This is a genomic window from Clostridium aestuarii (assembly GCF_026735135.1).
GTDB classification, from domain to species: domain Bacteria; phylum Bacillota; class Clostridia; order Clostridiales; family Clostridiaceae; genus Clostridium_H; species Clostridium_H aestuarii.
In genome coordinates, this window is record NZ_JAPQER010000004.1 from 115344 (window position 1) to 230686 (window position 115343).

Consider the following 115343-nt stretch of genomic DNA (forward strand, 5'->3'; position numbering starts at 1 on the left):
TTATTAGGGGCTAGGTGGCAGAAATATATTTAAATTATGGAACATTAGTTACTAGCGTATTTTAATATAAGGATGAATTTGATTTAAAATAAGAATAAAAATTATATATGATGATAATAGCAAATTTATTGAAAAATAAAGACGCAAAGACATGGGTCTAAGGTACATAAAGTACTATGATTGCCAGTTTGCCAAAACATATATTAATAAATATTAAATTAGGTTGTTTAATATATAATAATATAAATGATGTTAGGTAAAAATGGCTGTGATTCATAAGTCATTTTTATTTTTTGAAAAAATTGATTGTTCCATATAAAGAGGAGGGGGTATGTAAAAAAATATTATAAAAATAAACATAAGAACAAATTAAAAAATCACTAAAGAAAAGGAGAAATAGGAATGCTTAGAATATTTAAAAATTTAAATATTGGCAGTAAATTGTATACAGGATTTGGTGTAATAGTAGCAATTTTATTAATTTTATCTACAACATTTTATATTAATCTTTCTAGTTTTTATCAAGCAAATGATTGGAATAAACATACTTATGAAGTAATAATGAGTTTACAGAATATGCAGACTAGCATGATAGATATGGAAACAGGACAACGTGGTTTTGCAATTACAGGAGATGAAAGCTTCTTAGAACCTTTTAATAAAGGAAAATCTGATTTCAGTGATAGCTGGACAAGTGTAAAAGAATTAACATCAGATAATCCTAAACAACAAGAAATATTAGATACAATAAAAACAAGTCAGGGAAAATGGCTTGCTATAGCAGAGTCACATATTAACAATCGAGGAAAAGTTGAAAATGGGATGTTGTCTATAGAAGATATTGTAAAAGAAGAGAAGCTTGCTGAAGGTAAAAAGTACATGGACAAAATACGTGAATATATTTCAGAAAGTAAAGAAATAGAAACAAATCTTTTGATACAAAGAGGAAGCAAATCAGAAACACTAAAAGATAATACAAACATAATTATAGTAGTTGGAACACTCGTTGCAGCTATATTAGCTGTAATAATTTCTATACTAATTACTAAAAGTATTGTATACCCAATTAATCAAACTTCAACAATGTTAAAAGATATTGCTGAAGGAGAAGGTGATTTAACAAAAAGGCTTGAAATTCTGTCTAATGATGAAGTGGGGGGACTAGCGTGTCAATTTAACAATTTTATAGAAAAATTGTATGATATAATTGCAAATGTAAAAGAAAGTGCAAATATTACAACAGAAAATGCTAAGTCTATAGCGAAAGCAACAGAGGAAACAAACGCTTCTATTAATGATGTAGCTAAAACAATTGAAGAGTTGGCTAGCAGTGCTACAGATCAAGCACAGGAAGCTAATAATAGTTCTGAAAAAATAGTGAAATTTGGAAATGAAATTACTACAGTTACTCAAGCTGCAAATTTAATAAAGGCATTTACAGGTGATGTACAAAAAGTAGGTAAAGAAGGATTAGATGATATTAATGATTTAAGTATCAAGTTTAATCAAAATAATGAAATTACACAGTTATTAAACGACAGTGTAGAAAGCTTAGATACTAAGTCAACTTCAGTTAATATAATAACGAACGCTATCAAAACAGTAGCAGATCAAACTAATCTTTTAGCACTTAATGCAGCGATAGAAGCAGCTAGAGCAGGAGATGCAGGAAAGGGGTTTGCTGTTGTAGCAGAAGAAATACGAAAACTTGCCGAACAAACTACAGATTCAACCCAAGAAATAGAAACTATTATCAATGATATTCAAAAAGAAATTTCAAACACAAAGAATAATGTAGAGCAGAATAATTCAATTTTTGAGGAAAGCACAAGATCGTTTAAGAAAACTGCCAGTGCTTTTGATAAAATTGTTATGAAATTAGAAAAAGTAGTTAAGGAAATTGATAAATTATCTAATAGTATTAATAATGTTGATACTGAAAAGCAACTGATTATTAGTAATATGGAAAGCATAGCAACTATTGCTCAATCTTCGGCAGCTGCAACAGAGGAAGTTTCTGCTGCAGTAGAGGAACAAGCAGTAACCATTGCAAACATGGCTGAAACAGCTGCAGATTTAAGGAATATAGCGGATAAATTAGAATTAGAAATGAACAAATTCAAACTTTAGGTTAGTTTGTTTAATATAAAGTTTAAAATATATAAAATCGTTACATAAAACAAGGAAATATATTATTGATTAACTAAGTATGTAAAAATATTATAATAAAACTTAAATATAAAATATCGTACTGAACTTTTCAGTACGATATTTTTAATTAACTAGCGTTTCCTTGTAGGGTTTGTTCTGACGTTTCTTTTTCATATTCATGTAAAATATTTTGATCTTTAGCCATGTATCTTGCAACTTTTGGTGCTAAAAAGACGGTTGGCAAAAGAATAATAGAAACTGGAACAGCTGTTACAACAATGAAAGATTGTAATGAAGAAATACTCTCTTCGCCAATGGAAAGAAGTACTGCAGCAACAAATCCCATTACAATAGCCCAAAATACACGAAGACCAGCTGGAGGATTTCCATCTCCAGTAATAGCTATGGAAATAGTATAAGCCATAGAGTCTCCAGTTGTAGCTACAAAAGAAATTGTTACAAAAAGAAATGCTGCTGCCATTAGTGTTCCCATAGGTAATTGTTTAGTAATTGCAATCATTGCTGCTGGCATTCCTGAGGTGTTTAAAGCTTCAGAAATACAACCGGGTTTTTGGAGTTCATAAAAAATGCCTGAACCACCTATAACGGTGAACCAAAAGAATGTAGTGGTTTATATTTGGGTACAGTATGCTTATTGCACCAGTTTTATATGAAGGTGGACGATTTTATAGTATAAAAGTTTCACTAGAACAAATAGCAGTGTTTGTTAAAGAGGGTTCTATAATACCTGTTTATGAAGATAACTATAATTATATAGGAGAAAAAGAGCAGCCAGTTACTTTAGAAATATTCAAAGGTAAAGGGAAAATACATTGCTATGAAGATGATGGAATAAGCTTTGATTATAAAAGAGATATGTATAATTTATATGAGATAAGTGCTGTTAATGATGATAAAGATAGTAAAAATGAAATTGCAATTGAATTAATTCATAAGGGATTGAATAAGAAAGAAGACTTTAAAATAAAGTATATAAAATAATATGCCTGCGTATACTGCAGATAATTGCAATTACGGATTTAAGATAAGTAGCGATTAATATAGCTGCTTATCTTTTGTTTAGGAAGAAATAAACTAAGTTTAACTTTCAAAGTAATATTTTTCACAATTTCACATATTCTTATGATAATTCTATGATATTTATTTTATAAAATATAAACAACAGTTAGGAAAGATAATTTAATCAGAATATCGGAGGAAATAAAAATGAAAAAAAGTTTAAAAGTTATAGTTCTTTCAGCAGTTATAATATCGACTTTAACAACAATAAGTTTTGCAAATCCAGCTTCAAAAACAGATGCAGGAAATAAGTTAAAGAAAGAAAAAGTTGAATTTAAACAATTTACTAAGGAAGAGAAAATAAAAGAGTTAGAAGAAAGTATAAAGAAATTGGAAAAAGAATATAAAAAAGGTTTAATATCAAAAGAGAAATATAATGAAATGCTTGAAAATGTGAAAAATAGAAAAGATAGATTATCTAAACTAGATAATTTAAGAAAACAAAAATATGAAATTAAACAACTTATTAAGGAAAAAAGAATAAAAAAAATAGAAGAAAGTATAAAAAAGTTAGAGAAAGAATATAAAGAAGGTTTAATATCAAAAGAAAAATACGATGAAAAGAAATCAAATTTTAATAAAAGGCTTGAAAAAGTAAAAAATAGAAAAAATAAATTATCTAAAGTAGACAATTCAAAAAATCAAAACAATGAAACTGAACAAGTTACTAAAGAAGAGATAATAAATCAGTTAAAACAAAATATAAGAAAATTAGAAGAAAAATATAAAGCAGGATTAATATCAAAGGAAATATATGAGGAAAAAAGAGCAAATTTTGATGACCAACTTTCAAATATATGTGAACTGAATGAAATTACAGCGGATAATCTCAACAGCTATAAAGTTGGTATGAATGTAGCTTCAATTAATGTGAATGGTGAAAACAGAAGATTTAAGTTTTATGTCCCTGAAAATTTACCAAATGAGGGTGTTTCCTTACTATTCAGATTTCATGGTTCAGTGTCTACTTCACAAGATCCTATTGGTTCAATAACTAAAAATTATATACTAAATCAGATTGCAAATAATGAAAATATTATAGCAGTATATCCAGTAGGAAATATACAAGAAACAACGTTTAATTGGACTGATACTGAAAAAAACTTAGCTTTTTTTGATGAAATGGTAAAAATTTTTGAAAAAACATTTGATAATATAGATTCTAATAGGATATATACATGTGGTCATTCTAGTGGAGCAATATTTTCATTTACTTTAGCGGGATTTAGAGAAGACAAAATTGCAGCAGCAGTTCCAGTTTCAGGACAATACAACCTAACTAAGACTCTAGAAAAGAGTACCTTTATAGGTAATGATGTGTCTGTTCCTATTAGAGCTTATAATGGAACAAAGGATGAAATTGTGAATCACCAAGGAGCCTATAATAATATGTGTGTTTGGTCAGAAAAAGAAAATAAAGGTAGTTCTTTTAATATTGAAAAGAGTTATATGAATATAGGTGACTACAATGTTGATGTTAAAAAATGGGATAAAGGATTGTCAGATTTAGAAATGTATTCAATACAAGATGAGGGACATGGAATCTCTTGGAATACTATTGCGCAGTCAATGTGGGAATTTATGAAAAATCATCCAAAGAATAAATAGCTATAATAGAAATACATAAAGAGTATAAATAAATATTATGTTAAAATATAAGTATGGTATTATTAATAGAATATCCATACTTATATTTTATTTAATTGGATATAATTTAAACCTGAAAGGAAAGAGATGAAAATGTATAATATTTTTCTTGTGGAAGATGAAAAAAATTTAAATGATATATTAGTTTTTTATTTGCAGAATGAAGGGTTTAATGTTAAAAGTTTTATATGTGGATTAGATGCAGAAAAATATGTACAAGAAGAACCTCATTTATGGATATTAGATATTATGCTTCCAGATATGGATGGATATGAACTTATTAAAAGGATAAAAAAACAAAATGATGATACTCCTGTGATTTTTATATCTGCCCGAGATGAAGAGCTAGATAGGGTAATAGGACTGCAAATGGGAAGTGACGACTACATAGCAAAACCCTTTCTGCCTATGGAGTTAGTTATAAGAACAAGAAAGCTTTTAACAAGAATTTATGAAAATAAGAAGATTTCTAAGACTATAAATCTACTAATAAATAATACATATACTATTGATTTTAATAAGAGGATGGTTTTTCAAGAGAATGAAAGGATTGATATTACTTCAAAGGAATTTGATTTTTTAGCTATCATGATTAATAATAAAAATAATGCTTTGTCGAGAGAAGATATCATAACTAAAATTTACGATAAAGATTATTTTGGAAGTGATAGAACTATTGATGATTTAGTGAGAAGAATAAGAAAAAAACTGCCTGAATTGAGGATAGAAACTATATATGGATACGGTTATAGGTGGTGTGAAAGTGAATATTAAATCACTAAATTTTCGTTTGATAATATCCTTTGGGGTGATTATTTGTATTTTTTCAGCAATAATATTTTTGTTTTCTATAAAAGCTTTTAATAGCTATTATTATGAAGATATTTATAGAACTTTGGAAGAAAATGAAACTGTTATTAAGACTACTAATATTAATGATTTTGTTAAAAATAAAGACCAAGATATAAGGAAAATAGAAGAAAAAGTATGGCTTAAAAATGAAGAAAATATTATTGTGAGAAAGTTCAACGATAATCTTAGTTATTTAACGGAAGAAATATTATTAAAGGTTGAAGAGGATATAAAAAAACAAAAGGAAGATAGTAAAAGATATGTTATGGATGTAGATAACAGAGAATTGTTCTATGTTATAACAAAATACAAAGATACATTTGGATATAGTAAAAAAAAGTCTTATGAAAAATCATCTTCAAATATTAAAGCTTTAGATAGTCCTTGTTATTATAAAGTATCTTTTAAATGGAAGGTAGAAGATGATACTCTTGAAAAAAGATTGTTTATACAAATAGGCATTTCATTCATTTGGGGTATAGGAATGATGTTTTTAGTTGCATTTTATTTATCTAGATATTTAACAAGACCTTTGGTAGAACTTGAGAATCATGTTGCAAATATATCTAATAGAGAATTAAATATACCTATAAAAATGAGAAGAGAGGATGAAATAGGATTTTTGGCAAATTCAATTGAAAAAATGAGAAAAGAGTTATTAAAGTATGATGAAGATCAAAAATTCAAATTGCATGCTGTATCCCATGAATTAAAAACACCTATTATGGTAATAAAAAGTTATTTAGATGCTGCAAAGAGAGGATTGTATCCAAAGGGAACTTTAGATGCTTCTTTGGAGGTAATAGATGAAGAATGTAATAGACTGGAAAAATTGGTTTATAATCTATTGTATATGCAAAGGTTAGACTATTTAGATAGTGAAATAAAGAATAGAGAAAAAGTAAATTTAAAAGAAATAGTACAAGGAGTTATAAAAAATTATTCACTTCAATTAAAACAATTAGACATAAAATTAAATCTTGATGATGTAGTTATATATTCAAATTATAATCAATTAAAGGTTATAGTAGAAAATATTTTAGACAATCAAATAAGATATGCAAAAACCTTAATAAAAATATCTTTAACAGAAGATATTGAAAAAATTTATTTAAACTTTTTTAATGATGGTGAATCTATTGAAAAAATAGAAGATATATTTAAGTTGTTTAAAAAAGGGAAAAAAGGACAAAGTGGTATAGGGCTGTATATAGTAAATAGGATTTTGAAAATATATGATGGAAAAATATATGCTAGAAATGTAGAAAACGGTGTATGGTTTCAAATAGAAATTGAAAAATATAAAGAAGTATAGCTAATAGGAATTATGAATAATATGATTCTCTAAATTGTTTATACTATGTGGATAGAAAATCCATTTGCAACTGGATTAGCTACTAGAGTTTTAGTTGATGTAATATAAATAAGGGGTAGAAATATGAAAGACGAATTAATGTTAAAAAAATTAATGGAAACCTACCAACTATTTGCAGAATTTAACGAGAAAACTTTTTTAGAGAATTATAGTAATTTGAACATAAATGAGGTACAGGCTATTTTTATTTATGTAAGGTAAGGCAATAGATTAATATCTAAATTACAAGAAATGTTAATGAGTTGGGCTTAAAAGTGTTGAGAAAAATATAGAGAAACAAGTCATACAGTGAAAATATCGTACTGAATTTTTCAGTACGATATTATTTTTAATTAACTAGCGTTTCCTTGTAAGGTTTGTTCTGAAGTTTCTTTTTCATATTCATGTAAAATATTTTGATCTTTAGCCATGTATCTTGCAACTTTTGGTGCTAAAAAGACGGTTGGCAAAAGAATAATAGAAACTGGAACAGCTGTTACAACAATGAAAGATTGTAATGAAGAAATACTCTCTTCGCCAATGGAAAGAAGTACTGCAGCAACAAATCCCATTACAATAGCCCAAAATACACGAAGACCAGCTGGAGGATTTCCATCTCCAGTAATAGCTATGGAAATAGTGTAAGCCATAGAGTCTCCAGTTGTAGCTACAAAAGAAATTGTTACAAAAAGAAATGCGGCTGCCATTAGTGTTCCCATAGGTAATTGTTTAGTAATTGCAATCATTGCTGCTGGCATTCCTGATGTGTTTAAAGCTTCAGAAATACAACCGGGTTTTTGGAGTTCATAAAAAATACCTGAACCACCTATAACGGTGAACCAAAAGTTTGTTATTAAAGGAGAAATAACTGAGACTGCAATAACTAATTCTCTTATTGTTCGTCCTCGTGAAATACGACTAATGAAAATTGCCATCATTGGTCCATATCCAATAAACCATCCCCAGAAGAATACTGTCCAAGATGATAGCCAAGTAGTATTTCCACGATAAAGACTAAGTTTTAAAAAGTCCTGAAAATATACTGCGATTGAACCTAGAAATGAATCGAAAATAAATCCAGCAGGTCCTAAAAGTAGCATTAATATAACTAAAATTAACGTAAGTATAATATTAAATCTACTTAAAATTTGAATTCCTTTATCAATTCCAGAGGCAGCAGAAATAGCTGCAACTGTTACAAGACCGAAAACAATAAATAATTGCGTTGTATAAACATCTGGAATACCAAAAATACTTTCTAATCCGTAAGATGCTTGTAATCCAAGAAAACCGATTGGTCCAATTGTACCAGCAGCAACTGCGATTACTGAGAATACGTCAACAAGTGTTCCAAGTATACTTTTGGTCATGATTTTTTCGCCGAAAATTGGATAAAATAACGTACGAGGTTTTAATGGCATTCCTTTAGTATAATGTCCATACATTAAAACAATAGAACTTAATGTTCCTAAGATAGACCAAGCTAGAAATCCCCAATGCATAAAAGATTGTGATAATGCTGGAATAACTGCTTGTGGTGTTTTTGAATTAATAGCATTAAATACTGGTGGAGTAGATATAAAATGATATATTGGTTCAGCTGCTGCCCAAAATACGCCGCCGCCAGCAAGTAATGTACACATTATAATAGCTATCCATCTAAAAGTTGACATTTCAGGATGTTTTAGATTTCCTAGACGTACTTGACCAAGTTTTGATACAGACAGCCCTATTGCAACAACAAAGGTTACAAGCATCAATATTTGCCAAAGTGCCCCGAAATATTTTACTGAAGAGTTAAAAGAAGAGTTTACAAGTTTATTGACGAGTTGAGGATTAATAAATGAAGCCAATATAAACAATATAAGAAGTCCCCCACTTATTAGTAATACTGACCAGTCAAGCTGTTTTTTTAATTTCACAATTAGCCTCCTAAAATTTTGTTATTCCTCTATTTGTTAAATTTAATTTACAAGGAATTAGTGTGCAAAAAAGCAACATGTTTAATAATATATGATATCAGCTTAGAATTCAACAAGGTTTAATGCGCTTAACTGTGTTTAGGTGGTAATTAGTGACAAAGATGCGGGGATTACGCTGATAAATGGCTATATGACTTAATTTGTAAATATTAAATTAGTTTTTTGTTATTTATCATAATTATCTGAGTTAATTTCTATGTAAAAATTTACATTTATATAAATTAAATGTATAATATTGGTAAAGAGTGAATTAAGGGGTGGTTATTGATGGCAGGGTTAAATCTTAAGAATATCGAGAAAGTTTATCCAAATGGATTTTATGCAGTAAAAAATCTATGTATAGATATTGAAGATAAGGAATTTGTAGTTTTGGTTGGCCCATCAGGATGTGGAAAATCCACAAGTCTTAGAATGATTGCTGGACTTGAAGAAATTTCTTCAGGAGAACTTTATATAGGCGATAAGCTTGTAAATGATATACCCCCAAAGGATAGAGACATTGCCATGGTATTTCAGAACTATGCGTTATATCCACACATGACGGTTTTTGATAATATGGCTTTTGGATTAAAGCTTAGAAAAAAACCTAAAGAAGAAATTAAAGAAAAAGTTTCACAAGCTGCAAAAATATTAGGTATAGAGAATTTACTAGATAGAAAACCAAAACAACTTTCAGGTGGACAAAGACAGAGAGTTGCATTGGGACGTGCTATTGTAAGAGAACCTAAGGTGTTCTTAATGGATGAGCCACTTTCAAACTTAGATGCTAAATTAAGAGTGCAAATGAGAACTGAAATAAGTAAGCTTCATAAAAGATTGCAAACTACTTTCATTTATGTAACCCATGATCAGACAGAAGCTATGACTATGGGAACAAGAATAGTTATTATGAAAGATGGAGTAGTACAGCAAATATCTGATCCTCAAACTATATATCAGCATCCAACTAATCTGTTTGTTGCTTCTTTCATAGGTTCACCTCAAATGAATTTTATTAATTGTGATATAAAAGAAGAAAATGATAGTATTTATGCTGAGTTTATGGATAATAAGATAGAAATTCCTGAGGACAAAGCTAAGCTTTTGAAAGAAAACGATTGCATTAATAAAGAAGTTATTCTTGGTATAAGACCGGAAGAAATATATGTTAAGGATAGTAAAGCTCAAAACGGCATTAAAGCTAGAGTCGAAGTTACAGAAATGCTGGGTTCTGAATCATATTTATATTTAGATATGAATGGAAACAATATAATAGCAAGAGTTGATTCAAGTACAAAAGTAGAAATAGGAAACAATATAAAGTTTGCTTTTGATGCAAATAAAATACACATGTTTAATAAGGAAACAGAGAAAGCAGTATTCTAAGGAAAGTATGGAACACTTTCCTTAGCGTTTAGCTGCGTGTATTTAAAGTATTCTTCCTGTTTCAGTTAAATCACAAGCTGGAACTACCATGCAATTATTATCACGTAAATTTCTAATTTGCACTAAACTTCTTTTATCGTTTATATCTTCAAGCCATACAGGAACGTTGTTGTATATTACTTCTAGGTTTGAATTAGATTCCATTATAGATTTTGCTCTATCTATGCTTAACATAAAAGATACCTCCTCTTATGCTTAGAATTTGTATTTATAAACTAAATATACGCAATATTCTCATATTGTGTGTTGACAATATTATTAAAAGGTGTTATCCTTTACACGTAAACAACTTAATAAAAAGTGATTTTAATTAATCCTTCGGGGTAGGGTGAAATTCCCAATCGGCGGTTATAGTCCGCGAGCGGTAGTACAAGCTATTGCAGATCTGGTGTAATTCCAGGACCGACAGTAAAGTCTGGATGAAAGAAGAGATTATACTATTGATTATTTATATGCGTTATTGCATATTATATTTTGCGTATAATAAACCCTGAAAATTATATTTTCAGGGTTTTTTGTTTTAGGATTATAAACGTTATTTTTAGAGATAAAAATAATAAGTGATTTAGAAGAGTTTGTGTGCACACATCTTTCTATTTTCAAATGGGTACCCTATCTAATAATCAAGTAAATCTTTCATCAAAGAAAAATCCCTGTATAAAATGTTATTTATAATATTTTTAGTTTAAAACTGAATTTTAGAAGGTGATAGTTAAGTGGATGTAAAGTATATGAAAAAAGCCATTGAACTAGCTAAAAAAGGTGCGGGATATACTAGTCCTAATCCTTTAGTTGGTGCTGTTATCGTTAAAGATGACAAAATAATTGCAGAAGGTTATCATCAATTTTATGGTGGACCTCATGCAGAAGTAAATGCGCTTAATAATGCAGTAGAAGATATTGATGGAGCAGTAATGTATGTTACTTTAGAACCGTGTTCTCACTATGGGAAAACACCACCTTGTGCAAATACTATTGCTAAAACTGGAATAAAAAAAGTAGTAGTTGGCATGAAAGATCCTAATCCAATAGTAGCAGGAAGAGGTATCAAAATACTAGAGGAAAGCGGTATTGAGGTAATAAGTGGTGTTCTTGAAAATGAAGTTAAGGAAATTAATGAAATTTTTATAAAATATATAACTACTAAAACTCCATTTTGTCTTTTAAAAACGGCTATGACGTTAGATGGCAAAATAGCCACGCATAATGGAGATTCAAAGTGGATTACAAATGAAAAATCCAGAAAATATGTACACCAAATAAGAAATAGAGTATCGGCAATAATGGTAGGCATAGGAACAGTTTTGCAGGATAATCCAAAACTAACTACAAGATTAGAAGAAAAAGAGTCATCAGATCCAACAAGAGTAATTGTAGATAGTAGAGGAAGAATTCCTTTAGATTGTAATGTACTAAATGTTGATTCAGAAGCACAAACTATTGTTGTAGTAACAGAACTTGCTGATAAAGATAAGATAAATTCTATTAAAGAAAAAGGAGCAGATGTAATAATAACACCTTCAAAGGATAATAGAGTAAATTTAGCATATTTGATGAAAGAATTGGGTAAAAGAGATATAGATAGTGTTTTATTAGAAGGTGGAAGTACTCTTAATTACTCAGCCTTGAAGGAAAATATTGTGGATAAAGTAATTTCTTTTATAGCACCTAAGATAATTGGAGGGGAACAAGCAAAGACACCGGTTGGTGGAAATGGAATAGATTATATGAAAGATGCTATAACACTTGAAAATATAAAAATATTAAGATTTGAAGAAGACATTATGATAGAAGGAAAGATGACTAATAATTAACAATGAAGAAAAAAATTAAGTAAAGCTTAATTCTAAATCCGCAATTATAACAAGTTGTAATGTGCGTAGGAAGCTTTGCTACTACAATTGTTAACTGTTAATTGATCAAAGGATGGTGAGTAGGTGTTTACAGGGATAGTAGAGGAAATAGGAAGTATTGAATCAGTTAGTAGAGGGACAGAATCTGCTAAGATAAAAATCAAAGCAAATAAGGTTTTGGAAGATGTAAAACTAGGAGATAGTATAAGTACTAATGGTGTGTGTCTTACTGTAACGGAATTTAATAAAAACAGTTTTGTAGTGGATGTTATGGCAGAAACTATGAGGAAAAGTAGTCTCGATAGTTTAAAAAAGGGAAATAAGGTTAATTTAGAAAGAGCATTAAGAGTTGGTGATAGATTAGGCGGACATTTGGTAAGTGGTCATATTGATGGAGTTGGTTCTGTAAAAGATTTTAAAAAAGAAGATAATGCCATATGGATAACTATAGAAGCACCTTCTAATATTTTAAAATATATAGTTTTAAAAGGATCCATATCTATAGATGGAGTTAGTTTAACTGTAGCTTATGTAGATGATGGAAGTTTTAAAGTTTCTATAATTCCTCATACTCAAGATGAAACTATACTAGTTAAGAAAAACATAGGAGACAAAGTTAATCTTGAATGCGATATGATTGGTAAATATGTAGAAAGATTTTTAAGTTTTAAAGAACAGAAAGTATCTGAAAAAAGTAAAATTGATATGAATTTTTTAGAAAAAAACGGATTTTTATAAAAACTGATTATCGAAGGGGAGGATATTAATGAGCGAATATAAATTTAATACTATTGAAGAAGCTATAGAAGATATAAAAAATGGAAAAATAGTTGTAGTTGTTGATGATGAAGATAGAGAAAATGAAGGAGATTTATTAATGGCAGCAGAAAAAGCTACTCCTGAAGCTATAAATTTTATGGCTAAATATGGCCGAGGACTTATATGCATGCCTATGACAGCTAAAAGATTAGATGAGTTAGAACTAAATCAGATGGTATCTAATAATACAGATATAAAAGAAACTGCTTTTACTGTATCAATAGATGCTGTAGGAACAACTACAGGAATTTCTGCTCATGAAAGAGCAATGACAGTTTTAAAAGCTGTGGAGCCTAATGCAAAGCCAGAAGATTTCCAAAGACCTGGACATATATTTCCTCTTAGAGCTAAAGATGGTGGAGTATTAAAAAGAGCAGGGCATACTGAGGCTGCTGTAGATCTTGCAAAATTAGCAGGACTTAAACCAGCGGGAGTTATATGTGAAATCATGAATGAAGATGGAACAATGTCAAGAGTTCCACACCTTATGGAATATGTAAAAGAACATAATTTAAAAATGATAACTATTGCTGATTTAATTGCTTATAGAAGAGAGAAAGAAAGCTTAGTAGAAAGAGCTGCAGAAGCAAAAATGCCTACCAAATATGGGGAGTTTAAAATGGTTGGGTATCAAAATAGATTAAATGGAGAACATCATGTAGCATTAGTTAAAGGTGATGTGGCAAATGGAGAACCAGTATTAATCAGAGTACATTCAGAATGTTTAACAGGTGATGTTTTTGGTTCATTAAGATGTGATTGTGGAGACCAATTAGCAGCAGCTTTAAAAGCAATTAATAAAGAAGGAAGAGGAATTCTGCTATATATGAGACAGGAAGGAAGAGGAATAGGTCTCATAAATAAAATAAAAGCTTATAAGCTTCAAGAAGAAGGTATGGATACAGTAGAGGCAAATATAGCTTTAGGGTTTGACCCAGATTTAAGAGATTATGGAATAGGAGCTCAAATACTTAGGGATTTAGGTGTAAAACAAGCAAGACTTATGACTAATAATCCTAAAAAAATATCAGGAATATCTGGTTATGGAATAGAAATTATTGAGAGGGTTCCTATACAAATAGAATGTAATGAAATAAATGAATTTTATTTAAAAACTAAAAAAGAAAAAATGGAACATATGTTATGTTTTGATAAAGACGAGGAGGAGAAATAAGATGAAAGTTTATGAAGGAAAATTAATTGCACAAGGTTTAAAAGTTGGAATAATAGTTGGAAGATTTAATGAGTTTATAGGTAGCAAATTATTAGATGGAGCTTTAGATGCATTAAAAAGACATGGAGTTAATGAGGAAGATTTAGAAATTACATGGGTTCCAGGAGCTTTTGAAATACCTTTAGTTGCTAAAAAAATGGCTAAGACAAACAGATATGATGCAGTTATATGTTTAGGAGCTGTTATAAAAGGAGCTACTCCACATTTTGATTATGTATCTAGTGAAGTTTCAAAAGGAGTTGCAAATGTAGGATTAGAAACAGAACTTCCTATTATATTTGGAGTGCTTACAACAGATTCTATAGAACAAGCAATTGAAAGAGCAGGAACTAAAGCTGGAAACAAAGGATATGATGCAGCTATGACTGCGATTGAGATGGCAAACCTACTTAAACAAATATAAAAAAGAAGTTAATGTTGGGAGAAGATAAAAATGATACCTTTTCGAAAGATAAAAACCATTTTTTTCGATTATGATGGAACAATTCATAACAGTATGGAAATCTATGGACCAGCATTTAGAAAGGCTTATAATTACTTAGTTGAGGGTGGTTTTGCAGAACAAAGAGAGTGGAAAGATGAAGAGATTCAGTACTGGTTAGGATTTACTAGTGTGGAGATGTGGAAAGAGTTCCTGCCTGAGTTATCTGATGAAATAAAAGAAAAAGCTAGAAAAACAGTTGGGTATGAGATGAAGTCCCTGATTGAATCTAAAAAAGCAATTTTATATGATGGAGCTGAAGAAACTTTACAGTACTTAAAAGACAAGGGATATCATTTAGTGTTTATAAGTAATTGCAGCAATTACTATAAGGATACTCATAATGAAGTATTTTCTTTGGATAAGTATTTTGAAAAATTGGTTTGCGCTGAAGAACATGATTTTATTCCAAAATATGAAGTGCTAGGAAAGGTTATGAAAGAGTATCCCGATGAAATGGTAATGGTAGGCGATAGAAAACACGATATGAAAGCAGGAAAAATGAATAATATATATACAATAGGTTGTAGTTATGGATTTGCTTTAGATGGAGAACTGGATGAAGCAGATTTAATTATAAAAGATATAAGAGAATTAAAAGAATACTTTTGATTAAAATAATAATAAAAACCTGTGCAAAAATAAAATGCATAGGTTTTTTTATAAAAACACATAGTTTGAGATAAATATAAGAGTATACATTACTAGCACTACTAGCTATAAATTTCTTTACTATGATTTGATTTTAGTATGATTTTGAAAAAAATTATCAATATATATTTTTAGTACAGCCATTGTTGGAACACCTAAAAGCATCCCAATAATTCCAAATAGGCTGCCACCTATAGTTACTGCAAAAATAACTAAAAATGGACTAAGACCGACTTTACTTCCTATTAATTTAGGATCTAAATACCATGCATCAAATTGTTGAAGAAAAAATAAAAATATTAAAATTTTTACAGCTATCATTGGATTAAAGAAAATATTTATTATAAAACCTACTATCATACCTATAAATGGACCAAAATAAGGTATCATATTTGTAAAACCAACTATTACTGCTATTAATAATGTATAAGGAGATTTAAGTATGGAAATTCCAATAAAACAAATTACAGCTATAATAAATGAATCAATAGCCTTTATCCCTATGTATGTAGATAGCATATAATGAATATTTTTTAATAAGTTTAAAAAGTTATCTCCATTTTTTTTCTTTAAAATAATATAAATAATTTTTTTAGCATTTTTAATAAATTTTTCTTTATCATAAAGAACATATATAGATATTATAAAACCAAATATTATTTTAGCAAAAAAACTTGTGAATGATAGAGTTTTTATAAAAACTATATTCATTGATTGAAGGAACATATCTTTAAAATTTAAAATTCCTGATTTTAAATTATTTATAAAAAATCGCTTGGAATCTACTCTGTTTAAGAATTCTATATTATTATTTATCCAAATCTTTGCTTGATTAGCAAACTTAGGAGAATTATTAAATAACTCAACAACATTATCTGCTATTTTAGGCAATAGAGAAGTTATAAATATTGTAATTAAACCAATTATCAAAACATAAGTTAGTGATATACTTAAAGCGCGTTTGAATTTTAATTTTTCTTCGAAAAATGACAATAGTGGATTTAGAATATAAGCTATTATAAAAGCAAAAATAAATGGATGAAAAATAGCAATAAAACTATTTATAGATGATAGAACAGAAGTATAATTATCTATAAGCCTTATAACTATAAATAATATAGTACCTGCAATAATCAAATCAATATATGGATTTTTTTTAATATTTAGCAATCAAAAATCTCCCCCTAAATGTATATAAACTTATTACTTTATTATTATACATTTCATACTAAGATACTTCAATGACTCAATTTTCTTATATATTTACTGTGCAATTTTAGCTAATGGAGAGTATTGTCTTAGTTGTATTTATAAGGCTTGTAATGCTTAATAGAATCCTTTGTTTTAATTCATGAATTTAGGTTAATTCCATGAAAGAATAGAATGGAATTAAGTAAATTTTGCATGAAAAGGGGATACTATTAATTAAGTATAAGTATATTACTTATAAGTTTTAAATGTTGCTTAAATTAAAAACAAAAGTATTTAATTTAGTATATTGTTAAGTATAATTGTAATAACCGTAGTATTATTTTTGGAGGATAACTAAGTGAAAGGAAAAATAATAACTGTAATAATCATAACAATAATAATGTCAGCTATAATTTTGTTGTATGCAGGAGCGATTATATTAGGAATTCTAGAATCAGGTATAAGCCATATGACTTTGCTATTAATTATAGGTATAGTTTTAGCAGTACTAGGATCTGTAATCTATACTTTAATTGAAAGAATAAAGGAAATAAAGGAGGAAGATGAAGATGATATTAGTAAATACTAATTTTATTTCAGGAAAAGAAATTGACACATTAGGTGTTGTCAAAGGTTCTACTATTCAATCTAAACATCTTGGAAAAGACTTTATGAGTGGGCTTAAAACTATAGTAGGTGGAGAAATTAAAGCATATACAGATATGATGAATGAAGCAAGAGCTATTGCTACTAAACGTATGGTAGAAGAAGCAGAAGCTTTAGGAGCAGATGGAGTTATAAATATAAGATACACTACAAGTGCTATCATGCAGGGGGCAGCAGAAGTTATGGTATATGGTACAGCAGTTAAAATAAAATAGTAATCAAATAATACTGTTAAGCAATATTTTTATAGTTAAGAATTGAGAGTGGATAGTTGAAAGTGAAGGAAAGAATTAAGCAAAGCTTAATTCTAAATTCTCAATTCTCAATTCTCAACTAAAATATGGGATAAATCTATTGTGAATTCTTCACCAACTTTTTTGAAATCATTGCTCAATCTGCCGCTTTTCTCAGGAAACTTAACAGCATAAGGGGTAAGAAATAATGTTTTTGCATTTTCATTAAGATTTCCATCAATATTAGTTAATTGAAATAGTCCAGTATTAGCAGTTTCTCTAGAAGAGTAAAATTCAATTTTATTTTCTAAGTCATCATGTCCTCTTAATACCATATCATAATCAGTACCTTTAGGAGCCTTAGTATAATAAATTTTTTGTCCTAAGTTATTACTAGTGTATTTTCCTAAAATAATATTTTGACCATTTTCAAGTGTAAAAGTTTTTTTAACTAAAATCTCATCAGTATCTAAAGCTAATTCATTTCCATTAGTCTTAAATTCAAATACCCAAGGACCTTTTTATGTTACAGTATCTATCAATAAATTTATAAAATTTTAATTTTGTATTTGAAATCTTTAATTATGAGAGTTCTTCAATTTAAAGATTTTATAAATATATATTTTGATTTTAATTTTTGCCATACAAAAGCTATGTTTATCATATATATAAAATATCAAATTAATAGCTGAAAAAAGTATATGTAATATAGAAAATGTAAAATTAAATTGATTAGCAAAGTATTATTAAAGTGTTTGAAGTTTTTAAAAGTGAAATTTTAGGTTAATAGGAGTGAATATATATGATAAATATTATATGGTTTTTTTTATTGAGTTTTGGAATAATATTTGGACTTGCTACTGGTAAGGGAGAACTAATATCACAGGCAATAATGAGTTCTACAGAAAAATCTGTAGAGCTTATCATAGGGCTTATTGGAATGATGTGTTTGTGGAGTGGAATAATGAAGATTGCTCAAAAAAGTGGTATAACAGAAAAACTAGCTAAAGTATTGACACCTGTATTGAAGTTTTTATTTAAAGATGTGTCTAAGAATAAAAATGCTATGGGGAGTATATTATTAAATTTAACATCTAATATGTTAGGACTCTCTAATGCAGCTACACCTTTTGGTATTAAGGCTATGGAAGAATTACAAAAGGTTAATCCCAAAAAAGATACTGCAACAGATGATATGGCTCTTTTTTTAGTGATTAATGCTGCGTGTATTCAACTTATACCAACTTCAGTTATTTCTATGAGAGCGGCTTGTGGTTCTAAAAATCCAGGTATGATAATAATCCCCGCCATTTTAACAACAGGAATTGCTGCTATTATGGGAGTCGTTTATTGTAAGATACTTCAAAAATTTTTTTAAAATGTGGAGGGATTAATATTGAAATATATAATAATTTCAATCATTCCTATACTTATTGGAATAATAGTTATTTATGGAATGATTAAGAAAGTAAAAGTTTATGAATGTTTTATAGAGGGAGCTAAAGAGGGGTTAACACTTTGCTTTAACATTTATCCCTATCTTTTGGCTATGCTTCTTGCAGTAGGTGTATTTAGAGAATCTGGTGCATTAGCGTATTTTATAAATATTATTAGACCGATAGTTAAGTTTATAGGGCTTCCGCCAGAGGTTGTACCTCTTGTTATGGTAAAGCCTTTATCAGGTAGTGGAGCTCAAGGCATATACATGGATATATTAAATCAATATGGAGCAGATACATATATAGGATTAGTGGCTTCAATAATAATAGGTTCTACAGAAACTATTTTTTACACACTTACGGTTTATTTTGGTGCTGTAAACATAAAAAAAATAAGACATACACTATGGGCTGCTGTTATGGCGGATTTAACAGCTGTGATTGTAGCTGTTATTGTAGCAAGAATTATGTTTAAAGCTTAGTAATTTAGAGTGAATTGAAAACAATTATTATATTGAAAATTTATATAGGGTAGGGTATAATGTTTTTTAATATATTCTATACGAATACATTTGTGTGTACGTGAAAAACATGGGGGGTTCATATGATAAAAATAAGAATACCAGCTACTACAGCAAACATGGGACCTGGATTTGACAGCTTTGGAATGGCATTGAAATTTTATAACGAAATATACGTAGAGGAAATTGAAAATGGGGTTGAGGTAATCCAAGAGGGAAAAGTATCGCCAATACCTTTGGAAGAAAACTTAATATATACAAGTTTTATAAAGATTTTAAATAAGTATGGATATAAATATAAAGGATTTAGAATTAATATACCAAAGTGTAGTATACCTGTTTCAAGAGGGCTTGGAAGTAGTGCGGCATGTATAGTTGGAGGGATTTGTGCAGCTAATATTTTAATTGGGAATGTCCTATCTGTTGACGATATTATAAAGGAAGCAGTAGAAATAGAAGGGCATCCTGATAATATAGTCCCAGCCGTAATTGGAGGAATGGTTATTTCATTAATAAACGGTGAAAATATTGTATATTCAAAAGTTAATATTCCTCAAAATTTAAGAATGTTTGTTATGATTCCTAATTTTAAATTGAGTACAGAAGAGGCTAGAACAGTACTACCAGAAAAATATACAAAACAAGATTGCATATTTAATGTTTCAAGAGCAGCAATGTTGGTTAATGCTATGAATAAAGGTGAATTGGATAAGCTTCGAGTAAGTACACAAGATAAAATACATCAAGAATATAGAAAAGAACTTATACCAGATGCAGATAAAATATTTAAAGAAGCAGAAAAAAATGGATCGTTAGCAGAGTTTATAAGTGGCTCAGGTTCAACCCTTATGGCTTTAGTAGATGAGAACAACAAAGAGTTTAAAGAAAATATGACTAAGTTTTTAAATACTCTACAGTATAATTGGGAAACACACTTACTAGAAGCGGATTTAGAAGGAGTAGTCGTTTTATAAGTAACAAATAACAAACCTTACATAGATATATGTAAGGTTTATTATTTATAAAAATTTAAAGGTAGAGCTGTTTACAATAAGTCTATTTTCAGTTGTTAGTGGCTGTTATTATTATATGTTTAAACTTTTTTCTGAATAATATTAAAATCACTATACCTTCAAATAACCATTGTATAGCTGTAATCCACCATACATATATCACTGATAAGTTTAATATATAAATTAAATAGTATATAAGTGGAAGACGTATCACCCAACTTGAAATAAGTGAAACTATAAATGGTGTTTTAGTATCCCCACAACCTTTTAGTGCGCCCCCTAGTATCATTGAAATGCCCATAGGAATTTGTTCTACTGAGGCTACCATAAGACAACGACTACCTAAAGAGATTACTTCTTTTTCTGTTGATTTTATAAATAATTTTATTAGGAAATTTGGGCAAATTAAAAATAATATTGCACATAAAGCCATAAAGATTGAACCTATAACCATACAGGTATAAGCGTATTCTCTAGCTTTTTCATAATTTTTTTCACCTATTTTATGTCCTACCAAAGTAGTTGCTGCCACACAAAATCCCCATCCAGGCATAAAAGATAATGCTTCAATTGTAGTAGTTATCTGATTAGATGCAAAAGCAGTTTTACCTATATGCATTATCATAAATACACATAAAAGCCTACTCATTTCCATTGCGCCTTCATGCATTGATGAAGGAATTGAAAGATTTAAAAGTTCTTTTAATTTTTTTATACTGATATGTTTTATGTATTTTATCCTTAATTTAATCTTAGAGTTTTTGATACTGTAAGTTGTAATAAAAATAAAGCCACATGTTTGAGCAATTGCAGTAGCAAAGGCTGCTCCTTTAACTCCAAGTTCAGGAAAGCCTAAATATCCAAAGATTAAAACATAATCTAAACTGAGGTTTATAACGTTAATGATAATAGATGCTATTAATGGAGTTTTGGTATTGCCGTAGCCTCTTAAGAGTCCATTAAACATATTCATTATCATATTAAAAAATAAACCAATGGATACAATTTTCATATAAACTACACCTAAAGATACAATGTCATTTTCAGCACCACCAAAAGTAAGTATTTGGCGAGAAAAAACAAACATATTTAGTGTTATAGTTAAAGCTATAATTAAACCTATAAAAAAACCAAGTGCAGCATATTCTTCTGCAGAGTCATATTTCTTTGCACCGTAATGACGTGCTACTAAAGAAGTGATAGCAATGGAAATTCCCATGGAAATAAATACATTAACAAAAGTATAAAGAACTTGAGAACTAAGTCCAACTGTACTTACTGCAATTTTACCTCCATATTGTCCTACCATAACTGTATCTAAAACCCATATTGTCATATATAAGAACATTTCACCAACAGCGGGTAATGCAAGTGAAATAACATCTTTGATAGTGTTTTTATTTATATTTAACATGTATAGTAATCTCCTCTGATAATAAAGTAATCAATATCTATATTATGTGATTAAGTAAAATAAGACAATATAAATTTTAAACGATTGTTAAAAATAAAATTTATATTTGGTACTTAAAGTTTTTAGACATAAAAATTTAAATATATTTAATAAAGGTTACAAAAAAATATATATATCTATCTATTTATTTATAATATGTATTATTTCCATATAATTCTTTACAAAATAATGCAAAATGGTTAATATGTACATATATTGTGACGATAATAACATTAGTGTAAATATTATAGAAAAAACCATATAAAAAGTAATTAAGGGGGACAGTGGAAATGATTCTTAAGAAGAAATTACCTATTACATTTGCGGTTTTAGTAGCTGTGGCTGTTATAGTCACGAGTACTGTAGGAATTATATTTAGTTCTAAAACTATTATGCAGCAAAATTATGATAGTTTGATTGATACTGCAAGGCAGGAAAAACAAACTATTGAAGCTCTAATAGGAGGAGAAAAAAAAGAAGTAGAGCTTATGGCTAGTAAAAAGGAAATTGTAGACATTTGTAAAATGAGGCAATTAAAGTTACAAAAGGATTTTTATGTAATATATAAAGAACAAATAAATAAAGTTAATACTATGCTAAAAGAAAGAATGAACGAACTAGATGAACACGAACATTTATTTATTGTAGATACAATTGGAGAAGATATAGGTGATAGTACAGAAAAACATTTACAAAATCTTCATGTTAAGGATAGAAAATATGTAATCAATGGTTTAAAAGGTACATATATAAGCAATACTCTAGTATCAAGGGTTACTAATAGAGGAGTTACTGTGTTTTCTACACCTATAAAAGATGAAAATGGAAAAGTTATCGGGGTTATGGTTGATTCTGTATATTCTGATTATTTTACTGAAAATCTCCAAGAAGTAAAAATAGGAGAAACAGGATATGCTTATTTAATTGATTCTCAAGGTATGATATTATCTCATCCAAATACAGAAAAAATAACAACAATTGTTGAGGACGAACAAATTAAAAAACAAATAGAAGAGACTAATAAAGGTGAAAATATTCAAGCTGAATTTTTAAAATATAAATATGAAGGAAAAGACAAAGTACAATCATATATCAGTATTCCAGAAGCAAAATGGACACTGTTTATTAATCGAGAAATTACAGAAATGAAAAAAATAACAAATAATGTAATTAAAATTTGTATTGCTGTAGCTGTTTTAGTTATTATAATTTCAATATTTATTGGAGCTTTTATTTCTAGAGGAATTACAAACCCAATTAATAATCTAGTTTTATGTATGGGAAAAGCCGCAGATGGAGATTTAACAGTAAAATCAGAAATAGATTCTAAAGATGAACTTGGTCACTTATCAAATAGCTTTAATACGATGGTAGAGAATATAAGAAAACTTGTTGAAAAGATAGATAGTTCTGTAGGAACAGTATCATCTACTGCAGATATGTTGGTTGAAACAGCGGAAAATACCACTGCATCTATTGATGAGGTATCAAAAACTGTACAGCAAATCGCAGAAGGATCTTCACACCAATCAGAGAGTGTTGAAGGTGTAGTATATAAGCTATCTAAGGTAGGACAAGAGATAGAAAAGGTAAATGGCTATTCACAAGATATGAGAAAAAATTCAGAAGTGATAGTTAATATTAATAAAAATTCTGAGAAAATAGTTGAAACTCTTTTTGAGAAGACACATGAAAATGATGTGGAAGTTGAGAAAGTATCACAAATTATGGATAAGCTTAAGCAAAGTTCATTTAATGTTGGAGCAATTATAGAAGCAATAAGCAGCATAGCAGAACAAACAAATTTACTTGCATTAAATGCAGCAATAGAAGCAGCAAGAGCTGGTGAAGCAGGAAAAGGATTTGCAGTAGTAGCAGAAGAAGTAAGGAAGTTAGCGGAACAGTCTGCAGATTCAACAAAAGAAATAGAAGGAATAATAAAGGATATACAGGAAAAAACTAATGATGCAGTAGGAATTGTTTCTAATGTAAAAAAAGCTGTTAATGAGCAAAATGGAGCTGTGGATAAAACAGGACAAATATTTAAAGACATATCAGGTAATATAGAAGATATAGCAGTGAAAATAGAAAATGCAAGTAACTCTTTAACACAAATGAACAAAGATAAAGATGAAGTTATTAATGATATACAGAATGTTTCAGCAGTTTCAGAGGAAACTGCGGCATCATCAGAAGAAGTTTCTGCATCAACAGAAGAGCAGTCGGCTTCAATGCAGGAACTAGCTAATTCTGTTAGAAATCTTAATTCAATGGTAGAAGATTTATCTGAAGCTATTAATGTATTTAAGTTGTAAAAATTAAATACTATTTAATTTTAGAATTTAATAAAAATCAAGCATATAAATTTCATAATAAGGCTTTGTGCAATGAAATCTATATGCTTTTTTATTTTATGAAAGGAGATATATAATACAATTAAGATTATTGTTAAATAAAATATGATTTTTATTATGGAATTATTACAAAATATATTAATGTTTGGTAGTATATAATATATTTTATATGATTAGGAGGAATATTATGAACATTAAGAAAAAATTACCCATTATGATTGTTTTATTAGTGATGGTATCATTAATTGTTACAAGTATAATAGCAAATTCGGTAAGTTCAAAAACAATTATTAATCAAAGTAGAGAAACTTTAATGCATATTAGTAATCAAGGTACGGAAACTATTTATTCTTTGATAATAGGTGAGAAAAGAGAAGCTCAGCTTATGGCAACAAGAAAAGAAATTATAGATACAGCTAAATTAAGACAGCAAAAATCTGGAGGAAAATTTTTTTTAGAAGATAATCTGATTATGAAGGAATCTAATAAGGTTTTGAAAGAAAGATATGATAATATAGAACTACATGAACACTTATTTGTTGCAGATGAAAATGGAATTATTTTTACTGATAGTAATGAAAAGACTTTAAAAATTAATATAAAAGATAGAAAGTATTTTAAAAAAGCGATTAAAGGAGAATTTAATATAAGTAATACTATAATATCTAAAGTAGATGGACGAGCTATAGTTCTATTTGCAGCACCTGTTAAAGATGAAAATGGAAAAGTTATTGGTGTTATGGTCAATTCTGTATACGTTGATTATTTTAGTAAGTATTTAAAAAATCATAAAATAGGGAAATCAGGATATATGTACTTGGTGGATTCAGAAGGAACAATATTATCACATACAAATAAAGATAAAATTACAAAGCCTACAAAAAATATAGTTATTCAGAATATTGTTACTTTGATACAAAAAGGAGAAAAAGTGGATTCCTTTATAGAAGAATATCAATATGAAGGAAATAGAAAAATAGGTGCATATGCTATTGTTCCTGCAGTTAATTGGATTTTATCAACAACTTCTAGTGTAGACGAAATAAAAGCTCCAATAGTAAAGATGTCGAGAAGTATATTATTAGTCACTATTTTAGCCATTATAATTTCAACATTTATTGGAATTATAATTTCTAGAAGTATAACAAATCCAATTAATAATCTAGTTTTATGTATGGGAAAAGCAGCAGACGGAGATTTAACAGTAAAATCAGAAATAAATTCTAAAGATGAACTTGGTCACTTATCAAATAGCTTTAATACGATGGTAGAGAATATAAGAAAGCTTGTTGAAAAGATAGATAGTTCTGTGGAAACAGTATCATCTACTGCAGATATATTGGTTGAAACAGCGGAAAATACTACTGCATCTATTGATGAGGTATCAAAAACTGTACAGCAAATTGCAGAAGGATCTTCACACCAATCAGAGAGTGTTGAAGGGGTAGTATATAAGCTATCCAACGTAGGACAAGAGATAGAAAAGGTAAATGGCTATTCACAAGATATGAGAAAAAATTCAGAAGTCATAGTTAATATTAATAAAAATTCAGAGAAAATAGTTGAAACTCTTTTTGAAAAGACACATGAAAATGATGTGGAAGTTGAAAAGGTATCACAAATTATGGATAAGCTTAAGCAAAGTTCATTTAATGTTGGAGCAATTATAGAAGCAATAAGCAGTATAGCAGAACAAACAAATCTACTTGCATTAAATGCAGCAATAGAAGCAGCAAGAGCTGGTGAGGCAGGAAAAGGATTTGCAGTAGTAGCAGAGGAAGTAAGAAAATTAGCAGAACAATCTGCAGATTCAGCAAAAGAAATAGAAGCAATAATAAAGGATATACAGGAAAAAACTAACGATGCAGTAGGAATTGTTTCTAATGTAAAAAAAGCTGTTAATGAGCAAAATGGAGCTGTGGATAAAACAGGACAAATATTTAAAGACATATCAGGTAATATAGAAAATATAGCAGCGAAAATAGAAAATGCAAGTAACTCTTTAACACAAATGAACAAAGACAAAGATGAAGTTATTAATGATATACAGAGTGTTTCAGCAGTTTCAGAGGAAACTGCAGCATCATCAGAAGAAGTTTCAGCATCAACAGAAGAGCAGTCCGCTTCAATGCAGGAACTAGCTAATTCTGTTAGAAGTCTTAATTCGATGGTAGAAGGATTGTCTGAAGCTATTAATGTATTTAAATTATAACAATACTACTAAAGAAAAGCGCATTGCGCTTTTCTTTTAGTTTAGTCACTTTGTTGAGGGTTATTAGTATTGGTGTAATAAACTTATCTACTTCGTTAAGACTAGTTGCTTATATTGAATTTAAAACAAGCTAATAGTTGACAAATAATAGAAGTAGAATTATAATACAAGTGTACTATTTGATATAGTACACTTAATACAGTTAGGAGGTGCAGATTTGATTAATATAGATAGTAGAAGTAGCAAACCGATTTATGAGCAGATTATCGACGGAATAAAAGAAAATATTATGAAGGGAATTTTACAATCAGGAGATAAATTACCTTCTGTTAGAGAATTATCTGGTATTCTTACAACTAATCCTAATACTGTTAGTAAAGCTTATAAGGAGTTGGAACGGCAAAAAGCTATTGAAACTATAAGAGGAAAAGGAACATATGTTGCTAGCAATTATAAACCGAAAATTGATGAGGACAAATTGGATGAATTAGAAAAACAAATAAAAAATGTAGCAATAGAAGCACATTATATGGGGATGGGTAAAGAAGAAGTCATAAGGTTATTAGAAAAAATTTATAAAGATTTAAAGGAGTGAGAAAATGATTGAGATAAATGGAGCATGCAAAAATTTAGGAGACAAACATGTTTTAAAGGATATAAATTTAAAAGTGAATAAGGGAAGTATCTTTGGAATAATTGGAGAAAATGGAGCAGGAAAAACAACTTTAATCAAATGCTTGACTGGCATTTTCAAAGTTGATGAAGGAGAAATCAAGATGGATGGTCAGGAGGTTTTTGAAAATCCAGCTGTAAAAGAAAAAATAGGGTATGTAGCAGATCAAAATCAATATTTCCCTTACTTTAAAATTAAAGAATTAATTGAGTTTTACAAAATGACTTATCCTAGTTTTTCTACAGAGAGATTTAAAGAATTAAATAAAATCTTTGATATTCCAGAGGAAAAAAGGATAAAAGAATTGTCTAAAGGAATGAAAATGAGAGCAGCGTTGATGTTAAATTTAAGTATTCATCCAAAGGTTTTGATTTTAGATGAGCCAACTTCAGGGCTTGATCCTATTATTAAGAAAAAGGTAATGAGTATTTTAATGGAAGAAGTAGCAGAAAGAAAAACAACTATTTTTATTTCATCGCATCATTTAAATGATTTAGAGCGAATTTGTGATAGTATTGCTATCATAAGTGATGGAGAAATTAAATATGTAAATAATATTGAAAATATGAAAGAAAACATTAAAAAACTTCAAGTAGTATTTAAAGAAGGAATATCAGCAGATATTGGTTCTTGGAAAGAAATTATGACAGTAGAAAAAATAGGCAGGGTTTATTATATTATTACAAAAGACTATTCAAAAGATTTGAAGCAGAAGTTATATAATCATGGTGTTATGTTTGCAGAAGAAATAAATTTAAGTTTAGAAGATATGTTTATTTATTCTATGGAAGGGAGAAAGGACAATGAGAAAATTTTGGCGTAATCCTTTAGTTTATAAAGAATGGAAAAGTGTAAGATGGATAACACTTCTTATGACACTAAATTTACTTTTATTTAAAGTATTACAAATTACATCTAGATTGAGTTATATAAAAGAGCGTAGGTTGGATAATATGTATGACCAACAAGTATTTAATGAGCAAACAAAGTATTGGTTTAATAGTATATTATTGCGTCAATGGGATGATGGTATTTTATATTTTATAGGTATGTGTATTTGTATTATTTTGCTTGTGATTTTTCTTTTTAAAAGTGAAAGAGAAAATGCAACTTATGGATTTTTAGCATCTATGCCTTTTAAAAGAGAAGAAATGATAGATGTAAAGTGGAGCATAGGAGTGTTAAGTATAGCTATAAGTTTTTTTATTACATTTATATTTCTTTCTATATTTTATATAACTAATATTGAATGGATTCAAACTCCTTATAATCCATATATTATAATACCTGAATGGACTATAATTAATATGATGCTGTGCATCGCTATATTTAGTTTTCTTTTATTTATACAAACGCTAATAGGGAAAAATATTGTAGGTGGAGTAGTAGGAAGTCTTGTATTAGTAGCACCTATGGGAGCAGTTATGATTGTGGGTCAAATCATTAGTAATCAGTTTAATTTAGAGTATGGTAATCCTTTAATTGAAGGTTTTGAAAAATTATCATCAAAGTTAGATATATTTAGAATTATTAAAACTAATGATGCACTTATTGATATAACAAACAGTACAGGATTTCATTTTAGTTATGATTATTATGGGAGTTATCAGCCATATATGTATAACTCATATTTTTTGAAGATTGTAATAACTGTAGTATTTACAGTAATATTTTATCTATTAGCGATGTATGCATATAAAAGAAATGCTTTAGAGAATAATGGAAATTTAATTCTGTTTTCTAAATTAGAACCAGTATTTAAATGGGGAGTATCTATTTGTTTAGGACTTCTACTAAGTGCTGTGTTTGGAATGGGATATACAGATAGTATTATGGTAATGGATATTTTTCTAGTATTAGGAATTATAGTTGGGTATTTTGTATCTAATAAAGCTATTAAAATCTGTAATAATAGCAAGTAGGAGGAATAAAAATGAAGAAAATATTTGCGTTAGCAGCAGTTTTAATTTTAATATTTTCATTTTATGTTAATGCTAAATCTAATAAAATAAATAAAAGTGATAGTGAAAGTATACAAGGACAAGAAATAAATATTAGCCGATTGCTAGATAGTAAAAACACTTATGTAGGAAATATTAATGAAGTATCTAATATTTTATGGAATTTGCCAGGGGATAGATTTAAAAAAGGAATTTTATTACAAACTAAAAATGAACCTTATGGCATAGAAGTAAATTATGGATTAAATGATAAAGAAAAAAATGAACTAAATGATGAAGAAAAAGCTTACCTAGAAAAAAGAAAAAAAGAATTAAATGAGTATTGGACGGATGAAAACACTAAAAAGGTATTTTTAAATAATGCTACTACATTATTTATATTGGTTAAAAATGTGGATAGAGTTAAGTTTAATTTGGATGCAAAAAACAAATGTTCATTTAGTATTTCAAGAAAAGAACTTGAAGAGTTTTATGGAAAAGATTTAAGAAAATATGTTGAGAATATTAAATTATGGGAGAAGGAAGTCTTAGAAAATACCATAAATTCAGATAAAAAAATAGAAGGATTTTTTAAATCTCATGAAATAATTTGCAAATGAGGAAAGTATATAATTCCAAAATTATATAAAGGTATGAAAGTTTTATTATTAACTACTTCTAAAATTATTCTTTCAAAAGTTAAAATAAGCTTAAAACATATTAAAAGAAAAATTTTAAGATTCTATTCACAACAAAATATGAATTTGGTATTTAAGATTTTTGATTATTAGAGTTTCTTACTTATGAAAAAATATAATTGTTATATTTATAAAAATCAAATAAAATGGGAGGGAAAGGAAAGTGAATTACACTTTCCTTTTTTAGCGTACTAAATTTATAATGTAAGTTAGAGGTTAAAGGTTGATTTATGATTAATATAAGGAATTATTAAGAACTATCGATTGATTTTGATTATTCATACCTTGCAAATAGTATAAGGTTAAAATATAATTATCTTAAATTTAATCAATGACTTTGATTATACAAAAAAGGTTGAAAATGTATGAAAAGTAACAAAAACAATAGAAATTATTTATGGAACACATATTTATACAACTACCTAGGAGGAATGACATGAAATTAAAAAGTAAGTTTATTGCTATGTTTATTGCATTTGCATTAATTCCCATTACTATAGCAGGAGTGCTAATATATTTTACATCTAAAAATACTAGTGTTAAAGTAGCCTATAAAAATTTAGAGAATCAAACAATATCATGTAAAGAATCAGTGAAAAATACAATAGGATTTATTAAAAAATCAGGAATACAAGTATCACAGGAAAAGTTAATAAAAGATTATTTACTCATTAATGAAACGAATCAACAAGATAAAGGTAAACTTAAAACAGTAAAAAATCAGTTTAATGATATTATGGAAAATTATATTATTCTAGATAATATAGAGTTAGTAGATGAAAAAGGAACAATATTAGTAGATGCATCTGGTAAACTTACAGGATTAGATTTAAGTGAAATGGATTACTTTAAAAAGGTGAAAAAAATAAATAAACCGTATATAACATCTCCAATGAAAAGTTTCACCTCAGATGTGCCTATTATTTTAACGTTGGAGCCTGTATTAAATAATGATGAGGTTAAAGGCTATATAATTCAAGTTGTTAATTTGAAATTATTAGCAGATGAATATTTGAGTAATATAAAAATAGGGGATACTGGATACATATATGTAACTGATAAAGATGGAACTATGATAATCCATCCTAAACAAGAAGAGTTAATGAAAAAAAATCTGCTTAAAATTGATATCGGACAAAAAATAATAGACACTAAAAATGGTACTGAAATATATAGATATAGTGGAACTGAAAAATTAATATCATATGATACAGATGAAGAATTTGGATGGAAATATATAGCTAATGTACCTGTAAATGAATTTATGAAAGTAAATAAGGCTATAATTCATATTTTATTAATAATTATGGTGCTTAGCTTAATTGCGGCGGTAGTAATTTCTGTATTAATATCTAGAAATATATCTAAACCTATAGTAAAAGCTTCTGAAAATATGGATAAAATTGCTGAAGGAGATTTTACAAATAAAATTGAAATCAAAGGAAAAGATGAAGCAGCAGTAATGGCACAAAAGCTTAATAGTACTTTGGCACAACTTAGAAATGCTATATCAGGTATAAAAAATTCTTCATCTTCAGTAAATGAAATAGCTAAATCACTAGCTTCAACTTCAGAAGAAATGACATCAGCATCAAGTGAAGTGGCAACAGCAGTACAAGAGGTGGCAAGAGGAGCATCATCTCAAGCAAATAATCTTATGGAAGTTGTGAATTTATTTGATAAATTTAACGAAGAACTAGAAAATATAAGAAATAAGATTAAGAATGTAAATAGTGGAGCTGAAAATACTAAGGAAAAAGCGATTTATGGTAAAAAACAAATAGATTCCCTTATGGTATATATTAAAAATGTACAAACATCTGTTACAAAAACGATAGAAAAGATAAATAATCTTTCACAGTCTATTTCTAAAATAGGGAATATAACAGATGTAATAAATAAAATATCAGAACAAACAAATCTATTAGCATTAAATGCAAATATTGAAGCAGCAAGAGCAGGGGAACATGGTAAAGGGTTTGCGGTAGTTGGTGAAGAAGTTAGAAAGTTAGCAGAACAAACTCAAAATTCATCTCAAGAAATTTTAGAATTGGTAAAAGAAGTAGTAAAAGAAATGAAGGAAGTTCAGGTGGATTCTAATGATGTAGATGTTCTTGTACGTGAGCAGGTATCTATGGCTAATAATACAAATGTTTCTTTTGATAATATTCTTGAAGCTGTAAAAGATATGGAACCACTTGTAAAAGAAACAAATGAAACAGTAGATGAAGTAATAGAATCAAAGAATGTTATTACCAATAAAATACAAAGTGTATCTGCTGTATCAGAAGAAGTATCTGCATCATCTGAAGAAATAGCAGCTTCATCTGAACAAATGAATGCTTCTAGTGAAGATGTTGCAAACTTTGCAGTAAGAATAGAAGAAGAAATTAATGAACTTGTAGAAAAAGTTAATAAGTTTAAAGTAGAATAATAATGTTAGAGTCAGGAATTGTTTCTGACTCTTTTAATTTTTACAAAGTAAATTGAACTTTTCTTTTGTCTTAAAAAGTATATTTATTTGATAAAAAATACATAAAATTATTTTATTGATAATAATTATTATTATCAATAAAAGGTGATGATGCATATAAAGAATTGAGGGGGGAGATAATGAGCGTATTTAAAGATATTTTAGAAATTATATTAAATTGTGCTGAAGGAGCTTTTCTACAAGTAGGAGTATTTGTAGGAGCTGTGCTTTTGATTTTTGGATATATAAATTATAAGAAGAACGGAAAACTTATAGAAGGTATTGAAAAATCAAAGAATATACAGCCTATAATTGGAGCGTTATTAGGATTAAGTCCTGGATGTGGAGGAGCAATACTTGTAATGCCATTATTTATTAAAGGTTCAATAAGTTTTGGTACAGTTATAGCTACATTAATAGCCACTATGGGTGATTCAGCTTTTGTTATGATAGTTTCAATGCCTTTGAAATATTTACAGGTGAGTATTTTAAGCTTTATTATAGCAATAGTTACTGGGTATATAGTAGATTACTTTAAGATAGGAAAAAATTTTATAAAACCTCATAAATTGAAATCCATAGAACAATTAAAGAATGTACACGAAAAGTTTAAAGAGATTCCAACGGAGTATGAGCGATTATATTCTAACAAAGGTTCAAATCAAAATAAAAAAATTCATATAGGACATGAAGAAGGAGATGAAATAGATATTGCACTTCACCACAATTGTAATAATACAATTGGTGATATATCGTATAAATTCACACATGAAATTGGGTATAAAATATTTTGGATATTAACTACAATTGGTTTGATATTGGGAATAGTACTTTTATTTCAAGTTAACATAAATATTCAATCAGGTATTCCAAATTTAGGAAGTGTGATTGGAATTTTAGGTACAGTATTTTCAATTATATATATGATTATATCTAAAAAAATTATAAGAGATGATAAGCATGATGAAGTAGAAAGTAAGATGCTATCATTAAAGGAGACATTTATTCATAATGCAGAAGAAACTGCATTTGTAAATACATGGGTTTTTGCAGCGTATATTATTTATGAAATATCAGTTTATTTAGTAGGTGGGGAGGTAATAGTTACAAAATGGCTTATGTCAACAGGCATGATTTCTGTAATTATTGGAGCGTGTATAGGATTAATTCCAGGATGTGGACCACAAATAATATTTGTAACATTATTTACAAAAGGGTTTATTCCCTTTGCAGCGTTACTTACTAATGCTATATCACAGGATGGGGATGCACTATTTCCATTAATTGCAATGGACAAAAGATCATCTTTATGGGCAACTATAATTACGACAATACCTGCTCTTATATTTGGCATTGCATATTATTTTATTGAAATAAGGATGTTTGATTAAGTAAATAACTGTGATATAAAAATACGATGAAATAGTCTACTATTGTGGTATTATATACAATATAAGAAAAATATTTTTAGTTGATAATTGAAAGATAACAGTGGACAGTTAATAATGCTTTACTAATGCAAAACTATAATTTATATAGCAACAAAGCTGCAATTGCGGATTCAAGAATTAAGCTTTGATTAATTTTTTCTGTTACTGTCAATTGGTCTCTATCAACTGTCATCTATAATAAGAGGTGGTTTGATTGCTTCAATGGAAAGAATTATATCAGGAATGTAATGAGTGTACTAAATGTAACTTAGGATCTGGCAGAACAAATATGGTTTTTGGAGAAGGAAACCCAAAAGCAAAACTATTGTTTATAGGAGAAGCTCCAGGAGCTGATGAAGATAGAACGGGAAGACCTTTTGTTGGTAGAGCAGGAAAGCTATTCGAAAAGGGAGTTCAAGCTTTAGGATTAACAAGAGAAAAAGATTTCTATATAGCTAATATATGTAAATGTAGACCAGAAAGAAATAGAACGCCTGATGAGGACGAGGCAATGGCATGTATTACTTATCTTAGAAATCAAGTAGCACTTATAAAACCCAAAATAATAGTTTGTCTTGGTGCAACAGCTATGAAATATATAATAAGTCCTGATTGGAGAATTACGAGAAACAGAGGGAAATGGGTGGAAAGAAATGGGTTTTATCTAACATGTACTTTTCATCCTTCTGCAGTTTTACGTGATGAAAATAAAAAGGTAAGTTTTTGGGAAGATTTAAAAAATATTAAAAGAAAATATGATGAAGTTTAAAATTTGTTTGAATATATATTTAGCAATATTATTGATGTGTATATATTAGTACTTTATATTATTTTATAATTTACACTAAAGTAACTTTAAAATATTTTCCAGTAATATAAAAACAGCTGTTGGAGAGAAATTTCAATAGCTGTTTTTTATATATATTTTTTTAAGATTTTATATTATTTCAATAAATGTATTAGTAGTTTATAAATATTTAATGAAAAATTTAGGTTTCTATGCTCATAGTTTAAATGTTTTTTTGTAAAATACTGAATGAATTGTACAAGTTGACATGAAATTTATTTGATGATAAAATAGTTTGAAATTAAAATAATTTTAGTGTTAAATTGTTTTAATGGTGGTTTTACATTAGTAAAGCAATCTTAGTTGTTAGGTGCTAATTATTCATGGCTATAGGCATGAAATTTTAAAGTATAAAGTTTTGCCTATAACTATAATGCTGAAGGGAGACAAATAAACTGTGAAGGATTTAACTAAAGGAAATGAAGCAAAGATTATATTTTATTTTGCATTACCTATGCTTATAGGCAATGTATTTCAGCAGTTTTATAATACTGTAGATAGTATTATAGTTGGAAGGGTAGTAGGAAAAAGCGCTCTTGCGGCAGTAGGAACAAGTTTTCCTATTATATTTTTACTTGTATCATTAATTATTGGAGTAACTATGGGATCTACTGTGCTTATTGCTCAATATTATGGGGCAAAAAATATAAAAAAGGTTAAAAGTACAATAGATACTGCATATATATTTATGTTTGTGGCATCTTTAGTAATGAGTATAATAGGAATCGTTTTTAGCGAGAGTATTTTAAAATTAATGAATACGCCAGCAGATATTTTACCTCAGGCTAAAAGTTATTTAAATATAATGTTTATTGGTTTAATAGCTATGTTTGGTTATAATTCTATTAGCGCAGTACTTAGAGGATTAGGAGATTCAAAGACTCCGTTATATTTTTTAATATTATCTACTGGAATAAATATTGTGTTAGATTTATTATTTATTTATATTTTTAGATTAGGAGTTAATGGGGCAGCGTGGGCAACCGTTATTGCTCAAGGATGTTCTTTTGTGTTTGGAGTTTATTATCTAAACAAAAATCATAGAATATTTAAATTAAATGTAAGAAAAATGACCTTTGATAAACAAATATTTAAGTTAAGCTTGAAAATAGGATTACCAACAGGAATTCAGCAGATGCTTTTTGCAATTGGTATTGGAGCACTTCAAGCGCTTGTTAATGGGTTTGGGGAGAATACAATGGCAGCTTTTACTGCAGCAAGTAGAATAGATTCATTTGCTACTATGCCTATTATGACCTTTGGTACTGCAATTTCAACCTTTGTAGGACAGAATATAGGAGCAAATAAGATAGGAAGAGTTAAAAATGGATTTAAAGTAACAGTAATTATGTCAGCAGTATTTTCTTTATTTATTACTCTTGTTATGTTTCTATTTGGAGATATGTTGGTGAAATTATTTAATACAAATCCTCAGGTTATTGCGATAGGATTAGATTATTTAAGAATAATATCAACTTTCTATGTTGTTCTTGCCGTTATGTTTGTAATTAATGGAGTATTAAGAGGTGTGGGAGATACTATGATTCCTATGATTGTTTCCATACTATCATTATGGATTATTAGAGTGCCTGTAGCAAAAGTCCTTTCTACTAGATGGAATTCTCCAAATGGAATTTGGTGGGCTGCTCCAGTTGCATGGACAGTTGGGCTTTTACTAACAATTATTTATTATATGAGTGGTAAATGGAAAAATAAGATTGCAATTAATAGAGAAAAGTCTCAAAATAATAATGAATATATAGATGATTCAAAAAAGGGACTTTAGGAAATAAAATAATAGATATATGGTGTACTACACTAGATATTAAAAGGAGAAAACTAAAATGGAAAGTAGAGAAGTATCTAAACAATTTATAAAATTTTTAATTAGTATAAGAAATTTTTTTAAAGATCATACAAATCATGATAAAAAATCTGATGTTACTCATCAGCAATTTGCTACTTTAATGACGATAAAACAGTTAAGTAAAACAAGTTTAAAAGAACTTAGTAAAGAAATAAAGGTTTCAAAGTCAAGTCTTTGTATAATGATGAACAAAATGGTAGATGAAGGATATGTTGAAAGACAAATTGATACTGAAGATAGAAGAAATACGTTCTATGAATTGTCTTCTAAAGGATATGAGCTTGTGGAAGTAGAAATAGATAAAAGAATAAATAAATTATCAGAAAGAATAGATAAACTATCAGAGGAGAGAAAAGAAAAATTTTATGAATGTTTGGTGGAAATTGAACAGATTTTAGAGGAAATTTGAGATAAAAAAAGAGGGGTAAAATGTTAAAGAAAATAATTAACATATTAAAAAAAAGAAAGAAAACTATACCAGAACAAAGTTTAGCGTATACAAAAGAAAAGTTACAGCAGCTGATTTATAATGACGGAAAAATTTTAGATGTAGAATTGAATAAAAGATTAATTATATTAGTGAAAAAGATAGAAGGGCTAATAGAAAAGAACTATCATTTAGAAATTTTAGATGAATTAAATGGTGTATTATTGGCATTAATAGAAAGCAGCATCAATAAGAATGGAGAATTAATAGGTTCTGCTGATAAAATAAAAGAAACTTTAAAACAATATGAAAAATTTATAGATGAAATGATTAAAAAATATGAAGAAGAACAAAATAAACAATTTAAAACGGAACAAAAATTTTTAAATGATGAATTTAATAAATTTAGTGATGTTGTAGAAAGCATGAGTGATGATATAAAGAAAGGTAAAGGAAGTATATAAGATTCCTTTACCTTTTTTTGTGATTATTTAATAAGGTTAGTAACCTGTTTATCCCATTTATCTACATAACGACCTAACGACCATTGAGCCATGATAGCAGATTCATTTGGATTTAAGGATAGTGTTTTTAAAGGTTTATCGCTTAATTTATCATTACTTATACTATATATCATTAATTTAGTTTTAGTTAATATTAGAATAAAATTTTTATTTGGAGCAGTATAAGCATCTACTATATCAGGAACTTTTTGCTTTATTACATCCCAAGAAGGATAAAGAGAATCATATCTAATAAGTTTCTTTGGTGGTATTATAGGAATATCAAAATTTTTAAAGTTTCCTGATAAAGTTTTATTAGAAGAATTTAGCCGACCTATTAAAATCCATTTACCGTTTTCTCTTACAAGTCCATAGTTATAATATTTTGGAACTTGTTCAAGACTATTTTTAATATTATCATCTAATGAATTTAAATAAGCTGCGGCACCTTCTTTTAAGGCTTTTTCACCTTCTTCGTCTAACAAATTAGATATATAAATAGGAGAATCTATTTTACCGTTTAAGGTATCTACTGCTCTAACTTGGAGTAAATTATATTGATATGAACTATTAATGTCTTTATAATATCCACCACCATTTAGTTCCATAGAAATATAATCATTTCCAATAAAAAGGATACTAGCTAAATCTTCAAAATTGCCATCATACACTATATTTTCTTCAAATTTATCAAATTGAATATTTTTCTCAAGAGGAGAGGCCAGTATCTGATCTCTTACCCAACCATCATAAATCAATCTTTTACTTTCTACTTTCCAAAAGCCATTTTGACGGGGAAGTAGGATATAAGGCAATTCTTTTATTGATACAATTGAATCACCGAAAAAGTTAATCCAAAGAGTTCTATATACTGGCTCTTCAGCAGGTTTGTTTTTATAAGTATAGGGTAGTTTGTATGAAACAGGTTTATATGATTTTAATCCAAGTAAAACTCCAGAATTAAATTGTTTTAAAATTTCTTCAGAAGAAAATGTTTTATCATTACGCAATACTTTTACATGAGCTTCAGATACATCTTCACCCAATTTTATATTATTATCAGAAACATCCTTAGGGACTTTTTCGTTAGAAGCTGTATCAGAATCAATTTTAGTATTGTGTGATAAAGAGAAAAACACACCATCGATTGTAGTAAATATCTTATCATCAGTTGCCTTAATAAAAGATGCAAAGTAATTTTGATCATGAGAAATAGTTATAACTTGTAAATTTTCTTCATTTATATTTAATATTTTTGGGTTTATTGAATACTTATCTGTTAAATAATCTTTAGTATTTACAGTTTTTATTTTATATTGAGGATAGTCACAAATCTGTTCAGAAAAAACAACCTTATTTTTACTAAAAGATACTGTCTTGCCTATCCAAGCTTTTATTTTTGTATTAGATGATGAATAAATGTCACCATTGAAATACTTATCAACTACCCATGTCCCAGATAAAGGAATATTATCATTTATTGGACGTGATATTTTTGCTGAGTTTGATATGTGTTTTTCACTACAGCCAGTTAAGCTTATAGCAAAAATACATACCAAAAGAAAAAATAATAATCTTTTTAAATTTGACATATACTGCTGCCTCCTATAGTAGTAGAGTACAATGTTTATTAATAATTAGTTTTCTGAATGAGTATTTAAAGGAAGTATAATTTGTACTTCTGTACCTTCGTTTTCTTTACTGAGTATTTTTAGTTTACCATTGTGAAGTTTAACTATTTCATTGCATATAGAAAGCCCAATGCCATTTTTAGATTTACTGTTCTTTCCTTTGTAAAATTTTTCTTTTACTTTAGGAAGATCTTCTTTTGATATACCGTAGCCAGTATCTTTAATTTTTATTAGTATGACATTATTATCTAAACACGTAGTAATAGCTACTTTGCCGCCGCTAGGAGTAAATTTAAAAGCATTGTCTAAGATATTCATAAGCAGTTGCTTAAACCTATTCTTATCAGCATATACATTAGGTAACTGATTTGCATGTGTTACAGATAGCTCTATATTTTCTCTATGAGCTCGCTGAGAGGACTGTTTTACCATATAGTCAATTATGTTTGTTAAATCAATCCAATATTTTTGTAGTGTGATTTTATCAGAAACAAGCTTTGAAAAATCGAGTAATTCCTCTACTAATAAAGTTAATCTATCGGACTCTTCTTCTATTATTTTTAATCCATCTGTAAACTCATTTTTGTTTTCAGGATCACAAAGGCTTAAAGCCACTGCCCAACCTTTAATAGAAGTTAAAGGAGTTCTAAGTTCATGAGAAACAGAAGCAATAAATTCATTTTTTAATTTTTCATTTTTTAATATTTCTTCTGACATGTAATTTAATGTATCCACGAGCCTACCTAATTCATCATCAGAAGTTTTTTGAATTTTTTGATTAAAATTACCAGCTGCCATTTTTTCAGCACCTACTGTAATTTCTTTTAAAGGAGTAGTTATTTTTTTAGATACAAAAATACTTATTATACTTGAGAGTATTATTACAGAAAATCCTATTAAGAGAAAGTATAAGGATATTTGATATATACCTTTATTTACAGTGGTTAAAGAAGTAATGAATCTGATTATCCCTTCAATACTATCGCCTTTTTTTAATGGATAAGCTACTGACATTAGAGTTTCTTTTCCATTAGAAGATTTATATATTATACTTCCCAAAGTATCTGATAATGCAGTTTTAAAATCTGTTGAATTTATAGGATCAGATTGAAAATAGCCTATAGAGTCCATTAAAATATTTCCGGATAAGTCTAGAATTTGTACTTCTGCATTAGTATTTTTCCAAAATATATCTACATCGTTTGAAATAGCATATTTTAAACCCGAAGAAGAAAGGTGCGTACTATAAAAATCAGCAGATAATTTTATTTGATTAGATAGAAGTTCTCTAGTAGCGTCATAATAATATTTTTTAACTGAAGTTATTAAGAAAATTTCAGAAATAGCTACAGTTAAGAATATTACAAAGAAGTAGCTAGAGGTTAATTTTTGCTTTATTGATTTCAACTTAACTCTCCTTCCACCTATAACCTACTCCCCATACTGTTTCAATGTAATTAGGAGAGGATGGATTATCCTCAAGTTTATTTCTAAGTCTACGAACATTTACATCAACTATTTTAGGATCACCTACAAAATTGTAGCCCCATACTAAGTCTAAAAGTTTATTTCTGCTTAGAGCTTTATTTATATTTTGTATAAATATCTTCATGAGCAAAAATTCTTTAGGAGTTAGAGTCAATTCTGCATTGTTTTTATAAGCTATTTTACAATTAAGATCTATTTTAAAAGGTCCAGATATTAGTAAGTTTGAAGGATCTTTATCAGAAGCTTTTATACGTCTTAATAAAGAATTTATTCTAGCGGAAAGCTCTAAAGGATTAAAAGGTTTTACCATATAATCATCAGCACCAGATTCTAAGCCACCAATTTTATCTAGATCCTGACCTCTTGCTGTCAGCATTATTATACCTATGTTAGAATATTCTTCACGTATTATCTCACATACTTTAAAACCATCTATTCCAGGAAGCATTATATCTAGAATTATAACATCGGGATTTTCTAAATTTACTTTTTCCAAGCCTTCTTCACCAGAAGCTGCTTGAATTACTTCAAAGCCTTGTTTTTGAAGGACAAGATTTACAAACTTTCTTATAGAATCTTCATCTTCTATTATCAATACTTTATTATGCATATTATCACCTCTAAACTATTGTCCCAAAATTATATCACATAATGGTTAAAAAAATATGACAATATAATATTATTATATCTCATTACTGGTTTAATTAAAAAAATAAATGTTGTATATTTTATTAAAAACATGGCAAGATAAGTAGATAAATAGTTATATAATGTTGACATATTAATTTATATATCATAAGATTAATATAAAAATAATGAATAAAAAATATCAAATAAATGCATTGAAAAGAAGAGTAGTGAGTAGAAGTATCTAAAAGAGAGCTAGGTTAGGTGAAAACTGGCGATATGTAAGTTTATGAAGATGGTCTTGGAGCATGTTGTCTGAAATATAGTAGGACAGTACGGAAGCAGCCGTTATACTGCAAGGTGATAAAATTAACGTAGGGTTAAGGAGTCACTTATTAAGATTTTTGCTGTGAAGCTAAAATAAATTAGAGTGGTAACGCGTAATATACGTCTCTAAACAGGGCAAACCTGTTTAGAGACTTTTGTTTTTTGTATCAGAATATTTATATAGATTATAGATATATACTAAAATAAAAGGGAGGAATTTTAATGAGTAAAGGAACATATTACATAACAACACCTATTTATTATCCATCTGCTAATTTGCATATTGGTAATACTTATACTACAGTTGCAGCAGATGCTATTGCTAGATTTAAAAAGCTTACTGGATATGATACATTTTTCTTAACAGGAACTGATGAGCATGGTCAAAAGATTCAAAGACTTGCTGAAGCAAAGGGAGTTGCTCCAAAAGAATATGTTGATGAAATTGTAGATGGAATAAAAAATCTATGGAAGATAATGAATATCAGATATGATAAGTTTATAAGAACTACAGATGAATACCACGTTGAAACTGTTCAAAGAATATTTAAAAAATTATATGATAAAGGTGACATATATAAAGGTGAATATGAAGGCTTATATTGTACACCATGTGAATCCTTCTGGACAGAAACTCAGCTTGTAGATGGAAAATGTCCAGATTGCGGAAGACCTGTGGAAAAGACTAAAGAAGAAGCATATTTTTTCAAAATGTCTAAATATGCAGATAAACTTATAGAATATATTGAAGCTCATCCAGAGTTTATTCAGCCAACAACAAGAAAAAATGAAATGATTAATAATTTTTTAAAACCAGGACTTCAAGATTTATGTATATCAAGAACATCTTTTGATTGGGGAGTACCTGTAAGCTTTGATGAAAAGCATGTTATATATGTGTGGATAGATGCACTTACAAACTATATAACAGCTCTTGGATATGATCAAGAAAATGATCAATTGTATAATAAATATTGGCCTGCAAATGTACATTTAGTAGGAAAAGATATATTAAGATTCCATACAATTTATTGGCCAATTATGCTTATGGCATTAGATATACCTCTTCCAAAGCAAGTATTTGGTCATGGTTGGCTTTTAGTTGATGGAGGTAAGATGTCTAAATCAAAAGGTAATGTGGTAGATCCTGTAACCTTAGTTGAGCATTTTGGAACAGATTCAGTAAGATACTATCTTTTACATGAAATACCTTTTGGTCAAGATGGAATGTATACAAGTGAAACATTTATAAAGAAGACAAATTCTGATCTTGCAAATGATCTTGGTAATTTAGTAAACAGAACAATTGCTATGATTAATAAGTATTTTGAAGGAGTAATTCAAGCTCCAACTGTAAAAGAAACTATAGATGATGACTTGATTAAGGTTGCTGTTGAAGCTCCAATAAAAGTAGAAGCTAAAATGAATGATTTGAAAATTCCAGAAGCATTAGATGAAATATTCACTTTAGTTAGAAGAAGCAATAAATATATAGATGAAACTATGCCTTGGGTACTTGCTAAGGATGAAAGCAAAAAGGAAAGACTTGGAACAGTGCTATATAATTTAGTTGAAAGTTTAAGAATAGTTTCTGTAATGATTTCTGCATTCTTACCAGAAACAAGTGAAAATATAAACAAACAAATAAAAGTAGAGCTTACATCATGGGATAGCATAGCGTCTTTTGATGGAACAAAAGCTGGAACAAAGGTAATAGAAAAGGGAGAAGCCATATTCCCAAGAATAGATGTTGAAAAGAAATTAGAAGAGCTTGCAAATTTGCAAGAACAACAAATGAAATCAACAGAAGACCAAAAAGTTCCTGAAATGGAACCTATAAAACAAGAAATTACTATAGAAGATTTTGATAAAATAGATTTAAGAGTAGCAAAAGTATTAGAATGTGAACCAGTTAAAAAAGCAAAGAAACTTCTTAAATTAAAAGTAGATTTAGGTGGAGAAGTAAGACAGGTAGTATCAGGAATAGCTAAATATTATAAACCTGAAGAAATGGTAGGGAAATATATTGTTCTTGTAGCTAATTTAAAACCTGTAAAATTAATGGGAGAATTATCACAAGGAATGATACTTGCAGCATCAGATGACAAGGATAAATTAGTAGCAGTGAATCCAGGTGAATTGGTAACTGGAAGTAGAGTCAAATAACAAAAAAATGCACGGATTATCCGTGTATTTTTTTTGTGCTGTATAAGAGTATACTTTCACAATATTCTTATTATATGAAAATTTTGTTTTGAAGAAAATGATAGTAATATGTTAAAATATATGATTGTAAGGATAATTACAAAAAATTAGAAAAGGTGTGGATGGTTTGGATAAAGTATGTATTAAAAGAGGGGTTATTAGTTTATTGTTAGTGTTAGGATTATCATGTAGCTATTTTGTTACAGCAAAAGCGGAAAGTACATTAGACATAGTTGAATATAAGCAAATATCTACATTAAATGATGTAAGTGTTAAAAAAGAATTCACATTAACTTTTGACGAAAAAATTGATGAAAAGGTTTTAGAAAATCGTTATATAGAACTTATAGAAACTTCAAGTGGAAAAAAAGTAAGCTTAAGTTTTGAGGCTTTAGACGATAAAAATGTAAAGGTTATTCCTAAGAAGCTTAATAAGGACAAAACTTATTATTTAATAGTTAATAAACCTGTACAAACTGAAGATAAAAAGCTATATAAAAAGGGTGTTTTGATAGTAGTAAATATGGAATCTGAAAAAAAATTACAACATGACTTTCAGGTGGATTTAGATGGAGATTTAAAAATAAGTGATAAAAGTAAGAAAAAAATTGATAAAAAAACAGTTGATAATAAAAAAGATTCCACAGAAAAAAAGACAACTGAAAATAAAAAACAACCTAACAAAAATGACAAGCTATCAGAGAAAATATCTATACTTAGTAAAAGTAGTAGATTTCAGGATAAATTTATAGGAAAGGTTCTAAAAGGAGCTTCGGAAAATTACGAAAAACATAAAATATTACCATCTGTAACAATTGCACAAGCTATTTGGGAATCAGGATGGGGTAGAAGTGAAAAAGCTACAAAATATAATAACTTATTTGGAATTAAAGCTGGTAAAACATGGACAGGGAAAAGTGTTAAAATTAAATCTTCTAAATGGAGAGTGTATTCAAGTTGGAAACAGTCTATTAATGATCATGCAACGGTTTTGCTAAAGGATAGATACGTGAATGCAGGAGTATTTAAGGCTTCTAACTATGTACAACAAATAAAGGCAATTCAAAAAGGTGGATACTGTTCTGGATCAAGTTATGTGGGTGATATATGTAAAATAATCAACAAATATAATTTATGGCAATATGATGTTAATGGAAAAGAACTTTCATATTAATAAAAAAACGTTGGGTGACCAACGTTTTTTTATTTGAAGTGTTGTATTTTGTATAGTAAAATTATTAGTATTGAAATTAAACTAACAGTTTAAATAAATTAAAAAAAGGAAAGGGTGGAAATATGAAGTTTTTATTTGCATCAATCATAGGTGCATGTATAGGTTATGTAACAAATTGGCTAGCTATTAAAATGTTATTTCGTCCTTATACAGAAAAAAGGATTTTAGGTATAAAAGTACCTTTTACACCAGGACTTATTCCAAAAGAAAAAGATAGAATGGCTAAAAGTGTAGGAGCGGCTATAGGAAATCATCTTTTAACAAAAGAAACTATGGTTAAATACTTGAGTGACAATGGTATGAATGAAAAATTTAAAAGTTGGTCGCAGAACAAAGTTATAGAAATAATTCAAAGTGGAATTTCAATAGGAGAAGGTATAAAAAATATATTAGGACAAAAATATGAAGATTTTATAAGTTTCATAAAAATAAAATTAACAAAATTAATTATATTGCATATAAGAAAAGAAAAATTTAAAGAAGAAGTAGAAAATATAGTAATAGATACATTGAAAAAGGAGCTTTCAAAAAATCCAAATAGTATTTTACAAAGTGATTTTTATAAAGAAATAAAGCAAAATTTAATAGAACAAGCTAATGCATATAAAAATTCAGAAGAATTTAATATTGCAATACAAAAAATTATTAAAAATAAGCTTTCAGAAATAGAAAATATAGATAAAAATTTAGAAGATGTAATACCAATCAGCTTCATAAGTACGGTTAAAGTTTATGTATATAATAAGAATTATTATATTGCTATGGCTATAAAAGATATGCTTCAAGATGAAAATGGTAAACAAAAGATTAAAGAAATAATTACAAATGCAATAAGTACTAATATTAGTCCTATGATAGCAATGTTTTTAAACGCAGATACTATTTACGATAAGATTTCAGAAATATTAGGAGAATATTTAGATAAAGAAGACAATCAAAGAGAGATTGCACTTTTTATAAATGGAATTATAGATAAACTTCTTAAAAATAAAGTTTCAGATGTTTTATCAAATGTTTCAGAAGAAGGAAAGAAAAGAAATATAAAAGTATTAAGTGATGCAATAGTTAACAAAATAATAGGTGATAAACTTATAAATGATTTAGTTTGTACATTAGAGGACAAAATTGCAAATAATGAATCTATAGAAAATATTCTTTTAGCAATGAATATAAATTCTGAAAAGTTAATAGGCAATTTTGTAAGAAATAAAATAGAATATTTTATTGGAAGTAAAGAAATAGAAGCGAAGACAGAAGAATACGTTGATTTCTATGTAGATAAGATTGCTAATATAAAAATAGAAAGAATTTCAAAGGAAAATGAAAATAAAATATCAAAATTTGTATCAGATATATCAGAAAATATGTTTGAAAGATTTATAGATAATAATGCGGGAGAAGTTATAGAAGCTTTAGAAATTAATAAAATAGTAGAGGAGAAGATAAATTCCTTTGAGGTTGCATTTGCAGAAGAATTAATAATTGAAATTGCAAGTAAGGAATTAAGTGCAATAACATGGCTTGGAGCACTGCTAGGTTCTATAATAGGACTTTTGTCTCCAATTTTGGGAAGTCTTTAATTTGTTAAAGTAAAGTTATGGAGGTAATAAAATGATTTTTGATTCACATGCACATTATGATGATGAAAGTTTCAATGAAGATAGAGAACAGGTTATAAAAGAACTTAAGAAAAATGGGATAGTGGGAGTTTTAAATTGTGGATCTTCACTTCAAGGAGCGAGAGATTCGGTAAAATTTGCAGAGAAAAATGATTTCTTCTATGCAGCAGTAGGAATACATCCTGAAAATGCATATGAATTTACTGATGAGGCTTTAAAGGAAATAGAAGAACTAGTTAAAAATGATAAGGTTAGAGCAGTAGGGGAAATTGGACTTGATTATTATTGGAAAGAAAATCCACCAAAGGAAGTTCAAAAAGCTGTATTTAGAAGGCAAATGAAACTTGCTAAAGAACTTGATTTACCAGTTGTTATACATGATAGAGAAGCACATGGAGAAACATTGGAAATAATGAAAGAATTTCCAGAGGTTAGTGGAGTAGTTCATTGCTTTTCAGGAAGTGTTGAGTTTGCGACAGAATGTTTGAAGCTAGGATATTATATAGGTATTACAGGAGTTATAACTTTCAAAAATTCTAAAAAAATAGTAGAAGTAGCAAAGGAAGTTCCCATAGATAGAATATTAGTAGAAACAGATTGTCCATATATGGCACCAACACCACATAGAGGAAAAAGAAATAGATCAGAATATATAAAATATATAATACAAAGAATATCTGAAATAAAAGAAATTTCAGAGGAAGAAGTGGAGTGTAAAACTGTTCAAAATATTAAAAACTTGCTAAAAATATAGTTAAGGTGTAAAATAACTATAAATCTATTTACAAAATAAGGAAAACGAATAACTTATTTTGTTATAGATGAATAAAATTTATATCTCCTGGTAAAAATACTACATAAGTTAAAATTTATAATCATAAAATATTTATTGTAAGTTTTATCTGATGTCTACTGTGTCGAATACTTTAGATATTGCCAGCAGTGGGTTAAGTAGTGGGATGACCTTAGATAAAGGCTTCTTAGCTTCAGTTGGAGTAAAAACTTTACCTGAAGATTAGAATGCTATTTATTCGAAGGATAATTATGCAAAATGTGCATTTAATTTACACACTTAAAAAGGACAAAAGCGAGTAATTTGACGAAAAAACTCATACAGTGTATAATGATTGAGTCACTTTTGTCGAGGAGGTTTTTTTATGTTTTTTAAAAGTAAAGACGACATAAATGACTACTTTTCGAACGGACCGAAAGTATTTTTCATAGCCATGCTGTTAGTTATGTGTATTATAACAGGTATATATGGTATGGAAAAAAATATTAATATTGTTATTGATGGAAAGGAAATGTGTGTAATAACATACAGGAGTACAGTAAATGACATATTAAAAAATAGTAATATAGCGTTAGGTCCCAAGGATGTAGTAGAGCCAAGCTTAAAGAGTAGGATAAAATCAGGAGATACGATAAAAATAGAGAAAGCTATTGATATTGAACTGCAAATGGATGGAAAAACACAGACAGTTGCAACTACTGCAGATAACGTTGGAGAAATGTTAAAAGCAGAAGGAATTACGTTAGGACAAGAAGACAGGGTACAACCATTAAGAGAAGAAGAAATAAAAGATGGACTTAAAATAATGGTTACTAGAGTAAATACAACAATGGAAAAGAAAGTACAGTCTATTGAATTCTCTACAGAGATAAAAAAAGATGGTAATTTAAACCAAGGTGTTAAAAAAATTATAAAAGAAGGAACAGAAGGACAAAAAGAGATTATAGAAAAAATAGTATATGAAAATGGAAAAGAAGTGACAAGAGAAGTAGTGGAAGAAAAAATAACAAAGCAGCCTACTAATAAAGTAGTTGCTATGGGAACCTTAAATACTTTAAATCTCTCTCGTGGTAGTATAAATTATACAAAGAAAATAAGAATGAGAGCTACTGCGTATACAGCTAGTTTTAAGGATACAGGTAAAAGACCTGGAGATAAATATTTTGCAATCACTGCTTCTGGTACTAAGGTTAAAAGAAATCCTAATGGTTACAGCACTGTTGCTGTTGATCCTAGAGTTATTCCACTTGGAACAAAAGTATATGTTGAAGGTTATGGCTATGCGATTGCGGAGGATACAGGTGGAGCTATTAAAGGAAACCGAATAGATTTATATTTTAATACGGATAGAGACGTTGATAAATTCGGAGTAAGATATTTAAATGTATATGTAACTAAGTAAAAGAGCGGTTAACGCTCTTATTTTTTTTGTTTGAAGTACAAAAGTAATCTTGACAGGATAACTTACTTAGTTAAAAATAGAAAGAGAATATAAGAAAAGTGCGTAGCACTTTTCAGTTGAGAGTTGAAATAAAGATATTATTGGAGGCTTTTATTGATATGATGATAAAAGAAGTTATTGTAGTAGAAGGAAGAGACGATATAACAGCTGTTAAGAGAGCAGTGGATGCTGAAATTATTGCTGTTGGAGGATTTGGAATTAATAAAAAGGTAATAGATAGGATAAAAGAAGCTCAAAAAAGACAAGGAGTAATTGTTTTTACTGATCCTGATTTTGCAGGCGAAAAGATAAGAAGAATTATTTCTAAAAGAGTCAAGGGGATAAAACATGCGTATATAAGTAAGCAAGAAGGACTTAAGGATGATGATATAGGTGTTGAAAATGCTTCTCCAGAAACTATAAAAAAAGCATTAAAGAATGCCAAATGTGAAGTTAAAGAAAAAAGAAACGTATTCAATGTTCAGGATTTATATTTTTTTAAGCTTACAGTGAACGAAGAAGCTAAAATAAGAAGAGAAGCATTAGGAAAAGAATTAAGAATAGGTTATTGTAATTCTGCACAATTTATAACTAGACTAAATAATTATGGAATTAGTAAAGAAGAGTTTATGAAAGCGATCAATAAGGTCAATAAGGAGATAGAAGATGGAAAAACTGATAACTAAAGAACTTGTAAAAAAATATAATTTTAAATTCAATAAAAACTTAGGTCAAAATTTTTTAATAGATAATAATGTGTTAGATAATATAATTGAAGGTTCAGAAGTTTCAAAGGATGACTTTGTAATAGAAATTGGACCAGGGGTAGGTACGCTTACAAGGGAATTATTAAATAAAGCGAAAAAAGTATGTGCTGTTGAATTAGATTCAGAACTTATACCTATTCTGCAAAATGAATTAAAGGAATTTGATAATTTTCAGCTTATACATAAAGATGCTTTAAAAATTGATTTTAATGAAATAATTGGAGATGAAAAACATATTAAAGTAATAGCAAATTTACCTTATTATGTTACTACTCCAATAATTGCAAAAATACTTAATGAAGGTTATAATTTTGATTCTTTAACAATAATGATTCAAAAGGAAGTTGCAGAAAGAATAGATTCAGAACCTGACTGTAAAGAATATGGTGCGCTTTCTGTACTTGTACAATACTATTGTGACACCAAAATAATAATGAATGTTCCACCTTCTGCATTTATACCTCAACCTAAGGTTAATTCTATAGTTATAAGACTAGATAAACTAGATAAACCTAGAGTTGAAGTAAAGGATAAACAATTATTTTTTAAGATAGTAAGACAGTCTTTTAATATGAGAAGGAAAACTTTAAGAAATGCAATAAAAAGTTTGAAAGTTATGGATTTGGAAACAATGGAAAAAGCTTTTAATGATGCTGGCATAGATCCTAGAAGAAGAGGGGAAACTTTATCACTTCAGGAATTTGCAAATTTAACAGATAGTATTTATAAGTTTATATAGGAATTAGCCTATGTCTTTGAATTTTTAAAGACATAGGCTTTAATTATTTAGTGTATTTATATATATATAAATTTTATAATTATTGACTTTAAATTTATATCTGTAAAAAAATAGGTCATTTTTCGAAAATATAGCATATATTAGAATGAGGAATAAGTTTACTTGGAGGGAGAAATAGTGGCATCTAAAAGAGACTATAGTAGGTACTTTATTATATTACAAGAAGATGAAAAAGGATATTCAATAGATAGTAATAGGTTTCCAACAGGATATGCGAAAATTGAAAAGAAAAGTAACAAATGTAAGGTGTCTTATTATGTTCAAAACTTGAAAAAAGATAAGGAACCTTACTATATGGTATTAATATGCAGTAAGAAGAGCGAAAAGAAATTAATAAAATTAGGAGAAATGAATATAGACGAATATGGAAGGACAGAAATATCATATGAATATCAAATAAACAATATAGCTAATATTGGTATATCTGTTGATAAAATAAAAGGGGCTTGTGTTGTTAAAGTTAAAGAATCAACTGTGCATTCTGTATTAGTTGGGTTTGTAAGTGGAGTTAAAATTGATAATTGGGCAAAATATCCATTAATTGAAGGTAAGCAGCAGAGAAATACAGATGAAAATGAAGAAGTAGATGAAAAGAAAGAATCTATTGTAAATACAAGTAAACTTAAAGTTGAAAAAGATGAAGAAGTTAAAAACAGAGAAAACATAAAATCTAAAGTTAGAGATGATATAAAAATTCAGAAGGATTACAACATAGAAAATAATAATATAGTAAAAGATAAAGAAACAAAAATAGAAGAAATTAAAAATAAAGATGATATAAAAAATAAAACGAGAGAAAGTGAAACAAATAATAGTAAAAACGTAAAAAATAGTAATAATAATGATGTAAAAAATAGTAATGATAATGATGTAAAAAATAGTAATGATAATGATGTAAATGGTAAAAAAGAAGAAAATAGAATATTTGAAGAATATGAAAAGAACATAGAAGAGATTAAGAACATAAATAATGAAGCTGAATCCTTGGATAATACAAATCATATTTTAGAGGATGATACTTTTGTATCTGACACGGATAATGAATCTTATAATAGAAGTGTGGATTATACTCCAATAAATAGAAATTATCCAACAGGAACAGAAGGAAAGTTCTTCAAAAAAATAGCAGAAGGACTTGAAGAAGTTGAAGATATATGTCCTGAAGTAGGAAGTTGCAAATGGTATAAAGTACATCTAAGAGATTTACAAAATATGAACTGTGTTTCAGATAAGAATAAGTATACAATAATTTATTATCCTATGGCATGCTATTATCCATATATTATGAGACATGGACATTATATTGTAGGTTATAAATATGATACTGATGGAAAAATGAAGTATTTAGTATACGGAGTACCTGGAACAAAATCTATTGAGGATCAACCATTTAGGGGTATGACAGGATTTGTAACATGGGCTTGTGCAGAAGAAGAGGATGATGAAAAAAATAGTTTAGGATATTGGTTAATGTTTTATGACTTCAAAAACTCAAGGATTATGATTCCGATAAAGAAAAACTAACTGCTATTCTAGCAGTTAGTTTTAATATTTTTGATTTATGTTCATATAGTATCATAAAAGAATATGGAGGGGATTTATGAATATTGTAATAATAAATAAAAGAAAACTCCAAGTTATTTTTATAGTTTTTGTATTAATGATAGTGCTATTTGGAATAGGACAAACATTAAAAGATCATTTAAAATCTGTGAGTTTTGTTCAAAACAATGTAAAAGCTTTAACTGAATACGAAGCTTTAGATGGAGTACTAAAATATAAGATGCCATCTGAATGGGTTACAAAACAGCAAAAATTTCCTGGAAAGGAAATAATATATCATAATGATTTTCAATCTGAAGATTTAGTCATAAATGGTTTTGTTCAAATTTGGAATTTTAATAGAGATTTAAAAGAGTTTTTAGTAAATAGTAAAGAAGTATCACAAAAACAAAATAAAATCAAAGATTATAAGATGAATAATATTAAAATTAATAACAAAGATGGGTATTTAGTTAAATATGTTATTACTTCAAACAAAGTAGATTATACAAGCTATGAATATTTTATAAAAAATAATGGTCAATTTATTAGATTTTCCTTTTTTGTTAAAAGTAAAAATTTTAAAGAGAATATGACAGCTATGTTTGAAAGTATAGTTAAAACAATAACTTTAAATTAAAGATTTAAAGTATGTTGTTTGTATATATTGATTTAGGTCTTTTAAAGTATTATAATTTTATACAGAGTATATAAAAAAGAAGCCTAGTGCTTCTTTTTTTATGGAGGTAAAATATATGAAACCTGTTCTGTTTGAATTATTTGGAATGAAAATTTATGGGTATGGGACAATGATAGCTATTGGTATTATATGTGCTTTTCTACTTTTGAATGCTAGAAGTAAAAAAAGAGGATATGATGATGAAAGCATATTAAATATGACAGTGATTACAATAATATCCGGAATTTTAGGAGCAAAACTTTTATACATAATAACGGATATAAAAATCATAATAAAGAATCCTTTAATATTGAAGGATTTTGGAAGTGGATTTGTAATATACGGCGGTATAATAGGTGGAATCTTAGCAGTCATTACGTATTGTAGGATAAAAAGATGGAATGTGTTAAGGGTATTTGACTTAGCAATACCAAGTGTACCTCTTGCACAAGGCTTTGGAAGAATAGGATGCTTTTTAGCAGGATGTTGTTATGGAAAAGAAACTACACTGCCTATTGGAGTTGAATTTACCAATTCATTATTTGCTCCTTGTGGAGTAAAGTTGCACCCAACTCAACTGTATTCATCTGTGTTTGATTTTGGTTTAGCATTATTTTTATTATGGTATGGTAAAAAGGAAAAAGAAGATGGAAAGCTCTTTTCTATGTATATTATAATTTATAGTATAGGAAGATTTTTAGTAGAAGTTTTTAGAAATGATCCTAGAGGAAATGTAGGAATATTTTCGACATCTCAATTTATTGCTATATTTACATTAGTTATTGGAATCATGCTTTATAATATAAGAAAGTTTAAGAGTGTAAAATAAAAAAGGTGTTCAATAAGAGTTATAAGCCTAGGGGGTAAGGGCGTGAGTAAAAAATTTAAAATATTATTTATAGTATTTATGTTTATATTTAGTAATTTATTAACTGGATGTAGTAAATTAGATAATATTAAAGTGAAACTAGGTATGAAAAACAAAGATTTTGAGTACATAAAAGAAGGAAAGATAAATAAGGTAATTATACAAAATGTAAGAGATAAAGGATTTACATTTATAGTTACAGATAAAAGTTCAATTAAGGAGTTATATGATATTTTATCAGAAGCTAAAGAGGTTGAAAATAAAATTACATTAGAATCAGATTACGTTTTAGAATTTCAAGAGAGTCATCATGAAGTCCATAAATTTAATTATATTGCAGGGCTTGATAAAACTGATGCTGGAAATCTTTATGGTGATGATAAAATATATATTGTTTCTAAAAGACTTGATGATGATATTATGAAGAATTTTTGGAATATAAGAAGACCTAAGGAATTTAAAGATGTTTATTATAAATCTATTATTATGGCACTAAAAGAATATAGAAAAAGCTTAAACGGAAATGAAAAAATAGGTATAGATATGGACGACCAATATGCGTCAAAATTTATTTTAACTATGGATTTAGAAGAATTTAAAGAAGGTTTAAGTAGTAATGAAGAAATAATAAGGGATGATAATACAAATAAATATGATGTTATTATGAATATAACTACTGAAGGATATAAGTCAGAGATTTATAAATGTATAATTACTTTTTACTATAAGCAAGACAAAAAAGAGACAAAGTATTATTTTACTAATAAATATGATGAAGATATAGGGGCATGGCAGTTTACATTAAGTGTAGATAAAAAACCGGAAAATTTTTAAAATTGTTTTTGGCATTTGATAAAAATAATTATAGTGATATAATGTTAAGGGTGTAATATGAATTTTGGATTTAGGAGGAATTAAAATGAGTAATTGTGATACTTGCCCAAGTAATGGAACATGTAACGAACAAAACTGTTCAAAAGCGTTCCCTAAATATGGGAATATAAATAAAATTATAGGTGTTATAAGCGGAAAAGGTGGAGTTGGTAAATCAACAGTTACAGGTATACTTGCTGCTCAACTTGCTAAAGCTGGATATAAAGTTGGAGTTTTAGATGGAGATATAACAGGTCCTTCAATGCCTAGAGTTCTAGGAATAAATGAAAAAAGAGCTCAGATTCTTAAAATGGAAGATAATGAAGAACAAGTAAAATTTATTCCTGTTGAAACTGAAGGCGGAATAAAGGTAATTTCATTGAATTTATTAACTGAACAGGAAGAACAACCAGTTATATGGAGAGGTCCTTTGATTACAGGAGTCTTAAATCAGATGTATGCTGATACTGAATGGGGAGAATTAGATTATCTTTTAATAGATATGCCTCCAGGAACAGGAGACGTTGCATTAACAATAATGCAGACTGTACCATTAACAGGAATGGTCGTAGTTTCTACTCCTCAAGATATGGTTTCAATGATAGTTAAAAAAGTAGTTATTATGATAGAAAAAATGAATGTTAATTTATTAGGTGTAGTAGAAAACATGTCTTATGTAAAATGTGAAAAATGTGGTGATAAACTAAGAATATTTAGTAAGAAATCCGGTAAGGAACATGCAGAATACTTAGGAATACCACTACTTGCAGAAATGCCTATAAATTTAGATATGGTTGAAAGTTTAGAAAACGGTAAAATGGAAAGCTTTATAAAAGAATCAAAGGAATATGAAGAATTATTAAATAATTTTATTAATACATTACAATAACATATAAAAAATCGCTTTTTAAATTCAAGAAGCGATTTTTTAATGCATATATTTTAAACTAATATTATTAGAAGGCAAGGTGGGATTTATGAAAAAAAATAGTGAATTGGATTGGCTAGAAGAATATGTCTTATTAGGCAGTGCAATTAAATGGATTATATTATCTATATTTGTAGGAGTTACTGTAGGAACTGCTACAGCACTATTTATTAAAGTTGTTAATATAGGAGTAAGTTATACTTCAAAATGGACGAATTATTACTTGTTAATACCGTTAGCTTTTATGTTAAGTAGTTTCTTAGTTTTTAAATTAGCACCAGATGCAGAAGGACATGGTACAGAAAAGGCAATAGAAGCTATACACAAAAAAGCTGGAAGAATGGACATAAAAGTAATTCCAGTAAAATTAATAACAACATTTATAACTATTATTTTTGGTGGTTCAGTTGGAGAAGAAGGACCAGCTACACAAATAGGTGCAGGGATAGCATCTTTTTTTGCGGGTATTTTAAAAATGGATGATATGGACAGAAAAAGATTTGCAGTCTGCGGTATAAGTGCTGGGTTCGTAGGAGTTTTTGGTGCTCCAATAGGAGCAGCTGCCTTTGCTTCAGAAGTTTTATATATAGGAAGATTTTCATATATATCATTATTACCTTCTTTTTTAGCTTCATTTGTAAGTTATTATATAGGACAATATTTAGGAACAAAACCCCTTATGTATTCTGTGTATTTTACAAAAAAAGCTCCAACAACTATGTTCTTGAAAATGATTATATTTGGAATTTTTATAGGAATAATTGCTAATATATTCATTGCAGTAGTAAATTGGATTGAAGAGTTCTTTAAAAATTTAAAAGCACCTAGGTTATTAAAACCAATAATTGGAGGATGCATGGTATTATTAATTACGTTTATAACTAAGTCTACAGATTATTTAGGAATAGGAGAGTCATTTATAGAAAAGTCAATTGCAGGAGATAATGTAAGTGGAATTGCTTTTTTAGCTAAAATGTTTACTACTTCTTTTACGCTAGGAAGTGGCGGAAGTGGAGGTATACTTACCCCAATGTTATATATAGGAGCGACAGCGGGAAGTGCATGGAGTTCACTTATTCATGCTAGTGCATCTTTTTATGCAGCCGTTGGAATGGTAACATTTTTAGCTGCTTGTGCGAATACTCCACTTGCAGGAATAATAATAGCTACTGAACTTTTTGGCGCTCAAGTTGGAACTTATGCAGCAATTGTGACTGTCATTAGTTATTTAATTGTGGGACATAGAAGTATATATCCAACACAGGTTATATCTACAGTTAAAAGTCCTTCGATTGATTTAGCTACAGATTGTGAGATAAATAAGATAAGGAAAATTAAGTTTAATGCTAAATATAAACCTATGAAAAAGTTTATTAATAATCATTTAAAGTAAAATTAGTGAAAACATAAAAATATGCAGTTTATTTATAAATATTTGTAAATGAACTGCATATTTTTATGTTTTTTTATTTTAAATAGGATATTAAGTCAATTTCAGGCAAATAATATGCTGATTCAAGACTAAAGTTGAATATATCTGATTAAGGGGTTATAATTAACGTATGCTTACAATTAATATAGTATAAAGGGGGATGATCGTGAATAAAAAAAATAAAAATGGAATCCATAATACTTTATTTCATTGGCAAAATTTCCGAATGCATCTAATTGCAGAAGGTATTATAGTTGGTTTAATGTCAGGATTACTAGTAGTACTGTATAGATTTTCAGTAGAAAAAATAAGTGATGCAATGAAATATGGTTATTCTGTGATTCATAATAAAGTATGGAGTATTTATGTTTTGTTTACATTATTGATAGTAGCTGGATATATAGTGGGCAAAATGATAAAAAAAGAGTCCATGATTAAAGGAAGTGGAATACCTCAAGTAGAAGGTATGCTTCTTAGAAAACTAGATATGAATTGGTTTAAGGTAATAGTTAACAAATTTATTGGCGGGGTCCTATGTTTAACAGCAGGCTTATCTTTAGGAAGAGAAGGTCCGTCTATACAAATGGGAGCGGCTATAGGACAAGGGTTTAGTAGAATTTTTAAAAGAGTAAAGATAGAAGAAAAGTTTCTTATAACAAGTGGAGCAAGTGCAGGGTTAGCAGCAGCTTTCAATGCACCTTTAGCGGGAGTTATTTTTGCATTAGAAGAGATTCATAAGAATTTTTCCCCTCTGATTTTACTTTCTGCTATGTCTGCATCTCTTACAGCAGATTTTGTATCAAAGCAATTTTTTGGATTAAAACCAGTCTTCGATTTTTACAATCCACCTGTTTTACCACTTAAATATTATATATATTTAATACTGTTAGGAATTATTATAGGAATTTTTGGAGTCGCTTTTAATAGAACGTTGATAAAAACTCAAGATATTTTTCAATGCCAAGCATGGCTACCGGTGGAGTTTAGACCTGTTATACCATTTATAATAGCAGGGGTTTTATGGGTAACTGCTCCTATGTTATTAGGTGGCGGACATGAATTAATTATGGAATTGGTACATGCGAAATTTTCCATAAAGGTATTATTGATTTTTTTGATAATTAAATTTTTCTTTACTATGATAAGTTATGGATCAGGAGTTCCAGGAGGAATATTTTTACCTTTGTTAGTTATAGGGGCACTTACTGGAGATATATATGGAATGGCATTAGTAAAAGTATTTAATATTGATTCACAGTATATTATGAATTTCATGATTTTAGCTATGGCTGGTTACCTTACTGCTATTGTTAAAGCGCCTATTACAGGAAGTATCTTAATTACTGAAATGACAGGATCTTTTCATCATTTGCTACCATTAACAATTGTTTCTATAACAGCTTATGTGATAACAGATATATTAAAATCGGAACCTATTTATGAAAGTTTATTGGAACGATTTATAAAAAACAAGGGAAAAGATGAGTTTATAGGAGACAGTAAGCAAAAAATTATTATGGAATATGTTGTAACATTAGGATCCATAATAGAAGGAAAGCAAATAAAAGATTTAAGATGGCCAGATAGATGTTTATTAGTAGGGATTAGAAGAGGACAAAAAGAGCTTATACCTAAAGGAAATACTAGGATTTATGCAGGAGATTATATTATTGTATTAGCTGATGAAGATAAAGCATCATACACAGGAGATATAATTAACAAAATGACTACAAAATGTATAATATAAAACTGAAATGAAATTATAACAAAATGGATAGTTTATTTATAAATTAATTATTAAAAATAAACTATCTGTTTTTTATGATTGATAGGATGAATTTACTCAAATAATTTAATGAATTATGATATAATTTAGATGAAAAAGTTATTTAATTTATCATTGGTAACAATATTGGAAAATGATAGATCAATGTTTATTGTGTCTCCAACTTTGCAATTAGGTGGAAGGTGAGATGTGCACAAATCCATAGTTGTTCCATTTTCAAAAATTATAAAAGCATCTGTTTTATTCATATCTAATATTTTTCCTAACATAAGAGGTCTCCTTTAAATTATTATACATATATATTTTGAGTAATTTAATTTTAAATATTCTTATATAAAATGAGTTTTACAATTTAGAGGTATTTATTTTAAGAGGTGTTAATTTTGAATAGCAATATTATTTTATGTCTAATAATGATAGTTTTAATAATTATTATCGTTAATCAATATTATAGTATAAAAAAATTAAATAAAAAATTATTATTACTAAAAAAAGGGAATGAAACACTTTATTCAATAGAAAATGAATCCAGTATGAGTGGATTGTGTGATGTTATGTTGAGTATTGCAATAGATTTGATTCCATATGCTGAAAAAGGAAGCATGCTTATATTAGAGGATGATGATAAATTTCATTTCAAAGCTATAAGAGGATTTTCTAAGGAGCTAAAGAACATTTCTTTAGATAGAGAAGAAGTGTTTTTGCATGAAACTAGTAACTTCCGTGATACAGTAATAATAAATAATCCTTCTAATTTTGATGAAAGATATATGAATACAGAAAAAAAATATATATTCGAAAATTTTAATGCTCTAAATATTAAATGTACTTTGAGTTCGCCTATTTATGTTGATAAAAATCTAATAGGAGTAATAAATTTAGATAGCATAAATCCAAATAAAATGTTTACAAAAGTTGATATGGAAACTATGAATTATATCAGAAATGAGTTTGAATTAATATTAAAGAACTTTATAATTCAAGAAGAATTGAGACATATGGCAAATTATGATGACTTAACAGGTATATATAATAGAAGACGTTTTAGATATATTTTTAATAATCAATTAAGTTATACAAGAAAAAATAATACTAGATTATGTTTGGCTTTAATTGATATTGATGATTTTAAAAGCATAAATGATAAGTATGGGCATAACATTGGTGATGAAGCTCTTAAGCATTTTACGCATGTATTAAAAAGACAAGTTAAGGATATGGGTACCTATGCTAGAATATCTGGAGATGAATTTGTTGTTTTGTTTAAAGGTTGTTCAGAGAGTGAAGCTAAAGAAATATTAAGCAATATGAAAAAATTACTTGCACAAGAAAAACTTAAGGATATAAAAGTAAATTTTAGTTATGGAGTATGTGAAATAACTAATGAAAAGATGCTATCTATAGATGAAATACTTGAGATTGCAGATAAGAATATGTATAAGAATAAAAAAACAAAATGTAAGAATATTAACATATAAAGTTAAGCATGGTGGGGAAGAATACGTTGGTTAACAAGTATACAAGTTAATCAAAAGTAATCTTCCCCACTGCAATTGAATAGGGTTATTTTAAAAATTTACTTTGAAATTCATTTTGGATAGTTTGTAGTCGTTTTGTTCCATCTATGCGCTTTTGTTTTGCTTCAGTTTGAATTTGTTTTGTTTCTTCTATACCCTGCATAATAGTTTGCCATGTTTTTTCTAAAGTTTCTATCTGAATTGAACTTCCAGATGCAAGCTGTGCTGTAAGTTTAGATTGCATTGCTGTGTTTTGAGCATTTCTAAGTAATAATTCATTAGTTTTTTCATCTAAAGCAGCCATTGCTTTAGCTTGAACTGCCTGTCTTTTTAAAGTTATAGCTTGAGTTAAGCTTTGTTTGAATATAGGAATTGTAACTATAAAAGCAGAGTTTATTTTTCTAACTAAGTTATAGTTACCTTGTTGTATTAATTTTATTTGAGGCATTGTTTGAAGTGATACGTTTTTAGCTAATTCTAAATCATATATTCGTTGTTCAAGCATTTGTAGTATTTGCATACCATTAGATAAGTTGATTTGATCTATTTGTTCTGTTGATGATTGAGATTTTCTTTCAAGTTCAGGTAATAGATTGGTTTTGAAATTTTCAATAGATGAATTACCTGCATAAATATATTTTTCAAGCGTTTCATAGTAATCCATATTTTTATTAAACATTTCTTCTAGATTATTATTTGATGTGTTTATTTCAGCTTCATATTTTTTTAGTTCAACATAAACTTTATCAACTTCTCCACCCATTGTGTGATATTTTTGTAGTAGAGCATCTATAGAATTTTTTGCTTTATTAAAAAGCTTTCCAAAGAATCCAGGTTTTTTATCTTCAAAATCCTTTATATCAAACTTGTCCATTATTTTATTAAGTTGCCTTAATAACTCGCCAGAATCCTCTACAGATGTAATTTCAATTGAATGAAGTATTTGATCAGCAAATCTTGAGATTTCAACAGCTGCATCTTTTCCAAAAGTCATTATACTGTCAGCATTATTTACATCAAGCTGCTTTTCAAGGGCTAGTACTTCAGGTGAATTTTTTACTTTTAAAGCAATTTCGTTAGTTTGTTTTTCTAAATTAACAACTTCCATAGTTATCCTCCTTTATTTGAATGGCTATTATTTTTGGAATAATATTTTCTAAATTTTAGACGAAGTGAAAACTTTATGATATCTTAAAGTTAGAAACCTATTTATCCAAAAAGATTAGACCAAAATGATTTTGATTTATTTTTGTGATTACCATTTAAATTTGGAATTTGCAAATCAAATTTAATGTTCTCTAATTTATGAATGTCATAATACTTCTCTAATATTTTTGCCTCAATGTTGTTATACCCTGTAGGCGTAAATATTATTATGTCAAAACCTATTAAATTTAAAAATGCTAAAATAATAGAATCTTCATCACTAAATATATTTTCATCATTGTCATATATAATTATCTTAGGTATTTTAAATGGAAAATCAAATTTTTGAATTAATTCAAGTATTTCTTTATCTATAGTCAATATTGTCATTAATGTTTTAAGAGTAAATTGATTATCAGTAGAGTTTTTAAATATTGATAATTTTAATAATTGATTGGTTTTATCTATTATAGCATTTTGAAGAGAAGTTTTTAAATAAGAAAATTTATAAAGATTATTTTTAAATAAATTTTCTTTTATAATTAAACCATCTTTATCAATGCAATATTGTAGTCTATATAAATCTTGTTTAGAATAATTAGTTTTAGTATAAGGTATTTTAGGTACAAAAATTACATTTTCAGAAGTTTTTAATTCTGAAAATTCATTCCAATATATATTTAAATCTGAGTGAACTCCACTAACTTTTGCAAATAAATTTGGTATATAAACAGTTTGATTTTCTATTTTAAAGCCAGGGCGCATTCTTGCTTCTTCTTTCCATAGTAATCTTAATTCATCATAGGTTGTCTTTAAAGTTAAAGGAGAGGTTTTATAATTCTCGAATTGCCAAGGTTTGTATAAACCATCTTCCTCATTAAAAATTACATTGGAAATTTCTTGAGAAGCCTTAAAGGCTGTTGTTTCCTGACGTATAATTATTTCTTCTGAAGGAAACTCTTTTAACTGAGAGATTGTATTTAATTTTAAAAGCTTTGTGTGTTCTTGGTTTTTATCTATTGCGGTAAAGATATTATCTTCATAGGAATTAATATATAATACGTCGCAGCCTATTTTTGATAGAAAAATTAAAAAATAGGCTTCATGTTTTTTTATATTTCCATAGTAAATAATTTTAGGATTATATATATTGCTATTAGAGTTTTTTAGATAATCAAATTTCTTAAATAAATTAGGTATAAATTTATGTGTCCACATAAGTAATTTTAAGACGAAGTTTTTAATTTTAGCAATATTTGTGTTCGATTCTGTATGTAAATATAATTCTAATACAGAATTAAAGCTTTTTATTACTGAGCAAGTTAAGATTTTCTCTCTAAAATTAGGGAAAACTTCAGATTCAATAAGTAATTCCATCATCATAGATTTCTGAGTTTTATCAAACCCAGTTATGTTACGCCAAATTTTTGAAGTTTTATTGATTAATTCTGAATTGTTTTCAACAGAAAGTTGATTTGTAAATTTTGTGTATAAATCACCGTAAGTAGAAAGTTTCTTATCTAATGTATACAAATCATTGTAATATTCATCTTTATTTTCTTTAATGCCAATATATCTATAGAAATATACTGGTATTATAGGTAGAGGTTTACCAACAAAGTTACCTCTTTTATCTAATGGAATATAAAAATCCTTTAATATATTATTTGAGGTTTTAAGTGAAGAAGTTATAAAGCTGTTGTAGTTAGATATATTAAAAGCTGAGTTGACATTTAAACTTACATTAGACTTTACTACGATATTTTTTAATTTATTAATTTTAAATTCTGATTTATTAGGTAAATCTAATATTTTTGAATAAGTTGCTTCTTTATCAATCAATGAGAAATCACAATCAGAAGGTGAATTTATATATATAACATCACATCCTAAACATGATAGAAAAATTAAAAAATATACTTCATGCTTTTTTATGTTACCGAAATACGTAATTTTAGGATTAAGTATTTCTTTATTGGAAGAAGAGCTTATATTAAAATCTTTCATTAGGTTTGGAATAAAATCATTTATCCATGTAATTAGTTTTAAATTAAAGTTTTTAACTTTAGTTAGATTTATATTTGGCTCTTTTTTTAGATATAAATCTAATATACAGCTAAAACTTTCTTCAATTGAAGCATTCAGTAGAGAATTATCAATAGAAGGCAATAAGTTACTATTCTTTAAAAGTGTAATAAGTATATTTATTTTGTTAGCATTAAAGTTATTTAGAGTACTTGTATTCCATATAAGCTGAATTTTATCTATTATTTTAGAATCATTTTTAAAAGGAATATTAGATATAAATTTTATATATAAATTATTTAGTTTTGATAGTTCATTATCCAATCTATATAATTGGGAATAATAGTCCTGTTCATTTTTTTTAAGTCCGATACATCTATAAAAATAAATGGGAATAGTAGGAGTGGTTCCGTTTATAAATCCAATTCTTTTATTCAAAGGACTTAATATATCTTTAAAAATAGTATTTGAAGTTTTAAGTGAAGAATTTATAAATTTACGGGTATTAATCATTATATCATGCCTACTTTCGATTAAATGTTATTAATTATATTATACAAAAATATAGTAAATAGTATCAACAGTTAAGAATAATTTAATAAGAGAAAGACGGGTTTAAATAATGCTTATGTTAGATTTAAATAGAATATATGGTATACTTATGTTACTTGATATAAGAATAAGATGAAGAGGTAGGGATTTAAATGTTTAACTTTAAAGTACATCAGGAGCTAACTTGTGTGGCAGAAGGTGATGGACATTTTTTTGCTAGAGTAGGAGCTATGGTTGCCAACAAAGGAAGCTTTACAGCAGAAAAAGTATTGTTGGACACAAATCAAAATAGAAGTCTATTAGGGTCTGTAATGAGTTTAGCAGCTAGAAAACTTACAGGAGAAAATATACCGATAATGAAGGTTAGTGGTAAGGGTACATATTATATGGCTAATAAAGCACATCATATTAGTATAATAAAATTACAGCCAGGTCAGAGTGTAGGAGTTGAAGGAGAAAATTTACTTGCTTTTACTGACGGATGTAAATATGGTGTTAGATTTATAGGAAGTGGAGTTATATCACAGAAGGGAATGTTTACATCTAAGCTTACAGCAACTGGAAATGATCCACAAGTAGCTATAACTACAAATGGTAATCCTATTATATTAGAAACACCATGTGTAGTAGATCCAGATGCAGTAATTTGTTGGACAGGAGCTGATCCTAGTTTTAGAGCAGATGTAAATTGGAAAACATTTATTGGACAATCTTCTGGAGAATCATACTTTCTTGAATTTAATAATCCAGGTGAAGTTGTAATAGTACAGCCATCAGAAAGAATTTCAGGACTTGAAATAGCAATAGACTAGAAACTAAATAAGTTTGGAGGCCAGTATATGCAGTTAAATATAGATAATCCAAATAGAAATATATGTAGGTCTTATAATAAAAGACATGGAAATTTAACAATTGAAACAAGTATAAGAGAAGAAAAAGGGAGTATTGATTTAAATCAGCCTATAAATTTAATTCAACAAAATAGGAATATTGAAAATAATAATCATAAAAATTTAGAAACTACAACAAGTACAAGTTCTGCAGAAGTATTGTCTAATGCAAATAGTACAACACATAAACAAGTAAAAAACAAATTACTATTGAACAGTATTAATATAGATAAAACAACCAATCTTCTTAGAGGACAGAAATTAAGCATAAATTCCAAAACTCAAAATTTGTCTAAATTAATGATTGGTATGGAATGGGATATAAAATTTAATGGAAGTTCTGAATTTGATTTAGATACATCAATATTTATGGTAGACGGTAATAATAATACATCAGAAGAGAATTTTATATTTTATGGTAATCCTATAAGCAAAAATGAAGGAGTAGTTATAAATAAGGATTATAATACTTCACTAAAAAAAGCATTTGATAAAGTATTACAACTAAATTTAAATGTGATTCCAAACAATATTGAAAAGCTAGCAATTACTGCAACTATATATGAAGCTGATATACGTAATCAAAATTTTGCACAAGTTTCTAATGCTTATTTAAAGCTTATAGATACGGAAACAAAAAATGAAATTTTAAGATACAATTTTAATAATGGATTGAAATCTGAAACGGCTGTTGTGGTTGCTGAAATATATAGATACAAAAATGAATGGAAAATAAATCCTATAGGCAGTGGGTTTAACGGCGGACTTGAGGCGTTATGTAACAATTACGGAATAGATATTGAATAAAAAAGAAAAGTGTGTAACACTTTTCTTTTTTAGTTGTATATATCTGAAAATTCAATTTCAGTTTTTTGTACATTTGTTTGAGAAGTGAATTTATTTGTTAAGTCTGCATTGTCATCGCTGATGATTTTAACAGGTAATTCTATAATAAATTCAGTCCCTTTACCATATTCACTTTTTACAGAAATTTTACCATCATGCATTTCAACTAAGGATTTAACTATAGACAAACCTATTCCGCTTCCTTCATGGTTTCTATTTAATAAGGGATCTACTTGTTTAAATCTCTCAAATATTTTTTCCTGTTTATCCTCTGGAATTCCAATTCCGGTATCTTTTACGGAAACTAAAACATAATCATTTTTGTCGAAAATATTTATATTTATTTCATCTCCAGGTTTTGTGAATTTGATTGCATTAGAAATAAGATTTAACATTATCCTTTCCAGCTTTTCTGCATCTATAGCCATGATTTTTTCTTCTGTATCAGTATCAAATATGATAGTTCTACATTTACCTTGAACATATTCAGCAGTTGATAAAGTTATGGTTTCAATAACTTCCACAATATTTTCATTTTGTGCATTTAACTGCATATATCCTGAATCAATTTTTGTAACATCAATTAAGTTGTTAACTAATCTTAGAAGTCGGTAACAATTTTGTTTCAAAATGTCTGTGTATTTATTTAGTTTTACAGTATTAACTTCTTTAGTATCATCATTTACATATAAAGAGAATAATTGAGCAGTCGAAAATATTATGTTTAAAGGGGTTTTTAATTCGTGAGATAAATTAGCAAAAAATTCAGTTTTCAATTTATCATACTTTACGGTTTTTTCGAATAATCTTTTATTTTCTTTTACCATGTTATTAAAACTATTTGAAAGAATACCAATTTCATCTTTACTATTGATATCAGATTGAACTGATAAATCTCCTGCTGCCGCTATTTCCATATAATTTTTAAGCTTATTAATAGGCTTAACTAGAGTGTTTGCTAAAACTAAAGCTATAATGGAACCTATTAAGAAAATAATAAATCCTGTTAATAATATTGTATTTAAAATTGCGTTGGAAGATGATTTTAAATCATCATAGTTGGCAGTAGCAACAATATACCAATCCCATGGCTCAAAGTAACTATAAGTTGCTAGTTTATAGACTCCATTAAACTCATATTCAAGTGTCCCATTTTTATTTTTTACTATTTCTTTACAAAAATTAAAGCTACTTAAATTCTGTCCTTTTATGTTTGGGTGTACAATAACATTTCCTTTTGAATTCATTATATAAACATATCCAGTTTCACCAATTTGTATATCACTAAATGTTTTTTCTAAATGAGAATTGAGTTGATTATAGCCTAATGCTAGTGCACCTACAACTTTTTGATTTTTATCTAATAGGGGTTTGTATCCTGTTATAAGCCAAGTCCCTTTTAGAAGATTTCTTCCGTAATAAGGTTTATTATTTATTATATTATTATAAATTGGAGAATTGCTAGTTATATGAGTACCAATAGCTCTTTTATTATCAATAGTGAAATTAGTAGAGATTCTTATTAAATTTTCATCCTCTATTAAGAAGATTGAAACCATTGCACCTACTGAGTATTTTATGTCATCAACAAGAGTTGTATCTAAAGTTAAGTTAGTATTTCCAGCATATAATGAAGGTAATTTGTAATTGTCAATTGTAATTTGTTGTTTATTATCTATTCTTATTTCGCCAGCGTTATTTAATAGTTTCTCAGCGAAATGTAAATCACTCCATAATTTTTCTGAAAGCAAATTATTTCTTACACTAACTGTATTATTCAGAAGCTGTATTATACGTTGGTTTTTTTCTTTTACTTCATTAAAAACTGCATTTTGTGATTTGTTACTGACTAGAAATCCTAAAACACTTACTGAAAAAACAATTAGTATTAAATAACTGATTATTAATTTAGATTTAATGTTCATAAATTTTAACCTCTTCTTATTTTGTTTGAAATAGTTACTTTTAATATTAATATATATATACTAAATTTACAATTGGTGAAGATGGCTAAATTGCGGATGTTATATAAAAGTAGTATTATAAAAGCAGGATATAATTTCACTTTTTTGGAATAATTTCAATATAAAAGAAATAGGAAAGGGTAAAGCCAATGATTTATATAACAACAGCAATGTATTGTGAAGCGAAACCATTTATTTCATATCTAGGGTTAAAAAAAGATATGAAAAGTACCAAATTTCAAGTTTTTAAAAATGATGAAGTAGTGTTAATTATTAGTGGTGTAGGAATAGTATCATCTGCTGTTGCTGTTTCACATCTACTTACTAAATATAAAGATGAAGTTTGTAATCTGTTTTTTAATATAGGTATTTGCGGAGTTAAAGATGAAAATATAAAAACAGGTAGCATATTTTTGTGTCATAAAATTATTTGTCATGATACAAAAAGAAATTTTTATCCAGACATATTGTTTAGACATCATTTTAACGAAGGTGTACTAGAAACTTTTTCTACAGTAGTAAACAACGAAATGAAACAAGAGATTGAAGGTGATTTAGTGGATATGGAAGGTGCAGGAGCATATCAGGCAGCGTGTATGTTTTTACAGCCTCATCAGATTCATTGTATAAAAATTGTTTCGGATTTATTGGATGGAGAAAATTTAACACAAAGTAAGGTTTCTGAAGTGATACAAGGGAGTGTTGAAGATATTTATGCATGGATAAAGATAAGGAAAGATGCATGGTGTCCAGATATTAAAGTATTAAATGAAGAAGAAGAGATATTACTTAATAAAATAAGAGAAAATTTTAAGTTAACTACATCAATGGATTATAAACTAAAACGTTTGGCAAAACAGTATAAGATTCGTTCGAAAAATTTAGTTGATGTTATGAAACCATTGTGTACAATTGAGTGCAAATCTAAAAATGAGGGGAAGAGATATTTTGCAAAACTTAAAGAGCAATTTATGGAACTCTGATTTTTCACATATATATATAGAAAAAAATGCAATAAACCACCCTAACACAATAAAAATTTTAGAACATTTTAAAAATTCAACTGTAGTTAAAATTGATTATTACAAAGAAATGTTTTCAAGAAGTAATCAAAGTTTTAGATCACAGAAGCAAAGTAGAAAATTAATTTTAGCTATTAAAAAAGATGGGTTAATTTATGAAGGGGCAGAGGTTTGTGAAGATTTCGGTAATGAGCATTTTTATTATACTTCGTCTATGATGAATTGTATTTATGATTGTGAATATTGCTATTTACAAGGAATGTATCCTTCTGCGAATATTGTTGTTTTTGTAAATATAGAAGATATTTTTAATGAAGTAGAAAAGTTACTTAAAAAGCATCCGGTATATCTATGTATTTCATATGATACAGATTTACTTGCCTTTGAAGGTGTTACTCTTTTTACTACTTTATGGATGGAATTTGCTAAAAATCATCCTAATCTAAAGCTTGAACTTAGGACTAAAAGTGCAAATTTTGATGCAATAAAAGATATAAAATGTTTAGATAATACTATTTTAGCTTGGACAATATCACCAGATAATGTTATTAGTAAATATGAATGGAAAACACCTTCACTAGAATTAAGACTCAAAAGTATTAAACAAGCAATACAAAAAGGTTGGAATGTAAGGATTTGCTTTGATCCTCTATTATATATAAGAGATTGGAAAAAACAATATTCTCTTTGTGTTGAGCATACATTTAAGGAGCTACCATATGATAAGATATTGGATGTGAGTATTGGAGTTTTTAGAGTTGCTAAGGATTATTTAAAAAAAATGGAGAAAGAAAGGATATATTCACCGATATTAGCTTATCCTTTTGAATGTACTAATGGAGTTTGTAGCTATTCTAAAAAACATGCAGAACAAATGATAGATTTTGTATATAAAGAAGTTTGTAAATTTATACCTAAAGAAAAGATTTATATTTGAGAGGAAGAATAATATGAAAACAGCAATTGTAACAGGAGCATCTTCAGGTATTGGGTTTGAGATTAGCAAAAAACTTTTAAAGATGGGTTATAAAATTTATGGTTTTGGCAGAGATTTTTCAAAAGTAAATTTAGAAGATACTAATTTTATAAAGATTGCTTGTGATATTACTAAGACTGGTGATTTGTGTGAAAAGATAAAAGAAATCAGAAAAAAAGAAAAAATATATATGCTCGTTAATAATGCAGGGGTAGGATATTTTGGACCACATGAAGAACTTAATCCTAAAAAAATTCATAGTATGGTAGCTACAAATTTAGAGGTGCCTATTATTTTAACTCAATTGCTTTTAAGAGATTTAAAAAAGAATAAAGGATATATTATTAATATTTCTTCAATTACTGCTAAAAAATCCAGTACCTATGGATGTGCTTATGCTGCAACAAAAGCAGGATTAACTCACTTTTCAAAAAGTTTATTTGACGAAATACGAAAAACGGGTGCTAAGGTTATAACTATTCATCCAGATATGACAAAAACAGCTTTTTATGATAACTTGAATTTTAGAGAAGGTGATATACCTGAGAGCTATATAACACCTCAATGTATTGCTGATGCAGTAAAAATGGTTTTATCTCAAAGACAGGGCACTGTAGTTACAGATATTACTCTTCAACCTGAAAGACATATGATTACGCGAAAGAAATAGTAGTGTTTTGATTAGGAATTTTAACAAAAATTATTACATGTTTAAAGTATATCTAAAGATAAGTTTAAATCTTTTATGAAATACTATAAAAGATTAGTGTAAATGTTATCAGCTATATATTTATAATTAACCAAGGAGGAATAAATTATGCCCCAAATAAAGATGCGAGGAATAAAGTTAGAACAAGTAAAGAATGCTAGTAAAGAAATGATTGATAGCTTGGAAAATATCATTAAATGTCCAAGAGATTATTTTACAGTAGAACATATACCTTCTACTTTTGTTATGGATGGTAATGTTGTAGATGGATATCCATTTATAGAAGTATTATGGTTTGATAGAGGACAGGAAGTTCAAGATGAAGTTGCAAAGAAAATAACAAGGATAATGAGAAAACAAGGATGTAATGATATGGATATTATATTCTATGCTCTTAAAAAAGATAAATATTATGAAAATGGAGAGCATTTCTAACTGAAAAAATTTACATAAAATTAAACTTGCATAACTGTATGCAAGTTTAATTGTTTACTGCTTCAAAAAAATTTTAATTATCCAATTTGTTAATTTACAGGATAATTTATAGATAACAAAATGTAATTGTATATTATCAAAGTTGTGGTTATATATCTATAGGTGTACTCTAGCCATAGGAAAGTCATTGTTAAGACCTTTAGTAAATACAAATTGATGTATGTCTATTGTTCCATAATTAAATGAAGCTGCACATCCTTGTAAATATAATCTCCACATTCGTATAAATCGCTCATCTTTGGTTTCACTGATTTTATCTAATTGAGTTTCGAAATTAGCTGCCCAATGCTCAAGTGTTTTTGCATAGTGTCGTCTTAAACTTTCAATTGTTAGAAGATGAAAATCATATTCAGGCATAAGATAAATTAATTCTCTTATGGAAGGAAGATGACCACCAGGGAAAATATATTTTGTGCTCCATGAGTTAACTTTTCTTTCATTTTGTGCTGTAATACAATGAAGTACAGATACTCCCCCTTGGTTTAAGAGTTTATTTATTGTTTCCATATATACTGGATAGTTAGCTCTACCTACGTGTTCGAGCATTCCGATACTTACAATTCTATCAAATTTTTCATTAGTTTTTGCAAGGTCTCTATAGTCAATTAACTTTACATCTACAAGTGCTTCAAGATTTTCTTCTTTAATTTTTTCCTTGGTTTTAGCATATTGTTCTTTGCTTAAAGTTATACCTAAAGCTTTAGTACCATAGGTTTTAGCAGCTTCAATAATGAGTGTTCCCCAGCCACTTCCTATATCTAAAAGCTTATCGCCTTTTTTCAAATTTAATTTTTTTAAGGTATATTTTACTTTGTTCATTTGAGCGTCATATAATGTATCGTTTGGATTAGAAAAATATCCACAGGAATAAGTCATTGTCTTATCAAGCCATAATTTGTAAAAATCATTTCCTAAATCATAATGATATTGAATGTCTTCTTTTGCTTTCTTTATTGAAGTAGGTTTCATTTTTACTATTTTACTTAAGAGCTTGTTTTTATGTAGAAAACTTTGGGTATTTCTAGATATAGCTTCAATTATTTGTTGAAGTCCACCTTCTATGTCGATTATTCCATCCATATATGCTTCACCAAAAGTAAGATAAGGGTCATCTAGAATTTCCTTTTTAGATAAAGGTTGATGAAATATTATTTTAAACACTGGCTCACCTTGTCCATATTTTTCTATAGTTCCATCCCAATACTGAACAGCTAAAGTTTCCTCCATCATTTTACTCAAAAATGTTTTTAAAAATAGTTTGTCCATTTTTACATCTCCTTTGTATTTTAAGAAAAGTGCGCAGCACTTTTTTAGTTGACGTGCAGACTGCGCCAGCAGTTAAAAATTGTAGTTTTGCATTAGCAAAACATCATTAACTTGTCAACTGCGTCTGCCAGCTTGCTGGCACAGCACGTCAACTAAGAATATTGTGACTTTATATTTCAATATAAGTATAACATTACCAAAAAAGAAAAATATTAAAACAATATAATGTTTACATTAAGTTTAAAAAATTTTAATTTTAAATCATATAATTTATCATTTATAAAACCTTATTTAGGATAATTAAATACGAACATTTAAAAGTTTTAATTATAAATGTATTGATTTATTATGTAAAAAACAAAAAAATGAATTAAAAATGAAATAAAACGTTCGTGAAAAATCTTGACTTTAAAATATGTATTTGTTAATATGTACAAGTGTTAAAAAACAGGGCAGATGAAGAAGGGAAAAGACAATGGAAACTTATTTTAAATTAAAAGAAAATGGTACAGATGTAAAAACTGAAGTTTTAGCTGGAATAACGACATTTATGACTATGGCGTACATACTTATTATAAATCCTAATATTTTGTCAGCAGCAGGAATGGATTCGGGAGCTGTGTTTACAGCTACAGCACTATCAGCTGTTATTGCAACTGCAATAATGGGATTATATGCAAAGTTGCCTTTTGCTCAAGCACCAGGTATGGGACTTAATGCTTTCTTTGCATTTACAATAGTTAAGCAAATGGGATATAGTTTTGGATTTGCATTGACAGCAGTGTTTTTAGAAGGAATTATTTTTATTTTATTAACAGCTTTTAATGTACGTGAAGCAATAGTAGATTCTATTCCAATGAATATTAAAAGAGCTATTTCAGTAGGAATTGGACTTTTTATTGCTTTTATAGGTTTAGATAATGCTAAGGTTATTTTACATCAAGAGCATAGTACAATTCTTCAACTTGGTAATGTAACAAGTGGAACAGCACTTCTTGCTATTATCGGAATATTGATTACTGGAGTATTATTAGCTAAGAATGTAAGAGGAGCATTGCTTATAGGTATTGTTGCTACAACAATAATTGGTATTCCTATGGAAATAACTCAATTACCAAATGGAATTATAAGTGCACCGCCATCTTTAAAACCTATATTATTTAAAATGGAATTTCATAACATATTTACTTTTGATATGTTTATTGTATTATTTACATTACTATTTATGGATATGTTTGATACAGTAGGAACTTTAGTAGGAGTTGCTACTAAGGCTAAAATGCTAGATAAAAATGGAAAGGTACCAAGAGTAAAAAGAGCATTATTTGCAGATGCCATAGGAACTACTTTAGGAGCTTGTCTTGGAACAAGTACAGTAAGTACTTTTGTAGAAAGTGCATCAGGAGTTGCTGAAGGTGGAAGAACGGGATTAACTGCTTTATCAACAGCGGTAATGTTTGCAATAGCATTATTCTTTGCACCATTATTTACAATAATACCATCGCCAGCTACTACACCAGCATTGATATTAGTTGGATTGTTTATGATGGAACCTATTAAAGAAATAGATTTAGTAGATTTTACAGAAGCTATACCTGCATTCTTTACTATAATAATGATGCCACTTGCATATAGTATTTCAGATGGTATAGTATTTGGAATAATAACATACATATTCTTGAAAGTTTTAACAGGAAGAGCAAAAGAGGTTACAGTACCTACATATGTAGTAGGAATATTGTTTATATTGAAGTTCTTCATATAAAATAAGCAATTGAAAAATAGTATAATGCTAAAATTACTTAGCTGTATGTAAATTTAATTATATAATTTTATCAACTGGTTAGTTATATGAAATGTAACAAAATAATATAAAGTTTATTATAAATTAGGTAGGTTATATGTTCTCTATAATATAACCTGCTTTTTTATTTTACGAAGATTCAATTAAGATGAGAAGCTTGAGAAAAAACTATTAAATTTGCGCAAAGATATATATAGTAATATTAAAGATATATTAGAATATTTTTATTTTTAAAAAGTGACGTAAAATTTATAGAATTAATAGCTGAAAACAAAGTTAACACAATATTAATAAACTTGACAATAGCTATTATTATTGGTATAAAAGGTGTATGGCATTTCTTTTTCAAAATATTTGAAAAAGAAATGCCATAAGTGTATTGTTATAAAATAAGCATATTGTACCAAAAAGGAGAGGGTATTTTGTTTAGTTGGATTAATAGTTTAGGAATTGCAGCAGTAATGCTTGTAATTATGTCATGGGTTATAAGTAAAGCTTCGGATAAATTGGGAGATGTGCTTCATATACTTGGTATTAAATTAAGAATACCAACATCGGTTAGAGGAGCAACTTTTGATGCTATTAGTTCATCTTTCCCAGAGTTTTCAACAGCTATGATTGCAGTCTTGGTTTATAAGGACTTTACAAATGTAGGGGTTCCTACAATTGCAGGTTCTGGGATTTTTAACGTGCTTCTTATTCCTATGGCAAGTATTTTAGCCTTTAAAGGAAAAAATTTATTGATAAAGGTAGATAGAAAAGTTGTTTATCGTGATATGATTTTCTATACATTATCAGTAGTTACTTTAGGCGTTTTTACATATTTAGGTAGTTACAATATGATTTCAGGAGCTGTGCTAGTAAGTATATATTTTGCATATATTTATGTTCTTTATAAGCAAACTAAGGATTATAGAGCTTCTTTATCAGAAAAAGAAGCCGCAGTAGAAGAAGCAGAAGCAGTTACATTAGCAGAAGCAGAAGAAGATGAAGAAGAGGACATGAGTTATGGTGCAATATTATTATGGATAGCGATAAGTATAGCAATAATTTGGGTAAGTATAGATGCTGTTATTCAATCAGCAACAGTTGTTTCAACTGCATTACATATACCAAAATACATTGTATCTGTAATTATAATAGCAGCTTGTACATCTATACCAGATACTCTTTTATCTGTTAAATCTGCAAAAGAAGGAGATGCAGAGGGTGCTGTTTCTAATGCAGTAGGTTCAAATATATTTGATATATGTGTTTGTTTAGGATTTCCAATGTTTATAGCAGGTAACACTCTACCAGCTAATTTTTCACAAAACATAGGAGTATTAATTTTCTTAATAATATCTATGCTTACAACAGCACTACTTTTACTTAAAAAAGATGGTGTTACTAAAAAAGATGCATTTATTATGTTAGCTGTTTATGTCGTTTTTTTAATATATGTAGTAGGTGTAGGAATAGGAGTATTTGTATAATACTTAAGTAAAATAATCATAATCGACGATTTATCTTTAACTTTAAATGTAAAAGGTAAATCGTCGATTATTATATAGACAGTGAAGTATATATATTTAAAAGTTGAAAATTCAGAGGTTAGAGTGAAAAAATATCTATAACTTTCAATTCTCAACTGAATTAATTGGGTGGTGATAAATTTGAGATTTTTTAGTGATTTAAGTGAAACTGAAAAAGAAAAAGTTTTTTATAAAAAGCCTGCAGAATTTACGAAAGACATACCTAAAGAGTACTTATCGTTAGCACTAGGAGCAACATTATATATGCCAGCTATAAAAGATGATATTGTAGATGTTATTTTAAAGAATAAATATGAAAGATTAACTTCTTTAGTATTGTGTTTAGAAGATTCTATTCCAGAAGAGAGAGTAGAAGAAGCAGAGAAAAATGTAATAAGAGTTTGTATTGAAATCACAAAGGCGTTAAAAGAAAATATATGCAAAGAAGAAGATCTTCCTTTGATTTTTATTAGAGTAAGAAATACAGAGCAATTTAGTAGATTGTTAAATCAAAAAGAGGTTTTTGAGCCTATAACTGGTTTCTGTTTCCCAAAGTTTGATTCTAACAATGGAGAAGAATACTTGGATATTCTAAAAAAGTTTAATGAAGGAATGTCTCGTGAAATGTATTGTATGCCTATTTTAGAATCTAAAAATGTAATATACAAAGAAACTAGAATAGAAGAATTGATAAAAATAAAAAATATGATATCTAAATTCGAACAATATATATTGAATATTCGTATTGGTGGTACTGATTTTTTAGGTCTTTATTCAATTAGAAGAAATATGGACAATAGTATATATGATATATGTGTGATACGTGATTGTATTACAGATATAATTAATATATTTTCAAGAGCAGATAATGAGCATACTATATCAGGAGCGGTATGGGAATATTTTAACTCTAATCCAGACAATAGAATGCTAAAGCCTCAATTAAGACGAAGTCCTTTCCGTGAACATTTAGGACAGGATGGTATTGAAAAAAGAAAGTATTATGTAGAGAGATGTATAGATGGACTTATAAAAGAAGTAGTTTTAGACAAGGCTAATGGAATTATTGGTAAAACTATAATTCATCCAAGTCATATTTCAGTTGTAAATGCTTTATATGTTGTTACAAAGGAAGAGTATGAGGATGCTGTTGCAATTTCAGAAGCTCAAAAAAAAGGGGCATATAAAAGCACATATAACAATAAGATGAATGAAGTTAATCCTCATTTAAATTGGGCAAATAAAATTTTGAGAAGAGCGTATGTGTATGGAGTTTTGAACGAAACTCAGAACTATGTTGATTTATTCTAGGGGGATAATATGAAAAATAGATTAAATATTTTGAATAAAATTAATGTGGATATTAAAATTTCAGAAAACCCATTCGATTTTGAATTGAAAGATTTATTTTTAATGGCTGCAAGAAAAAATCCTAAAAGAGCTTTCTTATTTGTTAGTACACTTTTAGGAAAACATATTCCTCTAAACCCTAAAAAAGCTATGTTAACAGGAAAATTATTAGGAATTATGTTATCAAAAAAAATACAAAATACTTATAGACAAGATTTTGATACTAAATTAATAGTTCAAGCTTTAAAAGACGAAATAAATTTAGATAGAGCAATTGGTTACACAAATAACAATTTAATTTTCATGCAAGAAAGCACTCTTTTTATAGGATTTGCTGAAACTGCTACAGCTCTTGGTAATACTGTGTTTTCACAATTTCAAGGTGAGAATGTTTTTTATATTCATACAACTAGAGATGAACTTTTAGAATGTAATTCTGCTTTTGATTTTGAAGAAGAACATTCACATGCAACAAGTCATTTTTGTTATCCTTTAAAAGAAGAATTTTTATCAAAATTTAAAAGAGTTGTTTTAGTAGATGATGAGATTACAACAGGTAAAACAGCTTTAAATTTAATAAGAGCAATAAATAAAAAATATCCTAATAAAGAATACGTTGTAGTTTCCATATTAGATTGGAGAACAGAAGAATATATGAATCAGTATAAAATTGCTGAGAATGAGTTAGAAATAAAAATAGATGTTATTTCATTGTTAAAGGGAGAAGTTGAATGTGATAGTCCTTCTATAGAAGATATGAAAGTAGAATATCAAAATAGTGAGGATATGGAAATAAATGAGTTTTATGAAAGTTATTATGAAGATGGTGTCTTATATGCTGAATTTAATAGGAACTGTTTATTCAAAGCTAAAAATTCAGAAGAAATTACTACAGTAAGAAATTATCTATTTAAAACAGATAAGTATAAGACATTTACTAGAAAATTATGTGGTGGAGAAGGAAAAATATATGATTATTTAAATTTTAGTGGAAGATTTGGAATGAATGTTAAGCAACTAAATGTCATTGAGGGTAAATTAGATAAAATAGTTAATGTAATGAGACCTTTAGAGGATAATATTCTTGTATTGGGTACAGAAGAGTTTATGTATACACCAATGGTTATGGCTTCGAAAATAGATGGGGCAAGATATCAATCCACTACTAGAAGTCCTATATACTCTAGTATAGAAGAAAATTATGCAGTAAAAAGTGCAGCAATATTTAAAAATCCTTTTGATAAAGATGTTATGAATTATTTGTATAATGTACAACAAGAAATGTATAGTGAAGTTATATTTGTAACGGAAAGACAGATAGATGATAGCAGTAAAAGAGAATTGGTTAATTTGTTTCAAAATGTAGGAATTCTAAAGATAAATTTTGTATATTTCCTAAAGAATTAGTGAGGAGGAGTACTTTAATGAGATTTGAAGGTATAAAAGAACCTGCTCCTATGGGAAGCTATTTAGCTGAAGATGTTAAATTCCTTTTAAAAGATATTTCTGGAATGATAAAGGAACAGAGCAATGAAGAAAGAGAAATGATTATGCAAAATGGTGGTCATTATTCCGAAATGCTTCCTATAGAATATTTTCCAACAGAAGAATATATGAATATATTTTATAAAACACTGGAGCATACAAAATATAAAGTCGCAAGGGCGGCAGCAGTGGTAGGAGAATTAATATATAAGGAAAAAGGAGATAATGTAGTTATTGTATCTTTAGCCAGAGCAGGAACACCTATTGGGATTTTAATAAAAAGATATTTGGAAATAAAATATAAGAAGAAGTTTCCTCATTATAGTATATCCATAATAAGAGGAAAAGGAATAGACGAAAATGGAATAAAGTATATACTTAATTATCATAATCCAGAAGATATACAATTTGTGGATGGATGGACAGGTAAAGGAGCAATTAATAGAGTATTAAATGAGGCTATGAAAGATTTCTATGAGAAGTATGGCATGAAAATAAGTGATGAACTAGCGGTTTTAGCAGATCCAGCTCAGTGTGTATCGCTATATGGAACACGAGAGGACTTTTTAATTCCATCAGCTTGTTTAAATTCAACTGTATCTGGGTTGGTTAGCAGAACTGTTTTAAGAGATGATATTATAGGAAAAGATGATTTCCATGGAGCAAAATACTATAGAAAATGGATAGATAAGGATGTTTCAAGATTTTTTATAGATACAATAACAAAATGTTTTAAAGAGACTGATATTGAGGATGAACTCAATAAATTGGATATGAAAATTTATAATAAAGGAATTAAAGAAGTAAACGAGATAAAGGATAAGTATAAAATAAAAAATATTAATTTAGTAAAACCAGGGGTAGGGGAAACTACAAGAGTGCTTTTGAGGAGAATACCTTGGAAAATACTTGTCAATGATATAAATAACCCTAATCTTAAGCATATTTTGATTCTTGCAGAGAATAAAAAAGTTCCAGTAGAAGAGTATAAGAATATGACTTACTCTTGTTGTGGATTGATAAAATCAAAAGTAAAGGGGAGCGTACAGTGATTTTTGCATCTGATTTAGATCGTACACTGATTTATAGTAGAAGATTAATAGAAGAAAATGATAAAAATAGTGTATTAGTTGAACGATATTTAGGAGAAGAACTTAGTTTTATGAAAGAAAGTGTAATAAATAAACTAAAAAAACTAAGAAACAAGGTTTTATTTATTCCTGTTACTACTCGTACTATTGATCAGTATAATAGGATTTTTGGAATTAAAGATGAAATTAAACCTAAATATGCTATTGTGAGTAATGGAGGAAATATATTAATAGATGGTCAAATTGACACTGAATGGAGAAATAAAATAAAAACAGATGTAGATAAAATAATAAATTATAGATTTATAGAAAAGAGATTTCTTCAAAATTTTAAGGATACATCGTGGATTAACAAAATGATATTTAGAGATGGTTTGTTTTTTAGTATTCATTTTAAGGATAAGAATTTAATTGATATTGAAGAATTAGAAAATTTTAAACAATGGGCTGAAAAAAATCATTGGAAAGTATCTCTTCAAACAAGAAAATTATATTTAGTTCCTGAACCAGTGAATAAGTGGTCAGCACTTATATATATAAAAAATAAGGAAAAAAAGAAAAAAATAATATCAGCAGGAGATTCTTTTTTGGACTATCCATTATTGATTAATGCAGATTATTCCATATGTGCAGCTCATGGTGAATTAAAAGAGTTAATAGAGAAAAATGACGTAAAGCAGAAACATATTACTATGACTGAAAGAATTGGAATTAATGCATCAGAGGAAATAATATCTATTGTAGAAAACCTAGTATAATAAAGATTCTACAATAACCTACAATATTTGATTTTTAAATTCAGAATTATTATAATAATATTACAGTGTAAAAAATTTCATAATTTTAAAATAGAATAAATATGTAGAAAATAAAAGAAAGAAGGTAATAATATGGCTGTTAGTTTAAAAAAAGGACAAAAGGTAGATTTAACTAAAACAAATCCAGGTTTAAAAAAAGTTATAGCAGGATTAGGTTGGGACACAAATAAATATGATGGTGGAAATGATTTTGACTTAGATACAGCTGCTTTCCTAACTGGAGCAGATGGAAAAGTAACAGCAGATACTGACTTTGTTTTTTATAATAATTTAAAAAATACTTCAGGATCAGTAGAACATCTTGGTGATAATCGTACAGGAGCAGGAGAAGGCGATGATGAGCAAATAAAAATAGAATTAGATAAGGTTCCTGCAGAAATTCAAAAAATATCATTTACAGTAACTATTCATGATGCTGAGGCTAGAAGTCAAAATTTTGGGCAGGTTTCGAATGCTTTTATAAGAATCTTTAATGAAGAAACTAATGAAGAATTAATAAGATATGACTTAAGTGAAGATTATAGTATAGAAACAGCAACAGTAGTTGGTGAATTATATCGTCATAATGGAGAATGGAAATTTAGTGCTGTAGGAAGTGGATTTGAAGGTGGACTTGGTGCACTTTGCGGCAATTTTGGAATAAATATTGGATAATTTAAATTAGTTTAAAGTTTAGAAGCAATTTAGTTGAGTGGTTCTAAAGGAGGAGTTAAAATGGGAATTAATTTATCAAAAGGTCAAAAAATTAATTTATCAAAAGAAGTTCCAGGATTAAAAGAGGCTATAATTGGGTTAGGATGGGATACAAATAAATATGATGGTGGACAGGATTTTGATTTAGATGCTTCTGCATTTTTAGTTGGAAATGATGGAAGGGTAAGTAAGGATTTAAACTTTGTATTTTATAATAATTTAAAAGATCCAAGTGGTGCTGTTACACATACTGGAGATAACAGAACAGGTGAAGGAGAAGGCGATGATGAGGAAATTATAATTGATTTCTCTAAAATACCTGAAGATATTGGTAAAATAGCAATTACAGTAACTATATATGATGCTGAAAATAGAAGCCAAAGTTTTGGGCAAGTTTCAAATGCTTTTGTAAGATTAGTCAATAAAGAAACTGGAGAAGAAGTTTTACGTTATGATTTATCAGAAGATTTTTCAATAGAAACTGCTTTAGTATTCTGTGAAATATATCGTCATAATGGAGAATGGAAATTTAGTGCTGTGGGAAGCGGATTTCAAGGTGGACTTTCTGCACTTTGTAAAAATTACGGATTAGACGCTTAAAACAAGGTACTAGGATTTGGTACTAGAAAAAAAGGTGTTAGGAAATAGGAGTTAGTTAGGTACTAGGAATTTACCATAGCACCTAGTACCTAATAAATGGGAGGTAAAGTATGGCTATTAATTTACAAAAGGGTCAAAGAATTAGCTTAACAAAGGATAATGATAGTTTATCAAAAATAATGGTTGGGCTCGGATGGGATCCTGTAGAGCAAAAAAGTAAAGGATTATTAGGTGGTATATTTGGCGGAAGTACTTCTCCAAATGTAGATTGTGATGCATCTGTATTTATGTTAGATGAAAATGATAGAATAAGATCAAAAGAACAAATAATTTATTTTGGTAACTTAAAACATAAAAGTGGAAGTGTTCTTCATATGGGTGATAACCTTACAGGTGATGGAGATGGAGACGATGAGCAAATTCAAGTAGAGCTAAAAAGAATTCCACAAGATATAAATAAATTAGTTTTTGTAGTAAATATTTATGATTGTGTAAAACGCAAACAGCATTTTGGAATGATAAAAAATGCTTTCATAAGAATTGTAAATAGTTCAAATAATCAAGAGATGCTTAGATATAATTTAACTGATGATTATGCAAACAAAACATCATTATATGTAGGCGAAATTTATAGACACGGAAATGAATGGAAGTTTGCAGCAACAGGTGAAGGAGATAGTTCAAAGAGTATAGGAGAAATGATTAATAGATATAAATAATAAGAATATTGTGTAACAATAAAGAATATTGCTTTGCAATATTCTTATTTTGTGTTATTGAAAAAATGAAAGCCTGAGGATGCATATAAACGCTGAGGTTCAATTTATTTAACGTGTAAATAAAGAGGTGAATTAGGTATGAATAATAATATAAATATATTGGTAGTTGAAGATGATACTGATATAAATAATCTTCTGTGTAAAATGTTAAGTAAACAAGGATATAACGTAAGAGGAGCTTATTCAGGTTCGGAAGCCAAAATGTGTGTTGAACAATATGACTTTCAACTTGTTTTACTTGATTTAATGCTGCCTGGTGTAAGTGGAGAAGAACTTATTTCACACATAAGAAAAATAAAAACTATACCTATTATAGTTATTTCTGCAAAACCTGGACAGGATATAAAAATAGAAGTGTTAAAGCTTGGTGCAGATGATTTTATTTCAAAGCCTTTTGATATTAAAGAGGTTTTAGCAAGAGTTGAAGCACAGTTAAGAAGGTATATGGTGTTTTCAAATGTAAATGAGAAGCAAATTATTTTAAAACATAAAAATTTAATTTTGAATCGTGAAACTGTAGAAGTCAAACTTAAAGGTAAGCATGTTTTGCTTACAGCAAGAGAATTTACTATATTGGAACTTTTAATGTCTTACCCTAATAAAGTATTTACAAAAGCTAATTTATTTGAAGAGGTTTGGCATGATGAATTTTTAGGAGATGACAATACAGTAAATGTTCATATAAGCAATCTTCGTTCAAAATTAGCTAAAATTGATTCTGATGCAGAATATATTCACACTGTGTGGGGAATTGGATTTAAAATGAGTGATTAAACTTAAGACTTTCTTAAGTTTTTCTTTAGGTTATCTTGTAGATTATATTTTAATATATAATCATGCAAGAAATGAGGAGGGAAACTTAAATGTCAATAACAGTACTTAAAACTAGAAATCTTACTAAAAAATATAGTAGGCATCTAGCTGTAAACAATGTAAATATAGAGATAAAACAAGGTGAAATATATGGTCTCGTTGGTAGAAATGGAGCTGGTAAAACTACATTACTTAAAATGATAAGTGGACTTACAATACCATCAAGTGGAGAAATTGAAATGTTTGGTGAAACATCAAACGGTGGATTAAATAAATCAAGAATGAGAACGGGATGTATAATTGAAACACCAAGTTTTTTTCCATATTTGTCTGCAAAGAAAAATCTTGAGTATTATAGAATACAAAGAGGAATTTTAGAAAAAAAATGTGTAGATGAGGTTCTTGAATTTGTAGGGCTTCAGGACGTTAGAACTAAAAAATTTAAAAACTTTTCACTTGGAATGAAGCAGCGTTTAGGTTTAGCACTTACTTTAATGGCAAGTCCAGATTTACTTATTTTAGATGAACCTATCAATGGATTAGATCCTGAAGGAATCGTAGAATTTAGAGAAATATTATTAAAAATGAACAGAGAAAAAAATGTTACAATAATTATATCTAGTCATATATTAGGAGAACTTTCACAGCTTGCAACTACCTATGGATTTATCAACAACGGTAAGTTTCTAGAACAAATATCAGCAAAACAATTAGAAGAGAAATGCAAGAGTTGTATAGCAATGAAAGTAGATAATACAGAAAAAGCTTCTGTTATAATTGAAAAACAGCTTGGATGTAGTGAATATGAAGTTCTAAATGGAAATGAAATAAGATTATATGAGAGAATAGATGCTCCAGGAATAGTAAATAAGACTCTTATAGATAATGGAGTTATAGTATCTTCAATTAATAATGTTGGGGTAAATTTAGAAAACTACTTTATTAAATTAATTGGAGGTGCTCATCATGCTTAATTATATAAAAGCAGAACTTTATAGAAATTTTAATAGGAAATATTTTTGGGTTTATACAGTAGGAATAGCCATATTATCGCTAATACTTAATATACTTTTATTTAATTATGGTACAAATGTAGAATTAACTATGTTATTTGAAGCTTTAAATAATTTTTTAACTACAGGTTTGTTTTTAGTACTACCAATGATTGATATGACTACTGCTGAAGAACAAAAGAATCAAACATTAAAAAATGTTGTTTCTTTTGGTATTTCAAGAAACAAGTTGGTTTTATCAAAAATAGTTACAGCAGTTATTCTTGGTATTATATCAGTTTGTATTATACTAACTGTATTTTTAGGAAGCGGAGCGATTCTATTAGGGATTGGAGAACAATTTTCAATAAATATATTAAATGATTTTATATTAAGATTATTAGTGTCAATAATATTATGGATTGCAGCTATATCAGTAGGTACATTTTTAGCATTCTTTTTTAAGAATAGCACAGTATTTGCATTCGTTTATGCAGGTGTGTTTTTTATGATAAGGAGTATTATTAGTTTACTTGAACTATTAGTTTCTGATAAATTCAAATGTGTAAAGGATATTCTTATTACAACTCAATTTAGAAATTTATCAGTACAATCAGTAACAAATGATACTTTAATTTTTGCAAGTGTAGTGGGACTGATATATATTATAATTTTTACAATTTTAACTATGTTATATGTTAAAAAGATGGAAGTAAAATAAAAGGAGAGTTTTTATGCAGTATTTAATTATAATTTTTCTTATTATTGGTATAGGTATATTTGGTACACGCTATATTTTATTGAATATGGAGATTAAAAATGTAACCAATGAGTTAAATAAAATTAATGAGAATAAGACTAATTCAAAAATACTGCTAGGTTCAAGTAGAAAACAATTAGAAAAGTTATCTTTAGAAATAAATAAAACTTTAGAAGAAAAACAGAAAAATCAAGCTAAATATAAACGTATGGATTTAGAATTGAGGCAGGCGATTGCAAACATATCTCATGATTTGCGTACTCCACTTACATCAATAATGGGATATATGCAACTTATGGAAGAGAATGATATATCCCAAGATGAAAAAAAACAATATATAGACATAGTGAAAAATAGAACAAAATCATTAAAAAGTTTAATAACTAGCTTTTACGATTTATCGAGGCTGGAGGCAAATGAGTATGAATTTGAACTTAAATCACTAAATTTATACAATATAATGAGTGAGATAATAGTTTCATTTTACAATGATTTTGTGAGTAGAGGAGTAGAACCTATTATTGATATTGATGAGAAGGTATTCTTAGTTATTGTTGATGAAAATGCAGTAAAAAGAATAATTTCAAATTTAATACAAAATATGATAAAATATGGTAAGGAATTTGTATCTATATCATTGAAACAGAGAAGTGATTGTCTTATTACAACTTTTACAAATGATGCACCTAATTTAAATGAGGAAGATGCAAAACATTTATTTGAACGATTTTTCACAGCTGATCATGCAAGGACTGGTAAAAGTACTGGGCTTGGACTTGCTATAACAAAAGAATTAGTAGAACAAATGGGACACACAATTTGGGTAGAGTTATCACAGGGCAAGCTTAGTATAATGATAAAATGGAAAATGTATAGAAGGTTAGAATAATTTTATGAAAGTAAAATTATAGAATGGTTTATTGATATAAAGTTTAGTAAGGTGGTGCATTGTTGCACCATCTTTTAATTTACAATTAATCGACAATAATTTGACAAAATCGACAACGGTTTGATATAATTATTATTAATTTTATATAAAATATTTTATAAGATAATATTTTATATTATAATTTAAAATGGATGGGTAGTATCAATAAGGAACTACACCGAATTATAATTTTATAAGTGATTATTTCTGCTCATATCAAAAGAATGAGACAGTCAAGTAGTAGACAAACAAAAGGGTTGATTTTTGTATCACTTCTTATTCAAGTAAGCAAAGGAGTGATGCATTGAAGATCGGATTTATTGGGGCGGGAAAAGTAGGTTTTTCCCTAGGAAAATATTTTTCACTAAATAATGTTAAATTAACGGGCTATTATAGCAGAACCTATAGGTCTGCATTGAAAGCTGCAGAATTTACAGAAACAAAAGCATATAACAATCTAGAAAGTTTAATTAAAGATAGTGATACAATATTTATTACAACTCCTGATGATGCAATTCTTAGCATATGTGAGAAAATAATCAGCTTTGATTTAAGAGAAAAAATTATATGCCACACCAGTGGTTCGTTATCTTCAAATATCTTTTCAAATTTAAATCTCTTAGGTGTGTTCGGATATTCTATTCATCCTATGTTTCCATTTCCAAATAAATATACAACATATAAAAATTTAAAAGATGCTTATTTTTCAATTGAAGGAAGTAGAGAAAAGTTAGATGATATTAAAAAACTTATTCAATCTTTAGGTAATAAGTTTATTGTACGTGATGAAAATAAAGATTCACTTTATCATCTTGCTAATGTTACTGTTTCAAATTTAGTGTTGTCTTTACTAAATCTAGGCTGCACATATCTTCAACAGTGTGGTGTTAGAGAAGAGGATGCACTAGAAGCACTCTTTCCTTTAATAGAAAGTAATATAAGCAATTTAAAAAGCAAGGGATTTGTAAACGCTTTAACAGGCCCAATAGAAAGAGGCGATAGTGGAACAGTTAAACAGCATATTGAGGCTATTCCAAAAGAGGATCTGCAAATGTATAAGATCTTATCAAAAAATCTTTTAGAGATTTCTAAAAAGAAGAATTCAGACAGGGATTACAAAAGATTACAAGACTATTTAGGAGGAATTTAGGATGAAGAATAGTACAGCTACATTTAAAACTGCCAAATTAAATGGGGAAAAGCTTACCATGCTTACAGCTTATGATTATTCTACTGCAAAATTAGTAGATGAATCAGGTATAAATGGAATTTTAGTTGGAGATTCTGTTGGAATGGTTTGTCTTGGCTATAAAGATACATTAAGTGTAACTATGGAAGATATGATTCATCATACAAGAGCTGTTTCGAGAGGAGCAAAGAATGCTCTTGTAGTAGCAGATATGCCTTTTATGTCATATCAAACCTCTGTTTATGATGCAGTTAAAAATGCAGGAAGACTTATAAAAGAAGGAGAAGCACAAGCGGTGAAATTAGAAGGAGGAGCTGCTGTGTGTGAACAAATAGAAGCTATCGTTAAAGCTCAAATACCTGTAATGGGACATGTTGGACTTACTCCTCAATCTGTAAACATATTTGGCGGATTTAAGGTGCAAGGCAAAACACAAGATGCAGCAAAACAGCTTATAGAAGATGCTAAGAAAATAGAAAAGGCAGGAGCGTTTGCTATTGTATTTGAATGTGTTCCAGCAAAGGTTGCAGAATTAATTACTAAAGAAATTTTTATTCCTACAATTGGTATAGGAGCTGGTGCAGGCTGCGATGGGCAAATACTTGTTTATCAAGATATGCTTGGCATGTTTTCTGATTTTACACCTAAATTTATTAAAAGATATGCAAATATTGGAGATGTGATGAAAGTGGCTTTTAAAGAATATATAAAAGAAGTTCAAGAAGGTGTGTTCCCATCAAAAGAGCACTGCTTTAAGATAGATGAAGAAACATTAAAAAAACTATATTAAAAAGGGGGCAGGTGCGTAAGCACTGATTAATATGGATACTGTAAAGACAATAAAAGAAGTTAGAGAATATATAAAACAATGGAGAAGACAAGGACTATCAGTAGCACTTGTACCAACGATGGGGTACCTTCATGATGGACATAAAAGTCTTGTTGAAAGAGCATCAAAAGAAAATCATAGAGTTATTGTTAGTATTTTTGTTAATCCAACACAATTTGGACCAAATGAAGATTTAGATACTTATCCAAGAGATTTGGAACATGATAAAAAGGTCTGTGAAAGTGCAGGAGCAAGTTTGATTTTTAATCCTGAACCATCTGAAATGTATTTTGATGATAGATGTACTAATGTAGAAGTAGAAGGATTAACAAATGGATTATGTGGGGCAAAAAGACCAGGTCATTTCAGTGGTGTATGCACGGTAGTTTCAAAGTTATTTAATATAGTAACTCCAGATAGGGCTTATTTTGGTGAAAAAGATGCTCAGCAATTAGCTGTAATTAAAAGAATGGTTAGAGATTTAAGCTTTGATATAGAAATAGTAGGATGTCCAATTGTTAGAGAAAAAGATGGACTGGCTAAAAGTTCAAGAAATATTTATCTGTCAAAGGAAGAAAGGCAAGAGGCTCTTTCACTAAACAGAAGCTTAAGACGAGCAAAAAAACGTCTTAAAGATGGAGAAAGAGATACAAATATAATTAAGAAAGCTATAGAAGAAGAAATTAATAAAGAAACATTATCAAAAATAGATTATATAGAAATTATAAATAGTGAAGATTTAAAACCTGTTGAAAAAATAGAAAAAACAGTATTAATAGCTATAGCAGTATTTATTGGAAAAACAAGGCTAATAGATAATTTTACATTCGAAATGGAGGAAAAGTAGTATGATGATTAATATGTTGAAAAGTAAAATTCATAGAGCAGTTGTAACACAAGCTGATTTAAATTATGTAGGAAGTATAACAATAGATAAAAATTTAATGGAAAAAGCAAATATATTGGAAAATGAGAAGGTTCAAATTGTAGATATAAATAATGGAAGCAGATTTGAAACTTATGCTATAAGTGGAAAGCCTAATAGTGGAGTGATGTGTCTAAATGGTGCTGCTGCAAGATGTGTTCAGCCAGGAGATAAAATAATAATAATGACTTATTGTCAGATGGATGAAAAAGAAGCAAGAAAGCATAAGCCAGTAGTTGTTTTTGTAAATGAAGATAATACTATAAATGAAATAACAAATTATGAATCTAATGACTAAAAAATAATAGTATTAGCATAACTTTAGGCTGTTGGTTAATGAAATTTACCAACAGCCTTTTATTCTATAGGAGTTTATAAATTTTTAAAATTGTGGATAACTTTGATTCAAAGATTAAGAATATTGCGACGTAGCATTCTTAGCATAAGGTAATGTATCGGTACATTTGACGAAAAGCCTAATTTGTTAAATAATTGAATTAACTCATGGGGATTAAAGTTTGTACGTACAATGTATCTGATTATATTATTAGGGGAGGAATTTAAAGTGGAAAATAGATATGAATTAAATAAGAATTTAGCACAAATGTTTAAGGGTGGAGTTATCATGGATGTTGTTAATCCGGAAGAGGCTAAAATAGCTGAGGAAGCTGGAGCGGTAGCAGTTATGGCGTTAGAAAGAGTTCCATCTGATATTAGAAAGCAAGGCGGAGTTGCTAGAATGTCTGATCCTAAGATGATAAAGGGAATTCAAGAAGCTGTTTCTATACCAGTAATGGCAAAAGTAAGAATAGGTCACTTAGTAGAGGCACAAATTCTTGAAGCGCTAGGTGTAGATTATATAGATGAAAGTGAAGTTTTAACACCTGCTGATGATTTATTTCATATAAATAAAAAAGATTTTAAGATACCTTTTGTTTGTGGGGCTAGAAATTTAGGAGAAGCATTAAGAAGAATTGGAGAAGGTGCTTCTATGATAAGAACTAAAGGGGAAGCTGGTACAGGTAATGTTGTTGAAGCTGTAAGACACATGAGAACAGTAAGTTCAGAAATTAGAAAGCTTCAACTTATGCCAAAAGAAGAGTTGATGACAGCAGCTAAAGAAATGGGAGCACCATTTGATTTAGTTGAATATGTAGCTGAAAATGGTAAATTACCTGTTGTGAATTTTGCAGCTGGAGGAATTGCTACTCCTGCGGATGCAGCGCTTATGATGCAGTTAGGTTGTGATGGGGTGTTTGTAGGTTCAGGAATATTTAAATCTTCAAATCCAGAAAAAAGAGCAAGAGCTATAGTACAAGCTACTACATATTATAATGATCCTAGAGTTATAGCTCAGGTTTCAGAAGATTTAGGAGAGCCAATGGCTGGATTGGAGATTAGTAAATTAGATACAGAGTTTGCTAAAAGAGGATGGTAAAAATGATTAAGGTTGGGGTTTTGGATTTACAAGGTTCTGTTATAGAACATATAGAAATGTTGGACAAAATTGAAGGAGTACAACCAGTTAGAGTTAAATATGGTCACCAAATAGATGAAATAGATGGATTAATTATTCCGGGTGGAGAGAGCACAACTATAGGAAAACTTCTAAAAGCTTTTAAAATGGATTCTATATTAAAAGATAGGATAGAAAAAGGAATGCCGGTATGGGGAACTTGTGCCGGAATGATTTTAATAGCAAAGGAAATAGACGGTGAGGAAGATGCCCATCTTAAACTTATGAATATAGACGTAAAAAGAAATGCTTATGGAAGTCAATTAGGTAGTTTTGTGGTAGAAGAAAGTATACCAGAAATTTGCAATGAGCCTATTCCATTAGTCTTTATTAGAGCACCATATATAGAGACAATAGGAAATGGAGTTAAGGTTATAAAAAAAGTTGATGGAAAAATAGTTGCTGCAAGAGAGAGAAATATGCTAGTAACTTCTTTCCATCCAGAGTTAACTGATAATCAATTACTTCATAAATATTTTATTAATAGCTTTTTTAGTTAAAATATAATTATATATATACAAAATAAAACTTGTTTTATTATGATTTCTAACTTTTAATCGGTTAAAAAACATATAATGTGTAAAATGCATTATATGTTTTTTATGTGTTCGTGATTATGCAAATGTTCCATACAGTATTCATAGTATCCATTACATTTTGAACAGTATCTAAATTCCATGTTAGGGTCATCTTTTTCTGTTATACCGCATATTGTACATTTATGTTTTGTAGTTTCTTTTGGTAGTTTATCTCTAAAGTTTTTGCGATTATAATAAACTTGTCTATTAGTTTTAGTTCTTTTAATAATATCTTTTCCAAAAAATATAAAGTAATTAATTATGGAAATTATTGCAGCAAGTTTACTTGAAAAAGATCCAAATACTATTGTAAGTATTATAAAAATCCAATCAATTATAGCTAAATATTTTACTTTTACAGGTAAAATAAAGAATAATAATAATTGATAATCTGGATATATACGTGCAAATGCTAGGAATAGAGATAAATTTATGTAAAAAGGTGTACCTGTAGTTCCAAATGCAAATGCAAGAATGGTTGTTCCAAGCATGCCTAAAAAATAATAAAGGTTAAATTTGAAACTTCCCCATTCATGCTCTAATGACATTCCTACCATATAGTAAAAATGCAACACAAATATAATCCAAATAGGAGAAAAAGCTGGTGGTATGAATATATAAGTTATAAGTCTCCAAACTTCACCTTTCATAATTAAGTCAGGTACTAGTGTTAGCGTATTAATATATGTTGGATTAACATAAGTTAAAAGAAATACCAGACCGTTTAAGGCAACAATGTACATCATAAGATTTCTTATAGCAATATTACCAAATTTCCTCTCAAGTTTATCAAACCAGTGCATAATTACACTCCTTTCAATTTTTAATTGTTTTTTACACATACTTAATGAATTTATAGAAAGTTATCCACAGTTTTCACAATCAGTTAGTTAAGAAAAGTGTATAATTAAAAATTTCACTATATAAATTTCTCAATTAAGTTATATTTGTTTGTGAATAAATACATCCGCAGTAATTTTGTCTGTATAAATTATATTCGCTGCTTAATTCAATAGAACGTTTGTATCCGTTACGTTTTTTAAAATCTGAGTTAAGAAATTTCACTTCAAATTTTTCACTGATTCTTTCGCCAATTTTGTTTAGTTTTTCAGCATTTTTATGAGGACTTATAGATAAAGTTGTAGTAAAATAATCAAAGCCCAATTTCTTTGCTTGTTTTGCAGTTTCTTTTAATCTGAATTCGTAACATTTAAAACAGCGAATACCACCTTCTTTTTCCTTTTCTAATCCTTTTGTTAAGTTAAAGAATTCTTCAGGAATGTAGTCACCTTCAATAAAATCAATTTTTTTTACAGCAGGAAAATTTTTTATGAATTCCTTTTGTTCTTCAACTCTTTTCCTATATTCATATTCAGGATGAATATTAGGATTATAATAAAACACTGTAATGTTAAAAAATTCTGTAAGATATTCTAAAACATAACTGCTGCATGGTGCACAACAGCTGTGTAAAAAAAGAGAAGGTGTTTCTCTTAGAGTACCTATTTCTTTTAGTTTTTCATCTAAAATCTTTTGATAATTTATTTTCATTTTATCATCCTCTTTTATGTATATTATAATTTATAATCTTATAAAAGTATAAAGAAAAAATCAAGTTGCTGTCAACTATGAAGGTGCTTTGATTTTTTATATGTTTTAATATTGTTACAAAAATTAGTTTTTAATAAGTATTTATATTTAATAAAGCTAATATATCTTAAATATAGCTTAAATTAAATATTTACATTAACTATACTTAAGATAGATATGTTAAAATATACATAAATAAGAAAATAAAAAACAAAGTAAAAAAACAAAAGATAATGAAAGTAGGGGGAGAGTACAATGATGATAAATTATGAGCTTCTTTATAGAGGAGCAAATACAATGCTAAAGATAAAACTTGGACAAGGAGAATCTATTAAAGCAGAATCAGGTGCAATGGTAGCAATGAGCAATACTATTGATGTAGATGGAAAATTAGAAGGTGGATTGAAAGGCGGATTTGGAAGACTTTTGTCTGGAGAAAAGTTTTTCTTTCAAACTTTAAAAGCTTCTCGTGGAATGGGAGAGGTATTACTTTCACCAGCAAGTATAGGAGATGTTACTGCTTTAGAAATGGATGGAATGACATCTTATGTAGTTCAAAAAGATGGTTTTTTTGCAGGCTCAGATAGCCTTAATGTTTCAACAAAAATGCAGAATCTTGCAAAAGGAATTTTCTCAGGGGAAGGATTTTTTGTAATTAAGGTGAGTGGTAAAGGAACTTTATTTGTAAGTTCTTATGGATCAATACATCCATTAGATATAGAAGCGGGTCAAGAAGTGATTATAGATAATCAGCATCTTGTTGCATGGCCAGAAACAATGGAATATTCAATAGATAAAGCTTCAAAAGGTTGGGTATCATCATTTACTTCAGGAGAAGGACTTGTATGTAGATTTAAAGGACCTGGTAGAGTATACATCCAAACAAGAAACCCTCAAGGATTTGGACAATGGGTAAGACAGTTTATACCATCAAAATAATAATATATTCAGAGGTAACATTATTTTATTAACCAGTTAATGAAATTAAGGTGAAATTTTAAATTAATATAAAGAAAGTCTACAGTTAGATAAAATTTAGCTGTAGATTTTTTTATTGTTATTTTTTCAGGTATTTAAACAAAACTATAAAAGGAAGCTTCTAACTGTTTTAGAAGCTTCCTTTTGGGGAATATATATAATAAAAAGAAAATTAGCATGATTTTAATAAAGATTTTTATATAGTATTTACTTTTGATACGTTAAGTATTAAATAAACGATTTTTCATATTATTATAGTTCATAGTGATTAGCAAGTACTTTTGAATAATTATACCATAAATTTAATAAATATTCAAGAAGTGAAATGAAAAAATAATTATAATTCAAAAAAATAAATATAAATAAGTAATTTATCAAAATATACAATAATCATATAAAAAATGTGCAAAGGAATGTATAAATATAAAAAGTAGGGTTAGCGTAAAGTTATTATAAGATTTTAAGGTCATTTAAGTTAGAAATAACTTCTTTATTCATTATTTGTTTCTCCAGTCTTATATCTAATTAATAATTCAATTAAAGATATTTATAGTTTAACCTAACAATTTATTAAAGATGTAAAAAATATAATTAAAGAAATGTAGTTAGAGATATATAAGGTGAAGTCTATATTTTTTTAACGATAGTAATTGAATACAATCGCAGTAACATATGTTTTTGACAAAAAAATAGTGTAAGAATATAATTTAAGTAAGTAAATAGCAAATGCTATATAATCTAAGGTTTGTTTAGGGGGAAATAGGATGTCTTTGAAAGAAATAAGAACATCTGTACAAGAAGTAGCAGAAGCTATAGCTGCAGTACTACATGTAGATGTTACTATTGTTGATGAAGATTTAATGAGAGTAGCTGCTACTGGTGAATATAAAAATTGTATAGGCGAAAAAATACCTAAAAAATGTTTGTTCGAATTTGTGTTAAATGAAAAGAAACCCAATTATGCAGATAAATTTCGCTCTAATCATATTTGTGAAAAGTGTTCTGCAAAATCTACCTGTAATGAATTTTCCACTATAGGATATCCAATATTTAAAGGTAATGAGGTAATAGGGGTAATAGGAATAAATTCTTTTAGAGAAGAACAGGAAAAGATAATTAGAGAAAACTATGATTCTTTAATGATTTTTCTTGAAAAACTGAGTGTTATTTTACTTGGAAATATAATCTATAGTCAAACGATAAAACAGCTTAAAATTCAAACAGAAGAGACTAATAAAATAATAGATAGTTTAAGTGATGGGATTTTATGTGTTGATAGTAAAGGTATGATAAAGTATACGAATAAAAAAGCTGAGAAAATTTTTGAGACTATTAAAGAAAATATAATTAATCATCCTGTAAAAGAAATTATACCTAATATAGATTTAGAATTAACTGGAGTTAAGTATAATACTGAGAAAATTAATGTAAATGGAAAAAAAATTAGTTTAACAATTAAAAGTAATCCTGTTATTTTTCAAGGGAAAAAAGTTAGTAATATAATTGAGGTTAACAAGACTAGCGATGAAGTTCGTGATGCATATAAGCTTATTGAAGGAGAAAAAATAGTAAAATTTGAAGATATAATAGGTGAAAGTAAAAGTATAAAAAATGTAAAAAATATTTCAAAAAATATAGCTAAAAGTAATTCTACTATTATCTTAAGGGGAGAAAGTGGAACGGGAAAAGAGCTTTTTGCAAGAGCTATACATTATAAAAGTAATAGACGTAGAGCGCCTTTTATTGCAATAAATTGTGCATCAATTCCAGATAATCTTCTTGAAAGTGAGTTGTTTGGTTATGAAGGAGGAGCATTTTCTGGTGCTAGACGGGAAGGGCAGATGGGAAAATTTGAATTAGCAAATGGCGGTACTATATTTTTAGATGAAATTGGAGATATGCCAATTCATCTTCAACCTAAAATTTTAAGAGTTCTTCAGGAACAAAGATTCAGAAGAATTGGTGGAAAAAAAGAAATCTCTGTAAGTGTTAGGATTATAGCTGCAACTAATAGGAATCTCGAAGATATGGTTAAAAATGGACAGTTTAGAGAAGATTTATATTATAGATTGAATGTAATACCTATTTTCTTACCAAGTTTAAAAGAAAGATCACAAGATGTCCTTCTTTTAAGTGAATATTTACTTGGAAAATTTTGTGATAGGCTTGAAAAAGAAAACAAAAGATTTTCTAATGAACTTAAGGATATATTTGTGACATATAATTGGCCAGGGAATATACGGGAACTTGAAAACGTTATAGAATATTTGGTTAATATAACAGAAGAAGAAATAATAACACCACAAAATTTACCTGTTACAGTGCAGCAAAGACTTTATGAATATGAATCGCAAAGTAAACTGAGTCTTAAGAGCAGAGTAGAAAGTTATGAAGCAAACCTACTGATAGCTATGATCGAGAAGTATGGGAATGATGTTAAGGGTAAGAGTAAAATTGTAGAAGAATTAGGAATAGAACTTTCTACATTATATAGAAAACTAAAAAAATATAATTTATAAAACTAAAAAATTGGTATAATTACAAGATTAGATAGCTACATGTAAATTTCATTATTCATTGCTTTGAAAAATTTTCTTTTAAGGGTGAGAATAAGCTTAAAATATAGTTAAAGAGAAATTTTAAGATGCTATTCACAATGAAATTTATTAAGTGAAAGTTAGCATAATAAAAGAAAAGTGCGTTGCACTTTTCTTTTATTATGATTTAGATAAAACTTTTTCGAAAATAGCTAATGCTGAATCTATTTCTTCAAATGATACATTCAAAGGTGGTAGAAAACGAATGACATCTTTACCAGCACTTACAAGGAGTAGACCTTCAGCAAAACATTCATTAACAAATTTCTTAGTATCGCTAGAAATACATACACCTATTAGTAGACCTATTCCTCTTATTTCGTTAATTATTGGATATTTTTCTTTGAATTTATTAAGTTTGTTAAATATATAGTTACTTTTTTCATTAATAGAGGATATAATTCCACCATCTATTAGTTCAGTAAGAACAGCGTATGATACTGCACATGCTAATGGGTTTCCACCAAAGGTAGTACCGTGATCACCAGGTACGAATGCTGAAGAAGCTTTCTTATTTGCAAGAATAGCTCCTATAGGGAAGCCGCAACCTAAAGCTTTTGCCATACATACAACATCTGGGATTACACCAAATTTTTCATATGCAAAAAGACTTCCACATCTTCCAATACCACATTGTACTTCGTCAAAAATAAGGATAGCATTGAATTGTTCACAAAGTTGTTTTACTTCCATTAAGTATTCTACATTAGCGGATATAATGCCGCCTTCACCCTGAATAGGTTCTAAAATCACTCCACAAACAGTATCATCCATGATTTCTTTTATGGCTTCTATATTATTAAAAGGAACACTTTCAACTCCTCCAATTAAAGGAGCGAAATTTTTTTGATACTTTTTTTGTCCTGTTACAGAGAGTGCTCCCATAGTTCTACCGTGAAAGGAGTTATCCATATATATGATTTTATATTTGTTTTCTCCAATTATTTTTCCATGTTTTCGTGCAAGCTTTAAAGCAGCTTCAATTGCTTCTGTTCCACTATTACAGAAGAATACTTGATCATGGTCACTATTTTCACATAGTTTTTGTGCAAGTTTTATGTTATTTGAGTTCCAATAATAGTTTGAAATATGCATGAGTTTTGAACTTTGTTCTTTAATAGTATTAACTACAACAGGGTTTGAATGTCCAAGACAATTAACTGCAATTCCGGAAACAAAGTCTAAGTATTCTTTTCCGTTGTCATCATATAATTTTGTTCCTATACCTTTTTCGAAGCTAACATCAAATCTTCCATAAGTATTCATTATATTGGTTTTTGACATTTTTATCACATCCTTTTAAATTTATGGTGCTTCCAAAGTTATTAAAATTCTTATTAAGTAAGAAGAGAGCGAACATCATTTTTACAGTTCAACAGATATAAGTGTTTTTTATTAATCATATATAATATCGATCCTTGATTGTTTAAAATAACTTTTGAATAATTATACTTCAAAAATTATAAATATGCAATAAGAAAGTCAAGGAAATTTAAAGATAATTAAAGAAAACAACGAAAAATATTGCATAAATATTCGTTAACGTGTATAATTAGTTTATATATTTTAAGGGGTGATTCTATGATAAAAGGGGCTGTAGTTGGATCTACAGGTTACGCAGGTCAACAACTTGTGTGGTTTTTGCATAATCATAAACATGTAAAAATAGAATTTTTGGTTTCTCATACTTATGCAGAAGAAAAATTTTCGAAAATATATAATAATTATACGGAGATTATACAAAATAAATGTATAAGTATACATCAAATGGAAGAAAAATTAGAAGAAATAGATGTATTGTTTATAGCATTACCTCATGGTAAATCTTTTAATATAGTAAAAAAAGCTTTGGATAAAGGCGTTAAGGTTATAGATTTAGGAGCTGATTTTAGATTGAATGAATCTGCATGTTATGAAGAGTGGTATGGATTAGAGCAGAGGTTTCCTGAATTATTAAAAGATGCGGTATATGGACTTGTAGAAATTTATAGAGATAAGATTAAAAAGGCTGAATTTGTTGCAAATCCTGGATGTTATACAACTGCCAGTATATTAGCATTATATCCATTATTAAATAAGGGAATAATAGAAATAGATTCTATAATAATTGATGCAAAATCTGCAGTATCTGGAGCAGGTAGAGGATTAAAAGTTACATCTCTATATGGAGAGTGTAATGAATCGATAAAAGCTTATGGAGTTACTGGACATAGACATACTCCTGAAATAGAACAGGAATTATCAAAAGCGGCGGGTGAAAAAATTATACTAAACTTTACACCACATTTAGTGCCTATGAATAGAGGTATTTTAGCTACCTGTTATGGAAAACTTAAAAACAATATATCACAAGAGGAAATATATAAAATTTATAAAGAATTTTATAAGGACGAGTATTTTATAAGAATTGCAGATGAATTGCCAGAAACTAGAAATGTTAGAGGAAGTAATTTTTGTGATATAGGTATAAGAGTTGACGAAAGAACAAAAAGGGTTATTGTAGTATCAGCTATAGATAATTTGATAAAAGGAGCGGCTGGGCAAGCAGTCCAAAATATGAATTTGATGTTTGGTTTAGAAGAAAATGAAGGAATAAATATTCTTTCAATGGCAATTTAATAAGAAAGGAGAATAAATATGAAAATATTAAAAGATAAATCTATATCTGATGTACAAGGATTTAAAACGGCTGGAATTGCAGCGGGATTTAAAAAGAGTGGTAAAAAAGATTTAGCACTTATATATAGTGAAAAGAAAGCAGTATCAGCTGGAACTTTTACTACAAATAAGGTTAAAGCAGCACCAGTAATTTTAAATATGGAATATATAAAAAATGAAAATACTCAAGCTATTATTGTTAATAGTGGTCAGGCTAACGCTTGTACAGGTGAAGCAGGATTTGAGGATGCTAAAGTTATATCAAAAATAACTGCCGATGAATTAGGGCTTAATGAAAAGGAAGTGCTTCAAGCATCAACGGGAGTAATTGGAGTATCTATACCTATGGACATCATGAAGAATGGAATTAAAAATGTTTGTGCTTTAAAATCTAATGAAGGGGGAAAAAATACTGTAGAAGCTATAATGACAACAGATACAAAAACTAAAGAGATAACAGTAGAAATTCTCCTAGGTGGTAAAAAAGTATTGATAAGCGGAATAGCGAAAGGTTCTGGAATGATAAAGCCTAATATGGCAACTATGCTTAGCTTTGTAGTAACAGATGCAAATATAAGTAAAGCTATGCTTAATAAGGTTGTAAAGGCTAGTGTTAAAGATTCCTATAATATGATTTCAGTAGATGGAGATACAAGCACAAATGATATGATGATTTGCATTGCCAATGGAGCAGCACAAAATGAACTTATTGACAGTGAAAATGAAGAATTTATAATTTTTAAAGAAGCGCTAGATTTTGTAAACAAGGAACTTGCAAAGAAAATGGCCAGAGATGGTGAAGGGGCTACAAAGCTTATAGAGGTGGAGGTTGTAAATGCAAAAGATTTGGAAAGTGCAAAGATGTGTGCTATGTCTGTTGTTTCTTCAAATCTTGTTAAAGCAGCTTTATTTGGAAGTGATCCAAATTGGGGAAGAATTGTATGTGCTGTTGGGTATTCAGGAGCAGATTTTGATCCTAATAAAGTAGATGTGCAGTTTAAAAGTTTAGTAGGAGAAATAAAGGTTTTTGAGAACGGTATGAATATATACTTTAATGAAGAGAAAGCATCAAAGATTTTAGAACAAGAGAAAATAGTAATTTACGTTAATTTAAATGAAGGAGAATATGCTGCAAAAGCTTGGGGATGTGACCTCACATATAAGTATGTAAAAATTAATGGGGAATATAGAACTTAATTTTGGGATAAGCCATTCAATAGAGTGGCTTATTTTTGTGTGCAAAATATATCTTTGAAAAAATAGTGTAAGAATATAATTTAAGCAAATAAAATATAAAAGATTAATTTGTAAAAATGAGAAAAGTATTTGCAAAAATGCAAAAAACAAAATAATTTAAGGTTTTAGCTTATTAAAGGTTTTGTACTTATAAAATATTATTTATAGGTATAAGACTTTTATTTTTGCAAAATTAAAATTAAATTATTTATTTAAAATATAGTTATTAACAGGTTTGAGATTTTGGTATGAATTTTGCTGTTTATAAATAGATAACGATGTTATTAGAACGAAGGGAGAAATAAAGATGAAAGAAAATAAACAAATGGAAAAAGCATTATTAGAGATTGTAAAAAGAGAGACTAAACCAGCTATAGGGTGTACTGAACCAGTAGCAGTGGCGTTTACAGCAGCTACTGCTAAAAAGTATTTAAAGGGTGAAATAAAAAAAATTAATGTAAAAGTAAGTAATAATATATTTAAAAATGGTAAGTCAGTTATTATACCTAATACAGAAGAATGTGGAATGAGTATGTCAGCTGCATTGGGAGTTTTATGTGGTGATGCTGAAGAGGGATTATTTGTGTTTAAAAACGTTACGCCCAAATATGTAGAGGATGCTAAAAATATGCTAAAAGATAGTATGGTTACAGTAACCACGGTTTCAAATTCCGAAGATGTTTTTGTTGAAATAGATATTGAAGGTGAAGATAATCAAGTTAGTGTAGTATTAAGTGGAGGACATACTCATATTCAAAAGATTAAAGTTAATGAAGAGATTGTATTTGAAGAAAATGTAAAAAAAACAGCTAAAGATTCTTCGGAGATTTTAAAGAAAATGACATTTAAGCAAATTAGAGAGATTGCAGAAACTATAGATATAAAAGAACTTGATTTTGTAATTGATGGTGTTAAAATGAATAGAAACGCTGCTGAAGAAGGACTTAAAAAAGAAAAAGGCGTAAGATGGGGAGCTTCATTGTTAAAACTTCAAAAGAAAGGCGTCATAGGTAATGATGTGTCTATAAAAGCTAGAATTTTAACAGCTGCAGGCTGTGATTTGAGAATGAGTGGTGGAAACTGTCCTATTATGACAAGCGGAGGTAGTGGGAATCAAGGACTTGGTGTAGTAATTCCAATTTCAGTCATGGCAGAAGAAATAGAGGCTCCAATTGAAAGACTTCAAAGAGCAATATTTTTTGGACATGCAATAAATAATTTTGTAAAAAAATATACAGGAAAGCTTTCTGCAATATGTGGATGTGCCATAGCTGCAGGAATAGGTGCAAGTGCTGCTATAGCATGGCTTTTAGGTGGAAATGATAAACAAATTGAAGGTGCGGTTCAAAATATGTTAGCAAATCTTACTGGAATGGTATGTGATGGAGCAAAAGAAAGTTGTGCTCTTAAATTATCAACTTCTTCAGCAGAATCAATAATTGCGGCGGCTATTGCATGTGACGATGTTATTGTTCCTAATAAAACAGGAATACTTGGACAAACTGTAGAAGAAACAATAAAAAACCTTGGAACACTTTGTAGAGAAGGATTTTATAAAGCTGATGAAGTTATGACAAGTATTATAAGTGTATAAATGATTAATATTATTAAAAGGAGAGTACTCAATGTATAAAGAAAAAATATTATCATTACTAAAAAGTGAAATGGGACAAGCATTAGGAGTTACTGAACCAGCTGCTATAGCTTTAGCTTCATGTAAAGCATATGAAGCTGTAGGCGGAAAGTTGAAAAAGATTAAAGTAACTACAGATCCTGGAGTGTTTAAAAATGGATTTTCATGTGGAATACCTGGTACAGACGAGATGGGAAATGAAATTGCAGCTATACTTGGCGTGTTATCAGGCAATTCTAAATTTGAATTAAAGGTTTTGGAAAACATTAAAGAAGAAGAGATAATTAAGGCTAAAAAACTTCGAGAAGATAAAATAGTGCAAGTGGATGTGAAAAAGGGGCTTACAAAAATATTAATAGATGCCGTTGTTATTACAGATAAAGGTGTTGGAAGAGCGGTAATTAAAGATAAACACACAAACATTGTTTTAGTAGAGGCTGATGGAAAGATAAAATATAAATCAGAAGAAGATAATAAAATAGAGAGTAATAAAGACAAATTTTCAATTATTGATTTGAAATTAGCTGATTTTATTAATTTTATTAATGAAATTGAATTTGAAGATATTAAATTTACTTTAGAAGCTATTAAGGTAAATAAGAAACTTGCTGAAAAAGGAATTAATGGAGCAGGAATGGGATTAGGTAAGGCAATATATGAGCTTGAGAAAGAACAAAAAATATCTGGTGATATTATAAGTTATGCTCAAATGTTAACTGGCTATGCGGTTGATGCAAGAATGGGAGGATGCTCAAAACCAGCTATGACAATTTGCGGTAGTGGAGATCATGGAATTATTGCTACTATCCCTCTTGCTGCAGTAGCTGAAAAAATGAATATAGAAGAAGAAAGATTAGCTAGAGCTATTGCATTAAGTTATTTAGTTACTATTTATATAAAAGAGTATTCAGGAAGATTATCTGCATTTTGTGGTTGTGCAGTAGCAGCTGGAACTGGAGTAAGTGCAGGAACAGTTTATTTATTAGGTGGAAGTAATAAACAAATAGAATATACAATTAATAATATGGCAGCAAACATAACTGGGATGATTTGTGATGGCGGTAATTTAGGTTGTTCTTTAAAAGCAGTAACAGCAGCAAATGCAGCAATAATGTCAGCGTTGATTTCTATAAAAGATGTTTATATTCCTAATAATAGTGGAATTGTTGGTAATACTGTAGAAGATACTATGAAAAATATAGGCAAAGTAGCTTCACCAGGTATGATAGAAACTGATAATGTTATTTTAGATACTATGTTGGAAAGATAAATAATAAAATATAGCAAAAATAAAGTTAACTTGTTGTGTTAGGTAAAATTATTTTAAATTATAAAAAATAATTAACTAATATAGCAAGTTAATTTATTATTAGAATATTTTGTATCTAAATTACAATATGTGATAAAATTATTATTATGATTAGTTATAGAGATAAATGATTAAATTCAAGGAGATGAATGATTTGGATAGAGTATTAAAGGAGTTGTCACCAAGTTTAGTTTTTAAGTATTTTGAAGAAATTACAAGAATACCAAGAGAATCGGGAAATGAAAAGGCTGTAAGTGATTATTTGGTAAATTTTGCAAGGGAACATAAATTACAAGTAATTCAAGATGAAGCAATGAATATAATAATCAAAAAACAAGCGAGTAAAGGTTATGAAAATTCACCTACTGTAATTTTACAAGGACACATGGATATGGTTTGTGAAAAGAGAGCTGATGTTGAACATGATTTTGCAAAAGATCCAATTAAATTAAGAATAGAAGGGGAGCTAATAAAAGCTTCGGGTACTACTTTAGGTGCTGATAATGGAATCGCTGTAGCATATTGTTTAGCTATTTTAGCTAGTAATGGTATTGAACATCCAACTTTAGAGGCATTATTTACTACTGAAGAAGAAACTGGAATGAGTGGAGCTGCTAATGTTAAAAATGAAAATCTTTCAGGAAAGATTTTAATAAATATAGATTCAGAAGAAGAAGGAGAACTTTTATCAAGTTGTGCAGGTGGAGTTAGAAATAGAGTTAAACTTTTTACAGAATACGAAAAGGTAAAAGACGGATTTACCGCATATACTCTTAAAGTTAAGGGCTTAAAAGGCGGTCATTCAGGGATGGAAATAGATAAAGGAAGAGCAAATGCTAATAAACTTATTGGACGTGTGCTGAATGATTTGAAGTGCAATGTGGATTTGTATATAGCTGAAATTAGTGGTGGAGCTAAAATGAATGCTATACCAAGAGAAGCAGAAACAGTTATTTTAATAAAAAGTGAAGAAGAAACTTTATTAGAAAAATTAACATCTAAGTGGCAGAAAATCTTCAAAAATGAGTTTAGAATTTCAGATTCAGAAATTACGATTAAGCTAGAAAAAGCAGAAAACAAAAAAGATAATAAATCATTTACGAAAGAATTAAGCAATAAAATTATATCTTTACTTATGCTAATACCTCAAGGTGTTCAATCTATGAGTATGGATATTGAAGGACTCGTACAAAGTTCCACTAATTTAGGAGTAGTTACTACTACAGAAAATAAAGTCAGTTTTGAAAGTGCTATAAGAAGTTCTGTTAGAAGTTTAAAATATGAAATAGTTAAAAGAATTGAAATAGCTGCTAATCTTGTAGGAGCAGAAATGACTTTAGAATCAGAATATCCTGAATGGCAATATAAAGCTAATTCACGTATTAGAGATATTTTTGTAAAGATACATAAAGATATGTATGGTAAAGAGCCAAAAATTACAGCGATTCATGCTGGACTTGAATGTGGATTGTTAAAGGATATTTTAGGTGATATAGATATGGTTTCTTTTGGACCTAATATGTATGATGTTCATACTCCAGAAGAGAGCTTAAGTATTTTATCTACTAAAAGAACTTTTGAATATTTGTTGAATGTATTGAAGGAAATAAAATAATATATAATTTAGAATTAGGAAATTATTTGAGAGTTGATATACTTTGGATACGTATGTCAACTCTCAAATTTTTTTGTATATTAAGACTTAATGAAGAAATTCATATAGTTATATTGTCTTTATTTTAAAATAAAAAAGGATAAAATATTTTGTTCTTATGAAATTTTTAATTATGCAGTTTCTTTAAATATTGAAGTAATAAATCTTGACACATTATACCCTTAGGGGGTATAATACAATCAGTGTGAAATTAAATGTATAAAAGAAGGGAGAAAAAATATATGGCTAAAAAAAGAAGAAAATCTCATCAAAAATGGTCTTGGATTTTTATGGTGATGTTTATATTATTATCAGTAATAGATATTCGTTTTGGATTATTAGGAATTGTTTGTATATCAGCACCTATATATCATGCAATTAGGGGAAGAGGGAAAATACATTGCTCTCATTATTGTCCAAGAGGTTCTATATTGGGAACATTTTTAAAACATATAAGTTTAGAATACAATATACCTAAAAACCTAAAATCTAAAACAGTTAAAAATATTTTATTGGGATTAATGATTATTATGTTTACTATTGGATTGATACATGCAGGAACCAATATTAAAAGAATAGGATTTGCTATATTTAGATTAATGATGTCTTCTTTAGCGTTAGGTGTTATTATGGGAATAATATTTAAGCCAAGAAGTTGGTGTCAAGTATGTCCTATGGGGTATGGAACAGGAATTATTGACGAAAAGATTAAAAAACAAAGATAATTAAAGAAGAATGAAAAAAATATGATAAAATAGAATAAAAGATTTTTATAGAAATTATAAATATAATAAGAGTTTTTATTATTATTTTAGTTTTGAATTGGATGAAGTAATCATATGATTTTATTAGGAGTGAGTATATTATGGTGGATAAAGTATCAGTTGTTTTTATGATTATAAGTACGATAATTTGTTTCGGACTCCCAATTGGTCTTATAGTTTACTTTTACAAAAAAGAAAAAATATCAATTTCAGCTGTAATGATAGGTTCAGTAATATTTATTATTTTTCAATTGTTTATGAGATTACCTTTAATTAACTTTCTGAATAGTCAAGGATGGTTTATAAAGAATATTAAGTCAAATACAATGGTTTATGTATTATTTTTATCTGTTACAGCAGGAGTATTTGAAGAAGTGGGTAGGTGTGTTGGATTTAGATATTTATTAAAAAATAAACTTCAGTGGAAAAATGGAATAGCTTATGGAATTGGACATGGAGGAATAGAATCAGTATTATTGGTAGGAATGACATATGTGTCTAATCTTATATTTAGTTTGCTGATTAATTTAGGAACATTTGATGTTTTAGTAGGTACAAAATTACCGCAAGCTGCAGCTTTAAAGAATACGCTGATGGATACCCATTCATACATGTTTTTATTAGGTGGAATGGAGAGAGTATTTACTATTGCTTTTCATATAGCATTGTCAATCATTGTATTAGAAGGGGTAATGAAAAAACAAAACAAGTATTTATTATATGCAGTTTTGATACATGCTTTAGTAGATTTTTGTGCAGCATATAATTTTAACATATTTGCAACAGAAGGGTTTATGTTTGTAACAGCACTTATAAGCTTTAGATTTATAAAAAAATCTAAGAATAGATTTTTCAACATAAAAGCTAATATGAATAAAAAGAGCTACTAACTTTTCAAAGGTTAATAGCTCTTTTAAATATAGAATTAAATTATAAGGTTAGTTTATTTAAGTTTAATCAATAATTCACCAGACTTAACTTGTTGACCTTCCTTTACAATTATAGAATCAACTGTTCCACTAGCTGAAGCAGTAATGTTTGTTTCCATCTTCATTGCTTCAATTATCATTAAGCTATCATTTTCTTTAACTTCAGAGCCTTCTTTTACAAGAATTTTTAGTACTGTGCCAGGTATACTCGAACCAACTTCAAGTGGATCATCTGGGTCAGCTATTTGTATAGCTGAGCTTTGAATAGCTGATGAAGCTCCTTTATCTTGAATTTTAATTTCACGTCTATTACCATCGACTTCAAAAATCAATGTTCTAAAACCTTCATTATCTAACTTGGTTATTCTAAGCAGTTTTATAATCAAAGTTTTTCCTTCGAAAATTTCAATTTCGCATGTTTCTCCTTCACTTAGTCCGTGGAAGTATATATCACTACCTATTCTGCTAAGATCACCATTTTCTTTAATATATTTTAGGTAATCTTCAAATACATCAGGATATAAAACATAGCTTAGTATATCTTGTTTAGTAGGTTCTATATCAAATTTATCTTTAAGTTGTTTTGCTATAGCATCAAAATTTTCTGATGGAAGGAGTTCACCAGGTCTGCAAGTGATAGGGGCTTCGCCTTTTAAAACAATTTTTTGAAGATCTTCAGGGAAACCACCTTCAGGTTGACCCATCATACCTTTAAAATATGCTACTGAAGAATCAGGGAAAGCCATATCCTTACCTTTTTCTAGAATGTTTTCTGGTGTTAAATTATTTTGAACCATAAATATTGCAAGGTCACCAACCATTTTAGATGAAGGAGTTACCTTTACAATATCGCCTACCATTTTATTAACTTTTTTATACGTTTCTTTAACATCATCAAATCTGTGCCCAAGTCCAAAGCTTTCAACTTGAGGTTTTAAGTTGGAGTACTGTCCTCCGGGTATTTCGTATCTGTAGATTTCAGTAGAACCAGATTTTAACCCAGACTCAAATTGTTCATAAACAGGTCTTACTGCAGACCAATAATCTGAAAGCTTTTGAATGCCTTTAACATGAACACCAGTAGCACGTTTAGTATGTTCAAGTGCTGCAACTACAGAGTTTAAAGCAGGTTGACTTGTTAGTCCAGACATACTGTTAAGTGCTGTATCTACGATATCAACTCCAGCTTCTGCTGCCATTATAACAGTAGCTACTCCATTACCAGTTGTATCATGAGTGTGTAAATGTATTGGAATAGATATTTCTTGTTTTAGTGCTTTAATAAGCTTATATGCAGCATAAGGTTTTAATAGAGCTGACATATCTTTTATACCTAATATATGGGCACCTGCTTTTTCTAAGTCTTTTGCTTTACGTACATAATAATCTAAAGAGTACTTATCTTTTCCTTCATTTAATATATCACCAGTGTAACAAATACAAGCTTCTGCTATCTTGTTATTTTTAAGAACCTGATCAATTGCTACTTCCATACCTTTTATCCAGTTAAGGGAGTCGAATATTCTAAATACGTCAATACCAGATGCAGAAGCTTCATTGATTAATTCTCTTATCACATTATCAGGATAATTCTTATATCCAACACCATTAGAACCTCTTATTAGCATTTGGAATAATACATTAGGAATTCTTTTCCTAAGTTCTTTAAGACGAACCCAAGGAGATTCTTTTAAAAATCTATAAGCTACATCAAAAGTTGCTCCACCCCACATTTCAAGTGAGAATAAATCTTTCCCAAGTGCAGATGTGCTTTTGGCGATTTTAACCATATCTATAGTTCTCATTCTTGTTGCCATTAGAGATTGATGAGCATCTCGCATTGTAGTATCTGTAAGAAGTAATTTTTCTTGGGAGTTTATCCATTTAACTAAACCTTCGGGACCATGTTCATCTAATATTTGTTTTGTTCCGCTTAAATCTTTAGTGATATTTGCTTTTGGAACAACAGGAACATCAAAATCTTTCTTGATTCCTCTAGTTTCGTTTATTACTTTTTCCCCAATAAATTTAAGAACACTATATTCTGTATCTGCTTTTGAAGTTATATTAAATAACTCAGTGTGTTCATTAATAAAACCTGTAGTACATTCACCTTTTGCAAAAATTGGATTATTTAATACGTTTATTAAAAAGTCAACATTAGTTTTAACACCAGAAAGTTGTAATTCTTTTAAAGAACGTAAAGATTTTCTAATAGCATCTTTAAATGTTCTTGACCATGAAGTAGTTTTAAATAATAAGCTATCATAATAAGGCGTGATTTCAGCACCTGTAAATCCATTACCACCATCAAGTCTTATTCCGTATCCAGAACCTGTTCTGTATAAATCAATTTTTCCTGTATCAGGAGCAAAATTATTTGAAGGATCTTCAGTTGTTACTCTGCATTGAATAGAATATCCTCTTGGCTTAATATCATCTTGAGATGATATACCTATTTCATCAGAATTTAACGGGTATCCTTGAGCAACTAGAATTTGACTTTGAACAATATCTACACCAGTAATCATTTCAGTTACTGTATGTTCAACTTGAATTCTAGGATTCATTTCTATAAAGTAGTGATTTCCATGTGCATCCACTAAAAACTCTAGAGTACCTGCACTTCGATAATTTACAGATTTAGCAAGTTTTAACGCATCAGCACAAATTTGCTCTCTTTTTTCCGTTGGTAATGCAAGTGCAGGAGTGAATTCTATTACCTTTTGATGACGTCTTTGTACAGAACAATCTCTTTCGTGAAGATGAACTATATTATTGTGTTTATCACCAAGAATTTGTACTTCTATGTGTTTAGGCTTTTCCAAATATTTCTCTACAAAAATATCATCTATTCCAAAGGCTTTCTTAGCTTCACTTTTAGCGCTTCTAAAGGCTGGTAGTAATTCATCTTTTGTTCTAACTATTCTCATTCCACGTCCACCGCCTCCGGCAGCGGCTTTTAACATAATAGGATATCCACACATATCTGCAAATGTTATTGCTTCTTCTTCAGAATTAACAGGTTTTTCAACTCCAGGAATAGTTGGCACATTAACGCTTTGGGCAACAAGTTTTGATTTTATTTTATCACCCATTTTTTCCATCATATCTGAAGTAGGTCCTATAAATTCTATACCAGCTTCAGCACATTTTCTAGCAAATTCAGGGTTTTCAGATAAAAAACCGTATCCAGGGTGAATTGCATCTACACCTTTCTTTAAAGCTAGGCTTATTATTTGGTCAATATTTAAATAGGCTTGTATAGGACCTTGATTTTTACCTATTAGATAAGCTTCGTCTGCTTTAGTTCTGAATAAAGAGCATTTATCTTCTTCAGAATATATGGCAACCGTTCTAATACCTAATTCATTACAAGCTCTAAATATTCTTATTGCAATTTCTCCTCGATTTGCTACTAAAATTCTTTTGAATTTTTTAATCAATTGTTCCACCCCTTTTTATTATATGGAAAATATATTATATAATATGTTGCAATAATTTAAAAGTTCAATATTCAAAAACAATAATAATACTATTATATCTGAGTTGAAAGATTATTTCAATTGAATTTTTTGAACGCTAAACTTGCAAAAGTCAAAAAACTTATGTGAAATTGTTTACATATAATTTAAAGATATTCACAGCTAGTTTTAGGCAATTTAATTATGGACTTAAATTATAGAACAAAAGAACACATATATAGATTTCATCTATAGTGTGTTCTAAAGTTACTACAATATTTCGGTAATTTATTAAATGTCTAGTAAATTTTTCTTGTAATTTATATATAGTTCTCTTAATTCATTCATTTTAGTATCCATTTCAACTTGAAGTCTAGAAACAGTTTCATAATCTTTGATATCTACAGCTTCATGTATTTTTGTGAATAAGGATTTATTTGAATAAGAATCCTTCATTAAATAATATCTTAATTTATTTACATGTTCCCATCTAGTAACATCAACATCAAAAGATTTTTCAATGCTGTGAAGCATTTTATAACTTCTTATTTCTTCACAATAATTAGGAATTATTCTAGCAATAATTTCTGTTATCCATCTTCGTTCAACTCCAGTTGCATAACTAGATATTATTTTATCTGTAAATATATTCCCAGCTTTAAGAGCTTTAAGTTTTTCAGGGTAGTTATTTATTGAAGTAAGATTTTCGTATACTGTTGCAGGTGCTTTCCCAAATAATTTATTTCTTTCTTCTTCAGTATAATCTTCAAATACATCTTCTTCACTTCTATATGATCTATCTTTTTCAAGATAATCAGTTTCAATACCAGAATCCTTTGAAAGTTCAGCTAGTAAATTATCTTCCGTTTTATTGTTAGTTATTGCATAAGATATACCATCCATAGATGCCATGAATAATGTAGCTAATACAAGATAAGTGTTTGTATGAGGATTTGGCGCTCTAAGTTCAAATCTTGTAGCTAAAGGTGCTTCATTATCACGTATAACACCTAATAATATAGTTCTATTTCTTGAAGGAATATCTACAGAATGACCTATAGAGGTAACTATACATATAGGAGCTTCGAAACCAGGTTTTAATCTTCTAAACGAATCATTAGTTGCAGATACAAATGGGTTTATAACTTCATAATTTTTCAATACCCCCATTACTGAAGCATATCCAAATACGCTTAAGAAATGTTCTTTTGTAGGTGCAAATAGATTAATTCTTTTTCCATTCTTTAATTTTAGAGCTATGCTTAAATGAGTATGTTCTCCACTTCCGGCTACTCCATCAATAGGTTTAGCGAGAAAGTTAACATCTAATCCATGTCTCCTGAAAGTTTCTCTTGTTAATATTCTAGCAAAAATTTCATTATCACCAGCTTGTATTGCATCTGCATACTTCCAATCTATTTCAAGCTGTTCCATTATATGAGTTAAATTACCATCTTTACTAAGAGTAGCTTTTACTCCACCAACTTCTTTATGACCCATTTCAGGTTCTAATCCGTACTTATCCATTAGAACCATTAATTCTTCAAGTGCAGTTCTCACACAACCTTTAGTTCTTGTCCAGTATTGTTCTTGAAGTACTTGAGAAGTTGAAAGTTCTTCTGTGTGAGCTTTTTCTTGAGGGGTTTTTACCCAAAATTCAAGTTCTGTTGCAGAAGTGGCTTCTATATCATCTATGTCATCTACTGTTATTTTATAAGGAGCTAATAATTCAGGATAGTTCTTGAAGAATTTTAATAAACTTTCTTTCATATAATCTATTGATGCTTTAAGTATATGTCTTGAATCAATAGCTTTACCTTCGTAAATTAGAAAACAAGGAATTCTAAGTGTTCCGATAGGTTTTCCAGTTTTTTCATCAATATTTTCATAATTGTAATCAATAAACCAATTAACTTCAGTATCTGCAAGCATATCTACTTTTGCATTGTTTAATGTAGCTATTCCAGGAAAAACTACAGATGAACCATCAGTTTGAACAGCACCTTTTAAAAAACCATTTATATCATCTAAAAATATTTTAATAGGTATTTTTTCATCTGTATCATTTCCAGATAAATCAATACCAACAAGAGATACAAATTTAATCTCAGTGTGTGAAGTTAGTAGTTCTTTAAGGCATTCCTCAGAGTGATGATTTTTAGGAATTGTATAAACTAAATTTTTCAACATATTATTCCTCCTAGTTAATAAAATAGTATTAAAGTTATTATTTTTTTGTATTTGTCATTTTGAACCGCATCGTTTTGAGAATTATATAAAAATTCTATTATAAAATTAATAAATTGTCAATTAAATAATTTGAATAATATAAAAAATATAAATGAAAAGGTTTAAATAACAATTTAATTAAGATATTTTTACAGGTGGAATAAAAAAAGGTTGTGAAGTATAATTTATATTGATAAAAAATCCAATTTATAATGATAAATAGTAAAAATTATTTTGTATTATTATATACCGGTTAAATAATTATGATACTGTATAAGATTGGAGGTGAAACTGATTTATAGTAAATATACTATAAATCAGCGTAATATGAATATTAAAGATAAACCAATAGGTTTTTTTGATTCAGGAGTAGGAGGATTAAGTGTTTTAAAAGAGGCTGTAAAAGTGCTTCCAAATGAAGATTTTATTTATTTTGGAGATTCTAAAAATGCTCCTTATGGTGTTAAAAATGTTGATGAAATAAAAAAATTAACTTTTGACGCTGTAGAGTTTTTAGTAAGACATAATGTAAAGGCTATTGTAATTGCTTGCAATACAGCAACAAGTGCAGCTATTATAGATCTGAGAAAAACATATATCAATATACCTATTATAGGAATAGAGCCAGCATTGAAACCAGCTGTTGAATTAAATAAAGAAGGTAAAATTATTATTATGGCAACGCCAACGACTTTATGTGAAAAAAAATTTTTTAAGCTTATGAATAAATATAAATCTATATCAGATATAATACCACTTCCTTGTCCAGGACTTGTAGAATTTATAGAAGAGGGTACATTAGAAGGTGAAGAAATAGATGGGTTTTTGGAAAAAAGATTTTTTAGTTTAAAAGATGAAAAGATAGCATCAATAGTTTTAGGCTGTACACATTATCCTTTTGTAAAAAAGGAGTTATCAAAAATATTAGGTCAAGATATTAGTATCATAGATGGAAGTAGAGGTACAGCAGTACAACTAAAGAGAAAGCTTATAAGCAATAAGTTTATTAGCTCTAAAACAAAAAAAGGAGAGATCAAAATATTTAATTCTTTAAAAGATAACAATATTATTGATTTATCTTTTAGATTGTTAAATAGCTAATTAAGAAAAGTGCAAAGCATTTTTTATCACCTTAGACAAGCTATTGAATAGACTAATAATATAGGATACACAAACATAAAGGCATACAAAACAATAGAAATAAGGTGATAATGTGAAGGTGTTTGTTACAAAAAGAAAAGACACGGATGAAGTTAAAAATGAACTAGTGGAAAAAGTAGATTTTATTAAAATTTGTAAAAATGAAAAGTTTAATTGTATAACTATAAAAAATCCTGAGGATAGTAATACTATCTGTATGTTAAGAGGTATGGAAATAACAAGTGAAGAAAAAGACAATAAATTACGATTAATACAAGGTGAAGATGAATTTTATAGAGGTGAAATTGAAAGCAGTAAAGAATATAAAATAGGAATTTTTAATGTTAAAAGTGAATTACAGATTTATAATAATAATAGAAATATTGAACTTACAAGAAATACTTTACTAAGAAATCAAAAATGTAATGTTTTAAATGACTTAGAGTTAATAATACTTCCTAAAGGATGTATATATATTAAATTGGATGAAGAAGTGTGTGATTTTAATATAAAAATAAATTGGACTAGCGAGGAAATTGCATGATTTAAGAATATTGCGACGCAATATTCTTAAATTATGGTATAATTTAGAGTAATATGATAAATAATCTAAACATAGGATTTATCTAGATATGAAAGGAGAACGTTTTATGAATCCAATAGTTACTATTAAAATGCAAAATGGTGATGTTATAAAAGCTGAATTGTATCCAGAAATAGCACCTAATACAGTAAACAATTTTATTAATCTTATAAAAAAAGGTTTTTATGATGGGGTTATATTTCACAGAGTAATTCCAGGTTTTATGATTCAAGGAGGAGATCCTCAAGGTACTGGTATGGGTGGTCCAGGTTATTCGATAAAAGGTGAATTTACTGCAAATGGTTTTAAAAATGATTTAAAGCATGATAGAGGAGTATTATCCATGGCAAGAACTATGAATCCTAATTCTGCTGGAAGTCAGATTTTTATTATGACAGAAAACTCTCCTCATTTAGATGGACAATATGCTTCTTTTGGAAAAGTTACAGAAGGAATGGAAGCTGTTGACAAGATAGTTAACCAAAAGAAAGACTATAGTGATAGACCATATGAAGATCAGGTTATGGAAAGCGTAACTATTGACACTTTTGGAGTAGAATATGCTGATCCAGAAAGAGTATAAAAAAAGATGCTGATAGTCAGCATCTTTTTTTGTTAATGAAAGTCATAGAAAAAATATCAGTTTTATATTAAAATAGTATATTAAAGAAATTAAAAACTATTTATTGGAGGAAGATAGAAATGAGTAGAATTGGAGATAAAATAAAGCAAGCTAGATTAAGTTCTAAAATGAATGAAAAACAGTTAGCTAAAAAAATAGGTGTTTCTGAAAGATTTGTAAAAGATGTTGAGATGGGAAGAAAAGTTATAAATGAAAATTTAATTAAAAAAATTTCAAAGATTTTAGGTAAAGATCTAAATGATATAACTATGTCTTTTGAAGAACAAATATTTGAAGAAGAAAAGCAGAACAAATCACAAAAGAAACAAACAATTGAAAAGGTTAAAGATGTTTGGAACGATGCTTTTGGAGCTATTTTAAAAACAGTGCCTATTTATGGGTATGATATGAGTAAAACTTTAAGTACAAGAAAAATGCCTATTATAGATAATAAAGTAGAAGGCTATGGAAAAGAAAAAGTTTTGTTTTTACAAATACAAGACGATGAGATGATAGGATTTAGAATGTCAAAAGGGGATATAGCATTTGGTCATATAACCCACGAAGTTGAAAATAATGCAATTTGTCTTATTGAAAGCAAAGGAGAAAGAGTCATAAGACAAGTAAAAAGATTGGATAATAGTAAATTATTACTTATAAGTAATAGAGGAAGCTTAAGAACTGAAACTGTTGGAATTAAAGATATAAAAGTATTAGTTAGGATTGATAAAATAGAGATAAAATTATAAGTTTTAAACAAATGAAGGTGTGATAGAAAACAAATGAAGAAAAAGTGTTTGAATTTTAAAGTGGTTTTTATAGTTATTATATTATCTGCTGTTTATTTAAAACTACAACAGCCCATAAAGGTAGTGCTTTTAAATGATTTTACTATAGAAACAAGAGTACACGCAACTGTTACCACTATTCCAGCAAAAATAGCAGAGGAAGAAATAAATAAATCAGATGGAATATTAGAAAGAAAAATTAAGCTGATAGTAGAAGATACTAATTTTAAGAATTTAGACGAAACTTTTAAAAAATTAGACTTAAAAAATGATGATGTTATAATAAGTGCCGCTAACTCTGAGAATTTGACCAAATTAGAACCTTATTTAGAAAAATACAATATACCTTGTATAGCTGTTAATGCAACAGCTGTTAGTCTAAGCAATAAAAAGGACAATATATACAGACTTATGCCTGATGATAGAATAGAAATTGATACTTTATTCAATTACTTAAATAAAAATAATATTGGCAATAAGGTTGCCGTTATATATGATGATATTAATTTGAATTACCAAAAATCTGTTGAAGATCAAATAAAAAAAATAGGTGGACAAATATCATCAAAACAAATTGTATATGGGAAAA

101 protein-coding genes, 1 pseudogene, 2 riboswitches and 1 other annotated feature (1 of these 105 only partly in view) are annotated in these 115343 nt (G+C 28.3%); of the genes and pseudogenes, 83 read left to right on the forward strand and 19 right to left on the reverse strand.

Annotated features, from left to right (window positions below):
• Positions 1 to 108: 108 nt before the first annotated feature.
• Positions 109 to 196: riboswitch (cyclic di-GMP riboswitch) on the forward strand.
• A 206-nt stretch (positions 197 to 402) separates the two neighbouring features.
• Positions 403 to 2130 (forward strand): methyl-accepting chemotaxis protein, encoded by a 1728-nt coding sequence (locus OW763_RS11040; RefSeq protein ID WP_268041200.1) that lies wholly within the window; start codon positions 403 to 405, stop codon positions 2128 to 2130.
• Positions 2131 to 2278: 148 nt separating this feature from the next.
• Here the strand turns inward: OW763_RS11040 and OW763_RS11045 are convergent.
• A pseudogene (locus tag OW763_RS11045) lies at positions 2279 to 2767 on the reverse strand (BCCT family transporter); the annotation flags it as partial.
• A gap of 32 nt (positions 2768 to 2799) precedes the next feature.
• Here OW763_RS11045 and OW763_RS11050 point away from each other — a divergent pair.
• The 5 genes from OW763_RS11050 (at position 2800) to OW763_RS11070 (ending at position 7306) form a co-directional block, all read left to right on the forward strand.
• The gene (locus OW763_RS11050; RefSeq protein ID WP_268041201.1) at positions 2800 to 3153 is read left to right on the forward strand and encodes a DUF5110 domain-containing protein; all 354 of its coding nucleotides are present in this window, start codon (positions 2800 to 2802) and stop codon (positions 3151 to 3153) included.
• 225 nt (positions 3154 to 3378) lie between these two features.
• The gene (locus OW763_RS11055) at positions 3379 to 4839 is read left to right on the forward strand and encodes a hypothetical protein (protein WP_268041202.1); all 1461 of its coding nucleotides are present in this window, start codon (positions 3379 to 3381) and stop codon (positions 4837 to 4839) included.
• A 132-nt stretch (positions 4840 to 4971) separates the two neighbouring features.
• Entirely contained in the window at positions 4972 to 5652 is a 681-nt protein-coding gene (locus OW763_RS11060; RefSeq protein WP_268041203.1) for a response regulator transcription factor, read from the forward strand.
• Entirely contained in the window at positions 5642 to 7045 is a 1404-nt protein-coding gene (locus tag OW763_RS16915; protein ID WP_268041204.1) for a HAMP domain-containing sensor histidine kinase, read from the forward strand. The genes OW763_RS11060 and OW763_RS16915 overlap by 11 nt, the downstream gene beginning before the upstream one ends.
• A gap of 123 nt (positions 7046 to 7168) precedes the next feature.
• On the forward strand, positions 7169 to 7306 hold the full coding sequence (locus OW763_RS11070; RefSeq protein WP_268041205.1) for a hypothetical protein: 138 nt from the start codon (positions 7169 to 7171) through the stop codon (positions 7304 to 7306).
• A gap of 131 nt (positions 7307 to 7437) precedes the next feature.
• On the opposite strand, the gene OW763_RS11075 is transcribed toward OW763_RS11070, so the two are convergent.
• On the reverse strand, positions 7438 to 9006 hold the full coding sequence (locus OW763_RS11075; protein ID WP_268041206.1) for a BCCT family transporter: 1569 nt from the start codon (positions 9004 to 9006) through the stop codon (positions 7438 to 7440).
• Positions 9007 to 9333: 327 nt separating this feature from the next.
• Between OW763_RS11075 and OW763_RS11080 the strand changes: the two genes are divergently transcribed.
• On the forward strand, positions 9334 to 10431 hold the full coding sequence (locus tag OW763_RS11080; RefSeq protein WP_268041207.1) for an ABC transporter ATP-binding protein: 1098 nt from the start codon (positions 9334 to 9336) through the stop codon (positions 10429 to 10431).
• A 42-nt stretch (positions 10432 to 10473) separates the two neighbouring features.
• Here the strand turns inward: OW763_RS11080 and OW763_RS11085 are convergent, their stop codons facing one another.
• Positions 10474 to 10665, reverse strand: a complete 192-nt coding sequence (locus OW763_RS11085; protein WP_268041208.1) for a small, acid-soluble spore protein, H family — start codon at positions 10663 to 10665, stop codon at positions 10474 to 10476.
• A 136-nt stretch (positions 10666 to 10801) separates the two neighbouring features.
• Positions 10802 to 10926: riboswitch (FMN riboswitch) on the forward strand.
• 281 nt (positions 10927 to 11207) lie between these two features.
• Between OW763_RS11085 and ribD the strand changes: the two genes are divergently transcribed.
• The 5 genes from ribD (at position 11208) to OW763_RS11110 (ending at position 15490) form a co-directional block, all read left to right on the forward strand.
• Positions 11208 to 12305 carry a bifunctional diaminohydroxyphosphoribosylaminopyrimidine deaminase/5-amino-6-(5-phosphoribosylamino)uracil reductase RibD gene (ribD, locus tag OW763_RS11090; protein ID WP_268041209.1) on the forward strand — a complete coding sequence of 366 codons (1098 nt, stop codon included), beginning with the start codon at positions 11208 to 11210 and terminating at the stop codon, positions 12303 to 12305.
• Positions 12306 to 12428: 123 nt separating this feature from the next.
• Positions 12429 to 13082, forward strand: a complete 654-nt coding sequence (ribE, locus tag OW763_RS11095) for a riboflavin synthase (RefSeq protein WP_268041210.1) — start codon at positions 12429 to 12431, stop codon at positions 13080 to 13082.
• A gap of 28 nt (positions 13083 to 13110) precedes the next feature.
• A complete protein-coding gene (locus OW763_RS11100) occupies positions 13111 to 14337 on the forward strand; it encodes a bifunctional 3,4-dihydroxy-2-butanone-4-phosphate synthase/GTP cyclohydrolase II (RefSeq protein ID WP_268041211.1) in 1227 nt (408 codons plus the stop codon).
• Position 14338: 1 nt separating this feature from the next.
• Positions 14339 to 14800 carry a 6,7-dimethyl-8-ribityllumazine synthase gene (ribH, locus tag OW763_RS11105; RefSeq protein WP_268041212.1) on the forward strand — a complete coding sequence of 154 codons (462 nt, stop codon included), beginning with the start codon at positions 14339 to 14341 and terminating at the stop codon, positions 14798 to 14800.
• A gap of 30 nt (positions 14801 to 14830) precedes the next feature.
• Positions 14831 to 15490: an HAD family hydrolase gene (locus OW763_RS11110; RefSeq protein ID WP_268041213.1), complete on the forward strand. Its 660-nt coding sequence runs from the start codon at positions 14831 to 14833 to the stop codon at positions 15488 to 15490.
• 120 nt (positions 15491 to 15610) lie between these two features.
• On the opposite strand, the gene OW763_RS11115 is transcribed toward OW763_RS11110, so the two are convergent.
• Entirely contained in the window at positions 15611 to 16699 is a 1089-nt protein-coding gene (locus OW763_RS11115) for an AI-2E family transporter (protein ID WP_268041214.1), read from the reverse strand.
• Between the two features lie 379 nt (positions 16700 to 17078).
• Here OW763_RS11115 and OW763_RS11120 point away from each other — a divergent pair, with 379 nt between their 5' ends.
• Both OW763_RS11120 and OW763_RS11125 read left to right on the forward strand, forming a co-directional pair.
• Positions 17079 to 17309 (forward strand): hypothetical protein, encoded by a 231-nt coding sequence (locus tag OW763_RS11120; RefSeq protein ID WP_268041215.1) that lies wholly within the window; start codon positions 17079 to 17081, stop codon positions 17307 to 17309.
• Positions 17290 to 17601 carry a YbjQ family protein gene (locus OW763_RS11125; protein ID WP_268041216.1) on the forward strand — a complete coding sequence of 104 codons (312 nt, stop codon included), beginning with the start codon at positions 17290 to 17292 and terminating at the stop codon, positions 17599 to 17601. Before OW763_RS11120 ends, OW763_RS11125 begins: the two co-directional genes overlap by 20 nt.
• A gap of 107 nt (positions 17602 to 17708) precedes the next feature.
• On the opposite strand, the gene OW763_RS11130 is transcribed toward OW763_RS11125, so the two are convergent.
• Positions 17709 to 18077: a DUF5643 domain-containing protein gene (locus OW763_RS11130; protein ID WP_268041342.1), complete on the reverse strand. Its 369-nt coding sequence runs from the start codon at positions 18075 to 18077 to the stop codon at positions 17709 to 17711.
• Between the two features lie 344 nt (positions 18078 to 18421).
• On the opposite strand from OW763_RS11130, the gene OW763_RS11135 reads away from it, so the two are divergent.
• The 3 genes from OW763_RS11135 (at position 18422) to thrB (ending at position 20553) form a co-directional block, all read left to right on the forward strand.
• A complete protein-coding gene (locus OW763_RS11135; protein ID WP_268041217.1) occupies positions 18422 to 18997 on the forward strand; it encodes a nucleoside recognition domain-containing protein in 576 nt (191 codons plus the stop codon).
• 18 nt (positions 18998 to 19015) lie between these two features.
• Positions 19016 to 19540: a spore maturation protein gene (locus tag OW763_RS11140; protein WP_268041218.1), complete on the forward strand. Its 525-nt coding sequence runs from the start codon at positions 19016 to 19018 to the stop codon at positions 19538 to 19540.
• Between the two features lie 122 nt (positions 19541 to 19662).
• Positions 19663 to 20553 (forward strand): homoserine kinase, encoded by an 891-nt coding sequence (gene thrB / locus OW763_RS11145; protein ID WP_268041219.1) that lies wholly within the window; start codon positions 19663 to 19665, stop codon positions 20551 to 20553.
• An 88-nt stretch (positions 20554 to 20641) separates the two neighbouring features.
• On the opposite strand, the gene OW763_RS11150 is transcribed toward thrB, so the two are convergent.
• Complete coding sequence (locus OW763_RS11150) at positions 20642 to 22006, reverse strand: MATE family efflux transporter (RefSeq protein WP_268041220.1); 1365 nt, start codon at positions 22004 to 22006, stop codon at positions 20642 to 20644.
• A gap of 329 nt (positions 22007 to 22335) precedes the next feature.
• Between OW763_RS11150 and OW763_RS11155 the strand changes: the two genes are divergently transcribed.
• From OW763_RS11155 to OW763_RS11210, 12 genes are all read left to right on the forward strand, one after another.
• Positions 22336 to 24360 (forward strand): methyl-accepting chemotaxis protein, encoded by a 2025-nt coding sequence (locus tag OW763_RS11155; protein WP_268041221.1) that lies wholly within the window; start codon positions 22336 to 22338, stop codon positions 24358 to 24360.
• 226 nt (positions 24361 to 24586) lie between these two features.
• The gene (locus OW763_RS11160; protein ID WP_268041222.1) at positions 24587 to 26611 is read left to right on the forward strand and encodes a methyl-accepting chemotaxis protein; all 2025 of its coding nucleotides are present in this window, start codon (positions 24587 to 24589) and stop codon (positions 26609 to 26611) included.
• Positions 26612 to 26828: 217 nt separating this feature from the next.
• Positions 26829 to 27206 (forward strand): GntR family transcriptional regulator, encoded by a 378-nt coding sequence (locus OW763_RS11165; RefSeq protein ID WP_268041223.1) that lies wholly within the window; start codon positions 26829 to 26831, stop codon positions 27204 to 27206.
• Between the two features lie 4 nt (positions 27207 to 27210).
• Positions 27211 to 28107 (forward strand): ABC transporter ATP-binding protein, encoded by an 897-nt coding sequence (locus OW763_RS11170; protein WP_268041224.1) that lies wholly within the window; start codon positions 27211 to 27213, stop codon positions 28105 to 28107.
• On the forward strand, positions 28088 to 29206 hold the full coding sequence (locus tag OW763_RS11175) for an ABC transporter permease subunit (protein ID WP_268041225.1): 1119 nt from the start codon (positions 28088 to 28090) through the stop codon (positions 29204 to 29206). Before OW763_RS11170 ends, OW763_RS11175 begins: the two co-directional genes overlap by 20 nt.
• 11 nt (positions 29207 to 29217) lie before the next feature.
• Positions 29218 to 29844: a DUF4825 domain-containing protein gene (locus OW763_RS11180; RefSeq protein ID WP_268041226.1), complete on the forward strand. Its 627-nt coding sequence runs from the start codon at positions 29218 to 29220 to the stop codon at positions 29842 to 29844.
• 514 nt (positions 29845 to 30358) lie between these two features.
• Positions 30359 to 32356 (forward strand): methyl-accepting chemotaxis protein, encoded by a 1998-nt coding sequence (locus OW763_RS11185; RefSeq protein ID WP_268041227.1) that lies wholly within the window; start codon positions 30359 to 30361, stop codon positions 32354 to 32356.
• Between the two features lie 179 nt (positions 32357 to 32535).
• A complete protein-coding gene (locus OW763_RS11190) occupies positions 32536 to 33786 on the forward strand; it encodes a putative manganese transporter (protein WP_268041228.1) in 1251 nt (416 codons plus the stop codon).
• 253 nt (positions 33787 to 34039) lie between these two features.
• Positions 34040 to 34594, forward strand: a complete 555-nt coding sequence (locus OW763_RS11195; RefSeq protein ID WP_268041229.1) for a uracil-DNA glycosylase — start codon at positions 34040 to 34042, stop codon at positions 34592 to 34594.
• Between the two features lie 475 nt (positions 34595 to 35069).
• Positions 35070 to 36458 (forward strand): MATE family efflux transporter, encoded by a 1389-nt coding sequence (locus OW763_RS11200; protein WP_268041230.1) that lies wholly within the window; start codon positions 35070 to 35072, stop codon positions 36456 to 36458.
• 58 nt (positions 36459 to 36516) lie between these two features.
• Complete coding sequence (locus OW763_RS11205) at positions 36517 to 36948, forward strand: MarR family winged helix-turn-helix transcriptional regulator (protein ID WP_268041231.1); 432 nt, start codon at positions 36517 to 36519, stop codon at positions 36946 to 36948.
• Positions 36949 to 36968: 20 nt separating this feature from the next.
• On the forward strand, positions 36969 to 37430 hold the full coding sequence (locus OW763_RS11210; RefSeq protein WP_268041232.1) for a hypothetical protein: 462 nt from the start codon (positions 36969 to 36971) through the stop codon (positions 37428 to 37430).
• Positions 37431 to 37453: 23 nt separating this feature from the next.
• On the opposite strand, the gene OW763_RS11215 is transcribed toward OW763_RS11210, so the two are convergent.
• Genes OW763_RS11215 through OW763_RS11225 form a run of 3 tightly spaced genes read right to left on the reverse strand, consistent with a single transcriptional unit; the run spans position 37454 to position 41198 of the window.
• Positions 37454 to 39061 (reverse strand): hypothetical protein, encoded by a 1608-nt coding sequence (locus OW763_RS11215; RefSeq protein ID WP_268041233.1) that lies wholly within the window; start codon positions 39059 to 39061, stop codon positions 37454 to 37456.
• Between the two features lie 45 nt (positions 39062 to 39106).
• Positions 39107 to 40507 (reverse strand): sensor histidine kinase, encoded by a 1401-nt coding sequence (locus OW763_RS11220; protein WP_268041234.1) that lies wholly within the window; start codon positions 40505 to 40507, stop codon positions 39107 to 39109.
• Position 40508: 1 nt separating this feature from the next.
• The gene (locus OW763_RS11225) at positions 40509 to 41198 is read right to left on the reverse strand and encodes a response regulator transcription factor (protein WP_268041235.1); all 690 of its coding nucleotides are present in this window, start codon (positions 41196 to 41198) and stop codon (positions 40509 to 40511) included.
• 223 nt (positions 41199 to 41421) lie between these two features.
• Positions 41422 to 41673, forward strand: a binding site (T-box leader).
• Positions 41674 to 41764: 91 nt separating this feature from the next.
• Between OW763_RS11225 and metG the strand changes: the two genes are divergently transcribed.
• From metG to OW763_RS11295, 14 genes are all read left to right on the forward strand, one after another.
• Positions 41765 to 43708, forward strand: a complete 1944-nt coding sequence (gene metG, locus OW763_RS11230) for a methionine--tRNA ligase (protein WP_268041236.1) — start codon at positions 41765 to 41767, stop codon at positions 43706 to 43708.
• 166 nt (positions 43709 to 43874) lie between these two features.
• The gene (locus tag OW763_RS11235; protein ID WP_268041237.1) at positions 43875 to 44921 is read left to right on the forward strand and encodes a glycoside hydrolase family 73 protein; all 1047 of its coding nucleotides are present in this window, start codon (positions 43875 to 43877) and stop codon (positions 44919 to 44921) included.
• A gap of 122 nt (positions 44922 to 45043) precedes the next feature.
• The gene (locus OW763_RS11240; protein ID WP_268041238.1) at positions 45044 to 46561 is read left to right on the forward strand and encodes a DUF445 family protein; all 1518 of its coding nucleotides are present in this window, start codon (positions 45044 to 45046) and stop codon (positions 46559 to 46561) included.
• A gap of 31 nt (positions 46562 to 46592) precedes the next feature.
• Positions 46593 to 47354, forward strand: coding sequence for a TatD family hydrolase (locus tag OW763_RS11245; RefSeq protein WP_268041239.1), 762 nt, complete (start codon positions 46593 to 46595; stop codon positions 47352 to 47354).
• 403 nt (positions 47355 to 47757) lie between these two features.
• Complete coding sequence (locus OW763_RS11250; RefSeq protein WP_268041240.1) at positions 47758 to 48795, forward strand: ubiquitin-like domain-containing protein; 1038 nt, start codon at positions 47758 to 47760, stop codon at positions 48793 to 48795.
• Positions 48796 to 48956: 161 nt separating this feature from the next.
• On the forward strand, positions 48957 to 49520 hold the full coding sequence (gene rnmV, locus OW763_RS11255; RefSeq protein WP_268041343.1) for a ribonuclease M5: 564 nt from the start codon (positions 48957 to 48959) through the stop codon (positions 49518 to 49520).
• Positions 49501 to 50340: a 16S rRNA (adenine(1518)-N(6)/adenine(1519)-N(6))-dimethyltransferase RsmA gene (rsmA, locus tag OW763_RS11260; RefSeq protein WP_268041241.1), complete on the forward strand. Its 840-nt coding sequence runs from the start codon at positions 49501 to 49503 to the stop codon at positions 50338 to 50340. The genes rnmV and rsmA overlap by 20 nt, the downstream gene beginning before the upstream one ends.
• A gap of 177 nt (positions 50341 to 50517) precedes the next feature.
• Positions 50518 to 51924, forward strand: a complete 1407-nt coding sequence (locus OW763_RS11265) for a hypothetical protein (protein WP_268041242.1) — start codon at positions 50518 to 50520, stop codon at positions 51922 to 51924.
• 76 nt (positions 51925 to 52000) lie between these two features.
• Positions 52001 to 52582 (forward strand): hypothetical protein, encoded by a 582-nt coding sequence (locus OW763_RS11270; protein WP_268041243.1) that lies wholly within the window; start codon positions 52001 to 52003, stop codon positions 52580 to 52582.
• A gap of 115 nt (positions 52583 to 52697) precedes the next feature.
• Positions 52698 to 53450 (forward strand): prolipoprotein diacylglyceryl transferase, encoded by a 753-nt coding sequence (locus OW763_RS11275; RefSeq protein ID WP_268041244.1) that lies wholly within the window; start codon positions 52698 to 52700, stop codon positions 53448 to 53450.
• A gap of 42 nt (positions 53451 to 53492) precedes the next feature.
• Complete coding sequence (locus OW763_RS11280) at positions 53493 to 54323, forward strand: YhfM domain-containing protein (RefSeq protein ID WP_268041245.1); 831 nt, start codon at positions 53493 to 53495, stop codon at positions 54321 to 54323.
• A gap of 85 nt (positions 54324 to 54408) precedes the next feature.
• Positions 54409 to 55251 (forward strand): Mrp/NBP35 family ATP-binding protein, encoded by an 843-nt coding sequence (locus OW763_RS11285; protein WP_268041246.1) that lies wholly within the window; start codon positions 54409 to 54411, stop codon positions 55249 to 55251.
• 88 nt (positions 55252 to 55339) lie between these two features.
• Positions 55340 to 56683 (forward strand): chloride channel protein, encoded by a 1344-nt coding sequence (locus OW763_RS11290; protein ID WP_268041247.1) that lies wholly within the window; start codon positions 55340 to 55342, stop codon positions 56681 to 56683.
• A gap of 205 nt (positions 56684 to 56888) precedes the next feature.
• Positions 56889 to 58469: a ClC family H(+)/Cl(-) exchange transporter gene (locus OW763_RS11295; RefSeq protein ID WP_268041248.1), complete on the forward strand. Its 1581-nt coding sequence runs from the start codon at positions 56889 to 56891 to the stop codon at positions 58467 to 58469.
• A gap of 125 nt (positions 58470 to 58594) precedes the next feature.
• Here OW763_RS11295 and OW763_RS11300 read toward each other — a convergent pair whose 3' ends face one another.
• The gene (locus OW763_RS11300; RefSeq protein WP_268041249.1) at positions 58595 to 58777 is read right to left on the reverse strand and encodes a hypothetical protein; all 183 of its coding nucleotides are present in this window, start codon (positions 58775 to 58777) and stop codon (positions 58595 to 58597) included.
• A 114-nt stretch (positions 58778 to 58891) separates the two neighbouring features.
• Here OW763_RS11300 and OW763_RS11305 point away from each other — a divergent pair, with 114 nt between their 5' ends.
• Positions 58892 to 59986 (forward strand): sensor domain-containing diguanylate cyclase, encoded by a 1095-nt coding sequence (locus OW763_RS11305; protein ID WP_268041250.1) that lies wholly within the window; start codon positions 58892 to 58894, stop codon positions 59984 to 59986.
• An 85-nt stretch (positions 59987 to 60071) separates the two neighbouring features.
• Here the strand turns inward: OW763_RS11305 and OW763_RS11310 are convergent, their stop codons facing one another.
• Entirely contained in the window at positions 60072 to 61133 is a 1062-nt protein-coding gene (locus OW763_RS11310) for a toxic anion resistance protein (protein ID WP_268041251.1), read from the reverse strand.
• A gap of 101 nt (positions 61134 to 61234) precedes the next feature.
• Entirely contained in the window at positions 61235 to 63709 is a 2475-nt protein-coding gene (locus OW763_RS11315; protein ID WP_268041252.1) for a YceG family protein, read from the reverse strand.
• 191 nt (positions 63710 to 63900) lie between these two features.
• On the opposite strand from OW763_RS11315, the gene OW763_RS11320 reads away from it, so the two are divergent.
• Positions 63901 to 64560 carry an AIM24 family protein gene (locus OW763_RS11320; RefSeq protein WP_268041253.1) on the forward strand — a complete coding sequence of 220 codons (660 nt, stop codon included), beginning with the start codon at positions 63901 to 63903 and terminating at the stop codon, positions 64558 to 64560.
• Positions 64561 to 64587: 27 nt separating this feature from the next.
• Positions 64588 to 65445, forward strand: a complete 858-nt coding sequence (locus tag OW763_RS11325; protein WP_268041254.1) for a TerD family protein — start codon at positions 64588 to 64590, stop codon at positions 65443 to 65445.
• Positions 65446 to 65474: 29 nt separating this feature from the next.
• On the opposite strand, the gene OW763_RS11330 is transcribed toward OW763_RS11325, so the two are convergent.
• Positions 65475 to 67409 carry a Cache 3/Cache 2 fusion domain-containing protein gene (locus tag OW763_RS11330; RefSeq protein ID WP_268041255.1) on the reverse strand — a complete coding sequence of 645 codons (1935 nt, stop codon included), beginning with the start codon at positions 67407 to 67409 and terminating at the stop codon, positions 65475 to 65477.
• Positions 67410 to 67597: 188 nt separating this feature from the next.
• On the opposite strand from OW763_RS11330, the gene OW763_RS11335 reads away from it, so the two are divergent.
• From OW763_RS11335 to OW763_RS11350, 4 genes are all read left to right on the forward strand, one after another.
• On the forward strand, positions 67598 to 68431 hold the full coding sequence (locus tag OW763_RS11335) for a 5'-methylthioadenosine/S-adenosylhomocysteine nucleosidase family protein (RefSeq protein ID WP_268041256.1): 834 nt from the start codon (positions 67598 to 67600) through the stop codon (positions 68429 to 68431).
• Positions 68397 to 69407, forward strand: coding sequence for an SPL family radical SAM protein (locus tag OW763_RS11340; RefSeq protein WP_268041257.1), 1011 nt, complete (start codon positions 68397 to 68399; stop codon positions 69405 to 69407). Before OW763_RS11335 ends, OW763_RS11340 begins: the two co-directional genes overlap by 35 nt.
• A 13-nt stretch (positions 69408 to 69420) precedes the next feature.
• The gene (locus OW763_RS11345) at positions 69421 to 70116 is read left to right on the forward strand and encodes an SDR family oxidoreductase (RefSeq protein ID WP_268041258.1); all 696 of its coding nucleotides are present in this window, start codon (positions 69421 to 69423) and stop codon (positions 70114 to 70116) included.
• Between the two features lie 147 nt (positions 70117 to 70263).
• Entirely contained in the window at positions 70264 to 70590 is a 327-nt protein-coding gene (locus OW763_RS11350) for a DUF1904 domain-containing protein (RefSeq protein WP_268041259.1), read from the forward strand.
• Positions 70591 to 70746: 156 nt separating this feature from the next.
• On the opposite strand, the gene OW763_RS11355 is transcribed toward OW763_RS11350, so the two are convergent.
• Positions 70747 to 71916, reverse strand: a complete 1170-nt coding sequence (locus OW763_RS11355; protein WP_268041260.1) for an SAM-dependent methyltransferase — start codon at positions 71914 to 71916, stop codon at positions 70747 to 70749.
• A gap of 475 nt (positions 71917 to 72391) precedes the next feature.
• Here OW763_RS11355 and OW763_RS11360 point away from each other — a divergent pair, with 475 nt between their 5' ends.
• The 19 genes from OW763_RS11360 to pdxT all read left to right on the forward strand — a co-directional run bounded on the left by OW763_RS11360 (position 72392) and on the right by pdxT (position 90502).
• Entirely contained in the window at positions 72392 to 73681 is a 1290-nt protein-coding gene (locus OW763_RS11360) for an NCS2 family permease (RefSeq protein WP_268041261.1), read from the forward strand.
• A gap of 461 nt (positions 73682 to 74142) precedes the next feature.
• On the forward strand, positions 74143 to 75195 hold the full coding sequence (locus OW763_RS11365; RefSeq protein WP_268041262.1) for a sodium:calcium antiporter: 1053 nt from the start codon (positions 74143 to 74145) through the stop codon (positions 75193 to 75195).
• Positions 75196 to 75375: 180 nt separating this feature from the next.
• The gene (locus OW763_RS11370) at positions 75376 to 76545 is read left to right on the forward strand and encodes an HpcH/HpaI aldolase/citrate lyase family protein (protein WP_272507432.1); all 1170 of its coding nucleotides are present in this window, start codon (positions 75376 to 75378) and stop codon (positions 76543 to 76545) included.
• A 9-nt stretch (positions 76546 to 76554) separates the two neighbouring features.
• Positions 76555 to 77991 carry a phosphoribosyltransferase family protein gene (locus OW763_RS11375; RefSeq protein ID WP_268041264.1) on the forward strand — a complete coding sequence of 479 codons (1437 nt, stop codon included), beginning with the start codon at positions 76555 to 76557 and terminating at the stop codon, positions 77989 to 77991.
• A gap of 17 nt (positions 77992 to 78008) precedes the next feature.
• Positions 78009 to 79121, forward strand: coding sequence for a cysteine protease StiP family protein (locus OW763_RS11380; protein ID WP_268041265.1), 1113 nt, complete (start codon positions 78009 to 78011; stop codon positions 79119 to 79121).
• Positions 79118 to 79918: an HAD family hydrolase gene (locus tag OW763_RS11385; protein ID WP_268041266.1), complete on the forward strand. Its 801-nt coding sequence runs from the start codon at positions 79118 to 79120 to the stop codon at positions 79916 to 79918. Before OW763_RS11380 ends, OW763_RS11385 begins: the two co-directional genes overlap by 4 nt.
• Positions 79919 to 80050: 132 nt before the next feature.
• Positions 80051 to 80632: a TerD family protein gene (locus tag OW763_RS11390; protein WP_268041267.1), complete on the forward strand. Its 582-nt coding sequence runs from the start codon at positions 80051 to 80053 to the stop codon at positions 80630 to 80632.
• A 60-nt stretch (positions 80633 to 80692) separates the two neighbouring features.
• Positions 80693 to 81271, forward strand: a complete 579-nt coding sequence (locus tag OW763_RS11395) for a TerD family protein (RefSeq protein ID WP_268041268.1) — start codon at positions 80693 to 80695, stop codon at positions 81269 to 81271.
• A gap of 110 nt (positions 81272 to 81381) precedes the next feature.
• Positions 81382 to 81990: a TerD family protein gene (locus OW763_RS11400; RefSeq protein ID WP_268041269.1), complete on the forward strand. Its 609-nt coding sequence runs from the start codon at positions 81382 to 81384 to the stop codon at positions 81988 to 81990.
• A gap of 138 nt (positions 81991 to 82128) precedes the next feature.
• On the forward strand, positions 82129 to 82824 hold the full coding sequence (locus tag OW763_RS11405; protein ID WP_268041270.1) for a response regulator transcription factor: 696 nt from the start codon (positions 82129 to 82131) through the stop codon (positions 82822 to 82824).
• Between the two features lie 89 nt (positions 82825 to 82913).
• A complete protein-coding gene (locus tag OW763_RS11410) occupies positions 82914 to 83837 on the forward strand; it encodes an ABC transporter ATP-binding protein (protein WP_268041271.1) in 924 nt (307 codons plus the stop codon).
• A complete protein-coding gene (locus tag OW763_RS11415) occupies positions 83830 to 84576 on the forward strand; it encodes an ABC transporter permease (protein ID WP_268041272.1) in 747 nt (248 codons plus the stop codon). The genes OW763_RS11410 and OW763_RS11415 overlap by 8 nt, the downstream gene beginning before the upstream one ends.
• 13 nt (positions 84577 to 84589) lie before the next feature.
• A complete protein-coding gene (locus tag OW763_RS11420) occupies positions 84590 to 85504 on the forward strand; it encodes a sensor histidine kinase (protein WP_268041273.1) in 915 nt (304 codons plus the stop codon).
• Positions 85505 to 85811: 307 nt separating this feature from the next.
• Positions 85812 to 86693 (forward strand): Rossmann-like and DUF2520 domain-containing protein, encoded by an 882-nt coding sequence (locus OW763_RS11425; RefSeq protein ID WP_268041344.1) that lies wholly within the window; start codon positions 85812 to 85814, stop codon positions 86691 to 86693.
• 1 nt (position 86694) lies between these two features.
• Entirely contained in the window at positions 86695 to 87522 is an 828-nt protein-coding gene (panB, locus tag OW763_RS11430; RefSeq protein WP_268041274.1) for a 3-methyl-2-oxobutanoate hydroxymethyltransferase, read from the forward strand.
• A gap of 31 nt (positions 87523 to 87553) precedes the next feature.
• Entirely contained in the window at positions 87554 to 88408 is an 855-nt protein-coding gene (gene panC, locus OW763_RS11435; RefSeq protein ID WP_268041275.1) for a pantoate--beta-alanine ligase, read from the forward strand.
• Between the two features lies 1 nt (position 88409).
• Positions 88410 to 88784 carry an aspartate 1-decarboxylase gene (gene panD / locus OW763_RS11440; protein WP_268041276.1) on the forward strand — a complete coding sequence of 125 codons (375 nt, stop codon included), beginning with the start codon at positions 88410 to 88412 and terminating at the stop codon, positions 88782 to 88784.
• 267 nt (positions 88785 to 89051) lie between these two features.
• Positions 89052 to 89924, forward strand: a complete 873-nt coding sequence (gene pdxS / locus OW763_RS11445) for a pyridoxal 5'-phosphate synthase lyase subunit PdxS (protein WP_268041277.1) — start codon at positions 89052 to 89054, stop codon at positions 89922 to 89924.
• A 2-nt stretch (positions 89925 to 89926) separates the two neighbouring features.
• A complete protein-coding gene (gene pdxT, locus OW763_RS11450; RefSeq protein WP_268041278.1) occupies positions 89927 to 90502 on the forward strand; it encodes a pyridoxal 5'-phosphate synthase glutaminase subunit PdxT in 576 nt (191 codons plus the stop codon).
• Positions 90503 to 90591: 89 nt separating this feature from the next.
• Here the strand turns inward: pdxT and OW763_RS11455 are convergent, their stop codons facing one another.
• Positions 90592 to 91383 carry a rhomboid family intramembrane serine protease gene (locus OW763_RS11455; RefSeq protein ID WP_268041279.1) on the reverse strand — a complete coding sequence of 264 codons (792 nt, stop codon included), beginning with the start codon at positions 91381 to 91383 and terminating at the stop codon, positions 90592 to 90594.
• A gap of 133 nt (positions 91384 to 91516) precedes the next feature.
• Positions 91517 to 92131, reverse strand: a complete 615-nt coding sequence (locus tag OW763_RS11460; RefSeq protein WP_268041280.1) for an epoxyqueuosine reductase QueH — start codon at positions 92129 to 92131, stop codon at positions 91517 to 91519.
• A 294-nt stretch (positions 92132 to 92425) separates the two neighbouring features.
• Between OW763_RS11460 and OW763_RS11465 the strand changes: the two genes are divergently transcribed.
• Together OW763_RS11465 and OW763_RS11470 are read left to right on the forward strand one after the other, a co-directional pair.
• On the forward strand, positions 92426 to 93109 hold the full coding sequence (locus tag OW763_RS11465) for a TIGR00266 family protein (protein WP_272507434.1): 684 nt from the start codon (positions 92426 to 92428) through the stop codon (positions 93107 to 93109).
• A gap of 803 nt (positions 93110 to 93912) precedes the next feature.
• The gene (locus tag OW763_RS11470; RefSeq protein WP_268041281.1) at positions 93913 to 95667 is read left to right on the forward strand and encodes a sigma-54 interaction domain-containing protein; all 1755 of its coding nucleotides are present in this window, start codon (positions 93913 to 93915) and stop codon (positions 95665 to 95667) included.
• Positions 95668 to 95865: 198 nt separating this feature from the next.
• Here OW763_RS11470 and OW763_RS11475 read toward each other — a convergent pair whose 3' ends face one another.
• The gene (locus tag OW763_RS11475) at positions 95866 to 97029 is read right to left on the reverse strand and encodes an aspartate aminotransferase family protein (RefSeq protein WP_268041282.1); all 1164 of its coding nucleotides are present in this window, start codon (positions 97027 to 97029) and stop codon (positions 95866 to 95868) included.
• Between the two features lie 297 nt (positions 97030 to 97326).
• Between OW763_RS11475 and argC the strand changes: the two genes are divergently transcribed.
• The 7 genes from argC to OW763_RS11510 all read left to right on the forward strand — a co-directional run bounded on the left by argC (position 97327) and on the right by OW763_RS11510 (position 105889).
• Positions 97327 to 98364 (forward strand): N-acetyl-gamma-glutamyl-phosphate reductase, encoded by a 1038-nt coding sequence (gene argC, locus OW763_RS11480; RefSeq protein WP_268041283.1) that lies wholly within the window; start codon positions 97327 to 97329, stop codon positions 98362 to 98364.
• A gap of 18 nt (positions 98365 to 98382) precedes the next feature.
• Entirely contained in the window at positions 98383 to 99600 is a 1218-nt protein-coding gene (argJ, locus tag OW763_RS11485) for a bifunctional glutamate N-acetyltransferase/amino-acid acetyltransferase ArgJ (protein ID WP_268041284.1), read from the forward strand.
• Positions 99601 to 99946: 346 nt separating this feature from the next.
• Complete coding sequence (locus tag OW763_RS11490; RefSeq protein WP_268041285.1) at positions 99947 to 101233, forward strand: L-cysteine desulfidase family protein; 1287 nt, start codon at positions 99947 to 99949, stop codon at positions 101231 to 101233.
• Positions 101234 to 101264: 31 nt separating this feature from the next.
• Positions 101265 to 102542 (forward strand): L-cysteine desulfidase family protein, encoded by a 1278-nt coding sequence (locus OW763_RS11495; protein WP_268041286.1) that lies wholly within the window; start codon positions 101265 to 101267, stop codon positions 102540 to 102542.
• A 184-nt stretch (positions 102543 to 102726) separates the two neighbouring features.
• Positions 102727 to 104196: an aminoacyl-histidine dipeptidase gene (locus OW763_RS11500; protein WP_272507446.1), complete on the forward strand. Its 1470-nt coding sequence runs from the start codon at positions 102727 to 102729 to the stop codon at positions 104194 to 104196.
• A 281-nt stretch (positions 104197 to 104477) separates the two neighbouring features.
• On the forward strand, positions 104478 to 104960 hold the full coding sequence (locus OW763_RS11505; RefSeq protein WP_268041288.1) for a 4Fe-4S binding protein: 483 nt from the start codon (positions 104478 to 104480) through the stop codon (positions 104958 to 104960).
• A gap of 140 nt (positions 104961 to 105100) precedes the next feature.
• On the forward strand, positions 105101 to 105889 hold the full coding sequence (locus OW763_RS11510) for a YhfC family intramembrane metalloprotease (protein WP_268041289.1): 789 nt from the start codon (positions 105101 to 105103) through the stop codon (positions 105887 to 105889).
• A 53-nt stretch (positions 105890 to 105942) separates the two neighbouring features.
• Here OW763_RS11510 and OW763_RS11515 read toward each other — a convergent pair whose 3' ends face one another.
• Together OW763_RS11515 and OW763_RS11520 are read right to left on the reverse strand one after the other, a co-directional pair.
• Complete coding sequence (locus OW763_RS11515) at positions 105943 to 109371, reverse strand: pyruvate carboxylase (RefSeq protein ID WP_268041346.1); 3429 nt, start codon at positions 109369 to 109371, stop codon at positions 105943 to 105945.
• A 312-nt stretch (positions 109372 to 109683) separates the two neighbouring features.
• Positions 109684 to 111582 carry a glutamine synthetase gene (locus OW763_RS11520; protein ID WP_268041290.1) on the reverse strand — a complete coding sequence of 633 codons (1899 nt, stop codon included), beginning with the start codon at positions 111580 to 111582 and terminating at the stop codon, positions 109684 to 109686.
• Between the two features lie 366 nt (positions 111583 to 111948).
• Here OW763_RS11520 and murI point away from each other — a divergent pair, with 366 nt between their 5' ends.
• The 5 genes from murI to OW763_RS11545 form a co-directional block, all read left to right on the forward strand.
• Complete coding sequence (gene murI / locus OW763_RS11525; RefSeq protein ID WP_268041347.1) at positions 111949 to 112722, forward strand: glutamate racemase; 774 nt, start codon at positions 111949 to 111951, stop codon at positions 112720 to 112722.
• Positions 112723 to 112834: 112 nt separating this feature from the next.
• Positions 112835 to 113305, forward strand: a complete 471-nt coding sequence (locus tag OW763_RS11530; RefSeq protein ID WP_268041291.1) for a hypothetical protein — start codon at positions 112835 to 112837, stop codon at positions 113303 to 113305.
• Between the two features lie 106 nt (positions 113306 to 113411).
• Positions 113412 to 113927 carry a peptidylprolyl isomerase gene (locus tag OW763_RS11535; RefSeq protein ID WP_268041292.1) on the forward strand — a complete coding sequence of 172 codons (516 nt, stop codon included), beginning with the start codon at positions 113412 to 113414 and terminating at the stop codon, positions 113925 to 113927.
• A gap of 119 nt (positions 113928 to 114046) precedes the next feature.
• Entirely contained in the window at positions 114047 to 114715 is a 669-nt protein-coding gene (locus OW763_RS11540; RefSeq protein ID WP_268041293.1) for a helix-turn-helix domain-containing protein, read from the forward strand.
• A 33-nt stretch (positions 114716 to 114748) separates the two neighbouring features.
• A protein-coding gene (locus tag OW763_RS11545; protein WP_268041294.1) for an ABC transporter substrate-binding protein crosses the window boundary here: on the forward strand, positions 114749 to 115343 show its 5' portion. Its footprint extends 509 nt past the window's final position; 595 of the gene's 1104 nt are visible here — the first part of the coding sequence; the start codon lies at positions 114749 to 114751; its stop codon lies off the right edge, out of view.

Bases quoted from the DNA above. Each gene is read 5' to 3' on its own strand.
- OW763_RS11150 (WP_268041220.1), bottom strand. From the start codon at position 22,006: ATGTTAAATATAAATAAAAACACTATCAAAGATGTTATTTCACTTGCA.
- OW763_RS11400 (WP_268041269.1), top strand. From the start codon at position 81,382: ATGGCTATTAATTTACAAAAGGGTCAAAGAATTAGCTTAACAAAGGAT.
- OW763_RS11110 (WP_268041213.1), top strand. From the start codon at position 14,831: ATGATACCTTTTCGAAAGATAAAAACCATTTTTTTCGATTATGATGGA.
- OW763_RS11520 (WP_268041290.1), bottom strand. From the start codon at position 111,582: ATGTTGAAAAATTTAGTTTATACAATTCCTAAAAATCATCACTCTGAG.
- OW763_RS11215 (WP_268041233.1), bottom strand. From the start codon at position 39,061: ATGTCAAATTTAAAAAGATTATTATTTTTTCTTTTGGTATGTATTTTT.
- OW763_RS11415 (WP_268041272.1), top strand. From the start codon at position 83,830: ATGCTTAATTATATAAAAGCAGAACTTTATAGAAATTTTAATAGGAAA.
- panC (WP_268041275.1), top strand. From the start codon at position 87,554: ATGGATACTGTAAAGACAATAAAAGAAGTTAGAGAATATATAAAACAA.
- OW763_RS11345 (WP_268041258.1), top strand. From the start codon at position 69,421: ATGAAAACAGCAATTGTAACAGGAGCATCTTCAGGTATTGGGTTTGAG.
- OW763_RS11455 (WP_268041279.1), bottom strand. From the start codon at position 91,383: ATGCACTGGTTTGATAAACTTGAGAGGAAATTTGGTAATATTGCTATA.
- OW763_RS11050 (WP_268041201.1), top strand. From the start codon at position 2,800: ATGCTTATTGCACCAGTTTTATATGAAGGTGGACGATTTTATAGTATA.
- OW763_RS11380 (WP_268041265.1), top strand. From the start codon at position 78,009: ATGAGATTTGAAGGTATAAAAGAACCTGCTCCTATGGGAAGCTATTTA.
- OW763_RS11500 (WP_272507446.1), top strand. From the start codon at position 102,727: ATGAATGATTTGGATAGAGTATTAAAGGAGTTGTCACCAAGTTTAGTT.
- OW763_RS11175 (WP_268041225.1), top strand. From the start codon at position 28,088: ATGAGAAAATTTTGGCGTAATCCTTTAGTTTATAAAGAATGGAAAAGT.
- OW763_RS11225 (WP_268041235.1), bottom strand. From the start codon at position 41,198: ATGCATAATAAAGTATTGATAATAGAAGATGAAGATTCTATAAGAAAG.
- OW763_RS11060 (WP_268041203.1), top strand. From the start codon at position 4,972: ATGTATAATATTTTTCTTGTGGAAGATGAAAAAAATTTAAATGATATA.
- rnmV (WP_268041343.1), top strand. From the start codon at position 48,957: ATGATAAAAGAAGTTATTGTAGTAGAAGGAAGAGACGATATAACAGCT.
- OW763_RS11040 (WP_268041200.1), top strand. From the start codon at position 403: ATGCTTAGAATATTTAAAAATTTAAATATTGGCAGTAAATTGTATACA.
- OW763_RS11470 (WP_268041281.1), top strand. From the start codon at position 93,913: ATGTCTTTGAAAGAAATAAGAACATCTGTACAAGAAGTAGCAGAAGCT.
- OW763_RS11270 (WP_268041243.1), top strand. From the start codon at position 52,001: ATGAATATTGTAATAATAAATAAAAGAAAACTCCAAGTTATTTTTATA.
- OW763_RS11315 (WP_268041252.1), bottom strand. From the start codon at position 63,709: ATGATTAATACCCGTAAATTTATAAATTCTTCACTTAAAACTTCAAAT.
- OW763_RS11540 (WP_268041293.1), top strand. From the start codon at position 114,047: ATGAGTAGAATTGGAGATAAAATAAAGCAAGCTAGATTAAGTTCTAAA.
- OW763_RS11190 (WP_268041228.1), top strand. From the start codon at position 32,536: ATGAGCGTATTTAAAGATATTTTAGAAATTATATTAAATTGTGCTGAA.
- OW763_RS11325 (WP_268041254.1), top strand. From the start codon at position 64,588: ATGCAGTTAAATATAGATAATCCAAATAGAAATATATGTAGGTCTTAT.
- OW763_RS11420 (WP_268041273.1), top strand. From the start codon at position 84,590: ATGCAGTATTTAATTATAATTTTTCTTATTATTGGTATAGGTATATTT.
- OW763_RS11070 (WP_268041205.1), top strand. From the start codon at position 7,169: ATGAAAGACGAATTAATGTTAAAAAAATTAATGGAAACCTACCAACTA.
- OW763_RS11155 (WP_268041221.1), top strand. From the start codon at position 22,336: ATGATTCTTAAGAAGAAATTACCTATTACATTTGCGGTTTTAGTAGCT.
- OW763_RS11490 (WP_268041285.1), top strand. From the start codon at position 99,947: ATGAAAGAAAATAAACAAATGGAAAAAGCATTATTAGAGATTGTAAAA.
- murI (WP_268041347.1), top strand. From the start codon at position 111,949: ATGAATATTAAAGATAAACCAATAGGTTTTTTTGATTCAGGAGTAGGA.
- thrB (WP_268041219.1), top strand. From the start codon at position 19,663: ATGATAAAAATAAGAATACCAGCTACTACAGCAAACATGGGACCTGGA.
- OW763_RS11160 (WP_268041222.1), top strand. From the start codon at position 24,587: ATGAACATTAAGAAAAAATTACCCATTATGATTGTTTTATTAGTGATG.
- OW763_RS11360 (WP_268041261.1), top strand. From the start codon at position 72,392: ATGGAAACTTATTTTAAATTAAAAGAAAATGGTACAGATGTAAAAACT.
- OW763_RS11410 (WP_268041271.1), top strand. From the start codon at position 82,914: ATGTCAATAACAGTACTTAAAACTAGAAATCTTACTAAAAAATATAGT.
- OW763_RS11395 (WP_268041268.1), top strand. From the start codon at position 80,693: ATGGGAATTAATTTATCAAAAGGTCAAAAAATTAATTTATCAAAAGAA.
- OW763_RS11310 (WP_268041251.1), bottom strand. From the start codon at position 61,133: ATGGAAGTTGTTAATTTAGAAAAACAAACTAACGAAATTGCTTTAAAA.
- argC (WP_268041283.1), top strand. From the start codon at position 97,327: ATGATAAAAGGGGCTGTAGTTGGATCTACAGGTTACGCAGGTCAACAA.
- panB (WP_268041274.1), top strand. From the start codon at position 86,695: ATGAAGAATAGTACAGCTACATTTAAAACTGCCAAATTAAATGGGGAA.
- ribH (WP_268041212.1), top strand. From the start codon at position 14,339: ATGAAAGTTTATGAAGGAAAATTAATTGCACAAGGTTTAAAAGTTGGA.
- OW763_RS11495 (WP_268041286.1), top strand. From the start codon at position 101,265: ATGTATAAAGAAAAAATATTATCATTACTAAAAAGTGAAATGGGACAA.
- OW763_RS11535 (WP_268041292.1), top strand. From the start codon at position 113,412: ATGAATCCAATAGTTACTATTAAAATGCAAAATGGTGATGTTATAAAA.
- OW763_RS11180 (WP_268041226.1), top strand. From the start codon at position 29,218: ATGAAGAAAATATTTGCGTTAGCAGCAGTTTTAATTTTAATATTTTCA.
- OW763_RS11210 (WP_268041232.1), top strand. From the start codon at position 36,969: ATGTTAAAGAAAATAATTAACATATTAAAAAAAAGAAAGAAAACTATA.
- OW763_RS11055 (WP_268041202.1), top strand. From the start codon at position 3,379: ATGAAAAAAAGTTTAAAAGTTATAGTTCTTTCAGCAGTTATAATATCG.
- OW763_RS11300 (WP_268041249.1), bottom strand. From the start codon at position 58,777: ATGTTAGGAAAAATATTAGATATGAATAAAACAGATGCTTTTATAATT.
- OW763_RS11290 (WP_268041247.1), top strand. From the start codon at position 55,340: ATGAAAAAAAATAGTGAATTGGATTGGCTAGAAGAATATGTCTTATTA.
- OW763_RS11505 (WP_268041288.1), top strand. From the start codon at position 104,478: ATGGCTAAAAAAAGAAGAAAATCTCATCAAAAATGGTCTTGGATTTTT.
- OW763_RS11475 (WP_268041282.1), bottom strand. From the start codon at position 97,029: ATGTCAAAAACCAATATAATGAATACTTATGGAAGATTTGATGTTAGC.
- OW763_RS11390 (WP_268041267.1), top strand. From the start codon at position 80,051: ATGGCTGTTAGTTTAAAAAAAGGACAAAAGGTAGATTTAACTAAAACA.
- OW763_RS11085 (WP_268041208.1), bottom strand. From the start codon at position 10,665: ATGTTAAGCATAGATAGAGCAAAATCTATAATGGAATCTAATTCAAAC.
- OW763_RS11460 (WP_268041280.1), bottom strand. From the start codon at position 92,131: ATGAAAATAAATTATCAAAAGATTTTAGATGAAAAACTAAAAGAAATA.
- OW763_RS11205 (WP_268041231.1), top strand. From the start codon at position 36,517: ATGGAAAGTAGAGAAGTATCTAAACAATTTATAAAATTTTTAATTAGT.
- OW763_RS11250 (WP_268041240.1), top strand. From the start codon at position 47,758: ATGTTTTTTAAAAGTAAAGACGACATAAATGACTACTTTTCGAACGGA.
- metG (WP_268041236.1), top strand. From the start codon at position 41,765: ATGAGTAAAGGAACATATTACATAACAACACCTATTTATTATCCATCT.
- rsmA (WP_268041241.1), top strand. From the start codon at position 49,501: ATGGAAAAACTGATAACTAAAGAACTTGTAAAAAAATATAATTTTAAA.
- OW763_RS11375 (WP_268041264.1), top strand. From the start codon at position 76,555: ATGAAAAATAGATTAAATATTTTGAATAAAATTAATGTGGATATTAAA.
- OW763_RS11285 (WP_268041246.1), top strand. From the start codon at position 54,409: ATGAGTAATTGTGATACTTGCCCAAGTAATGGAACATGTAACGAACAA.
- OW763_RS11320 (WP_268041253.1), top strand. From the start codon at position 63,901: ATGTTTAACTTTAAAGTACATCAGGAGCTAACTTGTGTGGCAGAAGGT.
- pdxT (WP_268041278.1), top strand. From the start codon at position 89,927: ATGATTAAGGTTGGGGTTTTGGATTTACAAGGTTCTGTTATAGAACAT.
- OW763_RS11330 (WP_268041255.1), bottom strand. From the start codon at position 67,409: ATGAACATTAAATCTAAATTAATAATCAGTTATTTAATACTAATTGTT.
- OW763_RS11240 (WP_268041238.1), top strand. From the start codon at position 45,044: ATGAAGTTTTTATTTGCATCAATCATAGGTGCATGTATAGGTTATGTA.
- OW763_RS11335 (WP_268041256.1), top strand. From the start codon at position 67,598: ATGATTTATATAACAACAGCAATGTATTGTGAAGCGAAACCATTTATT.
- OW763_RS11125 (WP_268041216.1), top strand. From the start codon at position 17,290: ATGATATTAGTAAATACTAATTTTATTTCAGGAAAAGAAATTGACACA.
- OW763_RS11350 (WP_268041259.1), top strand. From the start codon at position 70,264: ATGCCCCAAATAAAGATGCGAGGAATAAAGTTAGAACAAGTAAAGAAT.
- OW763_RS11245 (WP_268041239.1), top strand. From the start codon at position 46,593: ATGATTTTTGATTCACATGCACATTATGATGATGAAAGTTTCAATGAA.
- OW763_RS11080 (WP_268041207.1), top strand. From the start codon at position 9,334: ATGGCAGGGTTAAATCTTAAGAATATCGAGAAAGTTTATCCAAATGGA.
- OW763_RS11170 (WP_268041224.1), top strand. From the start codon at position 27,211: ATGATTGAGATAAATGGAGCATGCAAAAATTTAGGAGACAAACATGTT.
- argJ (WP_268041284.1), top strand. From the start codon at position 98,383: ATGAAAATATTAAAAGATAAATCTATATCTGATGTACAAGGATTTAAA.
- OW763_RS11510 (WP_268041289.1), top strand. From the start codon at position 105,101: ATGGTGGATAAAGTATCAGTTGTTTTTATGATTATAAGTACGATAATT.
- panD (WP_268041276.1), top strand. From the start codon at position 88,410: ATGATGATTAATATGTTGAAAAGTAAAATTCATAGAGCAGTTGTAACA.
- OW763_RS11465 (WP_272507434.1), top strand. From the start codon at position 92,426: ATGATGATAAATTATGAGCTTCTTTATAGAGGAGCAAATACAATGCTA.
- OW763_RS11185 (WP_268041227.1), top strand. From the start codon at position 30,359: ATGAAATTAAAAAGTAAGTTTATTGCTATGTTTATTGCATTTGCATTA.
- OW763_RS11135 (WP_268041217.1), top strand. From the start codon at position 18,422: ATGATAAATATTATATGGTTTTTTTTATTGAGTTTTGGAATAATATTT.
- OW763_RS11405 (WP_268041270.1), top strand. From the start codon at position 82,129: ATGAATAATAATATAAATATATTGGTAGTTGAAGATGATACTGATATA.
- OW763_RS11275 (WP_268041244.1), top strand. From the start codon at position 52,698: ATGAAACCTGTTCTGTTTGAATTATTTGGAATGAAAATTTATGGGTAT.
- OW763_RS11355 (WP_268041260.1), bottom strand. From the start codon at position 71,916: ATGGACAAACTATTTTTAAAAACATTTTTGAGTAAAATGATGGAGGAA.
- OW763_RS11100 (WP_268041211.1), top strand. From the start codon at position 13,111: ATGAGCGAATATAAATTTAATACTATTGAAGAAGCTATAGAAGATATA.